Below are 115,343 nucleotides of genomic sequence, written 5' to 3'. Positions count from 1 at the left end.
CGAACACCAAAGCCGCGTCCTGAGCGGCTGGAAATCCGACGTCATGCGTTGGGAATCCGGCCCCCGGGGTTGCGGCTTTTTTTTTCATGAATGCAAAACAATAGACAATCCGGGAGTCTGACGTTTCCATGAGCCCGCTACACGTAGTGATTCTGGCCGCTGGCCAGGGATCCAGGATGAAATCTGCCCTGCCCAAGGTCCTGCACGCGGTGGCAGGCCGGCCCATGCTTCATCATGTGATTGGCACAGCGAAGCAGCTCGGAGCGGAGAAGATTCACACCGTGATCGGTCATGGCGCGGACCAGGTCCGTGCCGTCACCTCCGAAGCGTCTGTGAACTGGGTGGTCCAGAACGAACAGCTCGGTACCGGTCATGCTGTCGCCCAGGCCCTCCCGGATCTACCCGACGACGCGCGGGTGCTGGTGCTTTACGGCGATGTACCGCTCACCCGGCGGGAAACCCTGGAGGCGATGGTCGGTGAACTCAACGAGCAGACCCTCGGGCTGCTCACGGTCACACTCGATGACCCCAACGGCTATGGCAGGATCGTGCGTGATGGTGCAGGGCAGGTCACCTCGATTGTCGAGCAGAAAGACGCGAGTGCAGACCAGCGGGCGATCCAGGAGGTCAATACCGGTATTCTCGCGGTGTCCGCGAAACACCTGAAAGCGTGGCTCCCGGCTCTGTCCAATGCCAATGCCCAGGGTGAATATTATCTGACTGACATTATTGCCATGGCTGTGGAAAACGGCCTGTCGGTCTCGGTGTCACAGCCCGGTGACCCGTTTGAGGTCCAGGGCGTGAACAACCGGCTGCAGCTGTCCGAGCTCGAGCGCTGGTACCAGCGTCGTGAAGCGGAACGTCTGATGACCGAAGGGGCGACTCTGGCGGACCCGGCCCGTGTCGATGTGCGGGGCGACCTGAGCATTGGTAACGACATCCTGATTGATGTGAACGTGGTGTTCGAGGGCAAGGTCGAGATCGGCAGCAATGTCTCGATCGGCCCCGGTTGTGTGATCAAGAATGCCCGTATCGCCGAGGGCGCCAAGATCAATGCCCACAGTGTCATCGAGGGTGCCAGCGTTGGCGCCAACGCTCAGATCGGACCGTTTGCCCGTCTGCGTCCCGGTACCGAACTGGCCGCCGATACCAAAGTTGGCAACTTTGTGGAAACCAAGAAGGCGGTTGTGGGCGAGGGCAGCAAGATTAACCACCTGAGCTATGTGGGTGACGCCCAGCTGGGTCGTAATGTGAATGTTGGTGCAGGCACCATCACCTGCAACTATGATGGTGTAAACAAGTTCAGGACGGTGATTGGCGACGGTGTCTTCGTCGGATCCAATACGTCTCTGGTTGCTCCCGTTACCGTCGCCCCGGATGCAACCATCGGAGCCGGATCGACCATCACCCGGGACGTTGCCGATAGCGAACTGGCAGTGGCGCGTGGCCGCCAGCGCAACATTGCCGGCTGGGAACGGCCGAAGAAAGACTGATTGAAACGTTTAACCGATAGGTGAAAGCAGTATGTGTGGGATTGTAGGTGCGGTTTCGGAAAGGGACGTTCAGGGCATTCTCCTCGAGGGCCTGCGCCGTCTGGAATACCGGGGATATGACTCGGCCGGTATGGCGATTATTGACGGTGAAGCGTCTGCTCAGCGGGCCCGTGAGGTAGGCAAGGTTGCCGCGCTGGCCGAAGCGATTGAAGCCAACCCGCTCTCCGGTCACCTGGGTATTGCCCACACCCGTTGGGCCACCCACGGTGAGCCCTCGCAGCTGAACGCCCACCCCCACATGTCCGGTGATCGACTGGCGATTGTACACAATGGGATCATCGAGAATTATCAGGAACTGCGCGAGGAACTGAAGGCAGACGGCTTTGAATTTACCTCCCAGACCGATACCGAAGTGGTTGCCCACCTGATCGAAAAATATTTCCGGGATCTTGGCAAGCTCTACGATTCGGTCAAGGCGGCCATCACCCGGCTGCGCGGTGCTTACGCGCTGGCGGTGGTGCACTCCGACGAGCCGGATCATATGGTGGTGTGCCGTGAGGGTAGCCCGCTGGTAATCGGTGTTGGTATCGGCGAGAATTTTATCGCCTCCGACCAGCTCGCCCTGTTGCCGGTTACCGACCGGTTCATGTTCCTGGAGGAAGGTGATATTGCCGATATCCGTCGGAATGCCATCGATATCCACGATCGGGAAGGGACGCCAGTCGAGCGCACGATCGCCCGTTTCGAGCACGCTTCCGACTCTGCGGAAAAAGGCGAGTACCGCCATTTCATGCTCAAGGAAATCTACGAGCAGCCAAAAGTCATCAAGGCCACTATGGAAGGCCGAGTCACCAACAGCCGCGTTCTGGAGCAGGCGCTGGGTACCGAAGCAGCCAATTTGCTCGAGAACGTTAACCACGTCCAGATCATTGCCTGTGGTACCAGTTACCACGCCGGTATGGTGGCCCGGTACTGGATTGAGGAATTGGCCGGTGTTGCCTGTTCTGTCGAGGTCGCCTCCGAGTTCCGTTACCGCAAGCATGTGATCCAGAAGGACACCCTGTTTCTGTGCATTTCACAGTCCGGTGAGACCGCCGATACCCTGGCCGCGCTTAGACAGGCCAAGCAGGCAGGTTTCCGTGCGGCACTGGCCATCTGCAACGTTCCGGGCAGTTCCCTGGTGCGGGAATCGGATCTGGTTATTATGACCCAGGCCGGCCCTGAAATTGGTGTCGCATCCACCAAGGCGTTCACCACCCAGCTGACGGCGCTGCTGATTTTTTCCCTGGCGCTTGCCCGCCACAACGGATTGCCCGAAGAGCAGGAAGCGGACATTGTCAGTGCCATTCATGACCTGCCCGGACAAGTGGATCAGGTGCTCGCGCTTGATGGTGAAATTGCCGAGATGTCCAAGGCTTTCATAGACAAGAACCACAGTCTTTTCCTTGGCCGTGGCTCCCAGTTCCCCGTTGCCCTTGAGGGTGCCCTGAAGCTGAAGGAAATCTCCTACATCCATGCCGAGGCCTATCCGGCCGGCGAGCTCAAGCATGGCCCGCTGGCGTTGGTGGATAGTGAAATGCCGGTGGTGACGGTGGCCCCGAACAACGACCTGGTGGAAAAGCTCAAGTCCAACCTGGAAGAAGTCCGCGCCCGTGGCGGTGAGCTCTTTGTCTTTGCCGACAAGGCAGCGGATGTGAAACCGGAGGAAAACATCCACGTGATGGAGCTTCCGTCCGTGCACGCAATAACGGCTCCGATCGTCTACACCGTGCCGCTGCAGCTGCTCTCATATCACGTGGCTGTCCTGAAAGGCACAGACGTGGATCAGCCCCGAAACCTGGCGAAAAGTGTCACCGTAGAATGAATAAAACCCGGTCGCCGCAGCCGGTGCCGGTTTTGCGGAACTGAGTTATTTGCTATTCTGGGGCCCGGATTCGCATTAACTGCAGATCTGACGTGTTAGCGGGAGAGACTGTGTCACACAAGAGTGTGACCGGCGCCGAAGGAGCAACTGCCCCGGAAACTCTCAGGCAAACGGACCGCTAACACGAATACTTTCCGAAGAGCTGTCGACGACCGCGTCAGTCGGCACACCGAAGGAGCAAGCGGCCGATTTCATTGAAACGGCGCGTGAATCTCTCAGGTTCAGTGACGGAAGGGGTGCTTTCTACCGTTTTGCGTAGAAAGGGAACCCTGGACGCCCTCCTGGAGATGATATGAAGCGTATTGCAGTTATTGGCGGTGGTATCACCGGTATTACAACCGCTTACACCCTGGCCAAGCGCGGCCTCGATGTCACCGTTTACGAAAAACACCGTTATGCCGCGATGGAAACCTCGTTCGCCAACGGTGGTCAGTTGTCGGCGTCCAATGCCGAGGTCTGGAACAACTGGCAGACTGTTATGAAGGGTATGAAGTGGATGCTCCACAGCGATGCGCCACTGCTGGTTAACCCCAAGCCTTCCTGGCACAAGCTCAGCTGGTTTGCCGAGTTTATCGCCGCGATCCCCCAGTACGAGAACAACACCACCGAAACCGCCCGTCTGGCGATTGCGGCCCGTGACCATCTGTTCCAGTGGGCGCAGGACGAAGGTATCGATTTCGACCTCAAAAAGCAGGGCATCCTGCATATCTATCGTGACAAGGCCGGCTTTGACCATGCTGCGAATGTCTCGAAGCTGCTGGCTGCGGGAGGTCTCGAGCGTCGAGCGGTCACTCCTGAGGAAATGAGTGCGATTGAACCCACACTGGCCGGCACCTATTACGGAGGCTTTTACACTGAAAGCGACTCCACCGGTGATATCCACAAGTTCACCAACGGTCTGGCAGACGCGATCGAGCGCCTTGGCGTCAAGACCTGCTACGGACACACGGTGACGGAACTGAGTGCGGATGAATCCAGCGCCTGGGTAACGGCATATGATGGCGAGCAGCAACACCGTGACACCTTTGATGGTGTGGTGATCTGTGCGGGCGTTGGCAGTCGGGAACTGGCTTCCAAGCTGGGTGACCGCGTCAACATTTACCCGGTTAAAGGCTACTCCATCACGGTTGAGCTGGACGATGAGGCCTCTCAGAAAGCCGCGCCGACCGTCAGTTTGCTGGATGACGCCACCAAGCTCGTGACCAGCCGGCTGGGCGACGACCGCTTCCGCGTCGCGGGTACGGCGGAATTCAACGGTTACAACCGCAATATCCGGGATGATCGGATTAAGCCGATCACACGCTGGGTAGAGCAATGCTTTCCGGAGGTCAGTACCCGGCGTGTTGTGCCCTGGGCGGGACTGCGTCCCATGCTGCCCAACATGATGCCGCGAGTGGGACCGGGTCGTCTGCCAACGGTGTTCTACAATACCGGCCACGGTCATCTGGGCTGGACCCTGTCAGCGATTACCGCTGAGATGCTGGCCGATGCCGTTGAGAAGGCCTCGTCGGGTCTTAGTGTGAGATCCGCCGGTTAACTCCTGATCTAAGCCCGTTCATTCGGGCTCAGATATCTCTGGATCTTTGGAATCCAGAGATATCCCAGTTATATCGTGTTGTAGCTTTTTGAGCAGATGGAGCAGGCTGACTCCGTCATCAAAGCTCATACCCTGAAGTGCCTGGCGATAGAATTCGGTAATCGTGTCCTGAAGCCGGTCCCAGAATTCCCGGCCGAAGTCGGTAAGCACCACGAGTCTGGCCCGGCGGTCCTGGGGATCGGGAATCCGGACTACGTGGCCATCCCGTTCCATGCGCTTGAGAACGCCGTCCAGATTCTGCCGGCTGACATACAGGTATTCCTTGAGCTGATTGAATGAGGTGCCTTCCTCGAACCCCCTGCGTGAAAGTGCACCCAGCACTGCCCATTGCACCGCACTGATGCCCATTTCATTCTGAACCTGGCGTTGCAGGATGTTTCCAGTCTGGAACAGACGGAAAAACAGGCGGTTGGGTATGCCTCCGGATTCGTTTACGAACATCTGATCTCCTATAGTGCCGTCTTGGCTTTTTAGCGAGGCCAAGCTGTCACCGGCATTCCCAATCATGGTGGATGTGGGGCGCATCACCTGGGCAGGTACTCGCGCGCAATGATGTTCTTCATGATCTGCGCGGTACCGTCACCGATCTGGAGGCCAAGAACATCCCGTAACCGCTGGGCGAAGGGCAGGTCCTCGCCCCAGCCAGTATGGCCATGGGCCAGCAGGCACTGCTTGACCACATCGAAGGCCAGTTTGGGTCCCCACCATTTATTCATGGCAGCTTCGGCATTGTGGGGCAAATTGTTGTCCTTAAGCCAGAGCGCATGGTAGCACTGCATGCGGGCGGCATGAACGAAAGTCTGGTATTCCGCCAATGGATGGGTCAGGCCCTGAAAGGCAGAGAGGTTCTGCCCGAAGGCGGTACGCTCGGTCAGCCATTGCCAGGTTTCGTCCAGTGACTGCTGGGCGACCGCCAGACACTGCAGGCCAATCAGCGCCCGGCTGTAGTCGAAACCCTGCATCACCTGTTTGAAGCCTTTGCCCTCGTCCCCCATCATCTGGCGAGCGGGCACTTCAACATTATCGAAGAAGATGGAGCCGCGGCCGATGGCGCGCTGGCCATTGTCTTCAAAGCGGGTGGTGGTGACGCCCGGGCTGTCCATTGGAACCAGAAATGCGCTGATGCCGGAGGCCCGCTGCTCAACAGTACCGGTCCGGGCGAATACCACCGCTACGTCGGCCTGGTCGGCCATGGAGATGGAAGTCTTTTCCCCATTGAGCCGGTAAAACTCTCCCTTTTTCTCGGCCTTCAGGCGCAGGTTGGCGGCGTCAGAACCACCGTGGGGCTCTGTCAGCGCAATGCAGGCCACCTTTTGGCCAGTGGTCATGCCGTGCAGCCACTTAGTTGCCAGGTCCGGGGCAGCATGGCTGGCAATGATCTGGCCGTTTAGGGACGTGAGCAGCGGAATGTAGCCGACGTTGAAATCGCCTTTTGAGATCTCCTCGATGATCAGGCCACTGGTGATGCAGTCCATGCCGCTACCACCAAACTCCTCGGGCAACTCGCCCCCGAGCAGACCCATCTCGCCTAGCTGGCGAATGACATCCCGTTCGATGGTGCCGGCCTGATCCCTTTTGCGATAGCCCGGTGCCAGTACCTCGGCGCTGAAGCGGGCCACAACCTCGCGGATCGCGTTCTGTTCTTCGTTGAATGCGAAATTCATGGTGTTCTCCAGGCTATCGAGCCATCACTTGTAGTACTTCCGGAACTCCGGCTTGCGCTTTTCCTTGAAGGCGCTTACACCCTCTTTCGATTCATCTGTGTCGTAGTACAGGCTCAGGGCTTGCATCCCGAGGGCGCCGATACCTGCAATATTGTCGCTGTCGGCATTGAACGAGCGCTTGGCGATGGTGAGCGCTGTCGGGCTCTTCTCGAGGATCTCGTCGCACCATTTGTGTACTTCCTCATCCAGCTTTTCGGGCGGCACCACGGCATTGACCAAGCCCCACTCCAGAGCTTGCTGGGCAGAGTATTTACGGCACAGGTACCAGATCTCCCGGGCCCGCTTTTCACCCACGACCCGCGCCAGGTAGGCGGTTCCGAAACCGGGGTCCACCGAGCCGACCTTGGGTCCAACCTGGCCAAAGATTGCGGTTTCTGAGGCAATGCTCAGATCGCAGATCACGTGCAGCACATGGCCGCCTCCGATGGCAAAACCGTTGACCCGGGCGACGACCGGCTTGGGTACTTCCCGGATCAGCCGCTGCAGTTCCTCCACCGGCAGGCCGATCAGGCCGCGGCCGTCGTACTGGCCTTCGTGGGCGCCCTGGTCACCACCGGTGCAAAAGGCCTTTTCGCCGGCACCGGTAAACACAATCACCCCGATATCTTTATTCCAGCCAGCCCGGTGAAAGGCATCAATCAGCTCCATGCAGGTCTGGCCGCGGAAAGCGTTGTAACGATCCGGTCGGTTAATGGTGATGGTGGCTACGCCGTCGTTTTCGTCGTACAGGATGTCTTCATAGTTCATCGTGGATTCTCCGTGTTAGTGAAAGGGGGTGTCAGCCGGCCATGGTCAGGCCGCCGGATACACTGATGACCTGGCCGGTGATGAAGTTGGCGTCGTCACTGGCAAGCAGAGCAATCACCCCTGGGTAGTCTTCCGGCTGGGCCAGGCGCTTCATGGGCACGGCGTTGCGGAAGGCTTCCAGCAACTTTTCCGGATTCGGGGCAGTTTCCGCTACGCCCTTGAGCAGGGCGGTGTCGGTGGGGCCGGGACAGACCACGTTCAGGCACACGTTCTTGGTAGCCAGTTCCCGTGCGACAGTTTTGCTAAAGCCCACCAGACCGGCCTTGCAGGCTGCGTAGACGGATTCGCCGGAGGAGCCGACACGGGCAGCGTCGGAGGCCACGTTGATGACTTTGCCTCCGCCGGCAGCGATCATTTTTGGCAGCACCACGTGGTGCATGTTCAGGGCACCCGTCAGGTTGACTGCGATCAGCTGGTCCCAGAGTTTGGGTTCGGTTTTCAGGAACGGCATGAATCGGTCGAAACCCGCGTTGTTGACTAGGACCGTAGGTACGCCCAGGTCCTTCTCAATGGTCGTCACGGTCTCGATAATGGCGGCGTAATCGGTGATGTCGGCAGCATAGGCTTTGGCTTTTCCGCCCGCTTCGGTGATCAGATCCACCGTGGCCAGGGCCGTTTTCTCGTCACGGTCCAGAACTGCAACCAGGCTGCCTTCTTCAGCAAAGCGCAGGCACACTGCGCGGCCGATCCCACCTCCGCCGCCGGTGACGATGACGGTTTTTCCGTTTAGGCCTTTCATGATGGATTGCTCCTGTATGTGAAAATAAACGAGTTAGCCATGCTTGGCTGGTTCAAGGCGAACGTCTTTGGCCTGCTCGCGCAGTTTGAACTTCTGGATCTTGCCGGAGGCCGTGCGGGGCATGGTTTCAATAACTTCGAGGTACTCCGGCAGGTAGTTCCTGGAAAGCTGCTGTTCCGTCAGGTATCCCTTGATCTTGTCCAGGGTCAGGTCGGCGGTGCTCTCGTCCAGGGTGACGAAGGCGCACAGTCGTTCACCCAGTCGCTCGTCCGGACAGCCCACCAGTGCCACATCAACAATGCCGGGGAGCTTGTAAAGCAGGTTCTCCACGTCAACCACGGGTATGTTTTCGCCACCCCGGATAACCACATCTTTGGTGCGGCCGGTAATGCGGATATAGCCGTCCTGATCCATTCGGGCCAAATCACCTGTGCTGAACCAGCCGTCATCGTCGGTGCCATAGAGGTCAGGGCGCTTCAGGTAGCCAACGAATTGGCTTGCACCGCGTACCATCAAATTACCCTCCTGTCCTGACGGCAGCGATTTGCCCTTAAAGTTGGTGACCTTGATTTCCATGTAGGGCAACACCTTGCCATCAGACTGACTGGCTCGCTCCGCGGGATCCTCCGGGCAGGTCATGGTGACAGCGCCGTTTTCGGTCATGCCCCAGGCAGAGGCGATCTTCGCGTTGAGGACCTTACCGGCCTGTTCTACCACGGCACTGGGTATCGGAGCGCCGGCTGAGACAAAGATACGCAGGGAGTCCAGCTCGCCCTGATGGTGCGGCGCCGCCTTAACCAGGTCCGCCAGGAAGGGTGTGGCGGCCATGGTGAATGCAGGCTTCTCAGCGGCAATTACCTTGCATACGTACTCGGCGTCCCATATGTCCTGAAGAATGGCGGTAGTACCCAGGTAAACGGGCATCATGATTCCGTAGAGGAAACCGGTCTGGTGGGCGAGGGGTGAAGCCATCAGCACCTTGTCCCCTGGTGTCAGGTGCAACCGGTCGGCGTAGGGGCGCACGTTGGAAAACAGGGTGTTGGAGGTGTGCATGACCCCCTTGGGCTCACCGGTGGTGCCGGAGGTGTAGAGTATCTGGATGATGTCATCGCCAGTCGGTTTACGTTCGCTGAACAGGGCCGCTGTGTCTTGCCGTTCTTCCAGGGCGGATGCCAGAAGGCGTTGTTCGAAACTGCGGTTCCCGTCGCCCCCAATGACCAGCAGCGTTTCCAGGCTTGGCAGTTCCGGGAGAATTCCGTCGATCATGGCCTGATAATCAAAACCGCGAAATATCTTGGGGATCACCAGCAGTTTGGCCTCCCCATGCTTGAGCATGAAGCGCAGTTCGCGTTCCCGGAAGATGGGCATGAGGGGATTCAGAATGGCACCAATGCGCATGCAGGCAAGGTGCAGGGCGGTAGTTTGCCACCAGTTCGGCAGCTGGCACGCCACCACGTCGCCTTTTTCGATACCCATACCGGCGAGGCCCGCTGCCATCCGGGTGACGGTGTCGTTCAGTTCCCGATACGTTAGGGCCGTGCGCGTGTCGCCGGTGACCTGGTAGCCGATGATGGCTTCCCGGTCCGGCTGGCGGGCTACGGCTTCGTCGAGGTAGTCGGTGATAAGTTTGTCGTTCCACGCGCCGCTGTCCACCATGGCGGCACGACGTTCCGGGTTGAGTGTGATGCCTGTTTCCATCTGACTCTCCTGTGGTGTCTGTTTTGTTATTTTGGTTCGACCTGACAGCAGGCACAGGTCCACTTGTTGGTTTTTCCAACATAGTTCCGAACCCAAAAGTATGTCAACATATTGCTACAGTTTTTAAAGTGAGAGCGTTAATGGAAAGAAGTGCCCGAAAAGAGAAAGTGGGATCGGAACATCTTGCAGGCAGCTGTCTGATATAGACTTTTTGTGCAGATATTGAACTCATTTATCCCGATTTGAGGTAGAATACGGTTGCTCCCTTCGTAACGCCTGAATTCGATTGCGAACAGTTTTGGGGGGCAGCGGATCCCTTTTCACGCCTTTCTAACCGTTATTGAGACCAAATAGGGGCTCAGCCGGTACCTTTGTGTCATTACCAACTGCACAAATATCAAGGAAGATACGGGTCCGTTGCCGCATACTTTTTCAGCTCGTTAACTCAGAAGATTTCCGTAATGCCCACCACTGTCATATCCGGTTTTACCCACAACTTCCTTGGCAAGGCTCCGGTCTGGTATAAGCAGATTATCCTGCTGTTTCTTGTCGCCAACCCGATTGTGATGTATCTGCTGGGGCCGGGCACGGCGGGATGGCTTCTGATCGCCGAGTTCATCTTTACCCTGGCCATGGCGCTCAAATGCTACCCATTGTTGCCGGGTGGCCTGCTGGCGGTGGAAGCATTGCTGATCGGGCTGACCACGCCGGATGCCGTGTATCTGGAAGTACTGACCAACTTTCCCGTTATCCTGCTACTGATGTTCATGGTGGCGGGTATCTACTTCATGAAGGAACTGCTGCTGGTCACCTTCACCCAGATCCTGGTCGGTGTGCGCTCGAAGTCCGCGCTGTCCCTGCTGTTCTGCAGCGCTGCGGCCCTGTTGTCAGCGTTTCTGGATGCCCTGACGGTAACCGCGGTCATTATCAGTGTCGCGGTCGGTTTCTACTCGGTGTATCACAAGGTCGCCTCCGGCAAGGTCTATCACCACAAAGACCACAACGCCGGCAGTGACGACGAGGTGGTCGAACTGCACCGGGAAGACCTGGAAAATTTTCGTGCTTTCCTGCGCAGCCTGTTGATGCACGGTGCCATCGGTACTGCCCTGGGTGGTGTAGCCACTATGGTGGGCGAACCCCAGAACCTGTTGATTGCCAAGGTGGTGGACTGGGATTTTGCCGGTTTCTTCCTGCACATGGCGCCGGTGAGTATGCCGGTACTGGCGGCAGGCCTGGTTACCTGCTGGGCGTTGGAAAAGCTGCGCTGGTTCGGATATGGCGGGCGGTTGCCCAAGCCAGTTCGCCAGGTACTGGAAGAATTCGCTGAAAACGAGCGTTCCAAGCGCACCAAGGCCGATCAGGCGGCCCTGTGGATCCAGGCCTTTGCTGCGGCCATTCTGGTGGTGGGCCTGGCGTTTCATTTGGCGGAAGTCGGGCTGATCGGTCTGTTGGTCATTATCCTGATCACCTCGTTCACCGGCATTACCGATGAGCATCAGATCGGCAAGGCGTTCCAGGAATCCCTTCCCTTTACGTCACTGCTGGTCGTGTTCTTTGCGGTCGTTGCGGTGATTCACGAGCAGCACCTGTTCAAGCCGATCATCGATTACGTGTTGTCCCTGCCAGAGGGTCAGCAACCGGGCATGTTCTTTATTGCCAACGGTGTGCTCTCGATGATCAGTGATAATGTTTTCGTGGCGACCGTCTACATCAGCGAAGTGAAGCAGGCACTGGATTCCGGGAGCATCAGTCAGGAACATTTCCAGGACCTTGCCGTAGCCATTAACACCGGTACCAACCTGCCAAGCGTGGCAACGCCGAACGGGCAGGCGGCCTTCCTGTTTCTGCTTACTTCGGCCATTGCGCCGCTGGTCCGGCTTTCCTATGGGCGAATGGTGATCATGGCGTTCCCCTACACACTGGTAATGGGTGGTGTAGGTCTTTACATGGTGGTCAACTATATCTGACCCATTGATTGAAATTTTGCGGCGGCTGCCAGTGCACAATTTTTCTGGTCTGTTAATCTTGTTTTAAACAGATTCAAAATAATGGAATTCATGTACAGCCGCTTGATCAAAACTCTCGACACGATACTGTACCGCCGACCCGGATTCTTGAAGTTGCTGACGGCTTTGATTGCGCTTGTTCTTTTGAGTAATTCAGTTGCCAGCGCGGAAAAGGCCGACCCGTCTAAAATTCTGCGTATTGCCTATGTAGAATTCCCGCCAATCACCTACCAGAATGATGCCGGTAAGCCGGACGGCACCTTCATCGACATGACACGCAAGGTGGCTGAGGAAGCCGGTTACGTTCCCGAATTTCTCTATTTGCCAGTCAGTCGAGCCTATCTCTATCTGAGCAACGGGCTGATAGATGTCTGGCCCGGGGTGACCAACATCCCAAGTATTAAAGACGACGTCCTTGAAAGCTGGAGCAGTCCGTCCGCGATTCATCTGAGCGCCTGGTACCGTGAGGGTGTCACGCCCGTTAATCACTTTGATCAGCTTAAAGGGAAAACCGTCATTGTGATCGGGGGCTATACCTACGCCGGCCTCCTTTCGTGGCTTGAAGCGCAGGATACAATCACGGTGACTGAGGCCCCCAACCACCGCTCCGCACTGGATATGCTGAAACGTAAGCGGGGGGACTATTTACTGGACTACCGTCAGCCAGTCGAGGAGGTGCTGGTCATGCCTTCCGACAGCATGATTCGGTACTCGAAAGTCAGGTCGCGTAATCTTGCGTGGCTGTTTTCACTGGCCAACCCCAGGGCTGCGTTGCTGAGAGATGATTTCGACGATGCCTACATTCGTCTGGTAGAACGGGGCGAAGCGCCCCCGGTTCGAGTCATGGAAGAGGGGTTTATAATTCCCGGTTTTCCGGACGCTTATCGGTAAGCGTTCTGGTCAGTCCGTGGTGTCAGGCATCACGGTGATATCGCCGTACCAGGCGGTGGCGGTTTCTCCGGTGTTATCTGAATCGGACATGATTGCGATGCCTACCACAGGCGGTGGCGCCTCACCGAAGGCGTTTTGGTAATCGGAGACGATATCGCGCTCCACCGTCACCCACTCGCCAACCTGATCGATGCCTGAGTTAACCGCGACCATCATGGTCTTGTCGGTATAGGGATTAGGCACGACATCACCCTTCGGTAGCGTGTTGGCCCAGATGTAGTTCAGGGCATTGCCGGGCAGGGTTTCGCCGAACACCATTTCCACAGCCTTGCGTTTGGCCCGTTCGAAGAAACCCGCCTTGTCGGGCTGAAACTCGAACGCCACATAAATCCGGGCAGGATAATCATCGCCGGACTTTTCCCGTGCATCCCCCTTCTCGAACACATTGGAAACCTTCCAGCTCCACCGCAGGATAAGTGAATCCGACGGTTTCAGGTTCAGTCGGGCAATGAGGCCGGAAGCACCACCGGCCGTATTCGCCCGAGTGACCTGTACACCGTCTTCGGTGACCAGTTCATAGCGGGAATGCTGATCGATCTTGGGAAATTCCAGGGGCTCCCAACCGGAGCCTTCGCCCAGGGACTGGATCTCTGAAAACGCCGGAAGTGTCGTGTCGTCCGCGAACGCGGAAAACGCCAGCCATGGGGTGCAGGCAAGCAGTAATGCGGGTAATAGTGGTCGTAGTGCTGTCAGACGCACAAATGTCTCCTCTGCAGGAATCGTTCTGTACTGCCGTGGTGACAGCCTGGACCACGAAAAGTGCCCGCTCCTAGTGGGTGGCGAGCAGCCGGATGGCGCTTGCTGCGGCTGCGGTCCGGTTTTCTACGCCCAGTTTGCGGAACACCTGTTCCAGGTGCTTGTTTACCGTGCGCGGACTCATGTCCAGAATCTGCCCGATTTCCCGGTTGGTTTTGCCATTGGCAATCCACAATAGCACGTCCGATTCCCGCAACGTCAGTTGGAATCTTTCCCTGAGCGCGGCGGCGGCGCTGTTCTGATTCTGCGGGGTTTTCAGTCGAAGCAGGTATTCCCGGCCATCCACCAGCGCCAGAAATTCCACGGAGCGTGGTGTATCCACGATTTTCAGTGGCATGCTGTGCCCCGGCTCCAGGTTATGGCCGAGCCACTCCTCCAGCTGGGATTTCACCTCCAGGAATTCCGGGTGGTTGCTGTCGGGCAGGCACCGGCAAACATGGGGAGTGCCCCAGAGCAGATTGCCTTCCCGGTCCACGGCAAACAGGTTCTGGCCTGCGGTATCGAGGGCGCTACGGGCGCTTTTGGTCATCCGGGCATTGGCCAGGTGCACGTCCATGCGGGCCAGCAGTTCGGTGGTATTGATGGGTTTGTTAACATAGTCCACGCCACCGGCGTTCAGGCCCATCACCACGTGTTCAGTGTCGCTCAGGCCGGTCATGAAAATGATGGGAATGTCGGCAAACGCCGGATTTTCCTTGAGCCGGCGACAGGTTTCAAAGCCGTCCATATGCGGCATCAGCGCGTCCATAAGCACCACGTCCGGCGTGATATTCCGGCTGATGGTAAGCGCCTGGTTGCCTTCAAGCGCTACCAGCACGGTCATGCCGGCTTCTTCCAAAGCATCGTTGATCATTCGAATGGAGTCGACGGCGTCATCCACGACCATCACAACAGTCTTCTGGTCATCATGAAGCTTCATGTTCGGCTACCTCGAGTAATTCAAGAATTTTCTCAAACTGAAAATCGCTGGTGAGCTGGGTCAGCTCGCTGGTAAAGCGTTCGTCCGCCTCACCATGGTGTTTAAGGTCGTGCAGGGCCTCCAGCAGGCCTTTGCGATGCCCGATCCGGGCTAGATCTGCCAGGGCCTGCCGGTGCTCCATGGCGGGCAGTGGCAAATCTCCGGTTTCAGGCACCGGGATGGCCGCCAGCGGCTCGGCACTTTTCTCGAACCGCCAATCCAGCTTCAGCACCTGGGCTATCGTGTCCAGCAGCAGGTTCAGGCGCACCGGCTTGATGATGTAGCCATCGTGAAGTTTGGGCGATTCGGCCGAATGGTAGCCTTCACTGGCATCGGCAGAGAGCATGACGACCGGCATGGTGTGCTGGTCCGCCCGCAACTGCTGCAGCACTTCCCAGCCGGTATGACCGGGCATGGCGACATCCAGCAGAACCAGGTCCGGACGCTCGATCTGGATGGTTTCACGAACCCTGAGGGCATTGCCGATGTCCACGATCTCGAATCCCAGGGGGGACAGCATGGCCCGGATGACCTGGCGATGGGAGATGTCGTCATCCACCAGCAGGACCTTGCGCCGGGTACCCTGATAGCCATAGATCCGACGGGCCGGTGCCGAGATGGAACGGGGGCTGGAGCTGTGCAGACTCGACAGCATCAGGCTTACCTTGAAAGTACTGCCGTGGCCGGGTTCGCTTTCCACAGAGATATCGCCGCCCATGATTTCGGTCAGCAGGCGGGTGATAGTCAGCCCCAGCCCGGTTCCGATGCGACTCTGCCCCGGCAGGCGAATACGCTCAAAGGGGCGGAAAATGCGTTCGATGTTTTCGTCGGCAATGCCCTCGCCCGAATCCCGAACGGTGAATTCCGCCACCTGGCTTCGGTAGCGCAGGGTCAGGGAAACCCCACCCCGATCGGTATACTTGATGGCGTTCGAGAGAAGGTTGATGAGAATCTGGCGCAGCCGTTTTTCATCGGTGGTCACCAGCTCTGGCAGCGGGTGCGGGCAGTGGTAATCAAAGGCCAGCCCTTTCTCTTCAGCCTGCAGTCGGAACATGGTGACCAGCTGCTCCATCAGTAATTCGATGCGCACCTGGTCCCTGTGCAGGTCCAGCCGGCCGGCTTCGATCTTGGAAATGTCCAGCAGTCCTTCGATCAGATCGGCGAGGTATTCGCCGCTGCGGCGGATGACACCCAGAGCCTCCTTGCGGTGGGTTGGTACCGATTCATCGTTTTCCATAAGCTGGGCATAACCGAGAATGGCGTTCAGTGGTGACCGGAGTTCGTGACTGATACCCGTCAGATAACGACTTTTCGCACCATTGGCGGCCTCGGCTTTCTCCTTGGCCTCCTGCAGCGCCTGATCAGTTCGCTCGTGCGCAACAATCTCCTCCATCAACAGGCGCGTCTGCCGTCCGGATTCCTCCTCGGCCACCACGCGGCTTTCATGAGCCAGGACGAACAGCCAGCAGATCACCCCGGTGACAATCACAAGGATAAAAAACACTTTCCAGAGGGTGACCGACAGCAGCAGGGCCTCGGGCGCCGAGGCGACCGGTGTTTTGTAGTGAATCAGGGACAACAGCAGGCCGGACAAACCGTTGATCAGAACCAGCAGAGACAGAAAGTGGCCCAGGCGGGAGTGAAGCCGGCTGAGCACGGACTGGGGCAGCAGTTTGCCGAGAAACTGCTGTAACTGCTCCTGATAGCCGGCGCCGGGCTTGCAGGAATCGCCGCAGCGGGCGTCCAGTGAACAACACAGGGAGCAGATAGTGCCTGCGTAGGCGGGGCAGGTGGTGACATCCTCGGGTTCGAATTTATGCTCACAGATCGTGCATTGCACCAGCTGGTGATCTGTCGCCAGCGGCACGAAGGGACGAGCGGTGTAGAACCGGCCACCGGTCTTCCAGGCAATCAGCGGCGCGGTGATCAGCGCCACGCCCATGGCAATAAAGTGGGACAGGGCCTGAGCGTATTCGCCAAGAACGCCGGTGTGGCAGGTAATGCCGACGATGGAGGCGGTGAGCATGGCACCGACACCCACCGGGTTAATGTCGTAAAGGTGAGCCCGCTTGAACTCGATGTGGGCCGGGCTCAGTCCCAGGGGCTTGTTGATCACCAGGTCTGCGACCAGCGCGCCAACCCAGGCGATGGCGATGATGCCATAGAACCCGAGAGTCTCTTCGAGCGCCCGATAGACGCCCAGCTCCATCACCAGAAGGGCGATACCCACGTTGAAAAACAGCCAGACCACCCGGCCGGGATGGCTGTGGGTCAGCCGGGAGAAGAAGTTCGACCAGGCGATGGAGCCGGCATAGGCATTGGTTACGTTGATCTTGAGCTGGCACAGAATCACGAAGATGCCCGCCATCGCCAGGGAGATCTCCGGGGAATGGGTAATGTAGTTGAATGCCACCACGTACATCTGGGTCGGATCGGCCGCCTCTGTTGCCGATACGCCCTGATTCAGGGCAAGGACGGCCAGAAAGGAGCCTGCCAGGATTTTCAGCATGCCGATCACGATCCAGCCTGGCCCGCCAGCCATAACCGCCACCCACCAACGCCGTTTCTCCCGGCGATTCCGGGGCTCCGGAATGAAGCGCAGGAAATCCACCTGTTCGCCAATCTGGGCGATCAGCGAAAACACCACGGCAGCGGCGGCACCGAACATCACCACATTGAGCCCCTGTCCGGCAGCAGGCCCAATGCCTTCGAACTGGGTCCAGTCACTGATGGAGGAGGCATCCGCGTAAATGATGAACACGAACGGCGCCAGCTGCAGCACGATAAACAGTGGTTGAGTCCAGACCTGGAACCGGCTGATCGTGGTGATGCCATGGATCACCAGGGGGATGATGACCACCGCACAGATCAGGTAGCCGATCACCAGGGGAATGTTGAACAACATCTCCAGGGCCATGGCCATGATCGCCGCCTCGATGGCGAAGAAGATGAACGTAAATGAGGCGTAGATCAGCGAGGTGATGGTGGAGCCAATGTAGCCGAAGCCGGCACCCCGGGTCAGCAGGTCGATATCCACGCCATAACGGGCGGCGTAGTAACTGATGGGGATGGCGGTGAGGAAGATCACCAGGCTGACCACCAGAATGGCTGCGACCGCGTTATCGAAACCATAGTGCAGCGTGATGGAGCCCCCGATGGCCTCCATGGCCAGGAACGAGATGGCACCCAGAGCGGTGTTACTCACACGCGCCGCCGACCAGCGCCGGGCGCTCTTGGCGGTAAAGCGCAGGGCGTAGTCTTCCAGCGTCTGGTTGGCGACCCATTGGTTGTAACTGCGCCGTACCCGGAAAATGTTCTGTCGTGCGGCCATTGCTGCCTTGCCTGTGTAACCTGGGCGATGCCCGGTTTTAGTGCGGTTGTGTGATTCTGCGCACCGGATCTGAAAGCATGATCAAGTTCCGTGCCATGGTGTGGTGCGCCAGGAAAAGCGGTCACATTTATTTCGTGTACCTGCGTTTTAGCCTGTGTGGCCGGGGACAGGAATGCGTCAAATGACGTAGTGCGCTGGGGTGATTGCCGAATGGGCACCCATGGGGGGGCCGAGCAGAATGTTTGACGTGGGCGCTGTGCTTTCGGAAGGAAGCGCGGTACCGGCTTTCAAACACTGCGAGGAATTACCATGGGTACGACAGATACAACCGCCAGCGGGCGGTCGTTTGGCAAAGGACTAGGGTTTCGAAAGAGCCTGATGACACTGGCGGCGTCCGTCATGCTGGCAACTTCCGCGCAAGCGGCTACGCCGAGCACGGCTGAGGTCAACACCACCGGGCTGGCTGTCACTGACGACACCGTCACGGTCGGCATCCTGCACTCCATTACCGGCACAATGGCGATCAGTGAGATCGGTTCCGTTCAGGCGGAAAAGCTCGCGATTAAACAGATCAACGAGTCCGGCGGTGTTCTGGGTCGCCAGATTGACTTTGTTCAGGAAGACGGTGCCAGTGACTGGCCGACCTTCGCTGAAAAATCCCGCAAGCTGCTGCGTCAGGATAATGTCGCTGCCATTTTCGGTGCCTGGACCTCGGCTTCCCGTAAAGCCGTATTGCCGGTCATGGAGCAGTACAACGGCATGCTCTACTACCCGACTTTCTACGAGGGTCTTGAGCAGTCTCCGAACGTGGTTTACACCGGCCAGGAAGCAACTCAGCAGATCCTTGCCAGTCTTAACTGGGCAGCAGAAACGAAAGGCGCGAAAAGCTTCTATCTGCTGGGATCGGACTACATCTGGCCCCGTACCTCCAACAAGATCGCCCGTAAGCACATCGAGGACAAGCTAGGCCTCAAGGTTTCCGGTGAGGAGTACTACCCGCTGGGCCACACCCAGTTCAACTCGGTCATCAACAAGATCAAGCTGAAGAAGCCTGATGTGATCTTTGCCTCGGTCGTGGGTGGCTCCAACGTGGCCTTCTACAAGCAGATGAAAGCGGCCGGTATCGATTTCACCGACGAGAAGCCATTGCTGCTGACCATCTCGGTTACCGAGGACGAAATCCGCGGTATCGGTGGTGAGAACGTGGACGGCATCTACGCCTCCATGAAGTACTTCCAGAGCCTGGACAATGCCAACAACAAAGAATTTGTTGCGGCGTTCAAAGAAGCTTACGGCGATGACATGGTCATCGGCGATGTTACCCAGGCGGCCTACCTCGGCCCATGGTTGTGGAAAGCAGCGGTTGAAAAAGCCGGCTCCTTCGATATCGACAAGATCCGCGAAGAGTTCGCAGGCATCGAGTTCAAGAAGGCACCAGAAGGCTACGTGCGCATCCACGAGAACCATCACCTGTGGTCCAAGACCCGTATCGGCCAGGCTCAGACTGACGGCCAGTACAAAGTTGTCTACGAGACCGAAGAACTGATGGAACCCGATCCTTTCCCGGAAGGTTACCAGTAAGGCCGGATAGCCGGTGCCTTCGGGCGCCGGCGTCCATTGTCGCTACAACGCGAAGCACGTTGGTTTGAACGGGAGATAGGGTCATGTTTGATGGCTACACCAGCAGTGAATTGATGTCGATATTTGCCATGCAGGGGTTTGCCGGGCTCTCCCTGTTTTCAGTGTTTGTACTGATGGCCCTGGGCCTGACGATCATCTTTGGTCAGATGGGTGTGATCAATATGGCCCATGGGGAGTTCATGATCCTCGGTGCCTACACAACCTACCTGACATCCGGTTTTTTCCAGTCTTACCTGCCGGGTCTTTTTGGCGGGTATTTCTTTGTCGCTATGATCCTGGCCTTCCTGGTCTGTGCCGCATTAGGGGCGCTCGTTGAGTGGCTCATGATACGGCACCTCTATCACCGACCTCTCGATACCTTGCTGGCGACCTGGGGTCTTAGCCTGATCATGCAGCAGGCTTACCGTTCCATCTTCGGCGCCCGGGAAGTGGGTGTCGACCTGCCGGAGTGGATGCTGGGCGCATTTAATGTGACCGATCTGGTGCAATTGCCGATTAACGGCCTGTTCGTAATGATCATTGCGCTCTCTATTGCCGTCGGGCTTTACCTGCTTATGTATCGCTCCGGCTATGGCAAGAAAGTGCGCGCTGTGGTGCAGAACCGACCCATGGCCGAAGCGGTGGGTATCAACAGTGCGGGTATCGACCGGGCAACCTTCGCCCTCGGGTGTGGCATCGCCGGTGTTGCCGGTGCTGCATTCACCATGATCGGGTCAACGGGCCCCTCATCCGGCCAGGCCTACATCGTTGATACCTTCCTGGTGGTGGTGTTTGGCGGCGCGCAAAGTCTGGTTGGCACCATTGTCTCTGCCTTCGGCATCTCCCAGGCCCAGTCCACCATGGAGTTTTTCCTCAGTGGTTCCATGGCCAAGGTACTTACCCTGCTGGTCGTCATCGGCATTCTCATGCTGCGTCCGGAAGGACTCATGGCTCTCAAGGTCCGTCGCTAGGAGATTGTGATGAAAACTTCATCCCCAATGAAATGGTTTGTCTCCCGCGAGGGACTGTATTACCTGGGACTGGCAGCGCTGCTGGTCATCATACTGCCGCTGTTACTGGATCCGTTCCGCCTGAACATGGTGGGCAAGTACCTGACCTACGCCTTCGTCGCCATTGGCCTGGTTATGTGCTGGGGTAAGGCGGGCATCCTCAGCCTGGGCCAGGGTGTGTTCTTTGGCCTGGGTGGCTACTGCATGGCGATGTTCCTGAAGCTTGAGGCCTCCTCGCCGGAGAATACAGCGATCCAGAGTACCCCCGGTATTCCGGACTTCATGGACTGGAACCAGCTCACCGCGCTGCCCTGGTTCTGGGAACCGTTCCACAGCTTCTCTTTTACCCTGCTTGCGGTCATCGGGGTGCCGGTTCTGCTGGCCTTCGTCATCGGCCTTGCCATGTTTACCCGGCGGGTAGGTGGCGTGTACTTCGCCATCATCACCCAGGCCATCGCCGCCGTCCTGACCATCCTGATTATCGGACAGCAGGGCTTCACCGGTGGTGTAAACGGCATTACCGATCTGCAGACTCTGAAGGGCTGGGACATCCGCACGGATGAAGCCAGGACCACGCTGTACTTTATCTGTGTTGGCATGTTGTTCCTCTGCCTGTTTGTGGCGCGCTTTGTTCAGAACAGCAAGCTGGGCCGCATCCTGGTGGCGATGAACGCCCAGGAGACCCGGGTACGTTTCTCCGGCTATGACGTTGCTGCGTTCAAGATCTTCGTATTCTGTCTGGCCGCGGCTTTTGCCGGTGTCGGTGGCGCCATGTTCACCCTGATCGTGGGCTTCATGTCGCCATCGTTCATTGGCATCGTCGCCTCCATCGAGATGGTCATCTTCTGTGCCCTGGGTGGCCGGTTGTCCATCCTGGGTGCTGTCTACGGCGCGCTGCTGGTCAACGCTGCCAAGAGCGGGTTTTCGGAATCCTTCCCGGAACTCTGGCCTTTCGCCATGGGCGCCCTGTTCATCGGCGTGGTACTGGCCTTCCCGAATGGCATGGCCGGTCTTTACCAGAGCTATGTCATGCCCCTGGAAGACAAGATCTTCAAGCGTAAAAAGGTTAAAGCCACAGCTGCGGCCGAACCCCAAGCCGTCAAGCCGACCGTTGAAAAGGCCGATGATTACGATCCCATGATCGATAACTACAGCCCGGAGAAATCGTGATGAGTGCAGCCAAGAGCAAAAGCGGTGATTTCCTGCTGGCGGTCGAGGGCCTGACCGTGTCATTCGACGGCTTCAAGGCGGTGGATGACCTGTCCTTCTACCTCGATCCCAAGGAAATCCGGGTCATCATCGGCCCCAACGGCGCCGGTAAAACCACGGTGCTGGACCTGATCTGCGGCAAGACCAGGGCCACCACCGGGTCCATCAAGTTTGCCGGCAAGGAGCTGACCAAACTCAAGGAGCACCAGATCGTCCACGCGGGCGTGGGCCGGAAATTCCAGACCCCGTCGGTGTTCGAGGACCTGACCGTGTTCGAAAACCTCGAAGTGTCCTACCCACAGGGTCACAGCGTGATGGGGGCACTGGCGTTCAAGCGCGACAAGGTGGTTGTTGAAGCTGTGGAGGAGGTGGCGGAAACCATCTTCCTCACGGATGCCCTGAACGAATCGGCGGCGTCACTCAGCCACGGTCAGAAACAGTGGCTGGAGATCGGCATGCTGCTGATCCAGAAGCCGGATCTGCTGATGCTGGATGAGCCGGTGGCGGGCATGTCTGTGACGGAACGGAAGAAAACCGCCGAACTGCTCAAGGTGATCACTAAAGACCACACGGTACTGGTGATCGAGCATGACATGCAGTTTGTCGGCGACATCGCCGACCGGGTCACGGTCATGCATCAGGGCAAGGTTCTATCGGAAGGGTCCATCGAGCACGTGAAGTCGGACCCGAAAGTCATCGAAGTCTACCTGGGGCACTGATCATGCTAAGCGTAAAACATCATTCGGTGGCCTATGGCCAAAGCACCATCATCGATGACCTGAACCTCGATGTGGAGAAAAACGAGATTGTGGCTGTGGTCGGTCGTAACGGCATGGGCAAGACCACGCTGATGAAATCCCTGGTGGGCATGACAGCCACCAAAGGTGGCGAAGTCAGCCTCGACGGCGCCAATATTTCCGGCATGAAGAGCTTCCAGCGGGTTCGCGCCGGTATCGGTTTTGTCCCCCAGGGGAGGATGATCTTTCCCACCCTGACGGTGCGGGAAAACATTGAGACCGGCCTGGCCGCCGTGGGCGAAAAGAAAGTGCCCGAGGATCTGTACGAGCTGTTCCCAGTGCTCAAGGAAATGCAGAACCGGCGCGGGGGCAACCTGTCCGGCGGCCAGCAGCAACAGCTGGCCATCGCCCGGGCACTGGCCACCCGGCCCAAGGTATTGCTGCTCGACGAACCCACCGAAGGCATCCAGCCCAACATTATCAAGGAGATTGCCAAGACCTTGCGGCGCATCCGCGATGAGCGCGGCCTGTCGATTGTGGTGTCGGAACAGGTACTGAGCTTTGTGATGGATGCGGCGGACCGGATTCTGGTGATCGAAAAGGGCGCCATCGTCCACGAAGAGAGTCGGGCCGAAGCGGATCAGGAGAAGATTGCCAGTTATCTGGCCGTTTAGTTTGGTGCAAGCCGCTGCGGCGGGGCACTTCTTCCGAAACACGCCGTGAATACATCCATGTAGTCTCGGATGCGGCATCCCTGCCGCATACGGTTTCGGAAGAAGTGCCCCGCCCCATCGGCCCAAAATTCTGAGTAAGATTTTCGGGAGAGTAATCTATGAGACACGGTGATATTTCCAGCAGTAACGATACCGTTGGTGTGGCGGTGGTGAACTACAAGATGCCCCGGCTGCATACCAGGGCCGAGGTGTTGGACAACGCCCGCAACATTGCGGAGATGATCAAGGGTATGAAGGTGGGCCTGCCAGGGATGGATCTGGTGGTGTTCCCGGAATACAGCACCATGGGCATCATGTACGACAACGACGAGATGATGGAAACCGCCGCCACCGTGCCCGGTGACGAAACGGCTATCTTTTCCGCCGCCTGCCGGGAGGCCAATACCTGGGGCATCTTCTCGCTGACGGGCGAACGCCACGAAGATCACCCGAACAAGGCGCCTTACAACACCCTGATCCTCATCAACAATGAGGGTGAAATCGTCCAGAAGTACCGCAAGTGTGTTCCCTGGTGCCCCATCGAAGGCTGGTATCCGGGCGATACCACCTATGTTAGCGAAGGCCCCAAGGGCATGAAGCTCAGCCTGATCATCTGTGACGACGGCAACTACCCGGAAATCTGGCGGGACTGCGCCATGAAGGGCGCCGAGTTGATCGTGCGCTGCCAGGGCTACATGTACCCGGCCAAGGAGCAACAGATAATGATGTCCAAGAGCATGGCCTGGGCCAACAACTGCTACGTGGCCGTGTCCAATGCTTCCGGTTTTGACGGTGTCTATTCCTACTTCGGCCACTCCGCCATTATCGGCTTCGATGGTCGCACTCTGGGTGAGTGTGGTGAGGAAGACATGGGTATTCAGTATGCCCAGCTTTCCGTCAGCCAGATCCGCGACGCGCGCAAGAACGACCAGTCCCAGAACCACCTGTTCAAGCTTCTGCACCGTGGCTACACCGGCGTGCATGCGTCCGGCGATGGCGACAAGGGCGTGGCGGACTGTCCGTTCGAGTTCTACCGTACCTGGGTGATGGATGCCCAGAAGGCGCAGGAAAACGTCGAGGCCATGACCCGCAAAACCATAGGCACCGCCGAATGCCCGGTGGGCGACCTGCCAGCAGACGGCAAGGAAAAATCTGCAGGGGCTTAAAGCCGGGAGGCGCCAGTGCCGTTTATCAACGAACGGCTGGAAGCCAACCGGGAATCCATTGAAAAGGACCGGGCCGCCTCAGGCCCGGTTCGTGCTTCCCGGTTCCGCTTTGAGCCAGATGCCGTCATGTCCCGCCTGCGGGACAATATTGTTGGCCAGGACGAGGCCCTGACCGCCATGGAAGCCATGCTGGTGCGGGTGAAAGCCGACATCGGCGAGGAAAACCGGCCGCTGGCGGTGCACCTGTTCCTCGGACCCACCGGGGTGGGTAAGACCGAAACCGTAAGGCTGATCGCCGAAGCCATACACGGCAACCGGGATGGCCTGTGCCGCATCGATATGAACACCCTGGCCCAGGAGCATTACGCCGCTGCGCTCACCGGTGCACCGCCGGGCTACGTCGGCAGCAAGGAAGGCCACAGCCTGTTTGATCTGGACAAGGTACAGGGCTCGTTCAGCAAGCCCGGTATTGTGCTGTTTGATGAAATCGAGAAAGCCAGCAAGGAAGTGGTTCGCACCCTTCTGAACGTGCTGGACACCGGCCGGCTGGTGTTCCCCTCCGGTAACCGGGAGATCGACTTCCGCAACACGCTCATCTTCATGACCAGCAACGCCGGGGCACTTGACGCCGAGGCATACCAACAGCGTTACCAAAAGGGCTGGCGCCGCTGGCTCGGGTTATCTCCCGACAAGGGCGACGCCATACGCGATACCGCCCTGCGCCGGCATTTTGACCCGGAATTTCTCAACCGTATCGACCAGACCCTCACCTTCAACCGCCTCACCGACAACTGGCTGGAGGCTCTGCTGGACATCGAACTGGCGGGCCTCAACCGCAGGCTGTCGAAAAAGCACGCCGAGTTGTCTTTATCGCCCGAACTGCGCGAGGAACTTTGCCGTGGCTACGACGCCCGCTATGGCGCCCGGGAAATGCTGCGGGCCTTCCGGCAGCGCCTGGAACCGGCGGTGGCACGGGCGCTGCTGGCGTATCCGGACTGCCACCGGTTTGAGGCTGGTGTGAAGGGCAGGGAGGTGAACGTGCACCAATACGTCAAATGACGTAGGTACCGGGGGTATTTCGCGAATACTCCCCCGGGGCCGGATTTCGGATAGTGAAGCTGTTACCCAAACGTGTAAGCCAATAATACCAAGGAGCCTCCGTTATGGCTGAAACCATTATCAAGATCGATCTGAACAAGTCGGCCTATGAGAACGACAAAATCCACAACCGCTGGCACCCGGATATCCCTCTGGTGGCTACCGTTAAGCCCGGCGATGATTTCATCGTGGAGTGCTACGACTGGACCGGCGGACAGATCAAGAACGACGACAATGCCGACGACGTGCGTGATGTGGATCTCAGCCAGGTGCACTTCCTGTCTGGCCCGATTGGTGTGGAAGGCGCGGAGCCCGGCGACCTGCTGGAAGTGGATATCCTCGATATCGGCACCTTCGAAGAGAGCCAGTGGGGCTTTAACGGTTTCTTCTCCAAGCAGAACGGCGGTGGCTTCCTGACCGAACACTTCCCGGAAGCCCAGAAGAGCATCTGGGACTTCAACGGCATGTTCACTAAATCCCGCCACATTCCGAACGTGGAATTTGCCGGCCTGATTCACCCGGGGCTGATCGGCTGCCTGCCGTCCAAAGAGTTGCTGGACACCTGGAACAAGCGGGAGGCCGGACTGGTCGCGACCGACCCGGAGCGGGTGCCGGAGCTGGCAACCCTGCCGGATGGTTCCACCGCCCACATGGGTAAGATGGCCGGTGATGCCGCCAAAGCCGCGGGCGCGGAAGCCGCCCGTACCGTTCCGCCCCGCGAGCACGGCGGTAACTGTGACATCAAAGACCTTTCCCGTGGTTCCAAGGTCTACTTCCCGGTCTACGTGGATGGTGCCGGCCTCTCGGTTGGTGACCTGCACTTCAGCCAGGGCGACGGTGAAATCACCTTCTGTGGCGCCATCGAAATGGCTGGCTGGATTCATCTGCGGGTGAACCTGATCAAAGACGGTGTGAAGAAATACGGCATCAAGAACCCGGTGTTCAAGCCCAGTCCGATCAAGCCGAGGTACGACGACTACGTGATCTTCGAAGGCATCTCGGTGGACGAAGACGGCGGCCAGCATTACCTGGATGTGCACGTGGCTTATCGTCAGGCCTGTCTGAACGCCATCGAATACATGACCAAGTTCGGTTACACCAAGGCTCAGGCCTACGCGATTCTGGGTTGTGCACCGGTCGAAGGCCACATCAGCGGGGTTGTCGATATTCCGAATGCTTGCGCCACGCTCTGGCTGCCGACGGGCATCTTCGACTTCGACATCAACCCGTCCGCCGACGGACCGAAGAAAATGGTCAGCGGCGGCATGGACGTACCGCTGTCGAAAGATAAGGAGTAAGCCCCATGCCTGTGTATGACTACAAGTGTCGCGAGCACGGCCTGTTCAATAGCCTGGCGACCATGGACGACGCCGCCAAGCCGTCGGAGTGCCCCACCTGCAAGGTGTTGTCGCCCCGGGTGATTGTGTTGCCGCCGGAGATCGCCGCCATGGACTCCGCCAAACGTACGGCCCAGGACAGGAACGAGCGCTCGCGCCACGAGCCGGTGTTCTCAACCGCCGACCGTCGGGCGAACGACAAAGAGCACAGCCGAAGTTGTGGCTGTGGTTCGCCGAAACCAGGCAAGTCGATGCTGTTCTACACCGCCGACGGGAAGAAGATGTTCCCCTCCATGCGGCCCTGGATGATCAGCCACTGAGGTCTGATTTCTGACATGGGTTAAAAACTGTCACGTGGTGATTGCCTCCCGGCTTATAACCGGGGGGCTTTTTTATGCCTGACATTCAGCCAAGGAGCTGTGCCGGATTGTTTCCGCCTATACTGAAATGCCAAATAGCGGAGAAAGCGTGATGGAATTCGGAGCCACAACACTGACCATGACAATATTGATGACACCGGATATGGCCAACTTTGCGGGAAATGTGCACGGTGGCAGCCTGCTGAAGTCTCTCGATGAAGTGGCTTACGCTTGCGCCAGCCGTTATGCCGGTACGTATGTGGTCACCCTGTCCGTGGACCAGGTGATGTTCCGCCAACCCATCCATGTTGGTGAGCTGGTCACCTTTCTGGCCAGTGTTAATTACACGGGGCGCACATCCATGGAGGTGGGCATTAAAGTGATCACGGAAAACATCCGGGAAAAATTGGTCAGACACACCAACAGTTGTTTCTTCACCATGGTGGCGGTTGATGAAAATGGCAAAGCTGTTGAGGTGCCGAAATTGAAACCAGAAACTGGTCAACAGATCAGGCGCTATGCCAATGGTCAGGAACGTCGTGCAATTCGCGTTGAGTTGACGGAACGTTATAAGGCGCTTCATGGATCAGAGGGCCAGTAGTGACCTCGGGACGGATGAAGGACTTTGCTTAGACAGGCGAACCTGTGGGCTCAGTTGGATATGATTTCGCTCGATTTCATGACGGCCTGAGTACGATTGGACACATCCAGCCGCTTATAGAGTTTTGCCAGGTGGTTTTTGATGGTGTGCGCTGAATTGTCGGCATAGGCTATTTGTAATGTGTGTCGCGTTGTCTTTCAGTACATTTTATGAATTGATTGAGTAGTGGAGGGGTTTGATCGAATCGGGAAATTGACCTTCAAGATCCCCGAGGATGTTGCCTTCGTTGCGCGGGAAGCCACCAAAGAGGAGTTGCCTCAAGTTCAGCGAGCAGCCCGAGTCTGGTGAAGCTACGACAAAATCCAGGTACGTCCTGATCATTGGGCCGATGAACGTTTGATTGGTTCTGTCTGTTTGAAATTGGTGTGCGATAAACAATGAAGATTGAAGTGACGAACTTGCCCGACGACGAGGTTACATGCTCGACCTGCAGGGCCAATTGTTGCCGCCTGGAAGTCATGCTTATTACGGACACGGGTGTGCCTGAGAAGTATGTTGCGGTGGATGACTGGGGCGGCATGACCATGGCTCGCCTGGACGACGGATGGTGTGCCGCCTTGGACCGCTCTACGATGCTCTGCAGTATTTACGAGAAACGCCCATTGATCTGCCGTGAATTCGAAATGGGCGGTTATGATTGTCTCGTCGAAAGAGCCTCGTTGTCATATTAGGGGAACGGCTGTTACTCAGGCAAAATCGTATTTTCCACCCTTCTCGAGGGCCTTCTGGTAGGCAGGTCTGGCGTGCACTCGCTCTACCCAGGCTGTGATGTGAGGCCGGTTCTTGCCGACGATACCCCGAGCCACGGAGGCTTCCAGCGGAAAGCTCATCTGAATATCCGCTGCGCTGAGGTTATCCCCGAGAAACCAGGTGTTCTTGGCCAGCTGGGATTCGACAAAATCCAGGTGCGTCTTGATCATCGGGCCGATGAAAGTCTGATTGGTTTTGTCTGAAATGCCTTTTGCCACTGGCTTGATAAAAAACGGCATCGGGCTGGTTTTTACCTTTTCAAACACCAGGCGCATAAGCAGTGGGGGCATCAAAGAGCCTTCGGCGTAATGCAACCAGTACGTGTAATCAAGCCACGCCTGGCCGCCGCCCTCCGGTAGCAGGGTGTCTGTGCCGTAGGTGTGGGCAAGGTATTCGATGATGGCACCAGACTCCGCCACGACCAGCTCGCCGTCGGTGATCACCGGTGATTTACCCAGCGGGTGTATTTTTTTGAGGCTTTCAGGCGCCAGCATGGTTTTGGGATCACGCTCGTAATACTGGATCTCGTAGGGCACTCCCAACTCTTCAAGCATCCAGAGAACGCGTTGTGAGCGGGAATTATTCAGGTGGTGAACTGTAATCATGCAGAAGCTCCGTTCGCATCAAAAGAATGAGCAGGTTACAGAGGTAGGCTGAAAATAGCTTTTTGGTTCACCACTATTGTGCTTTGAGTCGCCTTTCGGGAAGACAGGCCTCCCGAAAGGGGCCTGTTTCGCTTCTACCCGTTCACAGCGACAGCGGCGTTACCCGAACCTCACTGCGCAGCCGATCAACGGTTTCCTTATCGAACAACTCGGTCCCTGGCCGCATCACTGTCGCCGCACTGCAGGCAAGCCCCTCACGAAACGCATCCTGCTCCGACGCGCCCTGCGCCAATAGCCCCGCCATACCGGCCACCATCGAATCACCGGCCCCGACCGTGGAGACCACGGGTACCGAGGGCGCTTCTCCCTTCAGGACACTTGACGGCGTCACCAGCAAGGCGCCCTCAGCGCCCATGGAGACGCAGACCCAGGTCACGCCCCGCTCCTGCAACTGACGGGCTTCCCGAACGATATCCTGCTGATTGGTCAGGGGCTGTCCGACCATGGTTTCCAGTTCGAAACGGTTGGGTTTGATCAGGAACGGTTGGGCGTCGATCGCGTGCCGCAGCAGCTCATCATGAGAGTCAACAACGGCACGCGCCCCGGCCGCCTGCACCCGACGCACTGCTTGGGCGTACAGGTCCTTCGGCAAGCCTCGCTGTAACGAGCCGGTGATAACCCCCAGCCCCTCACTGCAATGGGTCACGAACTGGTCGAGCAAATGCTCCCATTGTGCGGTCGACACCATGGGACCGACACCACTGACCTCAAACTGGGCACCGGTGAGGCTCTCGAGAATGGTGCCATTGATCCGGGTTTCGCCATCCACCTCCTGATAACTGAGCTGGTCCAGCTGCGCATCGAGCTGATGGCGCAGGAAGCGACCGATTTCGCCGGCGACAACACAGAAAGTGCAGGCTTGCACCCCAAGCCGTTTAAGACCACGACCGACATTGATCCCGTTGCCGCCGGGGTCGTAACGGGAATCCAGGGCATGGACCTTCTGGTCAGCAATCAGCTGGGGGATTTCATAGGTGATATCAACAGCCGGATTCAGGCTCAAAACGGCCACGGGCAGTTGTGTGAAAGCGTCGATCATCTCAGGTGCTCCTCGGTGTCGACGGTCTGCCGACGCCAATCAGCGGGAGGATGATGTCATCATAAAACCGGTGACATCCCTTCACCAGTGAGCCTCTTGCGCTCAGAGTCTCGCTGACACTAGTTCGCTGCACTCGCTTCCGTCCGCGCCAGGAATTCCCCTATATGTTCGAACGCCTCTTCCGCCTCCGGTAACAGTGGCGTAAACAGGTGCCACACATGAACCATGTCCGGCCAGGTCTCGATTTCCACCGGTGAGCCAGCCGCCTGGGCTTTTTCTGCATACCGTCGGGCGTTTTCCAGCAGTAGCTCCGATTCACTGACGTGGATCAGGGTTGGCGGGAGGTTATGGAGGTCTCCTCGCAGGGGTGAGGCCTTCGGGCTGGTGGGTAATACCCGCATGCTTAAGACGGTTCCCCACCACAGTAGCGGCACGGGTATACGCGCCAGTTTCCGAACGGTTGGCCCCAGCATGGCATCGGACTTCAGGTTGGCCCGGCTGCCCAGCGAGGTGAGCATGAGTTCGGTAGAGGGCGACAAGGCTATCGCGGCATTTGGTGGCTGAAGCCCCTGGTCGCGTATCCAGGCACTTAGCCCCAGGGTGTGACTGCCGCCGGCAGAGTCCCCGGCGACCACCACAAAATCGGCTGGTGCGTCTCCGTCCGGGCCGTTGTCGAGTATCCAGCGGTAAGCCTGCTGGCAGTCGATAATGCCGTCCAGATAACGGTTTTCCGGCATCAGTCGGTAATCAATGGCGAATACGCAGGCGTGGGCCAACCTCGACAAGCGGTCAGTGATGGGACGATGGCTTTTGGGGCTGCCGGCGATCCAGGACCCGCCGTGAATGTAGAGAATCCGGCGGTTGGGATCTGCTCCGGGTGCAATCACCCATTCCCCCCTGGGTGCGCCGTTTGCCGGGGGACGGATTTCCGAAACGAGTTCCAGGCCGTCGCTCATGTTATCCATGCAGCGCCGCAGGGCTTTTACCCGGGCCCGGCCATGGAGGCCTTCGGTCGCGGTATGCATGCCCTTGACCTGTTCAAGAACCTTCCGGCGAGCCTCACTTTCTGGCGGCTGGGGGGCCGGTTTGCTGTCATCCCCGGCGTCGTGTTTCCGGCGCAGGAAAAACACCAACGCCACCAGCGCGACCATTATCAGGCCAAACCACATCATTGCGAACCAGGCGATACCGAACATCATGTGCAATCCTTGTGTGGTTTCAGTACAGCTCGCCGTTGAGCTGCCCTGCTGCTTTACTCATGGCTCTCACCTTGAGCCCTGCACCGCTACCCGCGTGCCATTGAACGCCGCATTGCCCGTCAGCTCATCAATGCGCTGTGAATCGGTGACGTCGTTCATGCTCACGCCCGGCTGTGATCCGGCAACCGTCATCGCGGTGTTGGTGCGGTTGTGACCCCAGCCCTGAGGAATGCTGATCACCCCTTCAAACATGTCGTCGTTGATCTCAACCGGTAGCTGGATGCTGCCGGTGGTTGAGGCGACCTGCGCGAGCTGTCCGTCTTCAAGGCCCAGCCTTTGTGCATCGGCCGTATTGATCTGCATGGTACAGGGGTTCTTGCCTTTGACCAGCCGCTGGGAATTCTGGGTCCAGGTGTTGTGACTCCGGGCCAGCCTGCGGCTTATCATGGAGAACGGGTAGTCGGGGTTATGCGCCATCAGCCCCGAGTCATCCAGGCGTTTCAGGTCATCGAGGAACAGCTGGGGCGCGATCCGGATCCGGCCGTCGTCGGTCTGAATCCGTTTCTCCAGGCACGGCTGCAACGGCCCCAGGTCCACCCCGTGAGGGTTGGCCTTCAGTTTGGAGAGGCTCATGCCCTGTTCGCCATAGGTGCCATGCTTGAGACCCGCATCCAGCATCATTTCCGGGGTGACCCCGTCGTCCTCGAGTCCGGTCAGTTGCAGGGCCAGGTCCCGCAGGATCTCCCAATCGTGCTTTTGATCGGGCGATTTCTCGAACAATGGTTCCGAGAACTTGACGGTGTTGCGAACCGCAAACGAATTGAAGAACACGTCGAAATGGGGCACTTCGAGGCCCGTGGTGGCGGGCAGAACGATGTCGGCGTGGCGGGTGGTTTCGTTCAGGTAAATATCAACGGACACCATGAAATCCAGTGCCTCGAACGCCTCATCAAACCGGGGCCCGCCGGGGGCGGAGAGCACGGGGTTACCGGCGATGGTGATCATGGCCCGGATCTGGCCGTCACCTGGCGTGAGGATCTCATCGGCCAGGGTGGCAACCGGAAATTCGTTGTTGAAGTAGGGCAGTCCTCGTACCCGGGACTCGTAGCGCCCGTAGGAGCTGGGTTTGCCTTTCTTTGGGCGCACCAGATCAAACGCTGGCTGGGGAAACATGGCCCCGCCCCGACGGTCGAAATTACCGGTGAGGATATTCAGGACATTGTTCAGCCACTGGCAAAGACCGCCGAAGGACTGCGTGGAGGCCCCCATTCGGCTGTAGCAGACGGCGCTCTTGGCGGCGGCCATCTCCCTCGCCAGCTCACGGATGAGCGTTGCCTCCATGCCGCAGGCTTCGGCCACACGCTCCGGCGAGTAGGGCTTAACCGCCTCGGACAGGCGCTCCAGCCCATCAATATGTGATTCCAGGTGGCCCGGATTTACGCGTTGTTCATCGAACAGGGTGTGAGCCAGGGCGAGCATGAACAGGGCATCGGTTTCCGGCCGGATGAACAGGTGCTGGTCGGCCTTTTTGGCCGTTTCCGTGCGGCGCGGATCAACCACTACCACTTTGCCGCCCCGCTGTTGAATGGCCTTTAACCGTTTGCCTACCCCCGGCGCTGTCATCAGGCTGCCGTTGGAAACGATCGGATTGGCACCGATGATCAGCATGAAATCCGTGTGGTCGATGTCTGGAATGGGAATGAGCATGCCCGACCCGAGCATGTAATTGGAGGCCACGTGGTGGGGTAGCTGGTCGGCGGACGCCGAGCTGTAACGGTTATTGGTGCCCAGTGCCTTGAAGAAACGCTGAAGCATGATGGCATTGCCAAAGTTGTGGGCATTGGGGTTGCCAAGATATACCCCGACCGCATCCTTGCCGTGAGCCTGCTGAATGCCGCGGAAACGGGTGGCTATTTCCTCAAGCGCCTCGCTCCAACTGATCTCCTGCCAGCCATCGGCGGTTTTTCTGAGGGGGGTTTTAAGGCGCTCCTTATCGTTGTAGAAATCCTGGAGGGCCACCGCCTTGGGGCAGATGTGGCCCTGGCTGAACGGATCATCCTTGTCGGCCTTGATCGACAGGATCTCGCCATCCTGGTGCCTGATCTCAAGGCCACACATGGCTTCACAAATATTGCAGGTCCGGAAGTGGGTCTTGGCTTCGCTCATAGCAAACGGCTCGGTTACGGGTATTGTCGTTGTTGGATTTGTGAGTGTGGCATAAACCGGCAACAAATTAGATGGTTGAAATGCTCACAATATTGACCGACATGGCGAAAGATATCCGAAATGGGGCAGTACACGAGCCTGGGAGGAGGGAACCGGGTGTTATCGGCAGCGACCCTCGCGGATCACGAGGGCGCGTCGATAACAGGTCTGTCCCGGCTTTTATCCCGATTTCATAGTGATGTCGGGCGTGACTCAGTTTTGCATGGGAATTCCATCATCCCAACGAAAGCCGACGCCTCCGGCCTGCCAGACACCTTTGCCGAACGGACTCGGCCCATTAAGGTTGATGTAGACCGGCAAATCAAAGTCAGGAGCAAGATCCTGAACGCCGCGAACGGTGCTGCGGTGCATGATCCGCAAGCCCTGCTCCTCGGGAGGCAGGTGCGCCTCAGGGGCAGCTCGATGCGCCACGGCCAGATTGTCGATGAAAACGCAGTCGTTTTCCTGGTACTCGTAGGCGATGGCGTATCCGTTCTCCAGCCCGGCATTGAGAATGTCGTTGTACTCATGACACAGCTGCTTCATTTCTTCCGCATCCAACAGGCGAAAGCCATCATCATCGGGCAGCTTTTCAATCACCGCACCCGTCATTCCAAGATGCAACCAAATACTCTTTCGCCCGGAGATGGGATGCACATGCACCACCGGATGAACGGCTCCTGAAGCGGAGTTTACCGAGGAAAGGCGACCCCAGAATTCCTGCCGCTCCTCCGGGAGAGCGTCATGGGCGGCACCCTGATGGGCGAAATAAGTGCCTCCGCCTTTTTCGGCCGGTCGGATGATGTGATACCCCGAGTGCGAAAAGGTATCCGTGTTGAAGCTGCCATCATTGTGCCATTGGGGGCCCACGCCAGGAATTCCGTGACGACGATCGTTAGACAGGCGGAAAATGTGTCGGTTGCGATCAGGCGTCGCCGGATGAATTCCATGGGTGCTATGCAATTGCTTGCCACCCCACCAGCAGCTGGCTCGGAGAAAGTCGTCGGCTTCCAGTTGCTTTTCGTTTTTAAAAACGAGAAAACCACGATTGGCCATTTCGTGTTCAAGCGCCTCGACGACATCGGGCGGCGGTGTGTCCGCCGATGACAAGTCAATGCCATGCACTTCGGCACCGATGGGATCCAGCGGGATGATCTTCCCGCCGAATTTTTCAATAATGGCAACGCGTGATGGATCAAGGGGCGCAATATACGGTTGGTTAGTACTCAATGCTAACCTCCTGTCGCTGACTCTAATGCAAGAAGGATGAAAGCTGCGCCAGATGCGCAATCCTGAGAGGGTTCGTCAACAGCACGTCACCGTCATCCGAGCACAGGATGTATGTAAGGACCAGTTTGGCAAATATAAAATTATCTTCCAAACAGATACTGGCGATGGCAAACAGGTTATACAACTGCGCAGAACCCGAGATGATCGCGCCCTCACTCGCCCGTCAGTGGAGAAAGTGAGCCCGCTTTGTTAACATTACGTAACTGCTACTGAAAAGTCTGGGTGCAACGGCCCCGTAAACGGACACCCGTTTCAGCGGCTGATATCCACGGCAAGGCGCCACACCCCCTTTGGCTAAGACCTTGCCGCCTCCGATTGGGAGTGCCCTGACAGGGCCTATCACCTTTCGCGCACTTGTCAGGCAAGTGCCACTATCCTGCGCTCCTGCTTGGTAATACTTTGATTTAAAGGTTACGCAACACTCACTTTTTAAGCGAAAACTGAGAAAGGAGAACGAACGATGAAAAAAGTCATGTTGGCCAGTGTTGGCCTGGTAATGAGCAGCGCGGCGATGGCCGCCCCGAACATGGAATGCAAGACGGTTCGCTTTTCCGACGTCGGCTGGACTGACATCACCGCCACCACTGCCCTGGCGTCTACCGTACTTGAAGGTATGGGCTATGAACCGGAAGCGAAAGTTCTGTCGGTACCGGTCACGTATCGCTCGCTCAAGAACAAAGACATCGATGTATTCCTGGGCAACTGGATGCCCACCATGGAAGCGGATGTGCGTCCTTACCTCGAGAGCGGTGACGTGGAGAGCGTACTCACCAACCTTGAAGGCGCCAAGTACACCCTGGCGGTCCCCCAGTATGCCTTCGACGCCGGGGTAACCAGCTTCGCCGACATCGCCGAGCACTCTGAGCAGTTTGATGGTCGCATCTACGGCATCGAGCCAGGAAACGACGGCAACCGGCTGATCCAGGATATGATCGAAAAAGACGCCTTCGGCCTTGGCGAGTTTCGTCTGGTTGAATCCAGTGAGGCTGGCATGCTGTCCCAGGTTGGCCGCGCCGTGCGTCGTGACGAGTGGGTGGTCTTCCTGGCCTGGGAACCGCACCCGATGAACGCCAACCACGATCTGGCCTACCTCGAGGGTGGTGATGATTTCTTTGGCCCCAACTACGGTGGCGCCACCGTGCACACCAATGTTCGCAAGGGTTACCTCAACGAATGCCCGAATGTCGGCACGCTGCTGACCAACATGACGTTCTCCCTGACGATGGAAAACGAAGTGATGGGCGCCATCCTGAACGACGGCGAAGATCCACGTGATGCTGCCCACGCCTGGCTGGCGAACAACCCGGACGTGCTGAACGGCTGGTTGGATGGTGTTACCACCATCGACGGTGAGCCGGCACTGACTGCCGTGAAGGCTTCTTTGAAGTAAGGTCCGTCAGGTGTTCTGGGCCGAAGCGTCCAGAACACCGGCCGCAGGCTCTTAGTTCACATCCCCCCATTTCCGGTGCAGGCTTCGCCCGCGCCCAACAAGACTGACTACCATGAGCTGGATAACTGAGCATCAATTGCCTTTCGGCGACTTCATGGAAGATGTTGTTGATTTTTTGGTCGTCAATTTCAGTGGTTTTTTTGACACCATTTCGGACACCCTGAGCAGCATGATTCATGGCCTGACCGATGCCCTTCTATGGGTTCCGCCAGGCTTCATGGTGCTGTTCTTTACTGTGGCGGCACACGCCCGCCATCGCCGGTGGGGGCTGACCGCCTTCACTGCCTTCAGTTTTCTGTTGATCTGGAACCTGGGTTACTGGGAAGACACCATGGCGACCCTGTCGCTGGTGTTATACGCCACCCTGCTGTGTGTGGTGATCGGTATCCCGCTGGGCATCTATGCCGCCCACAGTGAATGGCTGTACAAGTTCCTGCAGCCCGTTCTGGACCTGATGCAAACCATTCCGCCCTTTGTGTATCTGATTCCCACGCTGACATTGTTTGGCCTGGGTGTGGTGCCCGGCGTGATCTCCACCGTGATCTTTGCCATTGCGGCCCCGGTTCGGCTGACCTATCTGGGTATTTCCCAGGTACCGAAAGAACTGGTGGAAGCTGGCAAATCCTTCGGCTGTACAAACCGCCAGCTGCTGTTAAGGGTTGAGCTGCCCGCGGCCATGAGCTCCATCGGCGCCGGCATCACCCAGTGCATCATGCTGTCCCTGTCAATGGTGGTCATCGCGGCCCTGGTAGGCGCCGATGGTCTGGGGGTACCCGTGGTACGGGCCCTGAACACTGTCGATATCGGCAAGGGTTTTGAGGCTGGCCTCGCCATCGTATTGCTGGCCATCTGGATGGACCGGTTTTTCCGCCAGAAAGGCGCTGAGGGGGTATCGTCATGATTGAAATTGAGAATGTAAATGTCGTATTTGGTAAGCAGCCCCAGCGCGCTCTGCCACTGATCGAGCAGGGCATGGACCGAGCGGCTATCCGCGAGCAGACCGATCTGGTGGTGGGCGTGCAGAACGCCAACCTGAGCATCAAGAAAGGCGAGATTTGCGTGTTGATGGGGCTGTCCGGCTCTGGCAAATCCAGTCTGCTGCGATGTGTGAACGGCCTGAACGAGGTCACCAGCGGGACCATCCGCATCCAGCACGATGGCGAGATGGTGGATTTCACCCAGGCCAGCGAAAAAGTCCAGCGGGATATCCGTACCCGTCGTGTTTCCATGGTGTTCCAGAGCTTTGCGCTGATGCCCTGGTTGACGGTGGAAGACAACGTCGGCTTCGGGCTCGAACTCCAGGGTCTGGGCAAAGCGGAACGCCGTGAGAAGGTGGCGCGCCAGCTGGAACTGGTCGGGCTTGACGGCTGGGCCAAGCGCCGCCCGGATGAACTGTCGGGCGGTATGCGTCAACGGGTTGGTTTGGCCCGGGCACTGGCCACCGAATCTGAAATCATGCTGATGGATGAGCCGTTCTCGGCGCTGGACCCGCTGATCCGGCATCAGCTGCAGGATGAGCTTCTGACCCTGCAGGAAGAGCTGCAAAAGACCATTGTGTTTGTCAGCCACGATCTTGATGAGGCTCTGAAGCTTGGCTCTCACATCGCCATCATGAAAGACGGTCAGATCGTTCAGCACGGCAAGCCGGAGTCCATCGTGTTGAAGCCAGAGAATGATTACGTGAAAAGTTTTGTCGCCAGCACCAACCCGCTCAATGTGCTGGCGGCCCGGTCACTGGCGCTGCCCATGGAAGAAATGGCGCAGGACGCCACGGGTAACCGCTGTCTCAGCAAGCGGTTCGACACCTGGCTGCATACGCCGGGCGTGGCGCAGGACGCCGTGGTGACCAGCGCTGGCCAGACCTTCCAGACCCAGCATTGGGAGCCGGGGCAGGCGATTGAGAGCCTGGCCAAGCAGCCGACTCGCATTGCACCCGATACGCCGTTGCGGGATGCTGTGGAGATCCGCTATTTCACCGGCCACAGCCTGCTGGTGGAGGAGGACGGGAAGTTAACTGGTGCCATTGGTGATCGGGAGCTCTACCACGCCATGCTGGGCAAGCACCTGGAGGACAGCTAGAGCGTCCTCCCGGGCGCCGGCCTGTTATCACTGATTGTCAGGCCACCCGGCGGCGGCTGGGGGAAAGGGTGTTATTTCCGCGCGACCCTGGATGAGGGCTGGTAAATGACCAGCCGGTTTCGCCCCGACTCCTTGGCCTGGTACATGGCCTTGTCCGCCATTGACACTGTCGTATCGAAGCCGCCGCCCTTCCAGGTCGCGATGCCCACGGAAACAGTCACCTGGAGTAGGTGTTCCTTGTAGGGCACCCGGCATTCGGCGACATTTTTCAGTATTTTCTCGCCCATGGCGCGTAAGTCTATCTGATCAGAGTCATAGACAAGGACCAGGAATTCTTCCCCTCCCCAGCGGCCAAAACTGTCCACCTTTCGGATAGACTGGTGGACCGCTTTGGCAAAGGCCTTGAGGATAAGATCCCCCGCCTCGTGGCCATATTGATCGTTGAGCTGCTTAAAGTGGTCGATGTCGAGCAGCATGACGGAAAAGGTGCCGCCCGAGCGGCTGCAGCGCAGTACTTCCAAATGCCCCCGGCTGATCAGGTTGCGGCGGTTGTAAACCCCGGTCAGGTCATCGGTCAGCGCCAGGCGTTCAAGCATATGGTTGGCTTGTTCCAGCTCGCTGGTGCGCTGGTGCACTTTTTCTTCCAGGGTTTCATTGGCCTCCTGAAGTTTGTTGAGCAGGTTCTCCAGCTGATGGTGCTGTTCGATTTCCCTGGAAATGTCTCTTATGATCCCGACAAAGTGGGACGTTTTTCCCCGCCAATCATGAATCGGGTTGATCACAAGGTTGTTCCAGAACAAGGTACCGTCCTTGCGGAAATTTCTCACCGTGATACGGATCGGCTCCTTGCGCAGAATCGCCTCTCTGATTTTCCTGACCTCGGGCTGATCCGGCTTATCCCGGTTCAGGAAACGGCAGTTCCGGCCCAGGATTTCCTCCTCCTTATACCCGGTCATCTCCATAAAGCTCTGGTTACAGTAGATGATCGGCTGATCGTCTCCGGCCTCGGTAATCAGCACGCCTTCACCGGTGGCTTCCACGGCACTTTTATAAAGCCGCAGGCTACCGCTTTGTCGCCGGTTCTGGCTCACAAAGGCGGCGGCGAAGAGCACGATCACGATGAAAAGCACGATGACTTCCTGGATCAGCAGAGCCGTGCTTTCCGGCGAGCCGGTCAGGAAGGGGCTCTGGCCGGTAGCCGTTGCGATCGCCGCATACAGCGCAACTGTTGCGGCGAGTGCAGAGCCGGGAAGTGGCCCCAGGCGAACCGCTGCCCAAAACGGTGCCAGCATGACCAGCAGTGGCGTCAGGGCCAGCATGTGGCCGGAAATGATGCCTACGTTGAATACCAGAAAACAGGTGAGGAGCGTGGTTGTTACCAACCCTGTCCACTCAATGCCCCCAGCCGACAGGTAGCGGGCATCAGGCCAGTAAATCCGATAATTGAAAAGCATGTGCAGGACGGGGGTCAGCGCCATCAGGCCGGTCGCGTCTCCAAACCACCAGATACGCCATATAACCATGAAGGGTGCAGGATCAAGAAGAACATAGGCATAGACAGAAGCGCCTGCCAGGGCGGCAAGTGGCGAAGCGACGAAAAACACAATAAGAATGAAGAGCGCCAGCTCACGTGGCTCACTCCAGTCCGGCCGAACACGGGCACTCGCGCTGAACCGCGTAATAACCAGCGCAGCTATCGTGCATTCAGCTATGTTAACCAGCCCAAACAGCACGGCTGCGTGAACAGGAAAGGCGGGATAGTCGGCCAGGATTTCGGCCACCAGCACGATAACAGCCAACCCCGGCCAGTAGCGTCGTGGCAGGGTCAGGAGTGCGGCCAGTAAAACAGCATTGGGAGGCCAAAGAACGGCAATACCCGAGGGCAGACTGACAACCAGCACACCGATCAACGCACAAACATAGTAAAGCAGGCCAACCCCGAGGCAGACCAATAAAGACATGGGCATGGGCATCTCCTTCGCACATGCGTGATGTCACAAGGTTGGAACAATGTCCCGCGCTTTTATCCGAGTTATACTGCCCGGCCCGTAAAGCTAAATTAAGCTGCACTGCACGATAAATGCAAGCCGCCCCGTATCAGGTCTGGGCCGGGTTGCCCTCGGGCTGGTCCGACGTGCGGCCGGTGGAGACCTGATTACGCCCCTGAACCTTGGCCTGGTAGAGCTGCTCGTCGGCCCTGGCAATGGCGTGGTTCAGGGTGATGTGTTCAGAGTGGCGGCTGGCGACACCGACGCTGATGGTGCATCGGATCAACCTGCCGCGGTCATTGACCACCAGTTGCTCGATATTCTGGCGGAAACGCTCGGCCACGGTGAGGGCTTCCGACTCGTCCGTTTCCGGCAACAACAGAGTGAATTCTTCACCACCCCAGCGCGCCAGGAGATCGCCATGGCGCCGGGATCGATCGAGCTCGCCGGCAATTTTCTTCAATACCCTGTCGCCGGTGGCATGGCCATATTGGTCATTGATGTCCTTGAAATGATCAATATCGATCATAGCCACACAGATGTTCCTGTTCTTGCGCTTGACCAGACTCCATAGTGATTCGGCGACCGGCAGAAAACCACGCCGATTGTTCAGGCCGGTCAGCAGATCAATCTGTGCCGTTCGCTCGGCGGCCATCCGGGCCTTTTTGGTTTTACGAACCAGGTCGGCCAGCGCCAACATCAAGAGTATGGCATCCACGACCATGCCGATGTCCACGGCGTAGTAGCCAATCTGGGTATAGGTAATCACGCCGGATACCGTCAGGGCTGTAATCGAGGCGCCAACAGCGGAAACCAGTGTGCCCAGCATGAAATAGCGTGCGGACTGGTTGCCACTCACCCAGCTCGATATTCCCATGTAGAGCATCAGTGCCGTGAACACCGGCACAACCAGGAATGCCAGGCGCAGCGCCAGGCCCTGCTCGCCCAGGGCGAAACAGGCCCCGAAGAGCGCGAAATAAGCCACACCGATTGTCTGGATGGTTCTGTGGAGCCGTGGTCGGTAGCGTTGGGTGTTCAGAAAATTTGTCGCAAACGCCAGGCCGGAGCTGGCGAAACACAGCATCAGCAGGGGTGGCGCCCATTGTTGCCATCCCACCGCCTCGGGCCAGAGCAGGGCCATTCCAATCCCGTTGTAGGATGCCGTCATGGCCACAAAGCTGCCGGTATAGAGCGAGTAGTACAGATAACGCCGCTTCCGAAGGCCGGCGAACAGCATCAGGTTATAGGCCGAAAGTGCAAACATGACGCCGTACACGAAGCTGTAGAACGCGGTCTCTGATTGCTCTCGACTATGGCTGGCGGCAATACTGGAAAAATAGAGTCGCACCACCATTGGATCCGCTGTCTCAATTCGCAGCAACAGCCGTGTCTTGCCGGGCGGAAACTGGTAATCGGCACTGGGTATGCGCTTGGCGATAGACCGCTCATCCAGCGGAATACGGTCACCGCCGACAAAGTGCTGTGGCGGCCGGTCTTCCGTTATGAGAAAGAAGTCGACCTGTTCCAGCCAGCCTGTTCCGACGGACACGCGCCGCAAAATGGTGTCATCGGTCGGATTGAGAACATCCGCCACCAGCCAGATCGGACTGGTATTGATGCCATTGGCTAACACACCGGTCTCAGAGTGCTTCAGGGCAGCGGGATTCTCGCGAATCAGGGACTGAACCTCGTCAACGGAAAGTGCTTCTCCCTGTTCAGCGAGAAATGCCACCCGATCAACCATTGCGTCCTGGTAGAGGGCTCGAGCGTCAACGAGCGGCACTGACCCGTCGTCGTGAGCCGATTCAGCAAGAGCGCACGTCGTCAGGTTCAGAATGGTCAGCAGGAAAAAGAAGTGCCAATGCCGTCGCACGTGACTGTGTATCCGTTAAGTTCGTTGCGCCTAGGTTATAGGCAAATCTGCGACATGTCATATCGGGCATTGCGTCTGACCGGGGGAGCATCGTCTATACTGACGGCATATTTCGCCGTTCACGAATCGGCAGCTTGAGGAAAAGTCGAACTATGAATTTGGATAAAGCAAAAAAACGCATCTCCAAACAGGTTAAAAAGGGCTTCAATGGTTACCCTCAGATTTCGCTGGAATACTTCGGCAACACGCCGGAGACTGCAACGGAAGTGGTTATTTCATTCACAATGGAAGCGAACGCCGAACCACAAAAGCAAACATTTGTGAGTAAAAGTGACATTCGGGAAGATGAAACCATTCAATCGACGCTGGTGAAGATTATTGAACGGGCTGATGCCAAAACAGTGACTGAAATCGAGGGTGTTTCTATCCGGTCATCTTCTCTCTGAGTAAACAGGCCCACGGCCTTCGAACCAATACAAACACGCGGTTCGCTCTGGCTACATATCGCTTAGTCTCAAATGCCAATCCTCTATCTTGGCCGGGTTGCTGGTATCCAGCGATCACGGTGCCTTTGAACGAAATCATGGTCACAGCAGGAAACAACGCACAGAGTGTCGTGAACAGGATGCTGAAGACGCCCGGGATGATGTCTACTTTGTTCTGGGGCAAAGAAATGTTATCCGGCCTGTGCAACAATGACCCACAAGTGATCCGTGGCTAAAGAAGTAACGGAATCAATGACAGAATTCCCGCTATAGCTGGGCTTTTATAACGGAGTGTCCCTTGCACATACTCATCACCGGTGGAGCTGGCTTCATCGGATCCAACATTGCTGAATACCATCTCAAACAGGGCGACAAGGTACATGTGGTGGATAACCTCAGTACCGGCTCACTAGCCAATGTCGCCGCGTTCAGTAAAAACCCCGAGTTCCGGTTTGACCAAGCCGACATCGTGACGTGGGATGGCCTCGACACGGCCGTTGCCTGGGCGGATCGTATATACCATATGGCGGCTGTTGTGGGCGTGTACCGAGTGCTGAGTGAGCCCGTGGGTACCATGGCCACTAATATCGCAGGTACCGAGCGCCTGTTGAGGTCTGTGAACCGGGACAGCTGGGCCCCGCAGGTAATCCTCGCCTCCAGTTCGGAGGTCTATGGCCCGCACACGGAACCGACGTTGAGTGAGGATGATTCCCTGATCATCCAGTCCGGTGCGCCCCTGCGCTGGAACTATGCCATCAGCAAGCTGGCGGATGAGGGTTTTGGCCTGGCCTATGCCCGGGAGCATGACATTCCCGTGATCATCGCCCGCTTCTTCAATACTGTCGGGCCACGCCAGACCGGCCGCTATGGGATGGTGGTGCCTCGCTTCGTTCAGAAAGCGGTGGCCAACGAACCGATTACTGTGTTCGGGGATGGTGAGCAGTCCCGTTCTTTTTGCGATGTTCGGGATACGGTAGTGGCGCTCGACCGCCTGGCCTCCATGCCGGATCTGCCAAACGGGGAGATCGTCAACGTCGGCAGCGATCGGGAAATCAGCATCAATGAGCTTGCCCGGCTGGTCATCGAGTGCGCCGGGAGTCGCTCAACCATCGACCATATTCCTTACCGGGAAGCCTATGGGGCCGAGTTTGAAGATATTCGCCATCGCCGGCCCTCACTTGACAAACTCCACCGGTTCACGGGCTTCGAGCACGCCTGGAACCTGGAGAAAACCCTCATGGACCTGATCAACCGGGCCCGTGAACAGATCAACGAAGGGGAGAAGTAGTATGGCAACCGCGCCCTGGTTCGTCATCGGTCCCAGCACGCTGGTTGCTTTCATTGGGTTTCTGCGTGGGCCGGACAAAACCCCGCCCGAAAGCTCGGAAGACTGGCGTGAGGCCACCGTGGACGTGGTTATTCCGGCGCTCAATGAGGAGCAGAATGTCCTCCTTGCTCTAAGCTCTATCGCTAACCAGACCCTGAAGCCTCGCAAAGTGGTGCTGGTGGATGACGGCAGTACCGACAGGACTGCCGAGGTCGCCCGTTCCTTCGGCGAAGATATTGGCCTGGACCTGGAAGTGATCCGGCGGGAGGAGTCGATCGGCAAGACCCCGACCCTCAAGCGCGAGGCGCGGGATCTGGACGCCGATGTGGAGGTCGTCCTTGATGGCGACACCTTCCTTGAGTCGGAGAACTACATCGAGCGGTTGGTACAGGAAATCTACAAGGCTCCCGGCGTGGCTTCGGTCTGCGGCGTGGTGCAGCCGATGCGGGAGAAGGACCGGCAGGCAGCCACTAACGAACCGCTCCTCAAGAGCTTCCTCGAGGCGCATACGGACTACGTTACGCCGCGCCCCGGAACCTGGCACCGCTTCAACCGGGCCATCACCAACTTCTATCGCGGCATTCTCTATACGTTCCTCCAGCGCTTCGTATACCGGGGCCAGATGACCGTGTTCGGCAGCATCATTAATCCCGTGGGCTGCGCCGTGGCCTATCGCCGCGAATATCTCAGGGAGCTTTTTGATTATTACGAGCCGATCCTGGGTGATGATCTGACCAACTCCGAGGACATTTTCATTGGCTTCGGCCTGCTGAATGAAGGCTACCGTAACGTACAACTGCAGGATGTCACAGTACGTTCGTTGGAGCCGGAGTTCCCTCGGCTGGCCCACCAGCTGTATTTCTGGTCTTCAAGCTTTCTCCAGAGCTGTTACTATTTTGATGGCCTGTTACGCAGCCCTTTCAAGGGTTTCCGTCGCTATCGCCAAAAGCATGAGGCGAAGCATTATGAGGAAAAGCACCCGGATACCCGAGAACACATCCATCGGCGCAGCGAACCCTACCGCCAACCCTGGGGCCAGGGTTACACCAGCAAGTTTGGCCGGCCCATGGGTTGGGCGGTGTTCCTGTCGGCGCTGGAGAAGATCGCGTTCCCCACTGCGTTGCTGATCATGCTGATCCTCCAGATGTGGGAGACCCTCCTGATCACCTTCCTTGCGGAAATGACCCTGGTCATCCTGATCCTGATGGTCAATGCGCCGGGGCAACGGTTCCGCGCGTTCTGGGAGGCGATTGCGGTAACGCCCCTTCGCTACGGCAGCCTGCTGTTTGATGCCGTCAATATCGCGCGGTTTGCCGCGGATCTGTGGATTACCCGCAACCGGAGGTGGCGCAAATGAAACGACTCCTTGCCGGACTCATGTTGTCCCTTTGCGCCGGTGTTCTGCCGGCGGCCCCTGAAGTGCCGGACGCTGGCCTGAAAGCCGAAATGGCCGGGCAGTGGCAAAGTGCGCTGACGGTCTACCGATCCATCCTGGCACAACAACCCCAACGGGTAGATCTCTGGCTGCGGATGGCCGATATCTACCATCGTCTGGAACGTCCAGACGAAGCGCTTGAAGCCCTGGAGCAGGCCGCAGAGCTTGCCCCGGACAATGCCTCACTCGCTTATCGCCTTTCCCGAGCCTACGCCATGGCAGACAGGCCCCGGGACGCCCTGAGGCAATGCCAGCATGCGGTGGAGCTGGCGCCGGCCAATGTGGACTACCTGCACGCCTGCCTGCAGCAGGCCAACTGGGCCCGTGATCGCGCGGCGGCGAAGGCCAGTATCCAGTCACTGTTGGAGCTTGCCCCCGGTGATCAGGAAGCCCTGCGGGGCCGGGCGCTCTGGCACCAGTGGACAGGGGAGTATCCTGAAGCGGCCACCGCCTACGATGAATATCTGCGGCACTTCCCTAACGACCAGGATGCTGTTGTGGCCCGGGTTCAGGTGTTGAGCTGGGCGGGTGACCAGGAGGGCGCCGCCGAAGCTCTTGCGGGCTACCGAAGCCGCTTCGGCGACACCGACGAGTATCAGCGGGCAAAGGCCCAACTGCTGCTGCAACGCGGATGGTTCTATGCCGCCTCTGACCTGCTCACACCGCTGGCAGAACGCCACCCCGAGGATTACGACATCCACTTCTCCCGGGTTCTGGCCACGCGCGCCTCCGGCCAGCCCTCGGAGGCACTGGAAAGCCTGGCCGTTATGGAAAGGCTCAAGCCAGAGGAAGCGGCGACCCTTGAGGTTGGCCGGGTAACACGTGCGCCCTTGCGTTCACTTGTGGGTATCACCGGTGATCACCAGTTTGACGAGGACGACATCCGTATCACCACCGGCACCGTTTTTGGTGAGCTGGCGCTGAGCCCGGAAACCCGAGTGTTGCTGGGGTACAGCAGCCGCAGGGTAAGCACCCGCGAGGATTCGATATTCGAAGCCGATGACGGCGATCGCAACACCATGGATTATGTCGGTTGGGTAGGAGTCCGCCACCAGTTGCATCGCCGCCTTCAGGTGGAGGCTCGGGTAGGCCGCGGCAATATCGAAGGCGGTGGCGATTACGGTTATTACCGGTTGGAGGCCAAAGGGTACCCCCATGATGACCTTTTGCTGCAGTTGACCCGGGAACGCGCGCTGTATGCCCTCTCGCCACTGTCGGTGTCACGAGAGATCGTCGAGACTGAAAGCCGCCTGCGTGCTGTGTGGCACCCGAACCCGCTCTATCAGGTGGAAGCCTGGGTCAGCGCCTCTGATTTCTCGGACGATAACAGCCGCCTCGAGTTCTACCTGGCCCCCAGTCGCAACGTCTATCAGAGCGGCCCCTGGGGCGTGAATCTGGGCCTTTCCGCTCAGCGCTTCACCTTCGACAAGGATCTCGACAACGGCTATTACGACCCGGACTACTTCAACCGGTTTGCTGGCACCGCACTCTTCTACTGGAGCCCGAATGTCGACAACTGGGTCGGCCTGCGAACCAGTCTCGGCTGGCACAAGGACGACACCTTCTCCAGCTATGAATTCGGTTCCGATGTCGAGCTCGAAGCGCTGATCGGCCGCTACCGGGACTGGCAGTTCCATGGCAGGATAGCCTACGCCGATCGATTGCAGGAAACCGGGCGCTATTACGGTACTTCTTTACACCTCGGGTTGATTCGCCGTTTCTGACGGCCATCGCCCGCATCTGATACCTGCCAGCGGGCCAGTGGCGGGGACCTGAGGCTGCTATTCAATCGACACTACCGGCTGGCGCCCGTTCTGCTAGCATGGCTGAAAGCCGCAGAATGGAAGTCTGAGCCGGGGTTTGAATGGAAAATCACCGTAACTGGCATGAGCTGCCACAGGAAAAGGTGCTCTCCGAGCTGGAAACCACGCCAGCGGGGCTGAGCGCCTACGAGGCGTCGGCGCGGCTCGACAGCTACGGCCCCAACCGGCTGCCCCAACCACCCCGGCGCAGTCCGCTGCGGCGTTTCATTTCTCATTTCAACAACATCCTGATCTACGTTCTGCTGGGTGCCGCCGTCATTACCGGCCTGCTTCAGCACTGGCTGGATATGTCCGTGATTCTCGCGGTGGTGATCGTTAATGCGGTTATCGGTCTGGTCCAGGAAGGCAAGGCAGAAAAGGCGATGGATGCCATCCGTCACATGCTGGCGCTTCGGGCGGCCGTGCTGCGGGGTGGCCAACGGCACACCGTGGAAGGCGAGCAGCTGGTGCCCGGCGACATCGTGTTGCTGGAGGCTGGCGACAAAGTTCCCGCCGATCTGAGGCTCCTCAAGGCCCACGGCTTACAGATTCAGGAAGCCATTCTGACCGGTGAGTCGGTGCCTGTGGAAAAGCAGATCAAACCGGTGATGCCGGATGCTGTGTTGGGGGACCGGTCCTGCCTGGCCTATAGCGGTACAACCGTAACCAGCGGCCAGGGCACGGGGGTGGTGGTGGCCACGGGGGCGGATACCGAGATAGGCCGTATCAGCGGTCTGCTCGCGGACGTCGAAACCCTGACCACGCCCCTGGTCGAGCAAATGGGGGTCTTCGCCAAGTGGCTTACCCTCTTTATCCTGGCCATAGCCGCGCTGATTTTCACCTTCGGGCTGTTCGTACAGCATCATAATTTCACCGAACTGTTTATGGCGGTGGTGGGCCTGTCGGTGGCTGCGATCCCGGAAGGTTTGCCAGCGGTGCTGACCATCACGCTGGCGGCCGGGGTGCAGGCCATGGCCCGGCGCAATGCGATTGTCCGCCGCCTGCCGGCTATCGAAACGCTCGGATCGGTCTCGGTAATCTGTACCGACAAGACCGGCACGCTGACCCGCAATGATATGAGTGTGGTCTCGGTGGTAGTCGACGGGCGGTTCTATACCATTGAGGGTGCGGGCTATGAGCCACGGGGCCAGGTAAAGCTGGACGGCAGCGTCATCTCGGTGCCGGATCATCCGCAACTGGCGGAACTGGGTCGGGTTGCGGCCCTGTGTAACGATGCCGAGCTGAAAAGGCACGACGACACGTGGGCCGTAGAAGGCGATCCGATGGAGGGGGCCCTGCTGGCTCTCGCCGGAAAGGCTGAGTTAGACGGTGACGGCGAGCGCAGTCAGTGGACGCGTACCGATGTTATTCCCTTCGATGCCAGGCACAAATTCATGGCCAGCCTGCATCATGACCATGAAAACCATGCGTTTATCGCCATTAAAGGCGCGCCGGAACAAATTCTGACCATGTGTAAGTCGCAGCGCACGACGGACGGCGGTACGGCTCCACTGGATGAAGCCTACTGGCACGGGCAGGCGGACAAGATTACGGTCCAGGGTCAGCGCGTGCTCGCACTGGCGGTCGTGCCGGTGCCGCCTGAACACACCGTGCTGGAACAGAGCGACGTCTCCGGCACATTGATTCTGCTCGGTCTCACCGGGTTGATCGATCCGCCGCGCCCGGAAGCGATTGAAGCTGTGGCGGAATGCCATGGGGCCGGCATCCGGGTGAAAATGATCACCGGTGACCACGCGGCAACCGCAGCGGCCATTGCGGGGCAGATCGGCCTGCAAAATCCCGCGAACCCGCTGACCGGTGCCGATATCGACAAGCTGGACGACAGGGCGCTCGGGGCGGCGGTGATGGAAACCGACGTGTTTGCCCGAACCAGCCCGGAGCACAAGCTGCGACTGGTGATGGCGATGCAGGCCCACGGCGTTACGGTCGCCATGACCGGCGATGGCGTGAATGATACGCCCGCCCTCAAGCGTGCCGATGTGGGCATTGCCATGGGCAACAAGGGCAGCGAGGCGGCCAAGGAAGCTTCGGAACTGGTGCTGGCGGATGATAACTTTGCCTCGATTGCCGCCGCCGTGCGCGAGGGCCGGACGGTTTACGACAACATCAAGAAGGTTATCAGCTGGACGCTGCCAACCAACGCTGGTGAAGCCTCCACCATTATCGTGGCGCTCATGCTCGGCATGGCGCTGCCGATCACGCCGATCCAGATTTTGTGGGTGAACATGATCACCGCTGTCTCGCTCGGCATCGCGCTCGCCTTCGAACCCACCGAAGCAAACACCATGCGCCGGCCTCCGCGCCCCCGGAACCAGCCGCTGCTGACCGGGACACTGATATGGCACATCGTGCTGGTGGCAGCGCTTTTCCTCGGCGGCGTGTTCGGGATTTATGCCTACGCACTTGATCAGGCGTATCCGGAGGATCTGGCGCGCACCATGGTGATGAACACGCTGGTGGTGATGGAAATATTCCACCTGTTCTTCATCCGCAATATGTACGGCACCTCGTTGACGTGGAGGGCCATACGCGGCACGAGAGTGGTCTGGCTGGCGGTGCTGGTAGTCACGGCCGGGCAGTTCGCCGTGACCTATCTGCCGCCCCTGCAAACGGTGTTCACCACGCAGGCGATCCCGCTTCCGGACGGACTGCTGATCCTCGGCATCGGCGTCGCGCTCTTTGCCATCATCGAAATTGAAAAGCAGGTAAGGATTCGGTTGTTTAAGGGCGTGCCCCACGTTTAACTCCGGCCCTGATTACACTTCACCTCCTGGTGCCTTCGAACTGCATGGCCACTTCCTCGTTATGGGCTGTGAACATCACTATTTGCCCCCCTGTTGTTGGGCCGAAAAAGCCGAGGCCGGAGTATTCCCCATTGTATTTTTCGTTGGTGCAATTGGACATTCTATAGGTGATGTCAAAGACGTTAACCGAAGCATCCGGCACGAGAGTTCCTCCAAGTACGCAATTTGTAGTCGGGTACTGAGCGTCCAATGAACCATCTTCGCCCACGGTTAGGACGACCTCGGATTCACCCTTTTCATAGGAACCCGAAGCTTGCACCAGAGAGATAGCAAGATCGCTGAGAGAGTTTGCCCGTTTCAGTCTGACTTCCGAATTAACTTTGCCAGCGGCGCTGGCACTGAAGGTAGCAGACCCTGGCGAGTTGATAGTCCCACTTATCGCTCCCTCCTGCCCCCTCACTGAGTAGAAGCCTTGATCGTCCGGCTGGTAATAGTCATTACTGGTGCCGCTGATATTGGAGTTATCAAATTCGAGCATTCCAAGCGAAAGTTCTTGCTGCCCGAAGACCATTGCAAACTTACTTGTCGAGCTAAGATAAGCGAACGCGTCTGATGTGCGCCCATCCACATATGTTACCTGCACCTCATATAGACCGGCTTCCAGTGTGGTGGCATTCTCGCCTGAGCTAACGGAGCTAACGGAGCTACTGGAGTCGCCTCCACCGCCACACGCACTCAAAATTAAACTAGCGCATATCGTTGTTGCTGCCAGAGCTGAATCAGAAGTCCTTTGAAACATACTGCGTCTCCTTGAAGCCTTCCGTGGAAGATTTTTTGGTCTTTAGCAGCGCCGGCCCGATATTCCCAAGCACAACAATGCAAATGTCACAGGCTCAGGGACCTACACAGGCAATAAAACTCCCACTGAAAAGGTAGGAGCAATATCTGAGCCGCTGCGACATCTTAGCTTTTAATTCCGTGCTGTGAAAATTCTATTTACAGTTTGAAAGAAGAGGTGTGTAAGATTATCTGACATCACTATTACGGATATGAAACAGTTAACCTCTTTTGGGCGCAACGGCATCGAGCACGTCCGCGCCCCAGGATAATCTTTCCCCGTTTTGCGCAAACCGTGGTTGATCTGGCGGAGTTTCGACGATTGACGTCTGGCTGAACTCCTCATTCCGTTTCGGTGCCTTGCGGATGTTGGAAAATCTTCGCCAACAGATCTAGTTTTAAGGCAGGGAGGAACGAGTGATGCTTCAGAATGATGTCCAGGAAAGGGACAGCAGCTTGCCGGAACACAGCGCAGGCTTGCGGGTAGGCAGGTCGCTGCTGGAGGCCACCAAACCTTACGTTGAAGAGTCTGCTGCCAAAAGCTGGTGGTATGTTGGCTCTACCTTTGTGTTGATGCTTGTCTCGCTGACGGCTGCCGGGTTGATTGCCTGGTGGCCCCTGCGGTTGGTGTTTTCGGTACTGGGGGCACTGCTGATGGTACGCGCCTTCATTACCTTTCATGACTATCTGCACGGTGCCATTCTCAAGAATTCCCGGGCCGCCTATTGGCTCTTTCACGCCTACGGGGCGTTCGCCCTGACGCCAACCCGTTCCTGGCTTGCCAGTCACAATTATCACCACGGTCATGTGGGCCAGATAACGGAGGCCAGTGTGGGCGCTTTTCCGCTCATAACCACTCAAATGTGGCAGTCCTCAACGCCGTGGCAGCGCTTCTCCTATCGCGCCCAGCGGCATCCGTTGGTGGTGCTGTTCAGTTACCCCATCGTCTTTGGCGTGAACATTACGCTTATACCGTTGCTGCGGGCCCCAACCAAACACGGCGACTCCCTGGTAGCGCTGATCAGTCATTTCGGGTTGATGGCACTGCTGTGGTCGCTGGGCGGGTTCAGCCTGGTCTTTTTTGTCATGCTGCTGCCCATGACTTTGGCCTCCGCGATGGGGAGTTATCTGTTTTTCGCCCAGCACAGTTTCCAGCGAATGCACATTGTTTCCCCCGAAGCCTGGACCTATTACCGGGCGGCCATGGAGTCTTCAAGTTTCATGCGGATGAATCGGGTGATGCAGTGGTTTACCGGCAATATTGGCTACCACCACATTCACCACCTTAATGTCCGGATTCCCTTCTACCGCCTGCCGGAAGCGATGGCAGCCATTCCTGAACTGCAAACACCGCGGACCACGACGCTTGCGCCCAGGGACATTATCGACTGCTTCCGGTGTGCCCTTTGGGACGAAGACAAAGAACGAATGGTGTCCTTCCGCGAGGCCCGTGCACAACAGTAGGCGCCTGATGTAACCGGGGGAGTCCCCTACGTTTTTCGACGTATGTACACCGGCGACCCCCCTGGCTGTCTGCTGCGTTTTAGTAAGCGCCCTCGCTGTAAGTCAGTTCATAACTGTGGCTGTAGATTTCCACAATGTTTCCGAACGGATCTTCCATGTAGATCATGCGATAGGGCTTCTCGCCAGGGTAGTAGTAACGCGGCTTCGCCATCCGTTTTTTACCACCGGCGGCGACAATGCGATCGGCCAGTTCCTCAAGGTTGGGATCCTGCACGCAGAAGTGGAAAACACCGGTTTTCCAGTATTCAAAGTTGTCTTCCGGATTGACCTGATCCTTGAACTGAAACAGTTCGACACCGATCCGGTCACCAGTGGACATATGGGCGATACGGAAGCTGCCCCAGCCTGCTCCGAAGACGTCGGTGCACATTTCGCCAATGGCGCTGTCGTCCTCAGCGATTTCGGTTGGCTCCATGATCAGATACCAGCCCATGACCTGAGTATAGAATTCGACGGCTTTTTCCACGTCGGGGACTGAAATGCCAATGTGTGAAAAGGTTCTCGGGTAAACGTTGCTCATTGCTTGTCCTCCTGTTTTGAAGCTGTAAACAGGTTACAAAGGCGGAGCAATTACGTAAAATTATCATTTATCATCTTTATCAGTATGGTTTGTTATGATTAACCCTGTCTGGTTACGCAGTTTCTGTACGCTGGTGGAAATCGGTCATTTCACACGCACTGCCGAGCGCCTGCACATGACGCAGTCTGGTGTGAGTCAGCATGTGCGTAAACTTGAAGATCATCTGGATCGGGCGTTACTGGTCAGGCACGGTAAGCAATTCACGCTCACGGATGCTGGCGAACGCCTCTACAACGATGCGCGGGTAATCGTCGAGTCCCTGTCGAATCTGGAGCAACGGGTTGGCGAAGACCCTGCTTATGAAGGGCTGGTCCGGGTTATGTCGCCGGGCAGTCTGGGGCTTAAGCTTTACCCCCATCTTCTGGAACTGCAGCAGCAGTATCCCGGGCTGGTGATTGATTACCGGTTTGCACCAAACTCCGATGTGGAAGCATCAATCGCGGGGTTTGGCGTTGATTTCGGGTTCATGACAAGCCCGTCCTCGCTTCCGGAGGTGAGTTGCCGGCCGGTTGCCAAAGAAGCGCTGCTCCTGGTGACACCGGCTGATGTCGTTGATCCCGACTGGAAGCAATTGCTGGCACTCGGATTCATTGATCATCCGGATGGCGCTCACCACACCAGTCTGCTGCTGGGGGCGAATTACCCCGAGTTTGAGCACAGCTATCTGTTTGAGAAGAAGGGCTTTTCCAATCAGATCAGCCTCATTCTTGAGCCCGTCAGTATGGGCCTGGGCTTTACTGTCTTGCCGGCCTATGCTGTGGAGGCGTTTGAGAAAAAACACCTTGTCAGGACCCATCGACTTTCACATCCGGTCAGTGAGACCCTGTACCTCGGCGTTCATCGTCATAAAACCCTGCCGGGACGGGTGAAGACGGTGATTGCCGAGTCCAGGAAATGGCTTTAGAGCGTTGTCCGATTTGTTATTACCCGCCGGCCCCCGGACGGGTGTTTTCCTCAGCTACCTGATCTTTTTATTACCTGGAGCAGTCATGCCCGATTTGAGTTATCTCTCGACCAACAATCGCGAACGATTCGAAATCCATCCCGAACAGCCGACGATGAAGGCAGTGGTCACGACGGGCAACGGTGGTTACGACCAACTCGACTACCGCGATGTTCCGGTTCCGGCGCCGGGGCCCGGTGAAGTTTTGCTCAGGGTTCTGGCCGCCGGGATCAATAACACAGAAATCAACACACGACTCGGCTGGTATTCATCGTCGGTTGAGGGAGGCACTGAGCAATTATCCGAAACGTCTGAGGAATCGGAGATTGAGGATGGTGGCTGGAACGAAACAACCCCTTTCCCATTGATTCAGGGCACCGATTGCTGCGGCGAGGTCGTTGCGCACGGGGAGGGCGTGACTTATCCGGCGGTTGGAGGTCGGGTGCTTGTCCGGGCCTGCATGCGTCTTAACGGTTTCGACTCCCTGGATAATATTTGGATGGCATCGGATTTTGATGGTGCGTTCGCCCAGTATGTCACCGTGCCCGCCAGTGAGGCCTTTGAAGTTGACTGCGACTGGAGCCATGAGGAGCTTGCGACCATACCCTGTGCCTACGGAACGGCGGAAAACATGTTGCACCGGGCCGGCGTTAAGGCGTCTGACCGGGTAATTGTCACCGGCGCGTCCGGAGGGGTCGGATCGGCGGTTGTGCAACTGGCCAAGCGCCGGGGTGCCCACGTTATCGCCATCGCCGGGGCCAGTAAGCTCGATGTGATCCGGAGTCTGGGGGCTGACGAACTGATCCCTCGTGGCTCGGACTTGAGCGCTGAGCTCCAGGACGCCAGTGTGGATGTTGTTATCGACAATGTTGCAGGTGAGCAATTTGGACAACTGCTGAAGCTGATGGCGCGTGGCGGCCGTTATGCTTCGTCCGGTGCCATAGCCGGGCCGATAACCACCATGGATATGCGTGATTTCTACCTCAAGGATTTAACGCTGATCGGCTGCACGGCCTGGGACGAACCGGTTTTTCCAAATCTCATCGGTTACATCGAAAAGGGTGAAATACGGCCTCTGGTGGCGAAAACATTCGAGCTGAAAGACATAGCGGTTGCACAAGAGGAGTTTCTGGCGAAGACTCATGTTGGCAACTTTGTGCTATTGCCGCCAGTATAAAAAAAGCCCCTCCTGGAGGGGCAAAAGAACACAACAACGACGCTTTTCAAAAGATAATACGGTGGGGTCAGAACTTGACGCGGGCGCCCGTCGTTACGACCGTGATGTCCTTATAGTCTGCCGAGTAGCAGGTACGACCGGAAGACGTGCACCAGTCGCCTCGCTCGAACGAGTGCACTTTGGCGCCGGCGTAAAGATCAAACATCGGGCTGGGGCTCCACACGTAGCCTGCACCGATAACAGTTCCCACGTCCTGTTTTTTGTTACGACCCTTGGTTTGTCCCCAGTGGATATCAAACGCATGCTGCCGGTTCGGTCGATAACCGAGCTTTACGTATCGGAACTTGCCCAGCTCTGAGTCGTCCCAGTCGAACGTGCTGTTCTTATCATCCGACGTAAGCTCCTCGGCGCGGTTGACGGCAGCCAGGGTCAGGTTCAGACCGGTGTCGCTATGAAAGTAGGACACCGAGCCACCATAGGTATCAATGTCAGGATCAACACTTGGGTCCGGATCGTATGGCTCGCTGGGGTCGTCACTGGTCTGTGTTGCAATGGAGTAACCAAGGCCTACAAGCATACGGCCACCGGGCACGCGCAGTCCGGACTTCATACCGAACTGGAGAATGGAGTCGTGGCCTCCAGAAGCACTGTCGTGCCCGGCACTGACGGAAAGAACCACGGGACCCAGCCGGGGGGTATCGTAACGGATTCGATCATGGCGGCCTTCGAAGTTGTAATCCCGGATGCTGCCGCTGATGGAAACTTCACTCTGGGAGGGGTTGGCAAGGTCGAAATCTTCGGTTCCTGTGAAGTTTCCGTCGCTGTCGTACTTCTTCTTGACCGAGGATGGCTCCAGGGCGAAGCGAAGGCTGCCGCCGATCAGGTTGGGATTTCGGAAACTGATCACGCCTGTGCCGGAGTAGTCGCGACGGCCGGTGTTGTAAGCTGCGCCTTCGCCGCGACCGATCGTGATTTTGCCATATGGTGTGTCGATGAACCCGTCGCTGATGCGTTGCTCGATTTCCGAGTCGGTGGTCTTGTTAGCGGGATCGACATCGTTTGATGAGTTGGAGCGCACCCCAATTTCGATCAACGCTCCGGCTGTCCAGCCTTCAAACAATCGCTGTGTACCCCCGAGACTGAAACGGGTCGGGCTGTTTCTGTTATCGACGTGGTAAAACTCGGAGTCTGATCCGACGCCGAGGTTGTTTCGGCTATAGCCGTCTTCGGCATACATGATGGCACGGTTAACCTGTCCACCAACCTCAAGTTCGGCTGCGGTTGCGGAAAGCGGTGTCAGGCCAATGATACCAACCGCAAGCAATGACTTAGTAAATCTCATGGTTCCTCCGGATTTTTTGTTCTATCGGTTCGTCGGTGGCGTTCGCATTCAAAAGCTCTGTTGTCTGGAGACTCCGCTGCTGTAATCGGTTTGGTCTCTTGGCGCTATCCACGTTTACGTTATCGGTGATTGATGATACCTATGTAAATTGAAAACATTAGATAGGTATATGCGTTTTCTGCATGTGTCCCGGAGAACATAATGAATATTAAGAAGTTGAAGTGCTTTCGTGCTGTGGTCATTCACGGTTCATTGGTGGCGGCTGCTGATGTCATGAACCTGAGCCAGCCGGCTACCAGTCGTTTGATCTCTACGCTGGAAGACGAATTGAAGCTCAAACTCTTCAAGCGGGAAAAACGCCGTTTGGTGCTCACTCCGGAAGGAAAGGAGTTCTATCGGGAGGCTGAAAAAATCCTGGCGAATCTGGAGGACTTACCCCGTATCGTTCAGGAAATAAAGTCTGGCGGAACCCGCACCTTGCGTATTGTGGCGCTGGCCCGTCTGGCCAACAGTCTGGTTTCCCCGGCGCTGGCCCGGTTTGTTAAGGAACATCCGGATCAGCGTTTCAGTGTGGATGTCAGGGGCCATCGGGATATCGAACAATGGGTCGCGGGCCGTCACTACGATATTGCTGTTGCATTGACCAGGCCCTGCAATCACCCCTCTGTGATCCAGCGACCCTTTTTCGATACCGATGCCATGGTAATGATCCCCAAAGGGCATCCGCTTGAGGCGCTTGAATCAGTCTCGCCGGAGCAGATGGCGGACTACGACATTATTGCCCTGGCACCGGGGTTGCGCCCGCGGTTTCAGATGGAGGAGATATTCCAGGCGGCCGGCGTAGAGCTTGATTGCAAGATTGAAACGACTTCAAGTGTGCTGGCTTGTCAGATGGTGGTCGAGGGGTTGGGGATCACCATCATCGACCGTTTGGCTGCACTGGCTGTAGACGAAGCCCGATATGTGTTGAGGCCGTTAGAGCCAGGTTATGGTTTAGAGTTTGTGCTGCTGTTTCCTCCGGGGTTTGAGGAAACGCCGGCAACAAAGAGTCTGGTTCGTTGCCTGGAATCTGAAGTGGCGTCGGCGTTAGGGCCCCATGCAACATTGACTGGTTGCGAAGAGGCCAGACTTTAGATGCATTAAATGCATAGAAATATGACTTATATTCAATTTTAAAATCAATTTGGCCTACCTACACTGACCCCATTCACTTGATACGCACTGTCATTTGAAACGATCGAGCACTCCAATAATTACAAAAGGAGGAGAAATGAAGACTCGGTATTCAGTGCAGATAGGCGCACGCATAGCCATTTTGCTCGCAGCGATCGGCCTGACGGTGCCGGCCACCGCCGGGCAGTCGGATGACACGCTGGTTGTCGCCCTGGCAAAGCCTCTGACCACCGTTGACCGGCTTTATTCGGTGCAACGGGAAGGGCTTATCGTTTCCCGTCTGACGGACGATGGCCTCTTCTTTGTCGACCCGGATACTCTTGAGTTTGTCCCCCTTGCTGCCGAATCCTACGAATGGGTTACGGACACTGAGCTGGATGTCACCCTGCGCGACGGTATTGCCTTTCACGATGGCAGCACCCTGACTGCAGAGGACGTGGTTTACACCTTTGAGTGGGTTTTGAATGAGGACTCGGATACCAGTCGTGGTCCGGTGATCCGAAGCTGGCTTGAAAGTGTGGAAAAGACAGGTCCCCTTGAGGTCCGGTTCAACCTGAAGCTTCCCTATCCAATGGCTCTGCGGGACATGGCGGTCAGTATCCCACTGAGAAAAAAGGGCACCTACTCGGACGGTGGCCCGGACTCCGGGGGGCAGGTACTTAACGGTATTGGTCCCTATCGGGTAACGGATTTCAGTGCCGGTCGTGACATCGTTTTGGAGCGCTTTGGTGATTATTACGAGGCGAGTCCCAAGGTCAATCCCGCAATAGCGAACATTAAATTCCGCGTTATTGCGGATCAGGGGACGCAACAGGCGGAATTGCTCAGCGGTGGTATTGACCTGATGATGGGGGTAGCGCCGGATGTCGCCGATAACGTCCAGTACCTGCCGAACGTTGCGCGCCTGGAAGGAAATGATATCCGCATTGGCTACATCACCCTCGATGCGGCCGGCTTTTCAGACCCGGATACGCCGTTTACCAATCGGAAAGTTCGCCGGGCGGTCAACCATGCCATCAATCGTGAAGAAATCACCAAATACCTGATGCGCGGCAGTGCCGAAGTTGTGGATTTCGCGTGCCACCCTCGCCAGTTCGGATGCAACGGCGAGGGTCCGCGCTACGAATTTGATCCCGAGAAGGCGAGAAAACTGCTGACCGAGGCGGGCTACCCCGATGGCTTTTCATTCAAGTTGTGGGCCTATCGGGAAAAGATTATTGCCGAAGCCATCGTCAGTGACCTGCGAGAGGTCGGACTGGATGTGGACCTGCGCTTTGTCAAATTGAACGTGTTCTCGAAGGTCCGTAACGACAAGGATATGGAGGCTTTCTTCGCATCCTACGGCAGTGGCGGCACTGCGGACGCATCGGCCAGTACCGGGGTGCATTTTGCGGCCAATTCAGCCCGCAATTACACCGGTGACGAAGCCCTGGCCAAACGGGTACTGGCCGCTGAACAGACCATCAATCCGGACAGGCGGAAAAGGCTCTATCGCGAAGCGTTGAACCGGATCGCGGATCAGGCGTACTGGGTCCCGATGTTTTCCTACAGCCAGAATTATCTTCTGTCCCCCGAACTTGAGTTCCCGGTGCCTAAAGACGGTGTTCCACGTCTTTGGCAGGCGAGCTGGAGGGAATAATTATGTTGAATTATGTTATGAGGAGAGGGTTCATGGCCCTCCTGGTCGCACTGACCGTCTCTTTTGGCACCTTTGCCCTGTTCCATTTCGCAACCGATCCGGCACAGACCATTGCCGGTGAGGATGCACCTCAGGAGATGGTGGACGATATCCGTGAGCAGTACGGTTTTGATCGTCCGCTGTCCGCCCAGTACTTCAGCTGGCTGGGTGGCGTCCTGCGTGGTGATTTTGGTGAGAGCTTCTTCTGGAAACAGCCGGTTGTAGAGCTCATCAAGGACCATGTGGGGGTTACCGTCACGCTGGCCCTGTCTTCCCTGAGCGTCACCATGCTTATCGCTTTGCCCCTCGGCATCGGGGCAGCCTTGCGCCCGAACAGCTGGATGGATCGCTTCGCACTGTCCACAGCAGTCTCGGCCCAGGCGATCCCGAATTTCTGGCTTGGTTTGATGCTGATTATCCTGTTTGCGGTGACCTTTCCCATATTTCCGGTATCCGGTGATGCCACCTGGCGGCATTTCGTAATGCCGGCTTTCGTGTTGGGTGCCAGTTCGGTTCCCGCCGTGATGCGCCTGACCCGAACCGGTTTGCTTGATGTCCTTGCGTCGGACTATATCCGGACGGCCAGGGCCAAAGGGTTTATCGGTTACCGGCTTGTCCTTCAGCAGGCGTTGCGCAATGCCATGTTACCGATCGTGAGCGTATTGGCGGTCCAACTGGGCTACAAGCTTGGTGGCTCTGTGGTGACCGAGTCGGTGTTCAGCATGAACGGTCTGGGACGGTTGGCGGTGGAGTCCATCTTCAATTCCGACATTCCCACAGTGCAGTCACTGATCCTGATCTTTGTAATGACCTTTGTGGTTCTCACGCTGGCGGCTGATCTGATCAACGCCTGGCTTGACCCTCGAATCCGGATGGGGTGAATGATGACAATGAAACAATCCGCAGACGGTCTGGTCGTAGCCCTCGAAAGTGATGACCTGACGGTTGAAAACGAGAACGCGGGCCTGAGCCCGACGAGAGCGGCGCTGAAACGGGCCCGTAAACACTACGGCCTGAAAATTGGCTTCGGCATTGTGCTGGTGATGGCAATACTCGCAATTTTTGCGCCCTGGTTGGCTCCCCATGATCCCTATATGCAGAACCTGTCGCTCAGGCTTCTGCCGCCAATATGGGGAGAAGGTGGTCAGTGGACGCATCTGCTGGGTACCGATCACCTTGGCCGGGATTATCTGAGCCGGATTATCTATGGCGCCCGGGTCTCTATGGTAATTGGTCTTGGTGCAGCGACGGTTGGCGCTGTTATTGGTGTCACTCTGGGCCTCATTGCCGGTTACTTCGGCGGCTGGCTGGATCAGGCCGTCAACTTCCTGGTGACCTGTCAGCTGGCGGTGCCGAGCCTTTTGTTGATCATGGCGCTGGTGTTTGTAATTGGTCAGTCCATTGCTGTGGTGATCTTCGTGATTGGTGCCACCCACTGGGTGTTCTATCTCGTGGTTACCCGGTCCGCCACGCTGCGACTGAGGGAGCTGGACTTTGTTGCTGCGGCTCAGGCCATGGGTTGCAGCAAGCTCCAGATTGCGGTCAGGGAAGTGCTGCCGAACATCACCAATCAGATCATGGTGATATTCACCCTTGAGGTGGCTGTGGCCATTCTGAACGAAGCCACCCTGTCGTTCCTCGGCCTCGGGATTCCCTCACCGATCCCCTCCTGGGGTCTGATGATTGCCGAGGGCAAGACAGCGATGTTTTTCCAGCCCTGGCTCGTCATCTTGCCGGGTATATCCCTGTTCATCCTGGTAATCGCTATCAATCTGCTGGGTGACGGCGTGCGCGATGTCACCGTTACTGACCGGAGGAGCTGACATGACTACTGCCTCACTTTTGGACATTCAGAAACTGTCAGTCGATATCCCGACGGAATCCAGCACACTGAGGGCTGTAAGGGGTATCAGTCTGAAACTCGAACGCGGCGAGACGCTGGGTATTGTGGGCGAATCCGGTTCAGGCAAATCCATGACGGCGCTCGCTATCATGAATTTGCTCCCGCCCGCAGCACAGTGTGGTGCCGAGCGAATCGACTTTGTGAACCATGACCTGACCCGCGCGAGCGAGCGGGAACTGGCGGAAACCATTCGGGGTCAGCGCATCGGTATGATTTTTCAGGAGCCGATGACGAGCCTGAATCCGGTTTACTCCATCGGTCGGCAGCTTACGGAAACGATGACGTTGCACCGGAATGTTTCCAAGGCCGAAGCCGAAAAACGGGCTGTGTATCTGCTGGAGAAGGTGGGCCTGCCGGACCCGCGCAGCCGACTGAAGCAGTATCCCCACGAGCTTTCAGGCGGCCAGCGCCAGCGGGTCATGATTGCCATGGCGCTGATGAATGAACCCGAACTGCTGATTGCGGATGAACCCACCACCGCCCTCGATGTGACTATTCAGGCCCAGATTCTGCATCTGCTGACCGATCTTCAGAAAGAACTGAACATGTCGATGATCCTGATCACCCACGATCTCGGTGTGGTGTCACAGGCGGCCGACAAACTGGCCGTAATGTACGCCGGCGATATTGTTGAAACCGGCACCACCAGTGACGTACTGCTCGACCCGCAACACCCTTACACACAGGGGTTGCTTGAGTGTGTTCCGGGCTTTCGCGGTGATGACCTCAAGCGTCTGGGCGCGATTCCGGGCATTGTGCCCGCGATGACCGGTACCGTTCGGGGTTGTGCCTTTGCATCTCGCTGTCCCCGTGCTGTTGAGACGTGCAAAACCGAAACACCGCCGAGAAAGCAGATCGGGGCGGGCCGCAGTTATGTGTGCCACGATCCTGCGGAAACCCGGGGCCGCGGGTTCCGGGACTCCGGCATGGAGGCCCGTGTAGCAACAGGCCCGGTGCCGGCCGACGGAAAAGAGCCGATACTTTCTGTGGAGCAGGTGAATTGCACCTTCTCCGTCCGACGGGGCCTGTTCGGTAAACGCAAGCCCTTGAAAGCACTGAATAATATCAGTCTTGATCTCAGGAAAGGTGAGGTGCTGGCGCTGGTCGGCGAGTCCGGGTGCGGTAAATCGACCTTGTCCCGAACCATCATGGGGCTGCAAGAGTCGGATTCGGGCTCAGTTATCCTAAATGGCCAGCGGATTGAAAACCTGCCACCGCTGCCACGGGCCCGAATGATCCAGCCCATCTTCCAGGATCCCTATTCGTCACTGAATCCCCGCAAAACCATTGGGGAAATCATCGCCAAGCCTCTGGCCGTTCACAGTATTGGTACCCGGCAAGAGCAGAGGGCGCAGGTCGAGCAGATGATGGAACTCGTGGGTCTGCCCCGTCGGGTGTTCAACAGTTTCCCTGACCAGCTGTCAGGTGGGCAGCGTCAGAGAGCGGCCATAGGCCGGGCACTGATCATGCGCCCTGAGGTGGTGATCTGCGATGAACCGACCTCTGCTCTCGATGTGTCTGTTCAGGCACAGATACTGAATCTGTTGCTTGATCTTCGTGATGAACTGGACCTGACCTATCTGTTCGTTACCCACAACCTGTCTGTTGTCAGGCACATGGCGGACCGGGTGGCAGTGATGTACCTCGGAGAGATCGTTGAGTGCGGTGATCGTGACAGCGTGCTCTCCAGACCCCGGCATCCTTACACGAAGGCACTTATGGACTCTGCCTTAAGCATTTCGCCAGGCCGGGAGATTCCGGACCCGGGGCTTGATGGCGAGTTTCCGAACCCGATGAACCGGCCCTCCGGCTGTTCGTTTCATCCCCGGTGTCCCATTGCCGAAGCGCAGTGCCGGGAGCAGGCGCCAAGGCCGGAAATCATTGGCAGTTCGTTGGTTAAGTGCTGGAAGGCACAACCCTCCGACAACCAATCCATCAACTGAACAAAAAACAATATAGAGGACGTGCGCCATGAAAATAAAAGCCATTCTGCTCGTCGGGCTTGTTTCGCTCTTCTCCGGCTGTGCGGCAGTGTCGCCTGACCAAGCCGGCTATACCGAAGATACCGATTCGTCTCTGGTTTCCACAGAGGTGTTTGAGAGCTACGGCTCCATCGATGTGCAAGCCGGAACCCCTGAAAAACCGGTCACCATGACCCTCTGGTATGCCCGGCCCGAGAACCTGAAACCTGATACCCCTGTGTTGCTGGTGATGCACGGTGGCCGCCGGGACGCAGATGTCTACCGCGATTACTGGGGCACCTATGCCGAGAAGTACGACGTGCTGATTGTCGCGCCGGAGGTGTCCAATGAGGACTTCCCGACAGGCTGGGGATACCAGGCCGGTAACTGGATTACGGCAGATTCCTCCTCGTTTGATGCTAGCAAGGGTGAACGCAATCCTCCGGAGCAGTCCTCGTTTGCGGCTGTGGAAAGGGCGTTTGATGAACTGCGCAAGGAGTTTGATCTTACGGCCGAGAAATATGACATTTGGGGACACGGCAGTGGTGCCCAGTTTGTGCACCGGATGCTGATGCTCTGGCCGGAGGCCCGTGTTAACACTGCCATAGCGGCCAACGCCGGCACCTATACCTTCCCGGATTACAGCCTGCCTCTGCGATATGGGCTGAAGAATACCGGGGCTACGGCAGACGATCTGAGCAACGCCTATGCCCATCACCTGGTGATCATGCTGGGTACTGATGACGATGATCCGTCACACCGGTTGCTCAACCTGTCCGACATCGCGAAGGCCCAGGGTGCCCACCGCCTGGAGAAGGGGAAAAAATTCTACCAGGTAAGCAGGGCCAAGGCTGAGGAACTGGGTGCCGAATTCAATTGGGAAGTCCAGACGGTTTACGGAGTTGGCCACAGCGGCCGAAAGATGGCGGTGGCCGGTGCTGACTTCCTGCTGGCGGGCGAAAAGGAAGAGCCCCTGTTTTCCAGTGATTCGGATACGGAAAGCGGCGATCGCGGCAAGGAAAGCAATCCTCTTTTGCAAGGAACCGAAGAAGGGGACGACCCCTTCGGTGACTACTAATCCGTGTTAACGGATATTGGCGAGTGAGTCTAACTATGAGCGAAGCAAGGCATGAGGGAAGGCAGGATTCTCGCTCCGGTGTCAGCCTGGAGCATGGATGGATCAGTTTTCTGCAGAACGGCGATGGCGTTCCAGTGCTGTTTCTGCATGGTCTGAACGGTAACGGTTCCAGCTGGATCGAACAGCTGGAGGGGCTGTCATCAAACTTCCGGATAGTGGCATGGGATGCGCCGGGATATGGAGACTCGGATCTCGCCGGCGACTCGATAACCGACCTGGCACAGGTGGCAATCCAGTTCATCGCCAAGGTGTCTTCGGGACCAATCAATATTGTTGGTCACTCAATGGGCGGGCTGGTTGCAATGAAGGTGGCCACGATGGCGCCGGAGCTGGTGAACCGGCTGGTTCTATCCTGCACTCATCCGGGCCACGGCCTGGCTCAGGATACCGGTGCAGATAATCGTTACCGCCGCCGCCTGGAGGAACTGAAAACCCTGTCTGGCGAGGAGTATGGCAGGCGTCGCGCCAAGGGCATGTTACCCGAGGGCACCAGTGAAGCGGTTTTCGAAAAAGTCGCCGGTATTGCAGCCGAATCCAGAGCGGAGGGGGTCGCCGCGGCGGCCTGGGCTATTCAGACCGCCGACCTCCGCGAGGAGCTTGACCAGATTCAGGCATCGACGCTGGTCATCACCTGTGATCAGGACCGTGTGGCGCCGTTGGAAAAAGCAAAACCGCTATTGCAGTCGATTCCGGATGTTCGCCACGTGGAGCTCAAGGGATTGGGACATGCGCCTTACCTGGAAGATGCGCGGCGATACAACGTCGCCATAACCGATTTCCTGTTGGAATCATCATAAGGTTGTGAGGGGGATTCTATGCAGGAAAGCACTCGGAGCGCCTTGAGCGCTCCCGACGCACGGGTGACGACCGACACACTGTTCAGTACGGATTCAAAAATTCAGGTGTGGCTGGAAATCGAGGTAGCGCTGGCTAAGAGTCAGGCTGAACTTGGGATGATTCCGCAGGAGGCAGCCGAGGAGATAGCCCGCAAGGGGCGGATGGAGTTTATCGATCGGGAAGCACTCTTGAAAGACATTGAAATCACCAGGGCGCCGATCGTGTCCCTTGTACGTTTCCTGGCGGAGGCCTGTGAAGGGACTGCAGGTGAGTATGTGCACTGGGGTGCAACCACTCAGAACATTATGCAGACGGCAGAAGTCCTGCTGGTTCGCAAAGCTCACGTTCAACTCCTGCAGGGCCTTGCTGGTTGTCTGGAGGCACTTGCATGTCAGTCCGAGTCCGGTGCCAACGTGGTCATGGCTGGTCGAACACAACGACGACATGCCTTGCCGATTACGTTTGGATTCAAGGCCGCTATCTGGATTGATGAATTACTCAGACACGAAGAGCGTCTCCGGACTGCAGAGCCAAGGGTTTTCACATTGGTATTCGGGGGTGCTGTCGGAGCCATGCACTCTTTTGGTGAACAGGGAGAGGCACTGAGCAGGAATCTGGCCGAACGACTGGCGCTCAACTGCTTCGATGTGCCCAGCCGCGCGGTAAACGATCATCTGGTCGAATATGTGCTTCTGCTGGCACTACTGGCCAGCACTTGCGGAAAGATTGCGCATGAACTGTTTGACCTTATGTCGGAAGAGATAGGCGAAGTTCATGAGAACCTGGGGGATGCAGTGATTGGCAGCAGTACCATGCCACAGAAGGTAAACCCCAAGCTTTCGATAAACGTCATTGCCCTGGCCTCCCAGCTTCGCTCCCAGGTTAACCTTGCACTGGAGGCCGGACACGTGAGCCATGAAGGCGATGCTGCCTCGAGCCGTATACTCTATTCTGTGATGGATTCGGCCTGCCCGTTAGCCATTGAGATGCTTGCCGAGCTTGAGGAATTGTTGGTCGGACTTCGGCTCGTGCCCGAACGGATGCGCTCGAATCTTGAGCTGACAGGCGGAATGATCAACTGTGAAAACGTGATGATGACGCTGGCTCGCAAGGGTCTTGGGCGGCAATCGGCTCATGACGTGGTGCACGAATCGGCGCTTGAGGCTGCCCGCAGTAACCGCAATGTGGGCGCGGTTCTGTCTGAAAATCCTTTGGTAAGGTCCACGGTAAGTCCAGATGAGATCAAATCGATGCTGGACCCGGCTTCCCATCTGGGAGAGAGCGTCAAACTGGCCCTGAAGCTTGCCGGTCGGGCCCGAGCTGGTGCCGAGATGGTCCGTCACCGCATATCATCTGACGAGTGATGAAACGGTATGCCTATCAAGGCAAGCTGTCACACGATACAACGATTCTCTGCCAGCCAAGCGCTTAACTCCTCAATGGGGAGCGGGTGGCAGAGCCAGTAGCCCTGAAGTTTGTCGCACCCCATGCCCTTAAGCAAGCGAGCGGTTTCCTCGTCTTCGACGCCTTCCGCCACGACGGAATAGCCCAGGCCGTGCGCCATGTTAATGGCGGTTTCGACAATAACCTTCGAGCTATCACTGGCGCCCACGTCCAGGATTAATGAACTGTCCAGCTTGATTTCGGTGGCTGGCAATTGCTTGAGGTAGGACAGGGAGGAATAGCCACTGCCGAAATCATCAATGGCGATTCGGAGGCCCGTGTCGGCCAGTGCTTCAAGAGCCTGGAGCCCTCTCTCCGGATCTTCCATGGCGGCGGTTTCGGTTAATTCTATGATCAGTCGTTCCGCACTGAGGTTATGTTGCGCTAACTGCGATTCGATCAGGCTCTTGAGCTCACGGGAGGTCAGGTCGCGGGCGGATATATTGATCGATACATCCAGTTGCGGGTGGTCGGCCAGCAATACGGTCAGGTCTGCTACGCCTCTCTCAATAGCCCATCGGGTCAACTGCGTAATCACCCCGGTTTCTTCTGCCAGGGGAACGAAGTCACTGGGGTTTACCCATCCACGTTCCGGGTGATGCCAGCGAATCAGTGCTTCCAGACCAACAATTTCGCCGCTGCTCAGACAAACCTTGGGTTGGTAGTAAAGCTGTGTCTGGTTCTGTTGCAAAGCCTCTCTGAGATCGGACATCAGGGTCAGTCGGCTTTCGCTGTAAATGTCGTAATCCTGCGAGTAAAAGCCGGTTTCGAACGGGCCCTTCGGCACTATCTCCATGCCGACATGGGCGTTGCGGATCAGCAGTGCCGCATTGTCGCCATGCAGGGGATAACTGGCCGCTCCGAATTTTGGATGCAGCTCAATTGCCAGGTTGTCCAGCAGCATGGGTTCAGAGAGCAACCTGAGGGCAGTGTTCAGTTCCGCGAAATTGTCATCCACTTTGCGTGAATCGACCAGCAGGCCAAAGCAGTCACCGGATAATTGATAGACGTACTCATCCAGCCCCTGTTCACTCCGAACACTGTGCACAACCGGCAGCTGGGCGGCCAGTTCGGTCATCTGTTCGGCAATGCGTTTCAGTAATCGTTCGCTGCGGGTCAGACCAAGGGTGCGGTTGATCTCGTCCAGGCGCGTAATTCGTGCCACGCCCACTATGTATTGGCCGTCCGGATCCCGCTTTAACTGTTGGTCCACCATCCACTCAAACCGGTTTCGGTTGGGCAGGCCCGTCACCGGATCGTGCATCATCGCTTCAGTCAGCTTGTTGTGCGCTTCGTTCCGGGCTTTTTCTTTCTGCAAACTGTCGGCTTGCGCCTTGATCTTGTTTTCCCGTTCACGGTAAAGGCGATCCGCCAGGGCCAGCGTCAGGATAAAGGCCTCCAGGCCAGAACCGATCTGCATGGCGTATTCGGTCACGAAGTTTTCCGGGAAGAAGCCCAGGGCACGGCCAGACGTGGCCAAGACGCCAATGGTGAGCGGTGTCCAGGCAACCGTGAAAAAGGCGCCGGCCCGGACGCCAGCTGCCCAGGTAATGGGGCCGGCGACGAAAAGAAGCGAGAAAAAGAATAGGGCAGAGATCGATGAGAGCGTGACGGCGGCGTTGTAATCCAGCGCCAGGGCGGCGATGAAGTTGAAGGTTTCGAAATACAGCATCCCCCGAATGGCAATGTCCAGTCTTGGACTGTGGGACTTGATCTTCAGGAATTCCCGGCAGAAGAGAATGGAGAACAAAGCCAGAACCGGCATCGAAGCCAATAGAACACGGGCGTGGAGTTCGGGAAATTGAGGATAAAAGTGCTGGAAGCTGTAGCCCATGATGGAGGTGAAGAACAGCAGGTAGCCGGTAATCGCCAGCGCGTAATACAGGTACAGCTTCTCCCGCAGGGTCAGAAACACTGCAAGGTTGATCAGAATGATGACGGTCAGACTGCCGTAATAAAAGAAGTGAAACTTTTGCTCGTTGGCCGCGGCTTCAAAGAATTGATGCTCGCGCCAGATTCGAAGCGGCAGGATCATCGAGCCTGCGGTTTGGGCCCGAACATAAACTGTCTTTAGCTGATCGGGCTCTAACTGGAAGCGCAGCAGCATGTTGGGATGATCGACTTCCCTCGGATAAAAGGGTCGGGCGTCACCGGTTTTGAATTCGTGGGCCAGGGTGTTGCCGGCGAACTCATAGAAAACCACATCGTCCAGCTGGGCGTAGGCGAGTTCAGCGATCAGGTTGAGACGCTGTGCGGTCTGGTTGTCGATGGAAAAACGCAGCCAGTAGGCGGACGGTGTTATGCCAAAAGTGGCTTTGTCAGTGGTCGTTGACTGCCATTGATCGTCCGGCAGCTCAGCAACTTGCTCAATGTCGGCCTGACTTTCAGGGTCCTGCCAGTATTGAAACTGAGTCTGGATCGGTGAGGAGGCTTGCTCGATGGTGATGGCTGTTGTTCCGGCCTGAGCCGGATGCCAGGTGCACAAAAGCAACATAGCCAGGATGGAACGTAGGGCTTGGGATAGAAACACGAACAGCGAACCCCTGTAGGTCTGTCATTGAGTCTTCCCTTTATTGTTTTTCGTCCTGGTCAGATTTTCTGATCCTATCGCTTATCGGGCGTCAGGGCGAAAAGTTTAATGTAGAAAAATATGTACAGAATTTTAACGGGTTGTAAGCCGGCCAGGCGGCCGGCCTCAAGCTCTGGTCACTTCCGGGACATGGTTTCCAGCATCCGGTTCACAGCTTCCAGGTGTTCCGGCTCGTTGTGACTCATCCCCTGGAAGCAGGCGCACAGGTCGAGGAAGTCCTTCAGCTCCATACGTTGGGCGATCTTCATCAGGCGCTTGGTCAAACGGGTGGCCTTTGGCGGCTGACTGGCCATTCGCTTTGCCATATCGAGCGCTGCTGGCAGAAGTTCCTCGGGACCCACCACGTCCAGGACGATGCCCAGCTCCTGAGCTTCTCTGGCATCCACGATCCGGCCGGTGAGGGTCAGTTCGAAGGCGCGCTGATACCCGATCAGGCGCTGCATAAACCAGGCCCCGCCGTCGCCAGGGATGATCCCCAGGTTGAGAAACGTTTCGCCAAACCTGGCCTTTTCAGAAGCGATACGGACATCCGCCATGTTGGCGAGATCGAAGCCTGCGCCGATGGCCGGTCCGTTCACGGCTGCGATAACGGGTACCTCAACCGCCTGCATGGCAAGGGGGATTCGCTGGATACCCTTGCGATAGCGATCGGCACATTCAGCCACGTCACCGGCGAAATCGCCGCTGCGATTGGCCATGTCACGAATGTTCCCGCCAGCACTGAATGAGGAGCCGGCGCCGGTAATCACCAACACCGAGACCTCGTCGCAATGATTGACCCACTCGGTGGTGGCGACAATATCGTCAATCAGGTTGGAACCTGTCAGTGCGTTGCGCAGATCGTGCCGGTTCAGGGTGAGGACGGCGACCCGGTCTTCCAGGGTGAGCAAGGCGTCGGTTAATTGCGGCGGGTTGTTCATAGTCGGGGCTCCGTGTTCAAGGTGACGGGATCAGGCTCACTTCCACTCATCCTCTGCTTTTTCCTCAGCTTCAAGTTCCGCTTTGCGCTTTTTGATCTTCTCCATTTTTTCCGGCGAGATCTTCATGCTGTTGGCGGAATCGCGCAGTATGATAAGGCTGCCCAGGACAAGTACCACGGCAAGAATGAGAAAAATCCATCCGATAAGAGGCATGCAGGTTGCTCCCTGATTCATAGGTTTTTCTTATAGTGGACTCGCCCATGAGTGCCTGACAAGTTGTTTACCGGAAGCAGGCGCTAAAACAGGGTGCCTAAATACCGGCGCCCGCATCAGACCCCGGCTATGCTGAGATAAGAGAAGGCTGAATCGGGCTGAGTCACGGGAGGCGCATCATGCGTATCGAGAGTATCGCGGTGTATACCGCAGACTTGCCCTACGTTGGCAAGGCGTATGCCTTTGCCGGCGGGCGATCGCATCAGGTGTTTACCAGCACAGTGGTCGTGCTGACCACGGATACGGGACTGGCGGGCTACGGTGAAGTCTGCCCCTGCGGACCCAACTATATGGCGGCCTTTTCTGAGGGACTGCCTTCCTGCCTGTCGCTGCTGGCGCCGAGTGTGCTCGGCGAGGATCCAAGGCATACCACGCTTATTCACGAGCGCATGGATCAGGCGCTGACCGGGCACGCTGTAGCCAAGGCTGCCATTGATATTGCCTGTTGGGACCTGTTGGGCAAGGATGCCGGGCTGCCCGTCTATACCCTGCTGGGCGGGCTGCTCTCGCCGTCCATGCCCTTACACCGGATTGTGCCTCTGGCGGACCCGGATGAAATGGAAGAGTCCTTGCGCCGCTACCGGGAAGAAGGTTTTCGTCACATCCAGATCAAGCTGGGCCACAGCGTTGAGGAAGATATCGAGCTGGTCCGGACCCTGATCAAGGTTAAACAGCCAGATGAACTCTGGATCGGGGATATTAACGCGGCCTGGCGGCGGGATGAGGCCTTGCGCTTTTCGAGGGCGGTTGAAGATCTGGATCTGTATCTTGAGCAGCCCTGCAGGAACTATGAGGAATGCCTGTCGGTCCGGCGTCGAACCCGCCACCCGGTCAAGCTGGACGAGAGCCTGAATTCCCTGGCTGATCTGCAACGGGCCGTACGCGACGATGCCATGGACGCGATTGCCCTGAAGGTCAGCAAGTTTGGTGGTCTGACGCCATCACGGATCATTCGGGACGTGTGCGTGGATGCCGGCATTGCCATGACCATTGAAGATGCCTGGGGCAGTGGCATCGCCACGGCAGCCTACGCCCACCTTGCGGCCAGCACTCCTGCCAGGGCCTTGCTGAATACCACCGATCTCCACAATTACAATACCGTCCAGCTCGCCACCGGGGCACCTGAAGTATCGGCCGGCCGGATGATGCTCAGTGATCGCCCGGGCCTGGGTGTGGTTCCGGATTTCAAGATGCTGACGCTGCATGAGGTCTACGAATAGGCTGGTCAGGTATCGGAGCGGGTGGGTTTCCATCTCAGGATGTGTCTGAATCGGTGGGGTAAACGCCGGTAACGGACTAAGCTGGGTTTTTTGCCGGAGACTTTTGCGTTATGGAAACCGCTAATCTGATTTGGGGGCTGATTTTCAGCTCCATCGGCATTGGTTATTTTATCTATGGGAGAAGGCAGTCGAACCTGGTCGCCCGTTATTGTGGAATCGCCCTGATCCTGTACCCGTATCTTGTAACAAATACGCTTGCGATGGTGGCTGTGGGCGTTCTGCTGATGCTTACTCCCAGGTTCCTTGAACTCTGATTGCTTTTTATCGGCCAAGCGCGGATCGTGCCGCTTCGCTTTTCCGGGGTTGAGGAGACCGCCCAATGACCGCTTACTTCATTCAGGCTTTTATCTACCTGCTGGCTGCTGTTATCGCGGTGCCACTGGCCAAACGGTTGGGGCTGGGTTCGGTTCTGGGCTACCTGGTTGCCGGCGTGGTGATCGGACCGGTTACCGGCTTGGTGGGGCAGGAAGCCAGTACGATTCAGCATTTTGCGGAATTTGGCGTCGTCATGATGTTGTTCCTGGTCGGCATGGAGCTCGATCCCAAGGCGCTCTGGGCCATGAGGGTTCGCCTTGTGGGGCTTGGCGGTCTCCAGGTGACGTTGACGGCAGCGGCCGGAATGGCCGTGGCCTGGTGGCTTGGGCTTCAGTGGCAGACCGCGTTGACCGTTGGGCTTATTTTCGCGCTTTCGTCCACCGCGATCGTGCTGCAAACCCTGAACGAGAAAGGCCTGTCAAAGACGGAAGGTGGACGCAGTACCTTTTCCGTGTTGCTGTTTCAGGACATTGCCGTTATCCCCATGCTTGCCCTGATTCCGCTGTTGGCCTTGCCGGAGCTGATGGGGGAATCGGACTCTGTTACCAGTCATGACACGGGGCTGAGCCTGGTTGCCAGCCTGCCGGGCTGGGCCCATGCTCTGGTTGTTGTGGCTGCAGTCGCTGCGGTTATTGTTGGCGGCTATTACCTGAGCCGTCCGATGTTCCGTTATGTCGTGCGATCCGGGTTAAGGGAGGTTTTCACGGCCACGGCGCTCATGCTGGTGATTGGTATTGCAGCACTGATGAGTCTGGTTAATCTCTCGCCGGCCCTGGGGGCCTTTCTGGCCGGTGTGGTGTTGGCCAACAGTGAGTTCCGCCACGAGCTGGAGGCCAACATAGAGCCGTTCAAGGGCCTGTTGCTGGGTCTGTTCTTCATCACCGTGGGTGCCGGAATCAACTTCGAGGTATTGGTGGCAGAGTGGGGCACTATTGTGTCTCTGGGTGCTGCTGTAATTGTGGTCAAGGCGCTGATTCTGCTGGTTCTTGCACTGATCTTCGGGATTCATGGCAGCAATGGCTGGTTGTTTACCCTGGGCCTCGCGCAGGCGGGTGAATTCGGCTTCGTGTTGCTGACCTACAGCGTTCAGAACCATGTGATTGCCACGGATACCTCCCAGATCCTCTCGTTGGTTGTCGCACTGTCCATGTTCCTCACTCCTCTTTTGTTTATCGTCTATGACCGCATTGTGCTGCCACGTTACCGGCGCTCCAAGAACAATGACCGGGAAGCGGACACCATTGACGAGCAGGCTCCGGTCATTGTGGCCGGTGTGGGGCGATTCGGACAGATTGTTTGCCGTCTGCTGCGGGCCAACAACATTCCGATCGTGGTGCTCGACCACGAGATAGAGCAGATAGAGAATGTCCGCCAGATCAACATCAAGAGCTTCTTTGGTGATGCCAGTCGATCCGATTTGCTGGAAACGGCGGGTATTGGACAGGCCCGTTTGCTGGTGGTCGCGATTGATGACCGGGATCGCGCCGTAAAGCTTGTCGCGCATGTAAAAAAGTTCTTTCCGGGGGTCTGGGTACTGGCGCGGGCATTTGACCGTGGCCATGGTTACCAGCTCCGGGAGGCGGGTGCCGACGATGTCGTGAGCGAAACCTATCACTCTGCCCTGGAGCTTGGTGGCCATGCGCTCACGGCGATGGGCGTTCACCCTATGCGGGCAAAACAGATGACGTGGGCGTTTGTTGAGAATGAGGAGGCCCATGAAGACCAGTTATTCGATGCCTGGAAGGAAATTGAAGAAGGCATCAGTTTCAGCCCCCGCTATGGCGAGCTGTTCATGAAACTGGAAGAGGCGTTGAGCAGTGCTATGCAGCGGGACTGGGATGAGCCAAAGCGGGCGGATGTGCCGGTCTGGACACCACCCGGTGAGCATTGACGCCAGAGGGCAGAGTAACGTCACTCTGTGGCGATATAGCGGGCGGTATATTCCGAAACCAGATCAGCCACCCTGCCTCCGGTGACCAGGCTGTAGAGCCTGTCGGCGACCTGTTCCCGGAAGTCGAAGGTATTGCATCGGGATTGTTTGCTAAAGGTGAAAAACAGGCCTTCGGTACTGATGGGTTTGTCCAGCGGCACAAATGCCCGGGCCAGGCCCTCACGGGCCAGTTTTACCTGGCCTTGCAGTAACTCATAGAGCACATAATCCACGCGGCCCGCACCGGCCATCAGGAAAGACTGGTCAATTGAGCGCACGGGCTCGATCGACAGTTGCTCATCGGCATACCGGTCGAAGTTTTCTCCGAAACTGTTGCCAATCAGGGTGCTGCCTACCCGTCCTTTCAGGTCCGGCCAGTGTCGATAGAGGAATTCCTGCCCTTTTGGTACCCAGATCGCGGTTGGCAGATGGGTGATGGGTGGCAGGATGTAGTCCATGTACTGGAACCGTTCCCGGGTCATGAACGCACCCGCGACCATGTCGATTTCCCCGCTTTGTGCAAAGTGCTGTACACGGGCCCAGGACCCCAGGTGTCTGATGTCTGCCGTGACGCCCAGAGGCTCGAGGATTTCTTTCAGCAGCGCAGGGACAACGCCAATCAGCTCATCGGGATTTTCCGGATTCTTCCAGAGTAACGGTGGGTATTCGGAGTTACCGCTGATCAGCAGAGCTTTACAGGGCGGCTCGGCGGCCTGGGCTGTGCTCCAGAAAATTGAAAGGATGCCGACAATAGTCAGCGGTAAGACGACGGTGGAATACCATGTTATACGCGCCTGCACAGGAAACAATGGCATCAATAGTTCCGGAAGCTAAGTAGTAGGGGCTGCTAGGAAATGTACCATTAATCCGAAGAACTTGATAACGCACGACGGTCTTTGTGACTGGCCTTCATTTTTTTTGGAATAAAAGCGGATCTGACTCGTTACCCGGGTGAAGACAACAGAAAACCAGGAGGAATAACGATGATGAAACGTACTCTGACACTTGCGATCTGTTCCATCATGGCGGTTTCCGCCTCTGCAGCGGAAAATGCGGTTTCCGGGAGCGCCAGTGCCGAAGCAGACGTCCGTATGAGCGCCCAGGCGAATGGCGGTACTGATGGAGGAAATCAGTCGCAGGCCAGTGCCGGTGCCAAAGGTGAGGCCCGTGCTGACGCAGACGTTTCTGCTCGTGGCAGCCAGAACTCGGCAGCTCAGGCCCGGACAACCGGTGATGCCGCTGAGCAGGCTGCATTTGACGTGAAAGAGCAGGCGCAGCAAACCGGGCGTCAGACCGTTGAAGCCGGTGTGTCTGTCGGTCAGCAGGTCCAGGGCACCGCCCGCGCCGAGGCTGGCTCTGCCCGTGATGAAGCTTCCGGTACCGGCGAGCAGGCCCGGAACCGGATCCGGGCAACCCGCGAAACCGAAGTCCAGGCCCAGACGCGTCAGCAAGTGGGCACGTCGGTTTCCGACAGTGTGAGAGCTGAGGTTCGCAACAGCGTGAAAGGGACCGTCCGGAATTCCACCGGTGGTGGTCTGCTCTAACGTGCTGAACGGGTTTAAACCGGGCTGTTGATCAGTCCGGTTTTTTTTGTGATTGGGAGTATCGAACCATGCAGTCCATTCAACGTTTGTTCATTGCATTCCCGCTGACACTGGGCGCTGCTGCGCCTGTTTGCGCCGTAGATATGAGCGCTTATGTTGAGGCGGGTGCGGAGTATGACAGCAACCTGAATGTCGAGGCGTTGGAGACCGCGTCTGGCAAGAGTGACCAGGCATTGTTGATTGGCACCGGTGTGGAGGCCAGTGGCCAGCCCGCCGACCATCTGACACTCACCGGGACCTATGATTTTACGTCCAGGAACTATAAGACCTACAGCGATTTTGATCAGGACCTTCATCTGGCATCGGCGGATCTGAGCTACGACATCGCATCGGTTACCCTTGGCGCCAGTCATCATTTTTCATACGCCACACTGGATTCTGATCCTTTCCTGAAATACGGCAGAACCAGTGCGTACCTTGGCAAACTCATTGGCGACGATGTTTATCTGCTGGCAAGTATTGTGGATAAACGGAAGTCTTTCGAGGAGGACGATGAGCGGGATGCCCGGGCCCGGGGGCTGAGCCTGGAGAGTTTCTTCTTCTTCAATGACAGTCAGACGCTTTTCGTCCTGGGGTTTGAAGGTGACGAGGAAGACGCGAATTCTGATGCCTACGATTACGCCATGTTGGCTGCCCGTCTCCGGCTGAAACACCACTTCCGGATATCCGGTCAGAAGAACACCCTGCGGTTCGGGTGGCGTTATGAGAGCCGGGAATACGATGAGCCGGTCTCGACTGAGGAGAGCCCCGGGTTCCCATTACCGGGCCCGGGATCGGTCTCATCCGAGACCCGGAGTGACCGGATTTCCATTGCCGATGTGAGCTGGACCATTGGCCTCACCCGTTTGCTGTCTGCGGAAGCCCGGGTTGAGACGACGGACGCCAGCTCGACATTAGATTCTGCGGACTACGATAAAACCGTCGCCTCGGTCACGCTGCGGGCAGAGTTCTGACAGCTGTGGTCCATCTCACGGCGCAACCAGGACTCCGTACCCAAAGACCGGGTCCCGCCCGGCCTTGCCCAGGTCCTGAACCTGATCTGCCAGGCGCCGAACCAGATCCGGGAGCGGGTCGGCCGAGCGGGCTGCTTCACAGGCAAGCCGGGTGGTAATGAGGGGAGTGGCCATGGAGGTGCCGCTCTTTCGCTCGTAACCACCCCCGCTGGCGGCGACGCGGACATCCACGCCCCGAGCCGCAAAATCGACCTGCTCACCGTGGTTGGCCCACCGATACACCCGGTTGTTCGGGCCAACGGCGGTAACACCTACCACACCCGGATAGGCCGCCGGATACAGAGGTGGTGCGGCGGGACCCTGATTCCCGACAGCGGCGACCATGGCTATACCGGCCTCCGACACCTGTCGTATGGCGGTGGCCAGGAGCCGGTTATCGGGCCCCGCCATGCTGATGTTAATCAGCCTGACCTGTTGGGAAACCAGCCAGTTCAGGCCTCTCACCAGGTGCATCAGCGTCGCCCCGGAGGAGAGGTCCTCACGACCGAAGAAAACCGATGCGTTCAGGAGGGTCGCGTTAGGGAGCCCGGCATCACCCTGGCCCGAAAGCTTGCCAACGAGCAGGCTGGCCACGGCGGTTCCGTGGCTGTCCGGTTTCTGAAAGCCTTCCTTCAGATTCAGATCGTCAAGGAAATGGTTCTGGACGATACTGGCTCCGGAAAAGTCCGGGTGTTTGCTGTTGATGGCGGTATCGACCATGCCCATCTTAATGGGTATCTGACAGCCGGAACGGCCAGCGACAGGGTCGGGGTGACCGTCGGCGGCTGCTGAAGCCTGTGGACTGTAGATGTGGTTGCGGTCGAGCCTTTCGATCAGGTGTTCTGGCAGGATCTCTGTCAGTGCCTTGCGTGAGTCGACAGCTTCGCTCACTCGAAAGCGCAGCACTGTGAGGCCGAGGCCTGACAGCCGCGTTTGTTCAAGTATGGTAATGGCGTTTTGCCGGAAGTATTGCAGCTCACCGGGATCGACCGTCACCAGCCATTGCCGCTCCACGGCGCGCCACCCGTCTTCCACCCGAACGTCTGCGAAGGCTTCTGAGCCATCGGCGGCAGGAATGGACACCCGTTCTGGCAGTTCGGCAAGGGTGGCCTGAAGGTTTTCCTCTGTGGTCTCGAGTCGTTGTGAGGCGCGGCGTTCCATGGCACGGTCCACTGCGCGCTCGGCAGCACTCTCCACATGGCGGTTAATGGAATTCAGTGACGGCTGAACCAGGCTTCCTGTCCCCAGAGCCTGGAGTGGCGAAGCGCTGGCCATAAAGACCATGAAGATCCCGGTACGATAACCTTTGATAATATGTGCTCTCATACTGTCAAAACGTGCCATCGACAAAAAAATTCCCGATTCGATGGAATAAATTTTCTCCCCGTTCGTCTTCAGACTATGACGACGAGACATGGCGCTATGAATCACGAACTGACCAGGCTCATCCCCGGGCTTAGACGCTTTGCCTATTCCCTGACCGGATCCATGCCGGAAGCGGACGATCTGTTGCAGGGTACCTTTGAACGCCTTTTACGGCGAGAGGTGCCGGATGGCGTGGAACTGGATCGCTGGGCTTTTCGGGTTTGCCGTAACCTCTGGATAGACGAATGCCGGGCCCGGAAGGTTCGCCAGAATGCGGCAGAACAACCGGAGCTCAGTGAAGGGCAGATTGTCGATGGTGAACGGGCGACCACCAGTCAGATCGAGCTGGGGCAGGTGGATGATGCCATGGCCAAATTGCCTGAAGACCAGCGCCACATCATCTCGCTGGTCGCGATTCAGGGCATGTCCTATCAGGACGTATCGGACACGCTGGATATTCCCAAGGGTACGGTAATGAGTCGTCTGGCCCGGGCTCGGGCAGCCCTGAGCACATCGTTGAACATTGCATCTGCGAGGACACCCTCATGAACATCACCGACCAAACTCTGTCCGCTTTTCTGGATTCAGAGCTGCCGGAACACGAGATGCAGGCCGTCCGGGAGCGCCTGATGGCAGACCCTGGTCTGAGTGACCGGCTGGCCGAACTGGCGGCTGTTGATGAACAACTGATGACCCACTATTCGGCCATTGATGACAGGCCCTTGCCGGACGCCCTGACGGCCATGCTGGAAAAAGAAAACCAGTCATCCACTCAGGTGGTTCGGTTTCCCTGGTGGCGCCGAATGCAGCAGGGGCTTCAGGCCCATACCGGTATGGCTGTGGCAGCGGCCCTCGTTCTGGGTTTTGGTGTCGCCCAGCTAATGACGTTCGCACCGCCGGCCGGTGATGCAGGCTGGCACGCCGTGGCGAAGGGACTGGAAACCACTCCGAGCGGTAAAAGCCATACGCTGGACACGGGCGAGCAGCTAATACCCAGGCTTACGTTTACCAACCAAGAGGGGCAATACTGCCGGCAGTTTCGTTTGCAGGGGCCGGATAACACCTCGGAAAACATCGCCTGCCGGACGGACGAGAGCGATGATGGATGGACCCGGGTTGCGGCAGTTGAAACCGGTCGACCTGACCAGCCGGAGGGTTACCAAACCGCCAGTGGTGGCTCGGTACTGGACAGTGCCCTGGACCGCATGATTGCAGGAGAGGTCCTTGAACCTGACTCCGAGAAGCAACTGATTACCCACGGCTGGACGAGTTCGCAATAGGCAGAGCAAGAGCCCACGACGGGGTTGTGTTCGTGAAGGGTCGCAGGATCACCAAAGCCAACCTGGCAATCGGATTGGGTGTCGGGTATCGGGTTCTTTGACTATGCTTCTGACAGTGGCATGGCGTCCGCTCAGTGGCCGCTGTGCCCTCCACGATGGAATGATGGAGCGAACTGTGGCAGAGCGCAGAGATGTCAGCGTGTTTTACGATGAACGGGTTCTCAATCACGCCCCCGATGCCAATTCGGCCTTTCTTCCCGGCCGCCTGGATAAACGCATTCGGGGGATTCTGGCCGGCCTGAATGTGCAGTGGAAATACCCGGAGCATCCAGGCCGAATTCACGCGATCATGGATCTTTTGACGCGTGAGCCGGTCCCGGGTGTCCGGTTTGAGCCCGGCAAGGCCGCCACGCGGGAGCAGCTTGGCCGGGTCCATACCCAGTCTTACCTGGATGACATCTTTTCCTTACGTGACAAAAACGCCTGGCTGGATGTGGATACCACAGCGGTTTCACCCGGCAGTATCGAGGCGGCTGAAGTTGCCGCAGGCACTGCTATCGCCGCCGTTGAGGCAGTGGTTGCGGGCAGTACCGGAAGTGCCTTTGCGCTGGTTCGGCCCCCTGGTCACCATGCGGAACCGGTGCGCGCAAGAGGGTTTTGCCTGTTGAATAATGTCGCCGTTGCCGCGGCTCACGCTCAGGCCGAGCTTGGCTGCAAGAGGGTGCTGATCGTCGATTGGGATGCACATCACGGCAATGGTACCCAGGACATATTCTGGGCGGACCCGCATGTCATGTTTTTCGATATTCACCGGGCCTCGCCTTTTTATCCGGGCAGTGGCAACCTGGAGGATGTTGGCGCAGGAATGGGAGAGGGCACCACGATAAACGTTCCCATGCCGGGCGGCGCCGGCGATGAGGCCTACCTGAAGGCTTTAAACGAGATACTGGTGCCGGCAGCAGAGTACTTTAAACCGGACTTGATTCTGGTTTCGGCGGGTTTTGACGCACACTGGTATGACCTTGCCCTGAACGTCTCTTTCGAGGGCTTTGCCGCCATGACGAGCATTGTGCAGTCTTTGGCAGACCGGCTTTGTGACGGTCGAATCGCCTTTGTTCTGGAAGGTGGCTACAACACGGAGTCGCTTGCCCAGGGTGTGCGTTCTGTTCTGGATGTCCTCGCCGGCGGGTCGGCTCCTGAACCCAGGTCATATGGGATGGATGCGGTGGATGAGGCCATTGCCTTCCACCTCAGCGCGTTTTCCGACGAACCCTCTGACCAGTGACTGGTCTTCCTGAAATGATTGGAACAGGAGCGCGATATGTTTGTGGCAGAGAAATCCACCGGGCACCTGATTGAGGTGCTGGATACCCGTTTGCTGTTCGACCCCCATGAAACCCGGGTCAAAGGCAGTCTGCATTACGGTGAGGAAGCCCAGGATGCAGAGTTTTACCTGAAGGCGGAACTGAGTTTCCCGTCTGGTGAATCCTTGCCGATATGCTGGACGGATCCGGATTATCGAAGAAAGTAAGAGTAAAAGCTGAAAACTCCCCCAAACTCCCGGTAAAACTCAGGTTTTTCCGAAGCACTCCCTATTTTTACCTGTTCGTTTTCTGACCAACGTTGAAAGCCTGTAATCTTTTCTGTAGCCTTATCGTTAATTGAACGTTCAATTAATAAAAAATTGAACCAAGCGGACCGGAGGGTACAGCGAAGTCGCCATGCCAAAAGTTGGAGTGAAAGACACACGGAAGCAGCAGCTGATCGACGCCACCATCGAGTCCATCGCCGAGGTGGGAATGCTGAATACCACCATCGTCAGCATCAGCAAACGGGCCGGGATGTCCTCGGGCATCATCAGCCACTATTTCGGTGGCAAGCAGGGCCTGATCGAAGCGGCGTCGCGGTATTTGCTGGATCTACTCGGCAAGGAGTTGCGGGAACGCATGGCGAAGACAGACGGTTCGCCAGAGCAGCGCCTGGGCTGCATCATCGAGTCCAATTTTTCCGAGTTTCAGCGCTCGTCGCTGGCGGCGAAAACCTGGCTCAGTTTCTGGGCGCGTTCCATGCATGAGCCGGGGCTGCAACGGTTACAACAGATCAACAACGCGCGGCTCTTCAGCAACCTGCGCTATTCCTTTGCCCAGGTTCTGGCGCCAGAGGCGGCCACTGCGGCGTCTCGGCAAACGGCGGCACTGATCGACGGCTTCTGGTTGCGAAGTGCGTTGAGCATTGATCCGCAGGAGAGCTTCCAGGCCGCGGAAACACTGTGTAAGCGCTTTGTGCATGAGACCTTGGCGCAGGCACAGAAACAACAGCTACATCCGCTACGTAAAAAGACAGCCAATTCATAATCTTGAGGTTTCACTGTTTATGTCCAATTCGATACCCCGTTTCCAGAACTTTGTCCACGGTCGTTTTCTTGCCAACAGCACGGGTGAGGTGTTCCCCGTCGTTAATCCGGCCACCGGGGAGGTGATCTACGAGGTGGAAGTGGCTGACGAATCCGTGCAGCAGGCGGCCATTGAGAGCGCCCGGGCCGGCTTTGCCGAGTGGTCGGCGAAGCCTGCGATTGAGCGCAGCCGCATTCTGCTCAAGGCGGTGGCCCTGCTGCGTGAGCGCAACGACGAATTGGCGGCCTGCGAAGTCCGCGATACCGGCAAACCCTGGCAGGAAGCGGAAGCCGTGGACGTGGTCACGGGCACCGATGCCGTTGAGTTCTTTGCCGGTCTGGCCCCATCCATCGAAGGCAACCAGCAGGATCTGGGCGGTGACTTCTATTACACCCGTCGCGAGCCGCTTGGTATTTGTGCCGGAATTGGTGCCTGGAACTACCCGATCCAGATCGCCTGCTGGAAATCCGCACCGGCACTGGCCTGCGGTAATGCCATGATTTTCAAGCCGTCAGAAGAAACCCCCATGGGTGCGATCAAGCTGGCGGAAATCTATGCTGAAGCTGGTGTTCCGGCCGGCGTATTCAACGTGCTGCAGGGTGCCGCCGAGGTGGGCGAATGGCTCACCCACGAGCCGGCCATCGCCAAGGTATCGTTCACCGGCGAGGTCGCGACCGGCAAGAAAGTCATGTCGGCGGCGTCTTCCACTCTCAAGGACGTCACCATGGAACTGGGCGGCAAGTCGCCGCTGATTATCTTCGACGATGCCGATCTGGAAAATGCCATCTCGGCCGCCATGGTGGGCAACTTCTACACCCAGGGCGAGATCTGCACCAATGGCACCCGGGTGTTTGTCCACGAAGATATCTACGAGCGGTTTATGGACCGTCTGCTGGAGCGTACCCGCAAGAACATCAAGCCGGGTGATCCGATGGACCCGGACACCAACTTTGGCGCCCTGATTTCCAGGAAGCATCAGGAGCTGGTGCTGGACTACATCGCCAAAGGACTCTCTGAAGGGGCGACACTCACCCACGGTGGCCGAGCTTTCGAGCCGGAAGATTCCAAAGGTGGCTATTTCGTGGAGCCCACCATTTTCACCGACTGCACCGATGACATGAGCATCGTGCGGGAAGAAATCTTCGGGCCGGTGATGTCCGTGCTCACCTTTTCCGATGAGGACGAGGTCATTGCCCGGGCCAACGGAACCGATACAGGTCTGGCAGCGGGCCTGTTCACCAGCGATATCCGCCGTGCGCACCGGGTGATTCACCAGATTCAGGCCGGTATCTGCTGGATCAACAGTTACGGCGCTTCCCCGGCGGAAATGCCGGTGGGTGGTTACAAACTTTCCGGCATTGGCCGCGAAAACGGCAGGATCACGCTCGACTACTACACCCAGATCAAGTCGGTGTATGTAGGCATGGAAGACCTGGATGCGCCGTTTTAAGCCAGTGACTCAACCCGGAGCAATTGCATGAAAGAAAATCGCTACGACTACATCATCGTGGGCGCGGGTTCTGCCGGTTGCGTACTGGCCAACCGCCTCACCGAGGACGCCCGTCACAAGGTGCTGCTGCTGGAAACCGGCGGCAGTGACAAGAGTATCTTTATCCAGATGCCCACGGCGCTGTCCATTCCCATGAACACCAAAAAGTACGCCTGGCAGTTCGAGACCGAGCCGGAGCCGTATCTGGACAACCGTCGCATGCACTGCCCCCGGGGCAAGGTGCTCGGTGGTTCTTCCTCGATCAATGGCATGGTCTATGTGCGTGGCCATGCCCGGGATTTCGACGAGTGGGACTCGGAAGGCGCGACCGGCTGGGATTACCAGCATGTGCTGCCGTATTTCAAAAAGGCGGAAACCTGGGCGTTTGGTGGTGACCACTACCGGGGTGAGTCTGGCCCGCTGGGTGTTAACAACGGTAATAACATGCAGAACCCGCTTTACAAGGCGTTCGTCGACGCGGGTGTGGATGCCGGTTATTTCCCCACCAACGATTATAACGGTGCCCAGCAGGAAGGCTTCGGTGCCATGCACATGACGGTGAAGAACGGTCGCCGCTGGTCCACGGCCAATGCCTACCTTCGCCCGGCCATGCAGCGTCCGAACCTGACGGTGGTGACCCATGCCCTGGTGCACGAAGTGCTGCTGGACGGTAAAACCGCGACCGGTGTGCGTTACGAGCAGGGTGGCAAGGTACACGAAGCCAAAGCCGCCGAAGAAGTGATCCTCTCAGCCGGCTCCATTGGTTCACCGCACCTGTTGCAGCTTTCAGGGATTGGTCAGCGCGAAGTCCTGGATAAAGCCGGCATTGAGGTAAAGCATGAACTGCCGGGCGTGGGCGAGAATTTGCAGGATCACCTGGAGTTCTATTTCCAGTTCCGCTGCAACAAGCCTGTATCCCTCAACAGCAAGCTCGACTGGTGGAACAAGCTGAAAATCGGTGTCCGCTGGATCCTGAGAAAGGATGGCCTGGGCGCCACCAACCATTTCGAGTCCTGTGGTTTCATCCGTTCCAAAGCAGGCGTTGAGTGGCCGGACCTGCAATACCATTTCCTGCCCGCCGCCATGCGTTATGACGGTAAAGAAGCGTTTGCTGGTGATGGCTTCCAGTTGCATATTGGTCACAACAAGCCGAGAAGCCGGGGCGTTGTGCATGTGGAGTCATCCGACCCGAAACAGGCGCCGCGTATCCAGTTCAACTATCTGCAGCACGAAGCGGATCGGGAAGGCTTTCGCGATTGTGTCCGTCTGACCCGTGAAATCATCAACCAGCCGGCCATGGATGAGTATCGGGGCCCCGAAATCCAGCCGGGCGAGGAAGTCCAGACCGACGAACAGATCGACGCCTTCGTGCGGCAGGCGGTGGAGAGCGCCTATCACGCGTCCTGCACCTGCAAGATGGGCACCGACGAGCTGGCCGTGGTTGATCCACAGACCCGTGTCCGTGGCATCAAAAACCTCCGGGTAGTGGACTCGTCCATCTTCCCGACCATACCCAACGGCAACCTGAACGCCCCCACCATTATGGTGGCCGAGCGGGCAGCCGACCTGATTCGGGGCAAGGAGCCCCTGAAACCTTCTGACGCGCCTGTGGCCATGGATGACCACTGGCAGGCGCGGCAGCGACAGGGACAGGCGAAGCGGTCGCTTAACTAGCACCGCATCACCCTTCCCGCCCGGAGGTGCAATGCCTCCGGGCTTCTCCGCAAACCATCAGGATTTCCCTATCAGCGCGCTGGCCCTGCCGGCTGTTTCCTGCGCGCCAGATAGGCAAGTCCTGGCCCGCCATCAAACACTGCGGGGGTTTGTGTCCGATTCGAAAGAGCAACAGCTTCAAAGTAGAGGAGGAACACCCATGCTGTTCACTGTAATGAAAGAAAGCAACCGGAGGACCTCATGACACTCTGGTTATCTACAGGCCTGATCTTTACCTTCGCCGCCATTGTTATGATCCTTTATAAATGGTGGGACGTGCAGTGTATCGGTGTGACACCGGTCCGCACCCTGACTTTTATTGCCATCCTGTTCACCTCCGGTCTGGATGTGGGGCTGATCATGTTCCCGCTGACCGAGTTCGGTGGCTATAGCGACCTGTCTTCAAGCCCGGAATACGGCTTTGCCAACCCGCTGGCCATTGAATTTGGCTTCTGGGCCTTCCTGATCTGGGGCTTCTATTTCCTGACCTGTTTCTACTTCGCGATCATTGAACCGCGGGTGAAGTTCTTTGAAATCCCGCTGGTGAAAGTGGTCAACAACGTGGTCATCATCGGTACCTGCGCCTTTACCGCCTACCTGCTGCTGGTTAACCTGCCGTGGTATCTGCCGCAGGTGGGTGACGGTGAATCGGTGGTGCCGACCTTCTATGCCATTGTGTTTGCTTCCATCGCGCTGGCGGTCTATTCCAGTTCCAAGATCAAATACGTTCGTATCCTGAGCCTGAGCTCCAGTGTGCTGTTCATTGCGCTGATTGCCGGTATGTGGGTGCGCGCCTTTGCGATGGATGGCGGATCCCCGGATGATTTCTTCGGGACAGTCGGCATGCTGGGCGAGTATTTCACCAACATTCACCAGTTTGCCCTTCCGATCAATGACTACCACGAGTTCTATCTGTTCTGGTGGTTTTCCTGGAGCATCATGATTGGTCAGTTCACCGCCCGTTTCGTCAGTGGCATCCGGACCTGGCAGTTGCTGATCGCCATGCTGGCGATTCCGTCCATCGCCATCGGCGTGTGGTTCTCGGTCCTGTTCCACTATCACGACGCAGGCCTGAAGGTTGCGGCCTTCACCAACATCGCGATGATTACGGTCGGGGTGCTGATGGTGGTGAACTCACTGGATTCCCTGATCCGGCTCTATACCGACAACCTGAACCTGACAGCTGAGCGCCTGGGCCGGGCCAACTATGTGGTGTTCAACTTCCTGGCCATGATCGGCCTGACCATGTTGTTCCAGCTCGACTTCCTGCGGATTCAGTGGGTCGGTGCCCTGGTGATCGCCCTGTACTTTGGCTGTTTTGCATACATCCTGACGAAGAAACGGTCGGAAGTGGCCGCCATAAAGGCGTCACCGGAAGAAAATATTCTTGATTTTCATAAGGTTGAACTGGCAGGTTGAGCCCCCATCAATAGCCTTCAGCCGTCGCTTCACGGACTGGGAGCGACCGCTGTGAGGCCTTGCGGAACGGGTTTGGATGGCTTGAAGGGCAGGAATAGGCTTAGCCTATGCCTTGGTTGGGAATTATCAATTTTATCCGAGCTGACAAAATCCGTACCGTGGCTCCTGTAAATTCATCGAATCGTAAATTCATCATCAAGGAGTTAGCTTTAATGGGCATCATTAACAGCGAGATCAAACCGTTTAACGCAACCGCTTTCAAACAGGGCGAGTTCGTTGACATCAGCGAAGCGGACGTTCAGGGCAAGTGGGCTGTATTTTTCTTCTATCCGGCCGACTTTACCTTCGTATGCCCGACCGAGCTGGGCGATGTAGCAGACAAGTACGAAGAACTGCAAAAGCTGGGCGTTGAAGTGTTCTCTGTGTCCACCGACACTCACTTCACCCACAAAGCATGGCACGACAGCTCCGAGACCATCGGCAAGATCAACTACTACATGGTTGGCGACCAGACTGGCACCATCACCAACAATTTCGGTGTAATGCGTGAAGGCCAGGGCCTGGCAGACCGTGCCACCTTCCTGATCGATCCGGATGGTGTCATCCAGGCGATGGAAATCACTGCGGAAGGCATTGGCCGTGATGCAGACGATCTGATGCGCAAGGTGAAAGCGGCTCAGTACGTTCGCAATCATCCTGGCGAAGTATGCCCGGCCAAGTGGAAAGAAGGCGAAGAGACGCTTGCTCCGTCTCTGGACCTGGTTGGCAAGATCTAAGCTTTCCTCTTCAGGCTAAGCGATAAGTAAGGGCCTGCACAGCAGGCCCGATACTGCTGACAAACCCCGGTTTTCCGGGGTTTGTTGCGTTTGGGGCACGTCATTTTTTCGACGCACGGCCCTGGTTAAAGACGGGCGAGAATGGCCTCCGAACTGGTTTTCTCGAGGCCCTGCTCATCGATATCGAGGGACTGTACGGTGCCGTCGTTCACGATCATGGCGTAACGCTGGCTCCGGATGCCCATCTGGCTGGCGGTGCGATCCTGGGTCAGGCCAATAGCCTCGGCGAATTCGCCCAGCCCGTCTGCAAGCATGATGATTTCTTCGGCATTGTGGGCCTTGCCCCAGGCATCCATGACGAAGGTATCGTTAACCGAGGTGCAGATGATGCTGTCCACACCCTTGGCCTTGATCTTGTCTGCATCGACCACAAAACCTGGCAGGTGTGCCCTGGAGCAGGTCGGTGTGAAGGCACCAGGCACGGCAAAGATCACCACTTTCTTGCCGGCGAACAGGTCGCCAGTGTTCACTTTTTCCGGGCCTTTTTCGCCCATCACCTGCAGTTCAATATTCGGTAACGTGTCGCCGGTCTGGATCGCCATTGTTGTCATCTCCACTGGGTGTGTTGGCAAAGTATTCTGCTGTCCTGTTTATACGCTGTTTTCTGCGGGCGGACCAAGCGGTGGGTTTCTGAATCGGGTGATGAGTTTGCTTATTTCCCGGAGCCATAACACCGAGCTGGCAACCGCGGCACAAAAGAGCCAGTCGTGAAGGCTGAGGCTAACGGTGGAGAATGCTTTCTGCAGAACGGGCAGGTAGACCACCGCCACTTGCAGTGCCAGGGACAGGCCAACGGCACCCCAGAGCCAGGCGTTGGAGAATAGCCCTGTGAAGGCGCTCTGTTCGTCGGACCTTGAAATGAACACGGTAAACAGAGAGAACAGAACCAGGGTTGTGAACGCCATGGTCTGGGCATAGTCGAGGCTGCCTTCACCCGCCACGAGGCCGCCGGGAAGGGAGGCGTCCAGCACAAACAGGGTGCCTGTCGCCGTTATGGAGCCGACAAAAACGATGCCGGCCCACATTCTGCGTGTTATCACGCCTTCGTCCCGCGGTCTTGGTGGTCGCGTCATGGCCTCTGCATCCCCGGGGTCAAGGCCGAGAGCGAGGGCGGGTGCGCCGTCGGTAACCATATTGACCCACAGGATTTGCGTGGCCAGCAGTGGCAAGGCAAGGCCGTCGACGCTTTCAGCCAGCCCGATCATATCGGCCAGCAATACGCCAAAAAACATCGTCATCACCTCGCCAATGTTCGACGACAGCAGGTAACGCAGAAATTTACGAATGTTGGCGAAGATGGTGCGGCCTTCTTCTACCGCAGCCACGATTGAGGCGAAGTTGTCATCCGCAAGAATGATATCGGATGCTTCACGGGAGACGTCGGTTCCGCTAATGCCCATGGCAATCCCGATATCGGCCGTTTTCAGGGCGGGGGCATCGTTCACGCCATCCCCGGTCATGGCCACGATCGCCCTGTCTTTCTGTAGCGCCTTGACGATGCGAAGTTTGTGCTCTGGATTCACTCGGGCATAGACCGATACTTCACGCACCGTATGGTTCAGCGCCTCGTCCGGCATTCGGTCGATATCCGCACCGGAAACCGCACGGCCATCGCTGCAGATGCCGAGTTCTTCGGCAATGACCGCTGCGGTGACCGGATGATCGCCGGTGATCATCACGGGTCGGATACCGGCTGCCCTGGCATGGGCAACGGCTTGCCTGGCTTCCTCCCTGGGTGGGTCAATCATGCCAATCAGCCCGACAAAGACCAAGTCTTTCTCCAGTTCCTCATCGACATCTTCCGGTTCGAAGTCGTCAGCCGGCAGCACCTTGGCGGCGACCCCGAGGGTGCGCAGGGCCTCCCGGGCCAGCTGTTCGTTGAGGTCGAGGATTTCAATGCGGCGTTCAGGGGTAAGTGAGCGGGTGCTGTCGCCGACCCGCTCACGGGTGCAGCGTCCCAATAACACATCGGGCGCGCCTTTGGTGAACACCTGGATGTGTTCCCGCTGCTGGCGGTCGGTGTTGAGGGTAGACATCAGTTTCCGTTCCGACGAGAACGGCACCTCGCCCACCCGCTGGTACCTGTGGTCCAGCATTTCGTCCGCCAGTCCGATCTTGCGGGCGGCGACAATCAGTGCGCCCTCGGTGGGATCACCCTGGATGGTCCATTGGCCGTCTTCCTCCTGCAGTTCCGCATTGGTGGCGCGGTCACCGACGGTCAGGGCGCGTTCCAGTTCCAGCCGCAGAGCCCGGTCCATAGTGTCGGCGCCATCGCCATAGGGGGGAGGGTCTGCCGTAACGTCGCCAACCGGCTCATAGCCCGTACCCGAGAGGGTGACCCGGCCACTGGCAGTGACCACGGTTCGCACGGTCATCTCATTGCGGGTGAGGGTGCCGGTTTTGTCAGAGGCGATTATGTTGGCAGAGCCCAGGGTCTCAACGGCCGCAAGGTGGCGAACAATGGCGTTACGGCGCGCCATGCGTTGAACCCCGAGGGCAAGAACCGCGGTAACTACCGCCGGCAATCCTTCCGGCACTGCCGCGACCGCAAGTGCGACGCCGAGGATAAGGACATCGAAAATGGCGGAAAAGCCGCTGACATGCTCGAGCAGGATGATGGTGACGATCATCACCACGGCGATGGCGATAACCACCAACCCCAGCAGCCTCCCGACCCGGGCAAGATCCTCCTGCAGCGGTGTGGTTTCCGGTGGGGCCTCGTCCAGCATGCCGGCTATCTGCCCCATCTGGGTCTGCATGCCAGTGGCGGTCACCACGGCAGTGCCGCGGCCATAGGTGACGGCAGTGCCGCTGAAAACCATATTCTGGCGGTCGCCGATAGCCGCCTCTCCGGTTATGGTTTCCGGCTCCTTGGCTTCGGGCAGGCTCTCGCCGGTGAGCGCGGCTTCGGAGGTTTGCAGGGCGACGGAATGGATCAGACGGGCGTCGGCGGGGATGGTATCGCCTTCTTCCATCAGGATGATGTCGCCGGTAACAACGTCGCTGGCTGGTATGCTCCGTTGTTCACCATCGCGAATCACCCGGGCCTTTGCGGCCGCCATCCGGCGCAGGGCGGCAACGGCCTGCTCTGCCCGCGCCTGCTGGACATAACCCATGCCGGCGTTGAGCAACACAATGGCCAGGATCGCAATGGCCTCGTAAGGCAGCTCCGAATGCCGCTCGAACAGCCAGAGTGCCAGTGATACGCCAGCCGCGATCAGCAGCAGGATGACCAGGGTATCGGTGAACTGGGCGAGCAGTTTTCGCCAGCCGGGAACCGGCTTGGCGGAGGTTAGTTCATTCGGGCCTTCACGTTCCAGGCGGGCTCTGGCCTCATTGCCGCTAAGGCCCTGATGTTCCTGACTTCCCAGTGCGGCAATGACAGCAGCCGGAGAAAGCCGATAGGCGGCCATCTGTTCTCTTGGCGTTCGTTCAACCATCTCCGTTCATCCTTGTGAGGCGTAAGGTCACAAGGATCATTGTAGACGGAAGTAAAGGCCGGAAAACCGATCTGTATCAGGAGCCGGAGGTTTCGTTGCCAACTTGCGAGCCGCGGGCCTTGAGCCGATAGAATTCCTCGATCACGTTCGCCATGGCATCCGGGCAATAGGGCCGCAGACTACCAAGGATCAGGCGCTTGGCGACTTCGCCAACTGGTTTCCCGTCGGTGATCAGCTGGTATTCAAGGGTGACGTTGCCGCGCTTGCCAGCCGGTTCGAGGTCGGCGTTGTGCAGCTCCAGTTCAGACGAGGTGGTGTCCAGGCTGTCCAGCGCAAGGCTCATGCTTTCGTACATCACCATGGGACGGTCCGGGTTGAACATGACGCCCCGGGATTCCATGAGTGGCTTCAGGGTATGGGGGAAGTTCTTGCCGGACGCGGCCACGTAGCTGCGGGTAAAGTCCTCGATGACCTTTTCATCATCGGTATTTTCACCGCTCCGGTTCACTTCAAGGTAGACCTTTCCGCCCTGGTCACAGACCTCGATGGTTCCTTCTCCGTTTTCCCGGAATTCCAGGGGAACAGCGTCGCCGAGCAGGCTTCGGAACTGGAACGTCATGTTCTTCGACAGCCCGAAACGGGACAGGACAACCGCAAACAGCAGATCCCCCGGCACACAAAAGCGGCGCGCGTCAGGGTCGTGGATCGGGTTGAAGTCACCCGCGACCTCCTTGGCGAACTGGCTGGCCTGACGCGCGGTAATGTATACGCGTCCGTCCTGGATGGAGTAAAAACGGTCTAGAAACATGCTTTGCCTATTCTGAGTGCAAGGGGTGGGTCGTGACGCCCTTTACCATGGTACTTGGCTGCAGCGTGAATGGATATGCGCTATTGGTCCAGACATTGTCCGGGTTAATGGTGGCTATATAGTAATGGGCTATCAAACAGTTTGTGCCAATTAATTTGAGCATTTTATTGCCAGCCCGTATCGTCGACGCATCTTCTGATCACAGTTCGTTTGAACTCAGACATTCAGTATTAAGACATCTCAAGGGGAAACGCGATATGTTGGATGCCAACATCAAGGAACAGCTGAAAGCCTACATGGAAAAGCTGCAACAGCCGATTGAGCTGGTAGCGGCCTATGACGACGGTGACAAATCTCAGGAGCTGAAGCAGCTGCTGGAAGAAATTGAGTCGATGTCTGACAAGATCAGCCTGCGTACTGAAGAGGCTCAGGACGTTCGTCGCCCTTCTTTTGCCATCAACCGTGTTGGCGCCGATGCTGGCGTCCGTTTCGCCGGCATTCCCATGGGCCATGAATTCACCTCTCTGGTACTGGCTCTGCTGCAGGTGGGTGGGCATCCGTCCAAGGCGTCCCAGGACGTTATTGAGCAGATCAAGTCCCTGGACGGCGAATTCGAGTTCGAAACCTACTTTTCCCTGTCCTGCCAGAACTGCCCCGATGTGGTTCAGGCTTTGAACCTGATGAGCGTGCTGAACCCGAACGTCAAGCACACTGCTATCGATGGCGCCCTGTTCCAGGATGAAGTGGAAAAGCGGGAAGTGATGGCCGTGCCCAATGTTTACCTGAACGGTGAGCCGTGGGGCCAGGGCCGCATGACCATGGAAGAGATTGTTGCCAGGCTCGACACCAGGTCCGACGAGAAAGAGGCGGAGAAGATCAGCCAGAAGGATGACTTCGATGTCCTGGTGGTAGGTGGTGGCCCGGCGGGTTCCTCTGCTGCCATCTATGCCGCTCGTAAGGGGATTGCGACGGGTATTGCTGCCGAGCGCTTCGGTGGCCAGGTGGCCGATACCATGGGGATCGAGAACCTGATCTCTGTGCCTTATACCGAAGGGCCCAAGCTGGTGGCTGCGATGGAGCAGCATGTAACAGAGTACGAAGTGGATATCATGAACATGCAGCGTGCCGAGAAGCTGATTCCGGCCACCAAACGCGGTGGGTTGCATGAAGTTCGCCTGGCCAATGGTGCGTCTTTGAAGTCTCGCACGCTTGTGCTTTCCACCGGTGCACGCTGGCGTCAGATGGGTGTTCCGGGCGAAGAGGAATACCGGAACAAGGGTGTAGCCTATTGCCCGCATTGTGACGGCCCGTTGTTCAAGGGCAAGCGTGTGTCTGTTATCGGCGGCGGTAACTCGGGTGTAGAAGCGGCCATCGACCTGGCCGGTATCGTCGGGCATGTAACGCTGATTGAGTTTGGCGCCGAGATGCGGGCCGACGAGGTTTTGCAGAAGAAGCTGCGTAGCCTCAAAAACGTGGAAATCATCACGTCCGGCCAGACGACCGAGATCACCGGTGAAAATGGCAGGGTCAGCGGCCTTAATTACAAGGATCGCAACACCGGTGAAGAGCACCACCTTGCCCTGGAAGGTGTGTTCGTCCAGATTGGCCTGGTGCCAAACACCGAATGGCTGAAAGGTGATATCGAGCTGAGCCAGCACGGTGAGATTGTCGTTAACGAGCGCAACGAAACCTCCATTCCGGGGATCTTCGCGGCAGGCGATGCGACTACCGTGCCCTACAAGCAAATCGTCATCTCCATGGGTGAAGGTTCCAAGGCTGCACTGAGCGCCTTTGACTTCCTGATCCGTAACTCTGTAGAAGAGGACGAAGAGCAGGCGGCTTAAGACCGTGAAGGTCGTTTTCCGGTGATGAGAGCGAAAAGGGGCATCGGTGTGATCCGGTGCCCCTTTTTTTGCTCTTGTGCAGCGGTCATGGCCGTGACCTGTTACACGGTTTTACTGGCTACTCTTTCATGGCCTTGTCATACTTATGGCCTGTACATAAAGTAGTCACTTCGCGCGTCACGGACGCACTTCTCTGTATGAAACGTTCTGTTCTCTCCCTGTTTTCAGCTGTGCTTTGCTCGCTCATGTTATCCAGCTACGTTCACCCGGCAGAGCCCATTCGTGTAGCTGTCCCCAATATCTCCAATCTGCTGACCAAGAATCAGGATGGTGTTTATCAGAGAATCATGAGGCGTGCCCTGGAAGCTCTGGATTTCGATATTCAGGAGAGGTTCTACCCCTATAAACGCACCATGCTGGTCTTTAACAATGACGAGGCAGATTGTATTTATTCCTTTACGGAAGTGCTTGAGGGTCGCCTGGGTGAAGAGGCGGTCATTGCGAGTTTTCCATTGGGAAAGTTCAGTTATTACCTCTTTGTCCTGAAGGATAAGGTGCCTCCTTCAAGCCTTACGGCACTTGAGGGACACGAGGTGGGGGCGGTGATAGGCCATGAGACATATCTGGACCCCGTTCTTGAGGGTCGAAATATCTACGTGAACTGGTCCAGAACCGATGCCCTGAATGTTGCAATGCTGGAGTATGGTCGCTTCGACACCATGATTGCGGCCATTCCCGATGTCCGGCCTTATCTGGACAAACTTTCCTACGCCCCGGAGCATCCGTTACTGGAGAGTTATGACCGGCTTACCTGTCATAATACTGAGCGCAACCGGGCGTTTTTGCGGGTGTTGTCTGCGGAGTTGAGACGGCTCAAGATGGCCGGCGGCTATCAGGAAATCGCTGGCCCGCTGTATGTGGACTTTGATAGCAACAAGGTGACACCGGCTGAGGGATACCATTGAACATGCACGCAGTGGATGAATGGCCGGGCTTTTCCGGATAGGCCGGCGCCGGGTTTACTTGAGGTCCTCCTCCAGACTGCCTTCAAAACGCTCCTCTTCATTGTCCGGAAACAGATGACCGTAGGCTGCGCGGACACCGGCGACGATGAAATCATGAGGTACGTCGTCGAACAGGCCGTGGTCATTTACGTATTCCATGTGCGCCTGTCCTGATGCGGTGTATTCCTGGAAAACGGAATCGTGGACACCGTCGAATTCCAGTGGTTCCACCTTCATCATTTCGCACAACTGTTTGTTGAAGGCGGGAGTCGCTTTCACCCACTGTCCGTTCAGGTAAAGTTCGATAAAACCGTGCATTCGGAAAATATCTGACTGGAGCCATTCGATCAGTTTCGGGCTGGACAGATGATTGCGGACATCAGCCAGACCGAGACGGCTGGGAATGCCTGCCGACCGGGCGGCGGCGCCGAGCAGAACAGCCTTGGGGATGCAGTAGGTTTCGCCGCTGGTCAGTGCGTAGCTGGCACTGAAGGTTTTGGCGTCGGTCCGGAACACATAAGGGTTGTAACTTACACTGTCTCGCACCGCCAGATAGAGGGCTTTCGCCTGCTCAACAGGATCGTCGGATACACCAGTGAGTTGATTGGCAATCCACGCCTTTAGCTCGGGCTGCTCGTAGTCAAAGAATGTGGTGGGCTGGAGGTAGCGTTCCATAGTGACGAATCAGAGTCGTGGCATGAGGCTATGATGGTCGCCAATGAGCAAGCTACAGGCAATGACGATATCCGCCACAATCACTGTCGAAACTGCTCACATCAGGCTCTGTTCACTGGCTCCGCATCAATTCATAGGTACACATATTGACCGCAGAGGCCAGATTCAGGGACTCTATTTCACCTCGTCCCTGAATGGTGTAAGGCCTTGCTCCCAGCTGCTTAAGGGCCTCCTTCGGAACGCCTCGTGCCTCATTACCGAACAGGAAGCAGTCGTGGTCTCCGAAACCTTCCGCCGTCAGCGGGTTTCCGTCCAGGTCCAGGCAGGCAATGCGGGTGTAGCGGTTGCCCAGGCTATCCAGTGGGACGTCGGTTTCCATGGGCACGTGGAAGATAGCGCCCATGCTGGCACGTACCACTTTCGGGTTGTAGGGATCGACACTGCCGGGGCTGAGCAGGCAGCGAAAACCGCCAAACCACGCCAGGGTGCGTAAAATCGTCCCGAGGTTGCCGGGGTCCTGGACTTCGTGCAGGTAAACGGCTTTTTCGCCCGGGACAGTCGCCGATTCAGAGTTGTTCTCCTGCTTGGGCATGGGAACCACAGCCAGAATACCCTGGGGGCTTTGGGTGTCGGCCAGTTGTGCCATCTGGCGATCACTGACCAGGTGGGTGGTGAAGGCGCTCTGCCAATGCTCGTAGGCGGCGGTTACATACAACTCTGCATTCATCAGCGCTGGCTGGCGGGTAGCGGCCTTCTGCAGTTCCAGTACCAGGTGTTCGCCCTCGACCAGATAGTGCCCCAGGGCCTGGCGATATTTTTTCTGGTGCAGTTTCCGGATGTCATTCAGTTTCACGGTGCTCGCCCGATAATGCTCTTGAGACCTTCCAGCGGCTGGTCAGGTCGGATGCAAAGTGAGCTGATTGTACGTGCGCCGGGGCCGGTTGTCAGGATTTTGCCGGGCGAGTGCGCGGCACGTACAATAGCGCACTGGTTCTTTCCGTAATGATGATTCCCTATGGCCCGATCGAAAAGCAGTAACCGCTGGCTCGAAGAGCATGTAAACGACCCCTTCGTGAAACAGGCACAGTTGGACGGCTATCGTTCACGAGCCAGCTACAAGCTCCTTGAAATCAACAAGAAGGACCGGCTGATTCACCCCAATATGGTGGTTATGGATCTGGGGTCAGCGCCGGGCGGCTGGTCACAGGTTGCGGCAAAACTCGTTGGGCACAGGGGCCGGGTCATTGCCTCTGACATCCTGAACATGGATCCGATAGCCGGGGTGGAATTCCTTCAGGGTGATTTCACCGAGAACGAGGTGTTCGATGAGATCATGGCCACCCTGGGTGATTCACCGGTGGATGTGGTGATTTCCGACATGGCTCCAAACATCAGCGGGGTGATGGTGGCTGATCAGGCGTCGTCCATGTATCTGGTGGAACTGGCGCTGGATATGGCGTGCCAGGTGCTCAAACCCAAAGGAAACTTTCTGGCCAAGGTTTTTCAGGGCGAAGGCTACGACGAGTACCTGAAAGCGGTGCGGGCAGTATTCGACAAAGTGGTGGTGCGCAAGCCGGATTCATCCCGCGCACGCTCCCGGGAGGTCTACATCCTGGGCAAGGGCTTCAAGGGCTAGTGCCTCGTCGGGTTGTTCTTACCGCGCACTCCCGAATCCCTGCAGGACATTCACCGCATTGACGCCAATGGCATCTACATCGTAACCGCCTTCCATCGTGAACACTGTGGGCAGTCCCAACTCCTCAATGCGTTTGCCGAGCGTCAGGTAGTCCCCGGATTTCAGCTTGAAGAAGGAGATCGGGTCTTCCTCGAAGGTGTCTACGCCCAGCGCAATAATCAACGCCTCCGGTCTGAACGCTTCGATGCGCTTGCAGGCGGTTTCCAGGCCCCGGCTCCAGATGCTGTAGGGTGTGCCGGGCGGATAGACGATGTTGAGGTTGTAGCCCTCGCCGTTACCCTCGCCGGTTTCATCCTCGAAACCCAGGAAGTGTGGAAACGCCAGATCCGGATCACCGTGCAGACTGATGGTCAGCACATCGCTGCGGTTGTAGAAAATGGCCTGGGTGCCGTTGCCATGGTGGAAGTCCACGTCCAGAATCGCAACACGTTCATAGCCCTGGTCTCTAAAGGCTTGGGCGGCAATAGCCGCGTTGTTGAAAAAGCAGTAGCCACCGAACAGATCAGCATGGGCATGATGGCCCGGCGGGCGGCATAGGGCGAAGGCGGCGCGCTCGCCACCGGCAACAAGTTTCTGGGCGGTCAGGGCCACGTTGGCCGATGCGCAAGCCGCCTCCCACGTGCCGTCAGAGATGGAGGTGTCAGCGCCCATGCTGAAATAACCCACGCGGCCATCTATGTCCGTTGGGAGGCGATGGCGCATACCGCGGCCAATCCAGAACGTGGGAATCACCTCACCGCGTTTTCCCGCTGCAACCCATTCCTCCCAGCAGGTTTCCAGAAACGCTATATAGTCTTCGGTATGAACCCGCTTCACCGGTCCCAGACCGAATTCATCGGGCTCCAGTATCTCTCCCAGTGCCTGATCTTTCACGCGGGCCAGAATGGTTTCGGCACGGGACGGTTTTTCATGGGGCTCGATGAGAAGGCCGCCGTCCAGTTCGGTTTTGACTGCGCGTCGCCTGTGGAGTGGAGAAAAAACGGTCTTCATAGGGCGTAGGTCCAGAACGAGAGAATCGGATGACTTTGGTACACGGCGTACCTTACTTAATAAGATCATTGTGGCAGGCCGACGGCCATTCAATGAAGAGTTCGCATTCTCGCATCTTTTTTATCTGGGGTTTTTCGACTAAGGTCAGAACGTTGCGAGATGTTGATAATCGTTTCAGTCACTCTTTGAATAAGGATCGAATCATGGCAAGCGATAGTTATCACGAGCCGGTTGGCGAGCTGTCTGATGACACCCGCGACATGCACCGCGCTGTCAGCTCCCTGATGGAAGAGTTTGAAGCCGTTGACTGGTATAACCAGCGGGTCGATGCTTGCAAGGACGCTGAGTTGAAGGCGATCCTTGCTCATAACCGGGATGAAGAAAAAGAACACGCGGCCATGGTGCTGGAGTGGATCCGTCGCAAGGATCCCACTATGGACAAATACCTGCGGGAATTCCTGTTTAAAGACGGCCCTATCGGTCATCACGACTGATACTCCTTTCCTGCGATAACCGCTCTCGAAGGCCCCCCGCGGTGATTCTGATCAGGCAGGGGTGTCCCGGCATACCGGGGAACTGGCCCAAACGCCAGTACCCGGTGACCTGGCTGGCCAATTTCCTCACACGCCGGCCTGCGCTATCTTGATTTCAGACGCTTCATTACAATAACAATTGCGGAAGCAAGAGGCCGGTTATGAGCCAAACTCATCGGGATGTCCTGATTATTGGTGCGGGTGTATCCGGTATCGGTATGGCCTGCCATCTGAAACGCGAATGTCCCGGAAAGTCGTTCGCCATTCTGGAACGTCGCCAGTCGCTGGGAGGTACCTGGGACCTGTTCCGGTATCCGGGGATCCGGTCCGATTCCGATATGTTTACGTTCGGCTACAACTTCCGGCCCTGGGTTGGTGACAAGGTGTTGGCGGACGGTGCTTCCATCAAGAGTTACGTGCAGGAAACGGCTAAAGAGAACGATGTGGCGCGCCATATCCGTTTTGGTCTGGCCGTCAAAACAGCAGACTGGTCTGGTATCGATAAATGCTGGACGCTGACGGCGGAGAATGAGTCGAGCGGAGAAACGGAAACGTTCACTGCGAGTTTTCTGATCGGTTGTACCGGCTACTACAACTATGATCAGGGCTATAAACCGGATTTTCCGGGCGAAAGCGATTTCAGCGGGCAGATCGTGCAGCCGCAGCACTGGCCGGAAGACCTGGATTACACTGGCAAGAAAGTGGTGGTTATAGGCAGTGGCGCCACCGCGATCACGCTGGTGCCGACCATGGCGGAAAAAGCGGCCCATGTCACTATGCTGCAGCGCTCACCAACTTACCTGATGCCTTTGCCGTCGACGGACAAAATCACACTGTTTTTGCGGAAAATCTTGCCGGCCAGGGTCGCCTACAAACTGGCCCGGGCTCGCAACATCGCCATCTCGCGGTTTTTGTTCACACGTTCCCGAAAGTACCCGGACCTAATGCGCCGGTTGTTTCTTGGCATCATCAAACGTCAGGTAGATGGCAAGGCCGACATGCGTCACTTCACCCCTGACTACAATCCCTGGGATCAGCGCCTGTGCGTTGTGAAGGATGGCGATCTTTTCCGGGCGCTCAGAGCGGGCAGGGTGTCCATCGCAACCGATCATATTGAGCGATTCACGGAATCCGGTATCCGCCTGAAGTCGGGCGAGGAGCTGGCGGCGGATATCATCATTCCGGCGACCGGTCTGGAGATCCAGATGTTGGGCGGGATCAAGCCCACGGTTGATGGTGAGGAAGTGGTTCTGAGGGACAGGGTTATCTACAAGAATGTGATGGTGGAGGGCGTGCCCAGTGCCGGGATGATCTTCGGCTATACCAACATTTCCTGGACCCTGAAGGTGGATATTGCGGCCGAGTACCTGTGCCGGCTGATGAACCTGATGGATCAGCGCGGATTCCGGGTTGCGGTGGCGAAGGATACCGAGAACAGCCGTGGCGAGGACACCATTCTTGGTGCCCTTAACGCGGGTTACATCCGGCGCGCCGATGACCGCCTGCCACGGCAGGGCACAAAGGGCCCCTGGAAATCCTCACAAAACTACCTGAAGGACGTAAAGACTCTGCGTTTTGAGCCGATTGAGGATGGTTATCTGGAGCTTGACGGCATACGGTCCCATGCCAGAGATCAGCAGCAAGCGGGCTTCCTGAGACCGCTGCGCTCAGCCCTGTTCGGCTCCTGAATTCATCCCCGCAAACGCGGCTTTGTGCGCCCTAGTCCTGGCCAAGATAGGATGACTGGATACGCGCCCAGTCGCCCGATTCGGTGGCACTCAGGATCTGTTGGGAGATCGGCCCTCGCAGCGCACTGCCTGCCGGCATGGCCAGGGCATACAGCTGCTGGGCAAAGATACCCGGCAAAATGGATAAACGCTGAGGGCCCAGTTGCTGGTTGCGGTACTGCATCAGAGCCCGGTCGTAAACAACCGCATCGGTTTCTCCCTCCGATACGGAGATCATGGCAGACGTGAGATCCGGGTAGAGCTGGTAGCGAATGCGCTGCTCCTCCAGATAGCGCCGGCTGGCGGTGTTGGCGATGGTTGCTACTACCTTGCCCGGCAGGTCATCCACACCCTGAATGCCGGTACGCAGGTTGCTCACGGTCAGTGAGGAGGTGATTGCTGCCGTGAAGCTTGCCACCATAATCAAACCGGCAAACATCCATACCAGGGCGATCAACCGGCCGGTAAATGAAATCGGTGCTTTATCACCATAGCCCACCGTGGTCATGGTGACCGCAGCCCACCAGAAACTGGAACCGATGCCCTCGGCCGCAGAACCCCCGAACTGTTCAGGGTTGCGGTGTCGCTCAACCAGCCACAGCAAGAAGCCGACTGCCAGCAGCAGGGCTCCCAGAGCCAGTACCACGCTGACGAACTGCCAGCTCACCAGCGCTTTCAGACTGGCCAGCAAACCCTGTTTCGGCACGGGTGGAACCGCGATGGCAAGCCCGGTCTGGTAGAACGGATGACTGAAATCAAAGCGCGCCTCCCGGTCGGCAGTCATTGTCAGTGCACCCACGGCAACATCAATTTCGCCGCTTTCGGTGGCGGTGAGCAGGCTATTAAAGGACATCGGCACCCACTCGAATCTGCGATCCATGCCTGAGGCGACTGCGCGCCAAAGATCAATGCTGATGCCCTCCCAGCGGCCGTCTTCAGCCTGCATGACGAAGGGAGGCACATTGGTAATGCCGACTCTCAGAGGTGCTTGTTCTGCCTGGGCGTGAACCTGGCTGAGACCGGGGGAAAGCAATAAAACACAAAACAGAATCCGTATAAACATGGCTGTCTGCGGCTAAAGACTGCCGCGTTCCTTTTGGTTTATTGGTGCTGTTACTCGAAGGCGGATCGAATCACATCCCTGTAATTCCGGATGCGCTGCACATAGTGCACCGGCTCATAACCTCGGGCGTATCCGTAACGGGTGCTCGGGTAGTATCTCTTGTCCGCCTTGAGAGGTAACACCTCGGACATGTCCTGCCAGGAGTCCGGGTTCTTTTTCAGCGTACGTGCAAGCTCCCTGGCATCCAGCAAATGGCCGCGACCAATGTTGTAGCTGGCGAGTGCAAGAAACGTTCGATCAGGTTCCGGAATGGTCTCTGGCAGCCGCCGGTGGCGATCGGCCAGATAGCGGGCGCCGCCATCAATAGCGGATTCGGGATCAAGACGGTTGGTTACACCCAGGGATTCTGCCGTGCGCCGGGTCAGCATCATGATGCCGCGCACACCAGTGGGTGATCTGGCGGCAGGATCCCAGTGTGACTCCTGATACGACAGGGCCGCCAGCAGGTCCGCAGGCATGCCTGTCTTTGTCTCGGCTTCCCGGAACTCATCGATATACTTGGGCAGTCGATTCTCAATCCGGCGGCTCAGGGCGCGGAGATCGACAAAGTCGAAGTCGCCGATGTAGGCATAGTAGCGGTTTTCCATCTGGCCGATGGCTGCGTCGCCCTCGACACTGTTCATCCATTCGTGGGCGTCGTTGGCCAGGGTGTCTGAACCTGCTGGCATATACCAACCGAGGTTCCGGCCACCGGTGAGGTTCATGGCGACCTCCAGATGCGGGAAGTGTCGGCGCATGACCTGGACAATGTTCGAGTCGGCCACGGTACAGCCGATGTCCTTTTCTGCCACGGCTGACAGAATGACTTCGGTTGTGTGGTCCGGATCTTCAACAAACTGGATGTCCGGGTGTTTCTCCTTCAGACCATTGAGCGTTTCGATGTAGCTGGAGCCTGCGGTTACGGCAATGTCGATTCCGGCAAGGTCCTCCGGTTTTCGGGGCAGGGGGCGGGCTTCCCTGTGGCAGACCAGCTGTTCGGTGATTTCAGTGTGGGCAGGGCCACGGACAAAAAGTTCATCCCGTGACGACAGATGGGTCAGCCCTGATGCTGCCAGGTGAGCAGTGCCGGCCTCGAGTGCACTCAGCACGTCACTGGTTGAGTCCAGCATGCTCCACTCGACTTGCCAGCCCCGGGCTTCTGCGTATTCGCTAATCAGCGCGAATTCCGGCCCGGCCGGGTTTTCATGACGGTCCAGGTAGTAGGTGGTTGAACCGTTCCGGGTGGCGACCTTCAGCGTGCCGGTTTCCGAGGGCGGCTTGAGTCCCTCGGTTGCTGGCTGGCTGATAGTCTCGCTTTCTCCGCAGCCTGCCAAGATGAAATTCAGGATCAGAACAGCGAATGTCCTCTTGCACTGGGACATGACAATGACTCCCTTACTCGTTATTACTTCTACGTATTAACACGTACTGTACTGAAAGCCTACTCTCTAATCAGCCATTTGGATCCTTTCGTCTGGCGTTGGTGGTCTAGTATTGGTCTTGCTCTCAACAAAAAGGACACGTGTTATGAACGTCTTCAGGCTTATTGCCTTGCCCCTTATTTTCCTGCTGGTTTCCGGCGTGGCCCAGGCTGCGGATGGCCTCATCATGGTAAAAAGCAGCCATAGCGTGGCGGCCACGGCCGACAAGCTCGAAGCCGTGTTGAGCGAGAAGGGCATGAAAATCATGAACCGGATTGATCATGCTACCGGGGCCAAATCGGCCGGTATGACTCTGCGTCCAACGCAGTTGGTGATTTTTGGAAACCCGAAGGTGGGCACCCCGTTAATGCAATGTGCCCGGAGCGTTGCCATTGATTTGCCGCAGAAGGCCCTGATCTGGGAAGACGAGAATGGCCAGGTCTGGCTGGGTTATAATGACCCTGCCTACCTGAAAGGACGACATGCTATTGATGGCTGCGATGAAGTGCTGGCGAAGGTGAGTGGGGCGTTGGCCAACTTTGCCGACGCTGCGACACACTGATCTGCCGGGTCAACGACTACCTTCAGTGGCAGGCGTTGCGGCAAGATGCAGGTACCAAACCGGGAGAGGGTATGTCAGGCTGACGGCCCGCTGTTCCGGTTTGTTCTTGTTGTTCTGACGGGCCGGTCATTATCACTGCACAGGTATTTGTTGTATGGCCTCCCGTCGCAAGACTGCAAAACGCCCCCTTTGGCATCCGGCTTTCTGGGGTTCCTGGATTCTGGTATTCATTCTCTGGCTATTAGCGTTCCTGCCGATGGGCGCCAAGCAGCGCCTCGGTGGCTCGCTGGGCCGGCTGCTCGCACGCAAACTGAAATCCCGTGCCCGGGTGGCGGATGCCAATTTGCAGGCCTGCATGCCGGAACTGGATGAGGCTGCCCGAAAACAGCTGGTTGAGGACACCTTTGTAGCTTCCGCCCGCGGGTTTCTGGAAAGCACCCATGCCTGGTGGCGCGATATGGCACCCTACTGTGAAAGCGCCTCAATACACGGGCTCGAACACCTTGAGGAAGCAAAAAAACGTGGCAAGGGGGTGCTGCTGATTGGCGGTCACTACAGCATTTTTGATTTCGCATTGCCGCTGATCGCCTGCCAGCTTGATAAGCCAGGCTATATGTACCGCCCGAATAACAACCCTGTTATTGACCGGATGATTGAGCGTGGTCGTCGTCGTCATTTCAATATCCGGCCTTTTACCAAACGTGAGCTGAGACCGATGCTGTCCTTCCTGAAACAGGGAGGACAGGTCTGGTTTGCCTGTGATCAGGATTTTGGCAAAAAGTCCGAAGTGTTTGTGCCCTTTTTCGGCGTCAAGGCCGGCTGTATTACCTCTCCCAGCTATATCGCCAGAGAGTCCGGGGCGGCGGTTATTTGTGTCAGCCATCTGCGCATGCCGGATGGCAGTTACCGGGTGGTGTTTTCGCCAATCCAGGAAGATTTTGGTGACGACCTGGAAAAAGATGCTGAAGTCTGGAACCGCTTTATCGAAACCACCATTCGTGAGCAGCCGGATCAGTATCTGTGGTTGCACAAGCGCTTCAAGAGTCGCCCGGAAGGCGCCCCCAGTGTTTATTGAACTGCCATCACCAATAATGCTGATAGCAGGCGCTATGTAGCTTCCTTACAATGTGCGTATCCCATGCCCAGGAAGCGCCATGCCCGCCATAATTCGCAACTTTCTAGCTTATGCCGCTTTGCTGGCAGCCGTACTGGCGTTTCTGCCGGGTTCGGCATACCTGGGTGCGGTTGCGGTCAGTCTCACGGTTATCCTGGGCTGGCGGGACATGCGGCAGGTGCCGCGGGCGGTGTTTTCGGTGGCGGTGCTGGCTCTGGTTTTCGCGCTGGGGCGTGATCCGGCCCTGATTGTCGGCGCTGCCAGTAACATGAGCCGTCTCGCGGGGCTGGTGCTGGCGGTCATGCTATTGTCCTCTGTCCTTGGGCGGTCACGGGATCTTCAGCGTATTTCGGCCAGTCTTTTTGGTGGCAAGCCCCTTACAAGGTATCTGAGCCTGTCCTTTGGTACGTCGCTTGTCTCGGTTCCGCTGAATTTCGGCTCTGTGGCCGTCGTGGGTAGCCTGGTGGGTGAGCGAATTCGCCGCAGTGGCGATTCGGAGGCCACTCGAAATGCCACGCGTGCAGTGTTGCGAGGCTTCGGCGTATCGCCGACCTTTTCGCCGCTGTCTATTTCCGTGGTGCTCACTCTTACCCTGCTGCCGGGCCTCAGCAGTGTTCAGTTACTCTCGCTCTCGGTTCCGTTCTCGATTGTTCTGGTGCTTGCCGGCCTGTTCTGGCGAGAGCCGGAATCCGGACAGGAAACGGTTGCGCCGGAGGATCAGGCAGGGTTAGCGACCTGGCTTCGATTCAGCGCCCTGATCCTTGTCATTTGTGCGGGTGTGTTCCTGCTCGGCCACCAGTTCCAGCTCAGCTATGCCCACGCCGTAACACTTAGCTGTCTGGGGGCGGTGCTTGGGTGGCGCTTCCTGGTCTGGAGCCGGAAACAGAATCCTCCGTTAACCAACATGTCGAATGTCAGCAATGAACTCGCCATCGTTGGAGGTTCTGCCTTCATCGGTGCCGTGATCAGTGGCGTTGTGCTCGGGCAGATAGACGGCGATGCCGCCTTTCCGGTCTGGTTATGGCCAGTGCTGGCGGCCTCCATTCCCTGGGTCTTTTTCGTGGCCGGGCTTGGAGGTGTGAACCCGATTGTGATCGGCACCCTCGCCGGTGGCATTCTTGGTTCCATCTGGCCGGAGAATGCTCTCATTGGTCTGGGCATTGGCATGGTCACTGGCTGGGGCATCACGGCATTCGGCACGCCGTTCGCGGCGAATGCCCTGATCATGGAGCGGTTGACCGGTTATAAGGCGGCGGATGCCTCCTTTCGGTGGAGCCTCGGTCTGTCTCTGTCGAGCCTGACGACAGCCAGTCTGCTGGCGGCCGGACTTACTGCGGCCCTGGTCTGATCTTATTCAGACCCCTGGCGAGCGTCGCCTGTGATAACTCCCCCATATGCGTGTCCACCAGTTGGCCATTGGCGTTGTAAAACAGGGTGGTTGGCAGACCCTGACTCCCTACTGCACGGGCCAGATCGGCCTGGCGATCCCGGTAAAGGTTGTTGAGCTCAAGATTCTGTTTGTCCAGAAACGCGCGGATGGTCTCGGTCTGCTCACGCTGGTTGGCAAAGACGAAGGTGACGTCCGGATAACGATTTTGGGCGGCATCCAGAACAGGCATTTCACGGATACAGGGTGGGCACCAGGTCGCCCAGAGGTTGATAACCATGGGCTGGCCTGGCGCTATCTGGCTTACGGCGGTGGTGCCGCCATTCAGTGTCGTTAGCGTAACCGGCGGAATGCCTCTGGCCTGTTGTTCAATAAGCGCTATGGTGCCGGCTGTCCCGGCCCAGAACAACAACCCGGTGAGTGAGGCTATCGCCAGCGGGCGTCGCACCGATTCCCGCCGCCAGAGCAGAAAAGTGGTAAAGCCAACCGCGCCCGCCAATCCCCAGATCACATCAAACCCGCCATCACGGATATCGAGAATACCGAACAGGTCATTCCGGTAGTGTTCGAAATAGCCGATGACAAAACCCAGCCGGGCACAGATCATGGCCACCACAAAAATATCGGCCACAGAGCCGGCGACCGGCACCCGGTAACGTCGCCCCAGAAAGCCGCCAACCAGTAACGCCAATGCAAACGCAGTGATAATGAGCAGGTGACCGATGGAAAGGCTTAGTGGGCCCAGGCTGACGCTCAGCATGATGTCTCCGATGGCGGCTTAGGGGATTGAAAGGTGAGAAAAACGGGTAGGACGGCCAAATACGGCTCAGGTTCCATCGGATGCTTATTATAATCACCTATGGCTAATTCTCCGGGCCTCTGTTAGTGTTGCCGCATCCTGCCTCTAGGGATTCCGCAGTTTCAGGCTCAAAGCCCTCATGCGAACCATCCATACGACCTGTCAGAGGACGTCACCCCGTTAACGGCGTGTGACCGTAGTCGTCTTTTATTCCATGAATCTTCATGGCATCTGCCCGCATTCGCCGAGAACGGTGTTCGTGGAGGCAGAACAATCAAGAGTTGATCTTATATGAGTTTTTCTTCACTCGGTTTGTCCGAGCAGCTGGTCCGTGCAACGAACGATCAGGGTTATGAAACACCGTCTCCCATTCAGGCTCAGGCCATTCCCGCGGTACTGTCCGGCAGGGATGTCATGGCGGCAGCCCAGACCGGTACCGGCAAGACCGCCGGCTTTACCCTGCCATTACTGCAGCGACTGGCCGAAAATCCCCGTACCGGCAAGGGCCCCCGCGCTCTGATTCTGACGCCGACCCGGGAACTGGCGGCACAGGTTCACGACAGTGTGAACCTTTACAGCAAATATGTTCCTACCAAGGCCGCTGTGGTCTTTGGTGGTGTGAAAATCAATCCGCAGATGATCAAGCTGCGCAAGGGTGTGGATGTTCTGGTGGCAACGCCTGGACGCCTGATGGACCTGTATCAGCAGAATGCGGTGCGTTTCAACGAGGTCGAAACCCTCGTACTTGATGAAGCCGACCGTATGCTGGACATGGGCTTCATACGCGACATTCGCAAGATCCTCGCGTTGCTGCCGGCCAAAAGACAGAACCTGCTGTTCTCCGCGACCTTCTCCAGTGAGATTCGTACGTTGGCCGAAGGCCTTCTGGACAATCCCGTTCAGGTCGAAGTCGCCGCGCGTAACACCGCAGCGGAGAGCATCAAGCAATCGGTTTACCCGGTGGATCAGAGCCAGAAGACGGCCCTGCTGAGCAAGCTGGTCCGTGATAATTCCTGGGAACAAGTGCTGGTCTTTACCCGTACCAAGCATGGTGCCAACCGACTGACCCAGAAACTGGAACGCGATGGCATCACTGCCGCAGCGATTCACGGCAATAAGTCACAGGGTGCCCGCACCCGCGCACTGGCCGAGTTCAAGAAGGGTGATGTACGCGTCCTGGTGGCGACAGATATCGCTGCCCGGGGACTGGATATCAAGCAGTTACCGCAGGTCGTGAACTTCGAGCTGCCTAATGTTCCCGAGGATTACGTGCACCGGATTGGTCGTACCGGTCGCGCCGGTGAGAGCGGACACGCCTTGTCGCTGGTTAGTGCGGATGAAGGCAAGATGCTGGCGGGTATTGAGAGGCTGATCAAAAAGCAGCTGCCACGCAAAGAGGTGGAAGGCTTCGAACCGCAGAACAACCTGCCGCTCAAACCCAAAGCCAAGGCGGATCCGAGCAAGGCTCGTGGTCGCAATGGTGGCGGTAACGGCCGGCCCGGTGGCAAGCCCCGTAGTTTCGGTGATAAGCCCGGCGGGCGCAGTGGTGGTCGCAGCCAGAACGGCAATGGCCAGCGCGGACGTTCAGGCCAGCGCCAGAGTGCCTGAAGCCTCATAGGCTTCCGGGTAACCTGTTAAACAATGCGGAGCTTCGGCTCCGCATTGTTGTTTGTGGTGCCTGACTTTCTGATTGAAGATGCACTAGTATTCAGAGTTTCACTCTCTGCCGTACAGGGTTTTCCCGCCAATGCATGAAAGCGCTTCTCTAAAGGACCAGCTGGGATTAACACTCCCGAAGCAGCTGTTCGCGGATCGGCAGTTTGTCATGGTGTTAATGACAGGCTGCTGCCTGAGTGTGGCTGTAGGCGCGCTGGCAGGGGAGAATGCCGGATTTGATACCGGCTGGGTGCCGCTGGTTGCTCTGATTCTCTGGGCCCCGGTGATCGAGGAAATTGCCTTCCGTGGTGTGGTGCAGGGTTACCTGGGTGACACCGCATTTGGCAAGCGGAATCTCGTGGGCCTATCTTGCGCCAATCTGGTTGCGGCGCTTCTGTTTACGGCCTGGCATCTGGTTTACCGAACCGATCTGCTGGCCTGGCTGGTGTTTATTCCGGCCCTGGCTTTTGGCTACTTCCGCGATCGCCACGGGTCGCTCATACCCTGTGTAATACTTCATGCAGCCTGGAACGCGTTCCTGTTGCCAGGCTGGTACCTGTTTTCATAAACCAACACGAAAAAACCCCGGCCTGAAACCCGTGCCGGGGTTTTCGCGATCGCCGATCGGTTTTATGACCGGGGTTTTACTCGCCGCACTGTCAGGCCACCGATTGCGAGTGCAGTCAGCAGGAACAGCGTGGGATCAAACGGAGCTCCCGGATTGTAACTGCAACCGAAGATCGGGCCACCGCCGTTACTGTCAGTGGTCGAGCTATCGCCGTCATCACCGCCATCGTCTGGAATCTCGATAGTCACCGCTTCGCGATATAATGCGCGGGTGCCAGTGGCATCACTCTCGTTCCAGACCACGAACATCTTGGTGCCTGCTGGTGTCATCCGGATTTGAGATTCGAAATCCTCGACATCAATCGCTTCACCCGCAAAACGAACCACCGGAGTGTAGTAGCCGCCCTTGTTTTCAGCGCGGGCCGCATAGAGGTCCAGATCAGTGGCCTCGTCCTGACTCGATTCCGAAACGTTGGTCTGGGTGCCCCAGGCAACGTAATAACGCGTCTTGTCCTGGCACTGGTCCGGATTGGTGATCGGATCGCAGTTGGGAGCGCTGCCCGGCGTACCGACCAGTCGCGGTTCACGCACATTGATAGTGGTATCGCTAATGTTGCTCAGATTTTCCGGAGCAGACCAGGTGCCGGCTGCCGCATCATAGTGGCGAACGTAAAAGTTGTAGTTCTCGGTATTGGTGATCAGCAACTCGGAAAGCACTGGCGTATAGATGTAACCAAGGTAAAGATCATCGCCTCGGAGCAGGCCCCGGTGGGCAATGGCGTTTTCCTCGGCGTTTTGACTCGTGTCATCAGATAGGGTCGAGGAGGCAATGTCGGTGTCGCTGGTGGCCCTGGCGTCTTTGGTACGGCTACTGATATTAATGGCAGGCGCGTTATCGAGCTGGCTGGCGAGGTTGTAATCCGAAACGGCACAATTGGCTGCGTCCACCGCCGGAACCATCTCGGCCGGGGTAAAGCCGTTGTCGCCACTGACGATACCCATGCGCAGCATGGTGTCTGCAGGGCCACCCTGATTGAATTCACCCTCTCGCCAGAGAAGGGCGAGACGCAGGCCGCTTTCGGCACCGGCTTCCTTTTGTGGAACAAAGCGGGCACGGCGGGCATTAGACGAAGGATTACTGATAATACAGCCGGCCTCTTGTGCTGGTGTATTCCAGTCGAAGGTGTTGTAACGGATGAACTTGCCTGTGTCATTGCCGCTGGAGCCCTTGGTTTCCTCATAGGCGCTTATCACCTGGGGCACGCCACCGTCCAGACTTCCAAGCTGGAGTGCCAGGTTGGCCCGTGATGCGCCGGTTTTGCCACTTTCAATCTGGACATCAGCAACAATGGCACCTGCACCGTCCTTGATCACATTGAATTCGCCGGGCTCGCCGGATGCAGTCGTCTGACTATCATAATTGTCGGTAATTCTGACGGGCGTAGACCAGATGCCCTGATCCTGAGCTCCCCAGCCGGCAACGGCATAGCTGTACCAGATATCAGTGCCCAGACTTACTTTTGCGCCGGAAGCGCCGTCACCGGGCCCCTCAGCTTCACCCAGTTGCAGGCCACGGGGATCTTCCTGCCAGGTAATGACCCACTGGCCACTGCCAATGCCGCGATGAACGTCCTGTTTGGCATCGCGCTCACCGGAAGACAGCCGGACCGGAGTCGACCAGGTGGTACCGTTATCAGAACTGGTCACGGTATAGGTACAGCTAAAGGGAATTTCACGGTTTTCAAGCGTCTGGTAACTCACCGTCCGCTGGGATTCGCCGTCGCAGTATTTATCCACCCAGGACACGACAATGCGGGAACCGCTGCTGAAAATATTGGGCTTGTCCGAATCACCGTAGAAATCGGTTCGGGTACTTTCATTGTCGCTGTCGCCAGTCCAGTCGGTTTGGATGGACGACTGACTGGCGGTGCCAGAGATATTCACGGGTCCCGACCAGTTGGCGACCTGATCACAATCTGTATCACAGGAACGAGCGAATATGTCCCTCGCCGGTCGTTCAGCCTGTGCCTTTACATCGTAAACGGTGTTGCCTTCGGGGTTCAGGTAATCCCCGTAAACCGCAACCAGCCTTTCATTGGTCATGCGCACCAGTTTGGTCTTGCTTGCGCCGCCATTGGCACTGAGCTGAACGCTATCACCAAAGCTCAAGCCTGTTGCAGCCGTAGCCGCTGCCGGCCATAAAATGGCTGCTACCGCAGCAGTGGCTAGTATTTTCTTTGCCATGACAAGGACCCCATTCCATGTGTCGTTTTCGATATTCAGGTGCCGCCGACTGCCAATAAGTTGTGATCTTTACTCATAACTGGCAATTCAACACCTATAGCCAAGAATGCATTATTCCTCTACTGGTCTGATCGCCGGTTGGGCAAACATTGATCAAGATCAAACCAGGGCTTTTGATCTTGCCTCAGATTGAAAACCATCATCATAGTGGGAGAAGGGATCGTGATAGTTAATTCGGATAGCAGGGTCTGGTTTCGGCTTTTCGTCACTACCTGCCTGTTATCTCTGTCAGCCTGCAGCGATAGCAATAGCGGAGGAGCGGTAGAGGGAGGTATGGACTCCGATGATGCTCTCGTGCTGCCTTCATTGACCACACAGATAGAGCATTGGTCCAGGACCGGAGTATTCCTGGCGGCCGCTGATTGTGGCCAGTGCCACACAGCCAGTGCGCCCGGGGACAGTCCGGCAGTAATGCGTATGCCCGACCCCCTGGTGTCGGAGAACCAGCCGTCGCCCGATGGCGTGGACATCAGTCCATTCTATGACTGGAAAAGCAGTGTCATGGCGAATGCGTTCACGGATCCCTATTTCCGGGCGACCATGATGCATGAAACGGAAACCTTTCCCCATCTGGCGGGCTTGATCGAAGACACCTGCCTGACCTGTCACAGCCCCATGGCGAGAACCCATGCTCATCAAACTGGCGTGAGCCTTAAGCAGGACGACAGCTGCCCTCTGGAAGATGGCTGTTACCGTGCTGAACAGGCTCTGGAAGATCCCCATGCGCGGGAGGGTATAAGCTGCACCGCCTGTCATCAGATAACGGATTCGGTTCTGTCCGGAGACATAAACTCCGGCAATTATGACATTGTCGATGCGGGACACCCGGACGCGTTTACGATCTTCGGGCCATACCAGAACCCCGTTGGGCAGGCGATGCAAAACCGTGTTGGCTATACCCCGCAGTTTAGTCAGCACATGTCCGACTCCAGGCACTGCGCAAGTTGTCATGAGCTCTTTACGCCGACGATTGATATGGAGACGGATCAGCCCAACGGGGAAGTTTTCCCGGAACAGGCACCCTATACCGAATGGGTTAACAGTGATTTCGGGCCTGATGGGGGTGCGACGACGTCATGCCAGCAATGCCATATGGCACGCCCGGAAATCAGTGACAGCTATCTGACCCGGATTGCCGTTACCCCGAATGGTACGGTGAATTCCAGTTGGCCAGAGCGCCAGCCCTACTTTCCCCATGTGATGGTGGGTGGCAATACCTGGCTACTGGAGACTCTGGAACTGTTCCGGGAAGAGCTTGGTCGGGAAGCCATCAATGCAGAAGGGGAGTTTGCAAACACAGCAGAACTGACCCGGGATCTGCTGGAAACGGCTGCTGACCTTGTTCCGTCTGCCCAGAGTCTTTCAGCGAACGAACTTGCATTCGATCTGACCATTCAGAACAACACGGGCCACAAGCTGCCCACCAGTTTCCCTTCGCGTCGGGTCTGGTTGGCAACGCAAGTGACTGACAGCAATGGCACTGTGATCTTCAGTAGCGGCTTTCCCGATGAGCATTACCATCTGGCATCGGATACCCGATACACCAGCCCCGAGTGCCTGGCGGCGAAAAAGCCGGAAGGCTTTAATTCTTCAGGCTGTTACCAGGGCCATGTCACGCAGGTCAGCTCCCCTGACGATATACCGGTCTATGAGCTTGTGCTTGGTTCAACCACAGACGCGATCACCCACATACTGCTTTATGCGTCGGAGCCATTGAAAGATAACCGGATTCCGCCCCGTGGATTCGACAGTGTGGAGGCCCCGGAATGGGGCAGACCGGTGGGTGTTGATGGCGACCCGGATTTCAATCTGAATAACAGTGGCCAGGATACTATTGCTTATCGCCTGACTGTTCCGGATTCAGCGGTACCGCCACTGATGGTTGAAACCACGCTGTATTATCAGACCATCCGCCCGACCTTCATTGAGGGCCTGCATGGGGACCATTCTTGGATTGATGAGTTTCACGGCGTGGTGACGATGAATCCACCACCGGCTGAAGTCCTGGGGTCGGCAACCTTTCAGGTCCAGTAGGGCGGTCAGGAGTATCGAGCACGGCAGGGAGGTTCAAGGACGAACTTTCTGAGGGACAAAAAAAGGCGGGGCCGAAGCCCCGCACAGGAGAACGCACCTTCCGGCAGCCCACAGACCATGGGGACTGCCAGGGGCACGGGGATCAGAATTTGTAGCTGAAGCCGACCATGTAAACCATCGGGTCGATTTCGACTTCGAATTCATCCGTTGCGGCCAGGAAATTGCCGGAGCCATCATAGGCTTTGATTTGGGCATCAGTGTTAATGTCCGCCCACCAGATAGCCGCGTTCAGGCCGAAGTTCTCGCTCAGCATATAGTCCATGCCAAGCTCCAGGGCGACACCAACACTGTCGTCCAGTTCGAGCTCGCTGGATTCAACGCCAGGAAGGGCAGCGTTTAGGTTAGCGCTGGTCTTTTCCTCGAAGAAGGTTGTGTAGTTGACGCCCACACCCGCGTATGGCTGGAAGGCAGAGCTGCTGGCCATCGGGTAGTACTGGAGTGTCAGGGTCGGTGGCAGATGCTTGGTTTCACCGAGCTTGAGATCGCTCGGCAGATCGCCGCCACCTTTGATGTTATGTTTGAACGGTGTGGATCCCAGGACGCCGAGGCCCAGGTTAGATGTGAACATGTAGGTAGCGCGCAGACCGATTTGAGAGTTGGGCTCAACGGTGACTTGTGAGTCTACCCCTGGGCCAAGCAGCGGCGCGCCCCCAACGGTAATAGAGTCACTGGAAGAATCTGGCGCCACATGTGCAACACCTGCGCGCAGAATGAAATCACCACCCTCAAAAGCCTGAGCCGCAGGGGCGGCTGCCATCACAGCCGCAGCCAGAATACCAAGTTTAAATGTACGGGACATATCCATCTCCTTAACCTGAAAGTTTGATGACTTCAGGTTAATGATCGTGGAGATTGGAAACTTGATTTGGCGCAAGATTCCCGGGTCAGAGTGATTCGTTCGAGAGGGGGATTGATTCAGCTCAAAAAAACGAACCTCTGTAGGGGTTCCCCCGATTGTCAGGCGGTATTTTTTTTGCTCTGGGGCAGGGCTTCGTCCGGGACAAATACATCGCGGATGGTCAACGGGTTACCGTCGGCATCCTGGACTTCAACCGGGTTTATGGCACGCCCGGTAGCGAGGTCTCGGAGATCAAGCGTTGTTTCATCCGGAGAGGGATTCCACTTGTCACCCCACTGGCGCAGAGCAGTCACCACCGGGAAGAGGTCGCGGCCCTTTTCTGTGAGGCGATACTCGAACCGGGAACCATGTTCGCCTACGTCGACTTTTCGCAGGACTTCGTTGTCCACGAGTCGTGCCAGACGGTCGCACAGGATGTTCTTGGCGATTCCGAGTTGTTGCTGAAAATCGACAAACCGGCGCGTGCCGTACATGGCGTGCAGCACAATCAGAAGTGACCACCAGTCCCCCACTTCATTGAGGGCACGGGCGACGGAGCAATTGGAATCATCAAAACGTTTTCTGGCCATGTAGGGAGTGTACCGAATAGGGTTGCATGTTAAAACCAAATTGAATAGGGTTGCTTTACGAAACCAAATTGATGAGGTTGCTATGTTGAAATGTGCAATTTCATCGCCAGTCAGCTTTTCCGCTGAGGAGTGTTACCACATGACTATGAATCTTGGCCCCCTGTTCGAGCCGTTCGAGCTCCACAACCTCAAGTTGCGCAACCGTGTTGCCATGGCACCGATGACTCGTAATTTTTCGCCAGGCAATGTGCCGGGTGACGATGTCATCAGTTACTACCGTCGCCGTGCAGAAAACGGCGTGGGCCTGCTGATTACCGAGGGCACCACCGTGAACCATGCGGCTGCCAATGGCTACCCCAACGTGCCTGCGTTTCATGGTGACGAGGCGCTGGCTGGCTGGAAGCAAGTTGTGGATGCCGTACATGAGGCCGGCGGTGCCATTTTCCCGCAGTTGTGGCACGTAGGCGCTGTTCGCAAGGAAGGCATAGAGCCGGATCCTTCTGTTCCGGGATACAGCCCGTCCGGTCTGTTTGCACCCGGGAAACCGAATGGCAAGGCCATGAGCAAGGAAGATATTGATGATGTGATCACGGCATTCGCCGATGCCGCGCAGGATGCCAAGGCGCTGGGCTTCGACGGTGTCGAGATCCACGGCGCACACGGCTACCTGCTGGACCAGTTCCTGTGGGAAGGCACCAACCAGCGGGACGACGAGTACGGCGGCAGCATGGAAAACCGTCTGCGTTTCGTGGTTGAGATCGTTGAAGCCGTGCGTCAGCGCGTGGGGCCGGACTTCCCGATCATGCTGCGTTTCTCCCAGTGGAAGCAGCAGGACTACGAGGCCAAACTGGTGCATAGCCCGGAAGAACTGGAACGTTTCCTGAAGCCGCTGGTGGAAGCCGGTGTGGATATCTTCCACGCATCCACCCGCCGGTTCTGGGAGCCGGAATTTGAAGGCTCCAGCCTGAACCTGGCTGGCTGGACCCAGAAGCTGTCCGGCAAGCCCACCAT

At 57.4% G+C, this 115,343-nt stretch carries 97 protein-coding genes, 2 pseudogenes and 1 riboswitch (1 of these 100 running past the window's edge); of the genes and pseudogenes, 62 read left to right on the top strand and 37 right to left on the bottom strand.

All coding sequences use genetic code 11. The annotated features are described in order from the left end of the window. The first annotated feature begins 128 nt into the window (after window positions 1-128). From glmU to KFJ24_RS15320, 3 genes are all read left to right on the top strand, one after another. Entirely contained in the window at window positions 129-1,493 is a 1,365-nt protein-coding gene (gene glmU / locus KFJ24_RS15330; protein WP_250831960.1) for a bifunctional UDP-N-acetylglucosamine diphosphorylase/glucosamine-1-phosphate N-acetyltransferase GlmU, read from the top strand. A gap of 31 nt (window positions 1,494-1,524) precedes the next feature. Continuing rightward, window positions 1,525-3,357: a glutamine--fructose-6-phosphate transaminase (isomerizing) gene (glmS, locus tag KFJ24_RS15325; RefSeq protein WP_250831959.1), complete on the top strand. Its 1,833-nt coding sequence runs from the start codon at window positions 1,525-1,527 to the stop codon at window positions 3,355-3,357. Between the two features lie 89 nt (window positions 3,358-3,446). Then, window positions 3,447-3,545: riboswitch (glycine riboswitch) on the top strand. Between the two features lie 164 nt (window positions 3,546-3,709). Continuing rightward, entirely contained in the window at window positions 3,710-4,954 is a 1,245-nt protein-coding gene (locus tag KFJ24_RS15320) for a D-amino acid dehydrogenase (RefSeq protein ID WP_250831958.1), read from the top strand. A gap of 18 nt (window positions 4,955-4,972) precedes the next feature. On the opposite strand, the gene KFJ24_RS15315 is transcribed toward KFJ24_RS15320, so the two are convergent. From KFJ24_RS15315 to KFJ24_RS15295, 5 genes are all read right to left on the bottom strand, one after another. Further along, window positions 4,973-5,455, bottom strand: a complete 483-nt coding sequence (locus KFJ24_RS15315; protein WP_250831956.1) for a MarR family winged helix-turn-helix transcriptional regulator — start codon at window positions 5,453-5,455, stop codon at window positions 4,973-4,975. Between the two features lie 83 nt (window positions 5,456-5,538). Next, on the bottom strand, window positions 5,539-6,678 hold the full coding sequence (aliB, locus tag KFJ24_RS15310; protein WP_250831954.1) for a cyclohexanecarboxyl-CoA dehydrogenase: 1,140 nt from the start codon (window positions 6,676-6,678) through the stop codon (window positions 5,539-5,541). A 24-nt stretch (window positions 6,679-6,702) separates the two neighbouring features. After that, window positions 6,703-7,485 (bottom strand): enoyl-CoA hydratase-related protein, encoded by a 783-nt coding sequence (locus KFJ24_RS15305; protein ID WP_250831953.1) that lies wholly within the window; start codon window positions 7,483-7,485, stop codon window positions 6,703-6,705. 31 nt (window positions 7,486-7,516) lie between these two features. Next, on the bottom strand, window positions 7,517-8,284 hold the full coding sequence (locus tag KFJ24_RS15300; RefSeq protein WP_250831952.1) for an SDR family NAD(P)-dependent oxidoreductase: 768 nt from the start codon (window positions 8,282-8,284) through the stop codon (window positions 7,517-7,519). 33 nt (window positions 8,285-8,317) lie between these two features. Then, a complete protein-coding gene (locus KFJ24_RS15295; RefSeq protein WP_250831950.1) occupies window positions 8,318-9,982 on the bottom strand; it encodes an AMP-binding protein in 1,665 nt (554 codons plus the stop codon). Window positions 9,983-10,443: 461 nt separating this feature from the next. Here KFJ24_RS15295 and nhaB point away from each other — a divergent pair, with 461 nt between their 5' ends. Continuing rightward, complete coding sequence (gene nhaB / locus KFJ24_RS15290; protein ID WP_250831949.1) at window positions 10,444-11,949, top strand: sodium/proton antiporter NhaB; 1,506 nt, start codon at window positions 10,444-10,446, stop codon at window positions 11,947-11,949. Window positions 11,950-12,102: 153 nt separating this feature from the next. After that, complete coding sequence (locus KFJ24_RS15285) at window positions 12,103-12,879, top strand: substrate-binding periplasmic protein (protein ID WP_250831948.1); 777 nt, start codon at window positions 12,103-12,105, stop codon at window positions 12,877-12,879. A gap of 9 nt (window positions 12,880-12,888) precedes the next feature. On the opposite strand, the gene KFJ24_RS15280 is transcribed toward KFJ24_RS15285, so the two are convergent. From KFJ24_RS15280 to KFJ24_RS15270, 3 genes are all read right to left on the bottom strand, one after another. Further along, a complete protein-coding gene (locus KFJ24_RS15280) occupies window positions 12,889-13,638 on the bottom strand; it encodes a DUF3047 domain-containing protein (RefSeq protein ID WP_434968022.1) in 750 nt (249 codons plus the stop codon). A 70-nt stretch (window positions 13,639-13,708) separates the two neighbouring features. Then, a complete protein-coding gene (locus tag KFJ24_RS15275; protein WP_250831946.1) occupies window positions 13,709-14,614 on the bottom strand; it encodes a response regulator transcription factor in 906 nt (301 codons plus the stop codon). Continuing rightward, window positions 14,601-17,984, bottom strand: coding sequence for a hybrid sensor histidine kinase/response regulator (locus KFJ24_RS15270; RefSeq protein WP_250831945.1), 3,384 nt, complete (start codon window positions 17,982-17,984; stop codon window positions 14,601-14,603). Before KFJ24_RS15270 ends, KFJ24_RS15275 begins: the two co-directional genes overlap by 14 nt. Window positions 17,985-18,293: 309 nt before the next feature. Here KFJ24_RS15270 and urtA point away from each other — a divergent pair, with 309 nt between their 5' ends. The 10 genes from urtA to KFJ24_RS15220 all read left to right on the top strand — a co-directional run bounded on the left by urtA (window position 18,294) and on the right by KFJ24_RS15220 (window position 27,834). Then, window positions 18,294-19,565: an urea ABC transporter substrate-binding protein gene (gene urtA, locus KFJ24_RS15265; protein ID WP_434968021.1), complete on the top strand. Its 1,272-nt coding sequence runs from the start codon at window positions 18,294-18,296 to the stop codon at window positions 19,563-19,565. Window positions 19,566-19,648: 83 nt separating this feature from the next. Further along, window positions 19,649-20,575 carry an urea ABC transporter permease subunit UrtB gene (urtB, locus tag KFJ24_RS15260; RefSeq protein WP_250831944.1) on the top strand — a complete coding sequence of 309 codons (927 nt, stop codon included), beginning with the start codon at window positions 19,649-19,651 and terminating at the stop codon, window positions 20,573-20,575. A gap of 9 nt (window positions 20,576-20,584) precedes the next feature. Continuing rightward, on the top strand, window positions 20,585-21,784 hold the full coding sequence (urtC, locus tag KFJ24_RS15255; RefSeq protein WP_250831943.1) for an urea ABC transporter permease subunit UrtC: 1,200 nt from the start codon (window positions 20,585-20,587) through the stop codon (window positions 21,782-21,784). Then, complete coding sequence (gene urtD / locus KFJ24_RS15250; RefSeq protein ID WP_250831942.1) at window positions 21,784-22,542, top strand: urea ABC transporter ATP-binding protein UrtD; 759 nt, start codon at window positions 21,784-21,786, stop codon at window positions 22,540-22,542. Before urtC ends, urtD begins: the two co-directional genes overlap by 1 nt. A 2-nt stretch (window positions 22,543-22,544) precedes the next feature. Further along, the gene (urtE, locus tag KFJ24_RS15245) at window positions 22,545-23,234 is read left to right on the top strand and encodes an urea ABC transporter ATP-binding subunit UrtE (protein WP_250831941.1); all 690 of its coding nucleotides are present in this window, start codon (window positions 22,545-22,547) and stop codon (window positions 23,232-23,234) included. Between the two features lie 158 nt (window positions 23,235-23,392). Continuing rightward, a complete protein-coding gene (locus tag KFJ24_RS15240; RefSeq protein ID WP_250831940.1) occupies window positions 23,393-24,439 on the top strand; it encodes an aliphatic amidase in 1,047 nt (348 codons plus the stop codon). 15 nt (window positions 24,440-24,454) lie between these two features. Beyond that, the gene (locus KFJ24_RS15235) at window positions 24,455-25,498 is read left to right on the top strand and encodes an AAA family ATPase (protein WP_250831939.1); all 1,044 of its coding nucleotides are present in this window, start codon (window positions 24,455-24,457) and stop codon (window positions 25,496-25,498) included. Between the two features lie 104 nt (window positions 25,499-25,602). Next, on the top strand, window positions 25,603-26,835 hold the full coding sequence (gene fmdA, locus KFJ24_RS15230; protein WP_250831938.1) for a formamidase: 1,233 nt from the start codon (window positions 25,603-25,605) through the stop codon (window positions 26,833-26,835). A gap of 5 nt (window positions 26,836-26,840) precedes the next feature. After that, window positions 26,841-27,194 (top strand): zinc ribbon domain-containing protein, encoded by a 354-nt coding sequence (locus tag KFJ24_RS15225; protein WP_250831937.1) that lies wholly within the window; start codon window positions 26,841-26,843, stop codon window positions 27,192-27,194. 151 nt (window positions 27,195-27,345) lie between these two features. Further along, window positions 27,346-27,834 carry an acyl-CoA thioesterase gene (locus KFJ24_RS15220; RefSeq protein ID WP_250832665.1) on the top strand — a complete coding sequence of 163 codons (489 nt, stop codon included), beginning with the start codon at window positions 27,346-27,348 and terminating at the stop codon, window positions 27,832-27,834. Window positions 27,835-27,884: 50 nt separating this feature from the next. On the opposite strand, the gene KFJ24_RS18275 is transcribed toward KFJ24_RS15220, so the two are convergent. Then, window positions 27,885-28,007 carry a LuxR C-terminal-related transcriptional regulator gene (locus KFJ24_RS18275; RefSeq protein ID WP_350455592.1) on the bottom strand — a complete coding sequence of 41 codons (123 nt, stop codon included), beginning with the start codon at window positions 28,005-28,007 and terminating at the stop codon, window positions 27,885-27,887. A 264-nt stretch (window positions 28,008-28,271) separates the two neighbouring features. Between KFJ24_RS18275 and KFJ24_RS15215 the strand changes: the two genes are divergently transcribed. Then, the gene (locus tag KFJ24_RS15215) at window positions 28,272-28,565 is read left to right on the top strand and encodes a YkgJ family cysteine cluster protein (RefSeq protein ID WP_250831936.1); all 294 of its coding nucleotides are present in this window, start codon (window positions 28,272-28,274) and stop codon (window positions 28,563-28,565) included. 15 nt (window positions 28,566-28,580) lie between these two features. Here the strand turns inward: KFJ24_RS15215 and KFJ24_RS15210 are convergent, their stop codons facing one another. The 5 genes from KFJ24_RS15210 to KFJ24_RS15190 all read right to left on the bottom strand — a co-directional run bounded on the left by KFJ24_RS15210 (window position 28,581) and on the right by KFJ24_RS15190 (window position 34,982). Beyond that, entirely contained in the window at window positions 28,581-29,249 is a 669-nt protein-coding gene (locus KFJ24_RS15210; protein WP_250831935.1) for a glutathione S-transferase family protein, read from the bottom strand. Window positions 29,250-29,391: 142 nt separating this feature from the next. Then, window positions 29,392-30,348 carry a 1-phosphofructokinase family hexose kinase gene (locus KFJ24_RS15205; RefSeq protein WP_250831934.1) on the bottom strand — a complete coding sequence of 319 codons (957 nt, stop codon included), beginning with the start codon at window positions 30,346-30,348 and terminating at the stop codon, window positions 29,392-29,394. A 119-nt stretch (window positions 30,349-30,467) separates the two neighbouring features. Then, window positions 30,468-31,547, bottom strand: coding sequence for an alpha/beta hydrolase (locus tag KFJ24_RS15200; RefSeq protein ID WP_250831933.1), 1,080 nt, complete (start codon window positions 31,545-31,547; stop codon window positions 30,468-30,470). Between the two features lie 66 nt (window positions 31,548-31,613). Next, entirely contained in the window at window positions 31,614-33,713 is a 2,100-nt protein-coding gene (locus tag KFJ24_RS15195) for a molybdopterin-dependent oxidoreductase (RefSeq protein WP_250831932.1), read from the bottom strand. A 252-nt stretch (window positions 33,714-33,965) separates the two neighbouring features. Then, window positions 33,966-34,982 (bottom strand): TauD/TfdA dioxygenase family protein, encoded by a 1,017-nt coding sequence (locus KFJ24_RS15190; RefSeq protein ID WP_250831931.1) that lies wholly within the window; start codon window positions 34,980-34,982, stop codon window positions 33,966-33,968. A 520-nt stretch (window positions 34,983-35,502) separates the two neighbouring features. Between KFJ24_RS15190 and KFJ24_RS15185 the strand changes: the two genes are divergently transcribed. The 3 genes from KFJ24_RS15185 (at window position 35,503) to choV (ending at window position 38,571) form a co-directional block, all read left to right on the top strand. Then, complete coding sequence (locus KFJ24_RS15185; RefSeq protein WP_250831930.1) at window positions 35,503-36,432, top strand: choline ABC transporter substrate-binding protein; 930 nt, start codon at window positions 35,503-35,505, stop codon at window positions 36,430-36,432. A 112-nt stretch (window positions 36,433-36,544) separates the two neighbouring features. After that, window positions 36,545-37,393, top strand: coding sequence for a choline ABC transporter permease subunit (gene choW / locus KFJ24_RS15180; RefSeq protein ID WP_250831929.1), 849 nt, complete (start codon window positions 36,545-36,547; stop codon window positions 37,391-37,393). After that, complete coding sequence (gene choV / locus KFJ24_RS15175; protein WP_250832664.1) at window positions 37,384-38,571, top strand: choline ABC transporter ATP-binding protein; 1,188 nt, start codon at window positions 37,384-37,386, stop codon at window positions 38,569-38,571. Before choW ends, choV begins: the two co-directional genes overlap by 10 nt. Before the next feature lie 71 nt (window positions 38,572-38,642). On the opposite strand, the gene KFJ24_RS15170 is transcribed toward choV, so the two are convergent. Together KFJ24_RS15170 and KFJ24_RS15165 are read right to left on the bottom strand one after the other, a co-directional pair. Continuing rightward, complete coding sequence (locus KFJ24_RS15170) at window positions 38,643-40,538, bottom strand: sensor domain-containing diguanylate cyclase (protein WP_250831928.1); 1,896 nt, start codon at window positions 40,536-40,538, stop codon at window positions 38,643-38,645. A 130-nt stretch (window positions 40,539-40,668) separates the two neighbouring features. Beyond that, a complete protein-coding gene (locus tag KFJ24_RS15165; RefSeq protein ID WP_250831927.1) occupies window positions 40,669-42,432 on the bottom strand; it encodes a sensor domain-containing diguanylate cyclase in 1,764 nt (587 codons plus the stop codon). Between the two features lie 152 nt (window positions 42,433-42,584). On the opposite strand from KFJ24_RS15165, the gene KFJ24_RS15160 reads away from it, so the two are divergent. The 5 genes from KFJ24_RS15160 to KFJ24_RS15140 all read left to right on the top strand — a co-directional run bounded on the left by KFJ24_RS15160 (window position 42,585) and on the right by KFJ24_RS15140 (window position 50,246). After that, entirely contained in the window at window positions 42,585-42,878 is a 294-nt protein-coding gene (locus KFJ24_RS15160) for a hypothetical protein (protein WP_250831926.1), read from the top strand. A 337-nt stretch (window positions 42,879-43,215) separates the two neighbouring features. Then, window positions 43,216-44,205, top strand: coding sequence for an NAD-dependent epimerase/dehydratase family protein (locus KFJ24_RS15155; protein WP_250831925.1), 990 nt, complete (start codon window positions 43,216-43,218; stop codon window positions 44,203-44,205). Between the two features lies 1 nt (window position 44,206). After that, complete coding sequence (locus KFJ24_RS15150) at window positions 44,207-45,601, top strand: glycosyltransferase family 2 protein (protein WP_250831924.1); 1,395 nt, start codon at window positions 44,207-44,209, stop codon at window positions 45,599-45,601. After that, entirely contained in the window at window positions 45,598-47,403 is a 1,806-nt protein-coding gene (locus KFJ24_RS15145) for a tetratricopeptide repeat protein (protein WP_250831923.1), read from the top strand. The genes KFJ24_RS15150 and KFJ24_RS15145 overlap by 4 nt, the downstream gene beginning before the upstream one ends. Window positions 47,404-47,543: 140 nt before the next feature. Beyond that, window positions 47,544-50,246, top strand: coding sequence for a cation-transporting P-type ATPase (locus KFJ24_RS15140; protein ID WP_250831922.1), 2,703 nt, complete (start codon window positions 47,544-47,546; stop codon window positions 50,244-50,246). Between the two features lie 19 nt (window positions 50,247-50,265). Here the strand turns inward: KFJ24_RS15140 and KFJ24_RS15135 are convergent, their stop codons facing one another. Both KFJ24_RS15135 and KFJ24_RS18270 read right to left on the bottom strand, forming a co-directional pair. Continuing rightward, on the bottom strand, window positions 50,266-51,045 hold the full coding sequence (locus tag KFJ24_RS15135) for a hypothetical protein (protein WP_250831921.1): 780 nt from the start codon (window positions 51,043-51,045) through the stop codon (window positions 50,266-50,268). Between the two features lie 42 nt (window positions 51,046-51,087). Then, a pseudogene (locus KFJ24_RS18270) lies at window positions 51,088-51,147 on the bottom strand (PEP-CTERM sorting domain-containing protein); the annotation flags it as partial. Window positions 51,148-51,503: 356 nt separating this feature from the next. Here KFJ24_RS18270 and KFJ24_RS15130 point away from each other — a divergent pair. After that, window positions 51,504-52,547 (top strand): fatty acid desaturase family protein, encoded by a 1,044-nt coding sequence (locus tag KFJ24_RS15130; protein ID WP_250831920.1) that lies wholly within the window; start codon window positions 51,504-51,506, stop codon window positions 52,545-52,547. Between the two features lie 79 nt (window positions 52,548-52,626). On the opposite strand, the gene KFJ24_RS15125 is transcribed toward KFJ24_RS15130, so the two are convergent. Further along, window positions 52,627-53,127: a lactoylglutathione lyase family protein gene (locus KFJ24_RS15125; protein ID WP_250831919.1), complete on the bottom strand. Its 501-nt coding sequence runs from the start codon at window positions 53,125-53,127 to the stop codon at window positions 52,627-52,629. 94 nt (window positions 53,128-53,221) lie between these two features. Between KFJ24_RS15125 and KFJ24_RS15120 the strand changes: the two genes are divergently transcribed. Both KFJ24_RS15120 and KFJ24_RS15115 read left to right on the top strand, forming a co-directional pair. Continuing rightward, window positions 53,222-54,091: a LysR family transcriptional regulator gene (locus KFJ24_RS15120; RefSeq protein ID WP_250831918.1), complete on the top strand. Its 870-nt coding sequence runs from the start codon at window positions 53,222-53,224 to the stop codon at window positions 54,089-54,091. Window positions 54,092-54,176: 85 nt separating this feature from the next. Next, window positions 54,177-55,307 carry an alcohol dehydrogenase family protein gene (locus KFJ24_RS15115; RefSeq protein ID WP_250831917.1) on the top strand — a complete coding sequence of 377 codons (1,131 nt, stop codon included), beginning with the start codon at window positions 54,177-54,179 and terminating at the stop codon, window positions 55,305-55,307. Between the two features lie 67 nt (window positions 55,308-55,374). On the opposite strand, the gene KFJ24_RS15110 is transcribed toward KFJ24_RS15115, so the two are convergent. Then, on the bottom strand, window positions 55,375-56,649 hold the full coding sequence (locus tag KFJ24_RS15110) for a porin (RefSeq protein WP_250831916.1): 1,275 nt from the start codon (window positions 56,647-56,649) through the stop codon (window positions 55,375-55,377). A gap of 201 nt (window positions 56,650-56,850) precedes the next feature. On the opposite strand from KFJ24_RS15110, the gene KFJ24_RS15105 reads away from it, so the two are divergent. From KFJ24_RS15105 to KFJ24_RS15070, 9 genes and pseudogenes are all read left to right on the top strand, one after another. Then, entirely contained in the window at window positions 56,851-57,783 is a 933-nt protein-coding gene (locus tag KFJ24_RS15105) for a LysR family transcriptional regulator (RefSeq protein ID WP_250831915.1), read from the top strand. 136 nt (window positions 57,784-57,919) lie between these two features. Continuing rightward, entirely contained in the window at window positions 57,920-59,461 is a 1,542-nt protein-coding gene (locus KFJ24_RS15100) for an ABC transporter substrate-binding protein (RefSeq protein WP_250831914.1), read from the top strand. Window positions 59,462-59,463: 2 nt separating this feature from the next. Continuing rightward, window positions 59,464-60,381 carry an ABC transporter permease gene (locus KFJ24_RS15095; RefSeq protein ID WP_250831913.1) on the top strand — a complete coding sequence of 306 codons (918 nt, stop codon included), beginning with the start codon at window positions 59,464-59,466 and terminating at the stop codon, window positions 60,379-60,381. Continuing rightward, window positions 60,382-61,323 (top strand): ABC transporter permease, encoded by a 942-nt coding sequence (locus KFJ24_RS15090; RefSeq protein ID WP_250831912.1) that lies wholly within the window; start codon window positions 60,382-60,384, stop codon window positions 61,321-61,323. After that, window positions 61,295-62,230, top strand: a pseudogene (locus KFJ24_RS18200) (ABC transporter ATP-binding protein); the annotation flags it as partial. The gene KFJ24_RS15090 and the pseudogene KFJ24_RS18200, both read left to right, overlap by 29 nt. A 99-nt stretch (window positions 62,231-62,329) precedes the next feature. Further along, window positions 62,330-63,346, top strand: a complete 1,017-nt coding sequence (locus KFJ24_RS18195; protein ID WP_284709380.1) for an oligopeptide/dipeptide ABC transporter ATP-binding protein — start codon at window positions 62,330-62,332, stop codon at window positions 63,344-63,346. A 28-nt stretch (window positions 63,347-63,374) separates the two neighbouring features. Next, complete coding sequence (locus KFJ24_RS15080; protein WP_250831910.1) at window positions 63,375-64,442, top strand: hypothetical protein; 1,068 nt, start codon at window positions 63,375-63,377, stop codon at window positions 64,440-64,442. Window positions 64,443-64,477: 35 nt separating this feature from the next. Continuing rightward, the gene (locus KFJ24_RS15075) at window positions 64,478-65,299 is read left to right on the top strand and encodes an alpha/beta fold hydrolase (protein WP_250831909.1); all 822 of its coding nucleotides are present in this window, start codon (window positions 64,478-64,480) and stop codon (window positions 65,297-65,299) included. A gap of 18 nt (window positions 65,300-65,317) precedes the next feature. Next, window positions 65,318-66,703: a class-II fumarase/aspartase family protein gene (locus KFJ24_RS15070; RefSeq protein ID WP_250831908.1), complete on the top strand. Its 1,386-nt coding sequence runs from the start codon at window positions 65,318-65,320 to the stop codon at window positions 66,701-66,703. A 29-nt stretch (window positions 66,704-66,732) separates the two neighbouring features. On the opposite strand, the gene KFJ24_RS15065 is transcribed toward KFJ24_RS15070, so the two are convergent. From KFJ24_RS15065 to KFJ24_RS15055, 3 genes are all read right to left on the bottom strand, one after another. Continuing rightward, window positions 66,733-69,312 (bottom strand): EAL domain-containing protein, encoded by a 2,580-nt coding sequence (locus KFJ24_RS15065; RefSeq protein ID WP_250831907.1) that lies wholly within the window; start codon window positions 69,310-69,312, stop codon window positions 66,733-66,735. Between the two features lie 176 nt (window positions 69,313-69,488). After that, entirely contained in the window at window positions 69,489-70,292 is an 804-nt protein-coding gene (locus KFJ24_RS15060) for an enoyl-CoA hydratase-related protein (RefSeq protein ID WP_250831906.1), read from the bottom strand. A 36-nt stretch (window positions 70,293-70,328) separates the two neighbouring features. Next, window positions 70,329-70,505 (bottom strand): DUF2897 family protein, encoded by a 177-nt coding sequence (locus KFJ24_RS15055; RefSeq protein ID WP_250831905.1) that lies wholly within the window; start codon window positions 70,503-70,505, stop codon window positions 70,329-70,331. 179 nt (window positions 70,506-70,684) lie between these two features. On the opposite strand from KFJ24_RS15055, the gene KFJ24_RS15050 reads away from it, so the two are divergent. The 3 genes from KFJ24_RS15050 to KFJ24_RS15040 all read left to right on the top strand — a co-directional run bounded on the left by KFJ24_RS15050 (window position 70,685) and on the right by KFJ24_RS15040 (window position 74,051). Continuing rightward, window positions 70,685-71,785, top strand: a complete 1,101-nt coding sequence (locus tag KFJ24_RS15050) for a mandelate racemase/muconate lactonizing enzyme family protein (protein ID WP_250831904.1) — start codon at window positions 70,685-70,687, stop codon at window positions 71,783-71,785. A gap of 110 nt (window positions 71,786-71,895) precedes the next feature. Beyond that, the gene (locus KFJ24_RS15045) at window positions 71,896-72,099 is read left to right on the top strand and encodes a hypothetical protein (RefSeq protein WP_250831903.1); all 204 of its coding nucleotides are present in this window, start codon (window positions 71,896-71,898) and stop codon (window positions 72,097-72,099) included. Window positions 72,100-72,164: 65 nt separating this feature from the next. Beyond that, window positions 72,165-74,051, top strand: a complete 1,887-nt coding sequence (locus KFJ24_RS15040; protein WP_250831902.1) for a monovalent cation:proton antiporter-2 (CPA2) family protein — start codon at window positions 72,165-72,167, stop codon at window positions 74,049-74,051. Between the two features lie 20 nt (window positions 74,052-74,071). Here KFJ24_RS15040 and KFJ24_RS15035 read toward each other — a convergent pair whose 3' ends face one another. Then, window positions 74,072-74,905 (bottom strand): substrate-binding periplasmic protein, encoded by an 834-nt coding sequence (locus tag KFJ24_RS15035; RefSeq protein ID WP_250831901.1) that lies wholly within the window; start codon window positions 74,903-74,905, stop codon window positions 74,072-74,074. Between the two features lie 168 nt (window positions 74,906-75,073). On the opposite strand from KFJ24_RS15035, the gene KFJ24_RS15030 reads away from it, so the two are divergent. After that, window positions 75,074-75,634, top strand: a complete 561-nt coding sequence (locus KFJ24_RS15030) for a hypothetical protein (protein WP_250831900.1) — start codon at window positions 75,074-75,076, stop codon at window positions 75,632-75,634. Between the two features lie 68 nt (window positions 75,635-75,702). Next, window positions 75,703-76,647 (top strand): hypothetical protein, encoded by a 945-nt coding sequence (locus tag KFJ24_RS15025; RefSeq protein WP_250831899.1) that lies wholly within the window; start codon window positions 75,703-75,705, stop codon window positions 76,645-76,647. 15 nt (window positions 76,648-76,662) lie between these two features. On the opposite strand, the gene KFJ24_RS15020 is transcribed toward KFJ24_RS15025, so the two are convergent. Further along, window positions 76,663-78,012, bottom strand: coding sequence for a S8 family serine peptidase (locus tag KFJ24_RS15020; protein ID WP_250831898.1), 1,350 nt, complete (start codon window positions 78,010-78,012; stop codon window positions 76,663-76,665). Between the two features lie 96 nt (window positions 78,013-78,108). Here KFJ24_RS15020 and KFJ24_RS15015 point away from each other — a divergent pair, with 96 nt between their 5' ends. The 9 genes from KFJ24_RS15015 to ahpC all read left to right on the top strand — a co-directional run bounded on the left by KFJ24_RS15015 (window position 78,109) and on the right by ahpC (window position 87,121). After that, window positions 78,109-78,600: an RNA polymerase sigma factor gene (locus KFJ24_RS15015; RefSeq protein WP_250831897.1), complete on the top strand. Its 492-nt coding sequence runs from the start codon at window positions 78,109-78,111 to the stop codon at window positions 78,598-78,600. Beyond that, window positions 78,597-79,331, top strand: coding sequence for an anti-sigma factor family protein (locus tag KFJ24_RS15010; RefSeq protein WP_250831896.1), 735 nt, complete (start codon window positions 78,597-78,599; stop codon window positions 79,329-79,331). The genes KFJ24_RS15015 and KFJ24_RS15010 overlap by 4 nt, the downstream gene beginning before the upstream one ends. A 175-nt stretch (window positions 79,332-79,506) precedes the next feature. Continuing rightward, on the top strand, window positions 79,507-80,616 hold the full coding sequence (locus KFJ24_RS15005) for a histone deacetylase family protein (protein WP_250831895.1): 1,110 nt from the start codon (window positions 79,507-79,509) through the stop codon (window positions 80,614-80,616). 36 nt (window positions 80,617-80,652) lie between these two features. Beyond that, window positions 80,653-80,862, top strand: coding sequence for an acetyltransferase (locus KFJ24_RS15000; protein ID WP_250831894.1), 210 nt, complete (start codon window positions 80,653-80,655; stop codon window positions 80,860-80,862). Window positions 80,863-81,052: 190 nt separating this feature from the next. After that, on the top strand, window positions 81,053-81,685 hold the full coding sequence (gene betI, locus KFJ24_RS14995) for a transcriptional regulator BetI (protein WP_250831893.1): 633 nt from the start codon (window positions 81,053-81,055) through the stop codon (window positions 81,683-81,685). Between the two features lie 31 nt (window positions 81,686-81,716). Next, the gene (betB, locus tag KFJ24_RS14990) at window positions 81,717-83,174 is read left to right on the top strand and encodes a betaine-aldehyde dehydrogenase (protein ID WP_434968040.1); all 1,458 of its coding nucleotides are present in this window, start codon (window positions 81,717-81,719) and stop codon (window positions 83,172-83,174) included. 27 nt (window positions 83,175-83,201) lie between these two features. After that, complete coding sequence (gene betA / locus KFJ24_RS14985) at window positions 83,202-84,887, top strand: choline dehydrogenase (protein WP_250831891.1); 1,686 nt, start codon at window positions 83,202-83,204, stop codon at window positions 84,885-84,887. A gap of 240 nt (window positions 84,888-85,127) precedes the next feature. Next, window positions 85,128-86,345 (top strand): BCCT family transporter, encoded by a 1,218-nt coding sequence (locus tag KFJ24_RS14980; protein WP_250831890.1) that lies wholly within the window; start codon window positions 85,128-85,130, stop codon window positions 86,343-86,345. A 212-nt stretch (window positions 86,346-86,557) separates the two neighbouring features. Next, the gene (ahpC, locus tag KFJ24_RS14975) at window positions 86,558-87,121 is read left to right on the top strand and encodes an alkyl hydroperoxide reductase subunit C (RefSeq protein WP_250831889.1); all 564 of its coding nucleotides are present in this window, start codon (window positions 86,558-86,560) and stop codon (window positions 87,119-87,121) included. A 125-nt stretch (window positions 87,122-87,246) separates the two neighbouring features. On the opposite strand, the gene KFJ24_RS14970 is transcribed toward ahpC, so the two are convergent. The 3 genes from KFJ24_RS14970 to KFJ24_RS14960 all read right to left on the bottom strand — a co-directional run bounded on the left by KFJ24_RS14970 (window position 87,247) and on the right by KFJ24_RS14960 (window position 91,429). After that, window positions 87,247-87,723: a peroxiredoxin gene (locus KFJ24_RS14970; RefSeq protein ID WP_250831888.1), complete on the bottom strand. Its 477-nt coding sequence runs from the start codon at window positions 87,721-87,723 to the stop codon at window positions 87,247-87,249. 48 nt (window positions 87,724-87,771) lie between these two features. Next, window positions 87,772-90,621: a cation-translocating P-type ATPase gene (locus KFJ24_RS14965; RefSeq protein ID WP_250831887.1), complete on the bottom strand. Its 2,850-nt coding sequence runs from the start codon at window positions 90,619-90,621 to the stop codon at window positions 87,772-87,774. A gap of 76 nt (window positions 90,622-90,697) precedes the next feature. After that, window positions 90,698-91,429, bottom strand: coding sequence for a DUF3581 domain-containing protein (locus tag KFJ24_RS14960; RefSeq protein WP_250831886.1), 732 nt, complete (start codon window positions 91,427-91,429; stop codon window positions 90,698-90,700). Between the two features lie 257 nt (window positions 91,430-91,686). Between KFJ24_RS14960 and ahpF the strand changes: the two genes are divergently transcribed. Both ahpF and KFJ24_RS14950 read left to right on the top strand, forming a co-directional pair. Further along, window positions 91,687-93,273 (top strand): alkyl hydroperoxide reductase subunit F, encoded by a 1,587-nt coding sequence (gene ahpF, locus KFJ24_RS14955; protein ID WP_250831885.1) that lies wholly within the window; start codon window positions 91,687-91,689, stop codon window positions 93,271-93,273. Between the two features lie 197 nt (window positions 93,274-93,470). Further along, window positions 93,471-94,238: a substrate-binding periplasmic protein gene (locus KFJ24_RS14950; RefSeq protein ID WP_250831884.1), complete on the top strand. Its 768-nt coding sequence runs from the start codon at window positions 93,471-93,473 to the stop codon at window positions 94,236-94,238. Window positions 94,239-94,292: 54 nt separating this feature from the next. Here the strand turns inward: KFJ24_RS14950 and KFJ24_RS14945 are convergent, their stop codons facing one another. Beyond that, complete coding sequence (locus KFJ24_RS14945) at window positions 94,293-94,952, bottom strand: transglutaminase-like domain-containing protein (RefSeq protein WP_250831883.1); 660 nt, start codon at window positions 94,950-94,952, stop codon at window positions 94,293-94,295. 112 nt (window positions 94,953-95,064) lie between these two features. Then, on the bottom strand, window positions 95,065-95,805 hold the full coding sequence (locus KFJ24_RS14940; RefSeq protein WP_250831882.1) for a TrmH family RNA methyltransferase: 741 nt from the start codon (window positions 95,803-95,805) through the stop codon (window positions 95,065-95,067). A 162-nt stretch (window positions 95,806-95,967) separates the two neighbouring features. Here KFJ24_RS14940 and rlmE point away from each other — a divergent pair, with 162 nt between their 5' ends. Further along, on the top strand, window positions 95,968-96,588 hold the full coding sequence (gene rlmE / locus KFJ24_RS14935; protein ID WP_250831881.1) for a 23S rRNA (uridine(2552)-2'-O)-methyltransferase RlmE: 621 nt from the start codon (window positions 95,968-95,970) through the stop codon (window positions 96,586-96,588). A gap of 18 nt (window positions 96,589-96,606) precedes the next feature. Here the strand turns inward: rlmE and KFJ24_RS14930 are convergent, their stop codons facing one another. Next, entirely contained in the window at window positions 96,607-97,638 is a 1,032-nt protein-coding gene (locus KFJ24_RS14930) for a histone deacetylase family protein (protein WP_250831880.1), read from the bottom strand. A 203-nt stretch (window positions 97,639-97,841) separates the two neighbouring features. Between KFJ24_RS14930 and KFJ24_RS14925 the strand changes: the two genes are divergently transcribed. Both KFJ24_RS14925 and KFJ24_RS14920 read left to right on the top strand, forming a co-directional pair. Further along, entirely contained in the window at window positions 97,842-98,132 is a 291-nt protein-coding gene (locus KFJ24_RS14925; protein ID WP_250831879.1) for a ferritin-like domain-containing protein, read from the top strand. Window positions 98,133-98,332: 200 nt separating this feature from the next. Continuing rightward, entirely contained in the window at window positions 98,333-99,859 is a 1,527-nt protein-coding gene (locus KFJ24_RS14920) for a flavin-containing monooxygenase (protein WP_250831878.1), read from the top strand. Window positions 99,860-99,890: 31 nt separating this feature from the next. Here the strand turns inward: KFJ24_RS14920 and KFJ24_RS14915 are convergent, their stop codons facing one another. Together KFJ24_RS14915 and mltF are read right to left on the bottom strand one after the other, a co-directional pair. Continuing rightward, window positions 99,891-100,961 (bottom strand): transporter substrate-binding domain-containing protein, encoded by a 1,071-nt coding sequence (locus tag KFJ24_RS14915; protein WP_250831877.1) that lies wholly within the window; start codon window positions 100,959-100,961, stop codon window positions 99,891-99,893. 50 nt (window positions 100,962-101,011) lie between these two features. Beyond that, complete coding sequence (gene mltF, locus KFJ24_RS14910; RefSeq protein WP_250831876.1) at window positions 101,012-102,382, bottom strand: membrane-bound lytic murein transglycosylase MltF; 1,371 nt, start codon at window positions 102,380-102,382, stop codon at window positions 101,012-101,014. Between the two features lie 145 nt (window positions 102,383-102,527). Between mltF and KFJ24_RS14905 the strand changes: the two genes are divergently transcribed. The 3 genes from KFJ24_RS14905 to KFJ24_RS14895 all read left to right on the top strand — a co-directional run bounded on the left by KFJ24_RS14905 (window position 102,528) and on the right by KFJ24_RS14895 (window position 105,445). Then, window positions 102,528-102,983, top strand: coding sequence for a DUF302 domain-containing protein (locus KFJ24_RS14905; protein ID WP_250831875.1), 456 nt, complete (start codon window positions 102,528-102,530; stop codon window positions 102,981-102,983). Window positions 102,984-103,137: 154 nt separating this feature from the next. Further along, window positions 103,138-104,058, top strand: coding sequence for a lysophospholipid acyltransferase family protein (locus tag KFJ24_RS14900; protein ID WP_250831874.1), 921 nt, complete (start codon window positions 103,138-103,140; stop codon window positions 104,056-104,058). Between the two features lie 79 nt (window positions 104,059-104,137). Beyond that, window positions 104,138-105,445 carry a hypothetical protein gene (locus KFJ24_RS14895; protein ID WP_250831873.1) on the top strand — a complete coding sequence of 436 codons (1,308 nt, stop codon included), beginning with the start codon at window positions 104,138-104,140 and terminating at the stop codon, window positions 105,443-105,445. On the opposite strand, the gene KFJ24_RS14890 is transcribed toward KFJ24_RS14895, so the two are convergent. After that, window positions 105,426-106,244 (bottom strand): TlpA disulfide reductase family protein, encoded by an 819-nt coding sequence (locus KFJ24_RS14890; protein WP_250831872.1) that lies wholly within the window; start codon window positions 106,242-106,244, stop codon window positions 105,426-105,428. The genes KFJ24_RS14895 and KFJ24_RS14890 overlap by 20 nt on opposite strands. A gap of 330 nt (window positions 106,245-106,574) precedes the next feature. Here KFJ24_RS14890 and KFJ24_RS14885 point away from each other — a divergent pair, with 330 nt between their 5' ends. After that, window positions 106,575-107,891 (top strand): DEAD/DEAH box helicase, encoded by a 1,317-nt coding sequence (locus tag KFJ24_RS14885; RefSeq protein WP_250831871.1) that lies wholly within the window; start codon window positions 106,575-106,577, stop codon window positions 107,889-107,891. 139 nt (window positions 107,892-108,030) lie between these two features. Continuing rightward, window positions 108,031-108,507, top strand: coding sequence for a JDVT-CTERM system glutamic-type intramembrane protease MrtJ (gene mrtJ / locus KFJ24_RS14880; RefSeq protein ID WP_250831870.1), 477 nt, complete (start codon window positions 108,031-108,033; stop codon window positions 108,505-108,507). 62 nt (window positions 108,508-108,569) lie between these two features. Here mrtJ and KFJ24_RS14875 read toward each other — a convergent pair whose 3' ends face one another. Then, on the bottom strand, window positions 108,570-110,750 hold the full coding sequence (locus KFJ24_RS14875; RefSeq protein WP_250831869.1) for a choice-of-anchor O protein: 2,181 nt from the start codon (window positions 110,748-110,750) through the stop codon (window positions 108,570-108,572). Between the two features lie 333 nt (window positions 110,751-111,083). Here KFJ24_RS14875 and KFJ24_RS14870 point away from each other — a divergent pair, with 333 nt between their 5' ends. Then, on the top strand, window positions 111,084-112,844 hold the full coding sequence (locus tag KFJ24_RS14870) for a hypothetical protein (RefSeq protein ID WP_250831868.1): 1,761 nt from the start codon (window positions 111,084-111,086) through the stop codon (window positions 112,842-112,844). A gap of 142 nt (window positions 112,845-112,986) precedes the next feature. Here the strand turns inward: KFJ24_RS14870 and KFJ24_RS14865 are convergent, their stop codons facing one another. Together KFJ24_RS14865 and KFJ24_RS14860 are read right to left on the bottom strand one after the other, a co-directional pair. Beyond that, window positions 112,987-113,703, bottom strand: a complete 717-nt coding sequence (locus KFJ24_RS14865) for an OmpW/AlkL family protein (protein WP_250831867.1) — start codon at window positions 113,701-113,703, stop codon at window positions 112,987-112,989. Window positions 113,704-113,861: 158 nt separating this feature from the next. Next, window positions 113,862-114,332, bottom strand: a complete 471-nt coding sequence (locus tag KFJ24_RS14860; RefSeq protein WP_250831866.1) for a winged helix-turn-helix transcriptional regulator — start codon at window positions 114,330-114,332, stop codon at window positions 113,862-113,864. A gap of 139 nt (window positions 114,333-114,471) precedes the next feature. Between KFJ24_RS14860 and KFJ24_RS14855 the strand changes: the two genes are divergently transcribed. Further along, window positions 114,472-115,343: the 5' portion of an NADH:flavin oxidoreductase gene (locus tag KFJ24_RS14855; RefSeq protein WP_250831865.1), read on the top strand. It continues 241 nt past the right edge of the window; only the first 872 of its 1,113 coding nucleotides appear in the window; its start codon is at window positions 114,472-114,474; its stop codon lies off the right edge, out of view.

Source organism: Marinobacter sediminum (assembly GCF_023657445.1).
In the GTDB taxonomy this organism is placed as follows: domain Bacteria; phylum Pseudomonadota; class Gammaproteobacteria; order Pseudomonadales; family Oleiphilaceae; genus Marinobacter; species Marinobacter sediminum_A.
The sequence above is the reverse complement of the archived record's forward strand: the minus strand, read 5'-3'. Positions and strand labels throughout refer to the sequence as shown.

Bases quoted from the DNA above. Each gene is read 5' to 3' on its own strand.
- KFJ24_RS15300 (WP_250831952.1), bottom strand. From the start codon at position 8,284: ATGAAAGGCCTAAACGGAAAAACCGTCATCGTCACCGGCGGCGGAGGT.
- KFJ24_RS14970 (WP_250831888.1), bottom strand. From the start codon at position 87,723: ATGGCGATCCAGACCGGCGACACGTTACCGAATATTGAACTGCAGGTG.
- KFJ24_RS15160 (WP_250831926.1), top strand. From the start codon at position 42,585: ATGAATTTGGATAAAGCAAAAAAACGCATCTCCAAACAGGTTAAAAAG.
- KFJ24_RS15095 (WP_250831913.1), top strand. From the start codon at position 59,464: ATGTTGAATTATGTTATGAGGAGAGGGTTCATGGCCCTCCTGGTCGCA.
- KFJ24_RS15055 (WP_250831905.1), bottom strand. From the start codon at position 70,505: ATGCCTCTTATCGGATGGATTTTTCTCATTCTTGCCGTGGTACTTGTC.
- KFJ24_RS15070 (WP_250831908.1), top strand. From the start codon at position 65,318: ATGCAGGAAAGCACTCGGAGCGCCTTGAGCGCTCCCGACGCACGGGTG.
- KFJ24_RS14920 (WP_250831878.1), top strand. From the start codon at position 98,333: ATGAGCCAAACTCATCGGGATGTCCTGATTATTGGTGCGGGTGTATCC.
- fmdA (WP_250831938.1), top strand. From the start codon at position 25,603: ATGGCTGAAACCATTATCAAGATCGATCTGAACAAGTCGGCCTATGAG.
- rlmE (WP_250831881.1), top strand. From the start codon at position 95,968: ATGGCCCGATCGAAAAGCAGTAACCGCTGGCTCGAAGAGCATGTAAAC.
- KFJ24_RS14875 (WP_250831869.1), bottom strand. From the start codon at position 110,750: ATGGCAAAGAAAATACTAGCCACTGCTGCGGTAGCAGCCATTTTATGG.
- urtC (WP_250831943.1), top strand. From the start codon at position 20,585: ATGAAAACTTCATCCCCAATGAAATGGTTTGTCTCCCGCGAGGGACTG.
- mrtJ (WP_250831870.1), top strand. From the start codon at position 108,031: ATGCATGAAAGCGCTTCTCTAAAGGACCAGCTGGGATTAACACTCCCG.
- ahpF (WP_250831885.1), top strand. From the start codon at position 91,687: ATGTTGGATGCCAACATCAAGGAACAGCTGAAAGCCTACATGGAAAAG.
- KFJ24_RS15015 (WP_250831897.1), top strand. From the start codon at position 78,109: ATGAATCACGAACTGACCAGGCTCATCCCCGGGCTTAGACGCTTTGCC.
- KFJ24_RS14950 (WP_250831884.1), top strand. From the start codon at position 93,471: ATGAAACGTTCTGTTCTCTCCCTGTTTTCAGCTGTGCTTTGCTCGCTC.
- KFJ24_RS14890 (WP_250831872.1), bottom strand. From the start codon at position 106,244: ATGCTGAGCGTCAGCCTGGGCCCACTAAGCCTTTCCATCGGTCACCTG.
- KFJ24_RS15210 (WP_250831935.1), bottom strand. From the start codon at position 29,249: ATGATTACAGTTCACCACCTGAATAATTCCCGCTCACAACGCGTTCTC.
- KFJ24_RS15045 (WP_250831903.1), top strand. From the start codon at position 71,896: ATGGAAACCGCTAATCTGATTTGGGGGCTGATTTTCAGCTCCATCGGC.
- KFJ24_RS15270 (WP_250831945.1), bottom strand. From the start codon at position 17,984: ATGGCCGCACGACAGAACATTTTCCGGGTACGGCGCAGTTACAACCAA.
- KFJ24_RS15105 (WP_250831915.1), top strand. From the start codon at position 56,851: ATGAATATTAAGAAGTTGAAGTGCTTTCGTGCTGTGGTCATTCACGGT.
- KFJ24_RS15000 (WP_250831894.1), top strand. From the start codon at position 80,653: ATGTTTGTGGCAGAGAAATCCACCGGGCACCTGATTGAGGTGCTGGAT.
- KFJ24_RS15120 (WP_250831918.1), top strand. From the start codon at position 53,222: ATGATTAACCCTGTCTGGTTACGCAGTTTCTGTACGCTGGTGGAAATC.
- KFJ24_RS14945 (WP_250831883.1), bottom strand. From the start codon at position 94,952: ATGGAACGCTACCTCCAGCCCACCACATTCTTTGACTACGAGCAGCCC.
- KFJ24_RS15075 (WP_250831909.1), top strand. From the start codon at position 64,478: ATGAGCGAAGCAAGGCATGAGGGAAGGCAGGATTCTCGCTCCGGTGTC.
- KFJ24_RS15295 (WP_250831950.1), bottom strand. From the start codon at position 9,982: ATGGAAACAGGCATCACACTCAACCCGGAACGTCGTGCCGCCATGGTG.
- KFJ24_RS15035 (WP_250831901.1), bottom strand. From the start codon at position 74,905: ATGCCATTGTTTCCTGTGCAGGCGCGTATAACATGGTATTCCACCGTC.
- nhaB (WP_250831949.1), top strand. From the start codon at position 10,444: ATGCCCACCACTGTCATATCCGGTTTTACCCACAACTTCCTTGGCAAG.
- KFJ24_RS15195 (WP_250831932.1), bottom strand. From the start codon at position 33,713: ATGAGCGAAGCCAAGACCCACTTCCGGACCTGCAATATTTGTGAAGCC.
- urtE (WP_250831941.1), top strand. From the start codon at position 22,545: ATGCTAAGCGTAAAACATCATTCGGTGGCCTATGGCCAAAGCACCATC.
- KFJ24_RS14965 (WP_250831887.1), bottom strand. From the start codon at position 90,621: ATGGTTGAACGAACGCCAAGAGAACAGATGGCCGCCTATCGGCTTTCT.
- betI (WP_250831893.1), top strand. From the start codon at position 81,053: ATGCCAAAAGTTGGAGTGAAAGACACACGGAAGCAGCAGCTGATCGAC.
- urtD (WP_250831942.1), top strand. From the start codon at position 21,784: ATGAGTGCAGCCAAGAGCAAAAGCGGTGATTTCCTGCTGGCGGTCGAG.
- mltF (WP_250831876.1), bottom strand. From the start codon at position 102,382: ATGTCCCAGTGCAAGAGGACATTCGCTGTTCTGATCCTGAATTTCATC.
- KFJ24_RS15060 (WP_250831906.1), bottom strand. From the start codon at position 70,292: ATGAACAACCCGCCGCAATTAACCGACGCCTTGCTCACCCTGGAAGAC.
- KFJ24_RS15020 (WP_250831898.1), bottom strand. From the start codon at position 78,012: ATGAGAGCACATATTATCAAAGGTTATCGTACCGGGATCTTCATGGTC.
- KFJ24_RS15130 (WP_250831920.1), top strand. From the start codon at position 51,504: ATGCTTCAGAATGATGTCCAGGAAAGGGACAGCAGCTTGCCGGAACAC.
- KFJ24_RS14930 (WP_250831880.1), bottom strand. From the start codon at position 97,638: ATGAAGACCGTTTTTTCTCCACTCCACAGGCGACGCGCAGTCAAAACC.
- KFJ24_RS15215 (WP_250831936.1), top strand. From the start codon at position 28,272: ATGAAGATTGAAGTGACGAACTTGCCCGACGACGAGGTTACATGCTCG.
- KFJ24_RS14895 (WP_250831873.1), top strand. From the start codon at position 104,138: ATGCCCGCCATAATTCGCAACTTTCTAGCTTATGCCGCTTTGCTGGCA.
- KFJ24_RS14860 (WP_250831866.1), bottom strand. From the start codon at position 114,332: ATGGCCAGAAAACGTTTTGATGATTCCAATTGCTCCGTCGCCCGTGCC.
- KFJ24_RS14915 (WP_250831877.1), bottom strand. From the start codon at position 100,961: ATGTTTATACGGATTCTGTTTTGTGTTTTATTGCTTTCCCCCGGTCTC.
- KFJ24_RS15125 (WP_250831919.1), bottom strand. From the start codon at position 53,127: ATGAGCAACGTTTACCCGAGAACCTTTTCACACATTGGCATTTCAGTC.
- KFJ24_RS14925 (WP_250831879.1), top strand. From the start codon at position 97,842: ATGGCAAGCGATAGTTATCACGAGCCGGTTGGCGAGCTGTCTGATGAC.
- KFJ24_RS15240 (WP_250831940.1), top strand. From the start codon at position 23,393: ATGAGACACGGTGATATTTCCAGCAGTAACGATACCGTTGGTGTGGCG.
- KFJ24_RS15135 (WP_250831921.1), bottom strand. From the start codon at position 51,045: ATGTTTCAAAGGACTTCTGATTCAGCTCTGGCAGCAACAACGATATGC.
- KFJ24_RS14865 (WP_250831867.1), bottom strand. From the start codon at position 113,703: ATGTCCCGTACATTTAAACTTGGTATTCTGGCTGCGGCTGTGATGGCA.
- KFJ24_RS15050 (WP_250831904.1), top strand. From the start codon at position 70,685: ATGCGTATCGAGAGTATCGCGGTGTATACCGCAGACTTGCCCTACGTT.
- KFJ24_RS15040 (WP_250831902.1), top strand. From the start codon at position 72,165: ATGACCGCTTACTTCATTCAGGCTTTTATCTACCTGCTGGCTGCTGTT.
- urtA (WP_434968021.1), top strand. From the start codon at position 18,294: ATGGGTACGACAGATACAACCGCCAGCGGGCGGTCGTTTGGCAAAGGA.
- KFJ24_RS15275 (WP_250831946.1), bottom strand. From the start codon at position 14,614: ATGAAGCTTCATGATGACCAGAAGACTGTTGTGATGGTCGTGGATGAC.
- betA (WP_250831891.1), top strand. From the start codon at position 83,202: ATGAAAGAAAATCGCTACGACTACATCATCGTGGGCGCGGGTTCTGCC.
- KFJ24_RS15205 (WP_250831934.1), bottom strand. From the start codon at position 30,348: ATGATCGACGCTTTCACACAACTGCCCGTGGCCGTTTTGAGCCTGAAT.
- KFJ24_RS15315 (WP_250831956.1), bottom strand. From the start codon at position 5,455: ATGTTCGTAAACGAATCCGGAGGCATACCCAACCGCCTGTTTTTCCGT.
- KFJ24_RS15200 (WP_250831933.1), bottom strand. From the start codon at position 31,547: ATGATGTTCGGTATCGCCTGGTTCGCAATGATGTGGTTTGGCCTGATA.
- KFJ24_RS15025 (WP_250831899.1), top strand. From the start codon at position 75,703: ATGCAGTCCATTCAACGTTTGTTCATTGCATTCCCGCTGACACTGGGC.
- KFJ24_RS15220 (WP_250832665.1), top strand. From the start codon at position 27,346: ATGGAATTCGGAGCCACAACACTGACCATGACAATATTGATGACACCG.
- KFJ24_RS15150 (WP_250831924.1), top strand. From the start codon at position 44,207: ATGGCAACCGCGCCCTGGTTCGTCATCGGTCCCAGCACGCTGGTTGCT.
- aliB (WP_250831954.1), bottom strand. From the start codon at position 6,678: ATGAATTTCGCATTCAACGAAGAACAGAACGCGATCCGCGAGGTTGTG.
- KFJ24_RS14980 (WP_250831890.1), top strand. From the start codon at position 85,128: ATGACACTCTGGTTATCTACAGGCCTGATCTTTACCTTCGCCGCCATT.
- KFJ24_RS15225 (WP_250831937.1), top strand. From the start codon at position 26,841: ATGCCTGTGTATGACTACAAGTGTCGCGAGCACGGCCTGTTCAATAGC.
- glmS (WP_250831959.1), top strand. From the start codon at position 1,525: ATGTGTGGGATTGTAGGTGCGGTTTCGGAAAGGGACGTTCAGGGCATT.
- urtB (WP_250831944.1), top strand. From the start codon at position 19,649: ATGTTTGATGGCTACACCAGCAGTGAATTGATGTCGATATTTGCCATG.
- KFJ24_RS15110 (WP_250831916.1), bottom strand. From the start codon at position 56,649: ATGAGATTTACTAAGTCATTGCTTGCGGTTGGTATCATTGGCCTGACA.
- choW (WP_250831929.1), top strand. From the start codon at position 36,545: ATGAGCTGGATAACTGAGCATCAATTGCCTTTCGGCGACTTCATGGAA.
- KFJ24_RS15305 (WP_250831953.1), bottom strand. From the start codon at position 7,485: ATGAACTATGAAGACATCCTGTACGACGAAAACGACGGCGTAGCCACC.
- KFJ24_RS15080 (WP_250831910.1), top strand. From the start codon at position 63,375: ATGAAAATAAAAGCCATTCTGCTCGTCGGGCTTGTTTCGCTCTTCTCC.
- KFJ24_RS15145 (WP_250831923.1), top strand. From the start codon at position 45,598: ATGAAACGACTCCTTGCCGGACTCATGTTGTCCCTTTGCGCCGGTGTT.
- KFJ24_RS15170 (WP_250831928.1), bottom strand. From the start codon at position 40,538: ATGCCCATGTCTTTATTGGTCTGCCTCGGGGTTGGCCTGCTTTACTAT.
- KFJ24_RS15140 (WP_250831922.1), top strand. From the start codon at position 47,544: ATGGAAAATCACCGTAACTGGCATGAGCTGCCACAGGAAAAGGTGCTC.
- KFJ24_RS15185 (WP_250831930.1), top strand. From the start codon at position 35,503: ATGAAAAAAGTCATGTTGGCCAGTGTTGGCCTGGTAATGAGCAGCGCG.
- ahpC (WP_250831889.1), top strand. From the start codon at position 86,558: ATGGGCATCATTAACAGCGAGATCAAACCGTTTAACGCAACCGCTTTC.
- KFJ24_RS18195 (WP_284709380.1), top strand. From the start codon at position 62,330: ATGGAGGCCCGTGTAGCAACAGGCCCGGTGCCGGCCGACGGAAAAGAG.
- KFJ24_RS15115 (WP_250831917.1), top strand. From the start codon at position 54,177: ATGCCCGATTTGAGTTATCTCTCGACCAACAATCGCGAACGATTCGAA.
- KFJ24_RS15010 (WP_250831896.1), top strand. From the start codon at position 78,597: ATGAACATCACCGACCAAACTCTGTCCGCTTTTCTGGATTCAGAGCTG.
- KFJ24_RS15090 (WP_250831912.1), top strand. From the start codon at position 60,382: ATGATGACAATGAAACAATCCGCAGACGGTCTGGTCGTAGCCCTCGAA.
- KFJ24_RS14885 (WP_250831871.1), top strand. From the start codon at position 106,575: ATGAGTTTTTCTTCACTCGGTTTGTCCGAGCAGCTGGTCCGTGCAACG.
- KFJ24_RS14900 (WP_250831874.1), top strand. From the start codon at position 103,138: ATGGCCTCCCGTCGCAAGACTGCAAAACGCCCCCTTTGGCATCCGGCT.
- glmU (WP_250831960.1), top strand. From the start codon at position 129: ATGAGCCCGCTACACGTAGTGATTCTGGCCGCTGGCCAGGGATCCAGG.
- KFJ24_RS15320 (WP_250831958.1), top strand. From the start codon at position 3,710: ATGAAGCGTATTGCAGTTATTGGCGGTGGTATCACCGGTATTACAACC.
- KFJ24_RS14870 (WP_250831868.1), top strand. From the start codon at position 111,084: ATGGACTCCGATGATGCTCTCGTGCTGCCTTCATTGACCACACAGATA.
- KFJ24_RS15100 (WP_250831914.1), top strand. From the start codon at position 57,920: ATGAAGACTCGGTATTCAGTGCAGATAGGCGCACGCATAGCCATTTTG.
- KFJ24_RS14960 (WP_250831886.1), bottom strand. From the start codon at position 91,429: ATGTTTCTAGACCGTTTTTACTCCATCCAGGACGGACGCGTATACATT.
- KFJ24_RS15030 (WP_250831900.1), top strand. From the start codon at position 75,074: ATGATGAAACGTACTCTGACACTTGCGATCTGTTCCATCATGGCGGTT.
- KFJ24_RS14905 (WP_250831875.1), top strand. From the start codon at position 102,528: ATGAACGTCTTCAGGCTTATTGCCTTGCCCCTTATTTTCCTGCTGGTT.